The organism is Paenibacillus xylaniclasticus (assembly GCF_004001065.1).
Taxonomy (GTDB): domain Bacteria; phylum Bacillota; class Bacilli; order Paenibacillales; family Paenibacillaceae; genus Paenibacillus_T; species Paenibacillus_T xylaniclasticus.
This window is the reverse complement of sequence record NZ_BIML01000006.1, coordinates 1-115,343: the sequence shown is the minus strand read 5'-3', so window position 1 is coordinate 115,343 and position 115,343 is coordinate 1. Positions and strand designations below refer to the sequence as shown.

The 115,343-nt window shown below is 51.4% G+C and carries 88 protein-coding genes and 2 pseudogenes (1 of these 90 running past the window's edge); 74 read left to right on the top strand and 16 right to left on the bottom strand.

Features of this window, described 5'->3' with window-relative positions; all coding sequences use genetic code 11:
* Together PXY01_RS09630 and PXY01_RS09625 are read left to right on the top strand one after the other, a co-directional pair.
* Positions 1-5,064, top strand: the 3' portion of a protein-coding gene (locus PXY01_RS09630) for a non-ribosomal peptide synthetase (protein WP_127569636.1). The gene continues 2,634 nt to the left of window position 1, outside the view; the window shows 5,064 of its 7,698 coding nt (coding positions 2,635-7,698); its start codon lies off the left edge, out of view; its stop codon occupies positions 5,062-5,064.
* Complete coding sequence (locus PXY01_RS09625) at positions 5,039-14,545, top strand: non-ribosomal peptide synthetase (protein ID WP_127569635.1); 9,507 nt, start codon at positions 5,039-5,041, stop codon at positions 14,543-14,545. The genes PXY01_RS09630 and PXY01_RS09625 overlap by 26 nt, the downstream gene beginning before the upstream one ends.
* Positions 14,546-14,673: 128 nt before the next feature.
* On the opposite strand, the gene PXY01_RS09620 is transcribed toward PXY01_RS09625, so the two are convergent.
* Both PXY01_RS09620 and PXY01_RS09615 read right to left on the bottom strand, forming a co-directional pair.
* Complete coding sequence (locus tag PXY01_RS09620) at positions 14,674-16,092, bottom strand: NAD-dependent malic enzyme (RefSeq protein ID WP_127569634.1); 1,419 nt, start codon at positions 16,090-16,092, stop codon at positions 14,674-14,676.
* A gap of 105 nt (positions 16,093-16,197) precedes the next feature.
* A complete protein-coding gene (locus PXY01_RS09615) occupies positions 16,198-17,316 on the bottom strand; it encodes an MGDG synthase family glycosyltransferase (RefSeq protein ID WP_127569633.1) in 1,119 nt (372 codons plus the stop codon).
* A 213-nt stretch (positions 17,317-17,529) separates the two neighbouring features.
* Between PXY01_RS09615 and kapB the strand changes: the two genes are divergently transcribed.
* The 3 genes from kapB to PXY01_RS09600 all read left to right on the top strand — a co-directional run bounded on the left by kapB (position 17,530) and on the right by PXY01_RS09600 (position 21,352).
* Complete coding sequence (kapB, locus tag PXY01_RS09610) at positions 17,530-17,922, top strand: sporulation phosphorelay system protein KapB (RefSeq protein ID WP_127569632.1); 393 nt, start codon at positions 17,530-17,532, stop codon at positions 17,920-17,922.
* A 507-nt stretch (positions 17,923-18,429) separates the two neighbouring features.
* Positions 18,430-19,023 carry a TetR/AcrR family transcriptional regulator gene (locus PXY01_RS09605; RefSeq protein WP_127569631.1) on the top strand — a complete coding sequence of 198 codons (594 nt, stop codon included), beginning with the start codon at positions 18,430-18,432 and terminating at the stop codon, positions 19,021-19,023.
* A gap of 229 nt (positions 19,024-19,252) precedes the next feature.
* Entirely contained in the window at positions 19,253-21,352 is a 2,100-nt protein-coding gene (locus PXY01_RS09600) for a YhgE/Pip domain-containing protein (RefSeq protein WP_164744363.1), read from the top strand.
* A 48-nt stretch (positions 21,353-21,400) separates the two neighbouring features.
* Here PXY01_RS09600 and PXY01_RS09595 read toward each other — a convergent pair whose 3' ends face one another.
* Complete coding sequence (locus tag PXY01_RS09595) at positions 21,401-22,720, bottom strand: stalk domain-containing protein (RefSeq protein WP_127569629.1); 1,320 nt, start codon at positions 22,718-22,720, stop codon at positions 21,401-21,403.
* Between the two features lie 339 nt (positions 22,721-23,059).
* On the opposite strand from PXY01_RS09595, the gene gltB reads away from it, so the two are divergent.
* On the top strand, positions 23,060-27,655 hold the full coding sequence (gltB, locus tag PXY01_RS09590; protein WP_127569628.1) for a glutamate synthase large subunit: 4,596 nt from the start codon (positions 23,060-23,062) through the stop codon (positions 27,653-27,655).
* A 206-nt stretch (positions 27,656-27,861) separates the two neighbouring features.
* Here the strand turns inward: gltB and PXY01_RS22315 are convergent, their stop codons facing one another.
* Positions 27,862-28,029: a hypothetical protein gene (locus PXY01_RS22315; protein WP_164744362.1), complete on the bottom strand. Its 168-nt coding sequence runs from the start codon at positions 28,027-28,029 to the stop codon at positions 27,862-27,864.
* Here PXY01_RS22315 and PXY01_RS09585 point away from each other — a divergent pair.
* From PXY01_RS09585 to PXY01_RS09445, 29 genes and pseudogenes are all read left to right on the top strand, one after another.
* A pseudogene (locus PXY01_RS09585) lies at positions 28,026-28,553 on the top strand (UTP--glucose-1-phosphate uridylyltransferase); the annotation flags it as partial. The gene PXY01_RS22315 and the pseudogene PXY01_RS09585 sit on opposite strands and share 4 nt — an antisense overlap.
* An 18-nt stretch (positions 28,554-28,571) precedes the next feature.
* A complete protein-coding gene (locus PXY01_RS09580; protein WP_127569627.1) occupies positions 28,572-29,264 on the top strand; it encodes a sugar transferase in 693 nt (230 codons plus the stop codon).
* A 20-nt stretch (positions 29,265-29,284) separates the two neighbouring features.
* On the top strand, positions 29,285-30,223 hold the full coding sequence (locus tag PXY01_RS09575; RefSeq protein WP_127569626.1) for a GDP-L-fucose synthase family protein: 939 nt from the start codon (positions 29,285-29,287) through the stop codon (positions 30,221-30,223).
* A gap of 21 nt (positions 30,224-30,244) precedes the next feature.
* The gene (gene gmd, locus PXY01_RS09570; protein ID WP_127569625.1) at positions 30,245-31,231 is read left to right on the top strand and encodes a GDP-mannose 4,6-dehydratase; all 987 of its coding nucleotides are present in this window, start codon (positions 30,245-30,247) and stop codon (positions 31,229-31,231) included.
* Between the two features lie 30 nt (positions 31,232-31,261).
* Positions 31,262-32,533 carry a glycosyltransferase family 4 protein gene (locus PXY01_RS09565; RefSeq protein WP_246027859.1) on the top strand — a complete coding sequence of 424 codons (1,272 nt, stop codon included), beginning with the start codon at positions 31,262-31,264 and terminating at the stop codon, positions 32,531-32,533.
* Between the two features lie 15 nt (positions 32,534-32,548).
* A complete protein-coding gene (locus PXY01_RS09560) occupies positions 32,549-33,106 on the top strand; it encodes an acyltransferase (protein ID WP_127569624.1) in 558 nt (185 codons plus the stop codon).
* A gap of 38 nt (positions 33,107-33,144) precedes the next feature.
* Positions 33,145-34,053 (top strand): glycosyltransferase family 2 protein, encoded by a 909-nt coding sequence (locus tag PXY01_RS09555; RefSeq protein WP_127569623.1) that lies wholly within the window; start codon positions 33,145-33,147, stop codon positions 34,051-34,053.
* A 35-nt stretch (positions 34,054-34,088) separates the two neighbouring features.
* Positions 34,089-35,240 (top strand): glycosyltransferase family 4 protein, encoded by a 1,152-nt coding sequence (locus PXY01_RS09550; RefSeq protein WP_127569622.1) that lies wholly within the window; start codon positions 34,089-34,091, stop codon positions 35,238-35,240.
* Positions 35,237-35,803, top strand: a complete 567-nt coding sequence (locus PXY01_RS23040; RefSeq protein WP_127569621.1) for an acyltransferase — start codon at positions 35,237-35,239, stop codon at positions 35,801-35,803. The genes PXY01_RS09550 and PXY01_RS23040 overlap by 4 nt, the downstream gene beginning before the upstream one ends.
* 24 nt (positions 35,804-35,827) lie before the next feature.
* Entirely contained in the window at positions 35,828-36,985 is a 1,158-nt protein-coding gene (locus PXY01_RS09540) for an O-antigen ligase family protein (protein WP_127569620.1), read from the top strand.
* 2 nt (positions 36,986-36,987) lie between these two features.
* Positions 36,988-38,208, top strand: coding sequence for a glycosyltransferase (locus tag PXY01_RS09535; RefSeq protein WP_164744361.1), 1,221 nt, complete (start codon positions 36,988-36,990; stop codon positions 38,206-38,208).
* A gap of 12 nt (positions 38,209-38,220) precedes the next feature.
* The gene (locus PXY01_RS09530) at positions 38,221-39,717 is read left to right on the top strand and encodes a lipopolysaccharide biosynthesis protein (protein ID WP_164744360.1); all 1,497 of its coding nucleotides are present in this window, start codon (positions 38,221-38,223) and stop codon (positions 39,715-39,717) included.
* 12 nt (positions 39,718-39,729) lie between these two features.
* A complete protein-coding gene (locus PXY01_RS09525; RefSeq protein ID WP_127569617.1) occupies positions 39,730-41,106 on the top strand; it encodes a sugar phosphate nucleotidyltransferase in 1,377 nt (458 codons plus the stop codon).
* Positions 41,106-42,203 (top strand): glycosyltransferase, encoded by a 1,098-nt coding sequence (locus PXY01_RS09520; RefSeq protein ID WP_127569616.1) that lies wholly within the window; start codon positions 41,106-41,108, stop codon positions 42,201-42,203. The genes PXY01_RS09525 and PXY01_RS09520 overlap by 1 nt, the downstream gene beginning before the upstream one ends.
* Complete coding sequence (locus PXY01_RS09515) at positions 42,204-43,541, top strand: UDP-glucose dehydrogenase family protein (protein ID WP_127569615.1); 1,338 nt, start codon at positions 42,204-42,206, stop codon at positions 43,539-43,541.
* A 23-nt stretch (positions 43,542-43,564) separates the two neighbouring features.
* Positions 43,565-44,749: a nucleotidyltransferase domain-containing protein gene (locus PXY01_RS09510; protein WP_127569614.1), complete on the top strand. Its 1,185-nt coding sequence runs from the start codon at positions 43,565-43,567 to the stop codon at positions 44,747-44,749.
* A gap of 187 nt (positions 44,750-44,936) precedes the next feature.
* Positions 44,937-46,868, top strand: a complete 1,932-nt coding sequence (locus tag PXY01_RS09505) for an asparagine synthase-related protein (protein ID WP_164744359.1) — start codon at positions 44,937-44,939, stop codon at positions 46,866-46,868.
* Positions 46,869-46,905: 37 nt separating this feature from the next.
* Positions 46,906-47,058: a paeninodin family lasso peptide gene (locus tag PXY01_RS09500; protein WP_127569612.1), complete on the top strand. Its 153-nt coding sequence runs from the start codon at positions 46,906-46,908 to the stop codon at positions 47,056-47,058.
* Positions 47,059-47,151: 93 nt separating this feature from the next.
* Positions 47,152-48,099: a phosphoenolpyruvate carboxykinase (ATP) gene (locus PXY01_RS09495; RefSeq protein WP_127569611.1), complete on the top strand. Its 948-nt coding sequence runs from the start codon at positions 47,152-47,154 to the stop codon at positions 48,097-48,099.
* Entirely contained in the window at positions 48,096-48,374 is a 279-nt protein-coding gene (locus tag PXY01_RS09490; RefSeq protein ID WP_127569610.1) for a lasso peptide biosynthesis PqqD family chaperone, read from the top strand. The genes PXY01_RS09495 and PXY01_RS09490 overlap by 4 nt, the downstream gene beginning before the upstream one ends.
* 90 nt (positions 48,375-48,464) lie before the next feature.
* Positions 48,465-48,905, top strand: coding sequence for a lasso peptide biosynthesis B2 protein (locus PXY01_RS09485; protein ID WP_373864290.1), 441 nt, complete (start codon positions 48,465-48,467; stop codon positions 48,903-48,905).
* Between the two features lie 4 nt (positions 48,906-48,909).
* On the top strand, positions 48,910-50,709 hold the full coding sequence (locus PXY01_RS09480; protein WP_127569609.1) for an ABC transporter ATP-binding protein: 1,800 nt from the start codon (positions 48,910-48,912) through the stop codon (positions 50,707-50,709).
* Between the two features lie 55 nt (positions 50,710-50,764).
* Complete coding sequence (locus tag PXY01_RS09475) at positions 50,765-51,679, top strand: LCP family glycopolymer transferase (RefSeq protein WP_174721822.1); 915 nt, start codon at positions 50,765-50,767, stop codon at positions 51,677-51,679.
* A 69-nt stretch (positions 51,680-51,748) separates the two neighbouring features.
* Entirely contained in the window at positions 51,749-52,201 is a 453-nt protein-coding gene (locus PXY01_RS09470; protein WP_127569607.1) for a PilZ domain-containing protein, read from the top strand.
* On the top strand, positions 52,198-52,623 hold the full coding sequence (locus tag PXY01_RS09465) for a hypothetical protein (RefSeq protein WP_127569606.1): 426 nt from the start codon (positions 52,198-52,200) through the stop codon (positions 52,621-52,623). The genes PXY01_RS09470 and PXY01_RS09465 overlap by 4 nt, the downstream gene beginning before the upstream one ends.
* A gap of 103 nt (positions 52,624-52,726) precedes the next feature.
* Complete coding sequence (locus PXY01_RS09460; protein ID WP_127569605.1) at positions 52,727-53,209, top strand: hypothetical protein; 483 nt, start codon at positions 52,727-52,729, stop codon at positions 53,207-53,209.
* Between the two features lie 136 nt (positions 53,210-53,345).
* Positions 53,346-53,663, top strand: coding sequence for a hypothetical protein (locus PXY01_RS09455; RefSeq protein ID WP_127569604.1), 318 nt, complete (start codon positions 53,346-53,348; stop codon positions 53,661-53,663).
* A 123-nt stretch (positions 53,664-53,786) separates the two neighbouring features.
* On the top strand, positions 53,787-54,701 hold the full coding sequence (locus PXY01_RS09450; protein ID WP_127569603.1) for an ABC transporter ATP-binding protein: 915 nt from the start codon (positions 53,787-53,789) through the stop codon (positions 54,699-54,701).
* A complete protein-coding gene (locus PXY01_RS09445) occupies positions 54,694-55,482 on the top strand; it encodes an ABC transporter permease (RefSeq protein ID WP_127569602.1) in 789 nt (262 codons plus the stop codon). The genes PXY01_RS09450 and PXY01_RS09445 overlap by 8 nt, the downstream gene beginning before the upstream one ends.
* Before the next feature lie 124 nt (positions 55,483-55,606).
* On the opposite strand, the gene PXY01_RS09440 is transcribed toward PXY01_RS09445, so the two are convergent.
* From PXY01_RS09440 to ligD, 3 genes are all read right to left on the bottom strand, one after another.
* A complete protein-coding gene (locus tag PXY01_RS09440) occupies positions 55,607-56,065 on the bottom strand; it encodes a bactofilin family protein (protein WP_127569601.1) in 459 nt (152 codons plus the stop codon).
* 59 nt (positions 56,066-56,124) lie between these two features.
* Positions 56,125-57,111 carry a M23 family metallopeptidase gene (locus PXY01_RS09435; protein ID WP_127569600.1) on the bottom strand — a complete coding sequence of 329 codons (987 nt, stop codon included), beginning with the start codon at positions 57,109-57,111 and terminating at the stop codon, positions 56,125-56,127.
* 136 nt (positions 57,112-57,247) lie between these two features.
* Positions 57,248-58,147 (bottom strand): non-homologous end-joining DNA ligase, encoded by a 900-nt coding sequence (gene ligD / locus PXY01_RS09430; protein WP_127569599.1) that lies wholly within the window; start codon positions 58,145-58,147, stop codon positions 57,248-57,250.
* A 218-nt stretch (positions 58,148-58,365) separates the two neighbouring features.
* Between ligD and PXY01_RS09425 the strand changes: the two genes are divergently transcribed.
* The 13 genes from PXY01_RS09425 to PXY01_RS09365 all read left to right on the top strand — a co-directional run bounded on the left by PXY01_RS09425 (position 58,366) and on the right by PXY01_RS09365 (position 77,662).
* On the top strand, positions 58,366-59,151 hold the full coding sequence (locus PXY01_RS09425; protein ID WP_127569598.1) for a 2,3-dihydro-2,3-dihydroxybenzoate dehydrogenase: 786 nt from the start codon (positions 58,366-58,368) through the stop codon (positions 59,149-59,151).
* 23 nt (positions 59,152-59,174) lie between these two features.
* Complete coding sequence (gene dhbC, locus PXY01_RS09420; RefSeq protein WP_127569597.1) at positions 59,175-60,380, top strand: isochorismate synthase DhbC; 1,206 nt, start codon at positions 59,175-59,177, stop codon at positions 60,378-60,380.
* Between the two features lie 27 nt (positions 60,381-60,407).
* A complete protein-coding gene (locus PXY01_RS09415; RefSeq protein ID WP_127569596.1) occupies positions 60,408-62,018 on the top strand; it encodes a (2,3-dihydroxybenzoyl)adenylate synthase in 1,611 nt (536 codons plus the stop codon).
* Positions 62,019-62,069: 51 nt separating this feature from the next.
* Positions 62,070-63,035, top strand: a complete 966-nt coding sequence (locus PXY01_RS09410; protein ID WP_127569595.1) for an isochorismatase family protein — start codon at positions 62,070-62,072, stop codon at positions 63,033-63,035.
* On the top strand, positions 63,036-70,262 hold the full coding sequence (locus tag PXY01_RS09405) for a non-ribosomal peptide synthetase (RefSeq protein ID WP_127569594.1): 7,227 nt from the start codon (positions 63,036-63,038) through the stop codon (positions 70,260-70,262). It begins immediately after the preceding gene.
* A 6-nt stretch (positions 70,263-70,268) separates the two neighbouring features.
* Entirely contained in the window at positions 70,269-70,499 is a 231-nt protein-coding gene (locus tag PXY01_RS09400; protein ID WP_127569593.1) for an MbtH family protein, read from the top strand.
* Between the two features lie 5 nt (positions 70,500-70,504).
* On the top strand, positions 70,505-71,974 hold the full coding sequence (locus tag PXY01_RS09395; RefSeq protein WP_127569802.1) for a DHA2 family efflux MFS transporter permease subunit: 1,470 nt from the start codon (positions 70,505-70,507) through the stop codon (positions 71,972-71,974).
* A 148-nt stretch (positions 71,975-72,122) separates the two neighbouring features.
* The gene (locus tag PXY01_RS09390; protein WP_127569592.1) at positions 72,123-73,061 is read left to right on the top strand and encodes an ATP-dependent DNA ligase; all 939 of its coding nucleotides are present in this window, start codon (positions 72,123-72,125) and stop codon (positions 73,059-73,061) included.
* A 179-nt stretch (positions 73,062-73,240) separates the two neighbouring features.
* Positions 73,241-74,440, top strand: coding sequence for an ABC transporter substrate-binding protein (locus PXY01_RS09385; RefSeq protein WP_127569591.1), 1,200 nt, complete (start codon positions 73,241-73,243; stop codon positions 74,438-74,440).
* 69 nt (positions 74,441-74,509) lie between these two features.
* Positions 74,510-74,905, top strand: a complete 396-nt coding sequence (locus tag PXY01_RS09380; RefSeq protein ID WP_127569590.1) for a hypothetical protein — start codon at positions 74,510-74,512, stop codon at positions 74,903-74,905.
* 56 nt (positions 74,906-74,961) lie between these two features.
* Complete coding sequence (locus PXY01_RS09375; protein WP_127569589.1) at positions 74,962-76,275, top strand: ABC transporter substrate-binding protein; 1,314 nt, start codon at positions 74,962-74,964, stop codon at positions 76,273-76,275.
* Between the two features lie 510 nt (positions 76,276-76,785).
* On the top strand, positions 76,786-77,361 hold the full coding sequence (locus PXY01_RS09370; protein WP_164744358.1) for an RNA polymerase sigma factor: 576 nt from the start codon (positions 76,786-76,788) through the stop codon (positions 77,359-77,361).
* Complete coding sequence (locus PXY01_RS09365; RefSeq protein ID WP_127569587.1) at positions 77,348-77,662, top strand: hypothetical protein; 315 nt, start codon at positions 77,348-77,350, stop codon at positions 77,660-77,662. Before PXY01_RS09370 ends, PXY01_RS09365 begins: the two co-directional genes overlap by 14 nt.
* A gap of 35 nt (positions 77,663-77,697) precedes the next feature.
* On the opposite strand, the gene ku is transcribed toward PXY01_RS09365, so the two are convergent.
* Positions 77,698-78,702 carry a non-homologous end joining protein Ku gene (gene ku, locus PXY01_RS09360; RefSeq protein ID WP_127569586.1) on the bottom strand — a complete coding sequence of 335 codons (1,005 nt, stop codon included), beginning with the start codon at positions 78,700-78,702 and terminating at the stop codon, positions 77,698-77,700.
* A gap of 128 nt (positions 78,703-78,830) precedes the next feature.
* Between ku and PXY01_RS09355 the strand changes: the two genes are divergently transcribed.
* Together PXY01_RS09355 and PXY01_RS09350 are read left to right on the top strand one after the other, a co-directional pair.
* On the top strand, positions 78,831-79,058 hold the full coding sequence (locus tag PXY01_RS09355) for a hypothetical protein (RefSeq protein ID WP_127569585.1): 228 nt from the start codon (positions 78,831-78,833) through the stop codon (positions 79,056-79,058).
* A 2-nt stretch (positions 79,059-79,060) separates the two neighbouring features.
* Positions 79,061-79,246, top strand: coding sequence for an H-type small acid-soluble spore protein (locus PXY01_RS09350; protein WP_127569584.1), 186 nt, complete (start codon positions 79,061-79,063; stop codon positions 79,244-79,246).
* Positions 79,247-79,579: 333 nt separating this feature from the next.
* Here the strand turns inward: PXY01_RS09350 and PXY01_RS09340 are convergent, their stop codons facing one another.
* Both PXY01_RS09340 and PXY01_RS09335 read right to left on the bottom strand, forming a co-directional pair.
* The gene (locus PXY01_RS09340; protein ID WP_127569583.1) at positions 79,580-80,932 is read right to left on the bottom strand and encodes an ArsB/NhaD family transporter; all 1,353 of its coding nucleotides are present in this window, start codon (positions 80,930-80,932) and stop codon (positions 79,580-79,582) included.
* Between the two features lie 6 nt (positions 80,933-80,938).
* Entirely contained in the window at positions 80,939-81,139 is a 201-nt protein-coding gene (locus tag PXY01_RS09335; protein WP_127569582.1) for a hypothetical protein, read from the bottom strand.
* A gap of 418 nt (positions 81,140-81,557) precedes the next feature.
* Between PXY01_RS09335 and PXY01_RS09330 the strand changes: the two genes are divergently transcribed.
* The 9 genes from PXY01_RS09330 to PXY01_RS09290 all read left to right on the top strand — a co-directional run bounded on the left by PXY01_RS09330 (position 81,558) and on the right by PXY01_RS09290 (position 89,812).
* Complete coding sequence (locus tag PXY01_RS09330; protein ID WP_127569581.1) at positions 81,558-82,427, top strand: YitT family protein; 870 nt, start codon at positions 81,558-81,560, stop codon at positions 82,425-82,427.
* A 179-nt stretch (positions 82,428-82,606) separates the two neighbouring features.
* Entirely contained in the window at positions 82,607-83,686 is a 1,080-nt protein-coding gene (thiL, locus tag PXY01_RS09325) for a thiamine-phosphate kinase (protein WP_127569580.1), read from the top strand.
* 23 nt (positions 83,687-83,709) lie between these two features.
* Complete coding sequence (tsaE, locus tag PXY01_RS09320; RefSeq protein WP_127569801.1) at positions 83,710-84,219, top strand: tRNA (adenosine(37)-N6)-threonylcarbamoyltransferase complex ATPase subunit type 1 TsaE; 510 nt, start codon at positions 83,710-83,712, stop codon at positions 84,217-84,219.
* On the top strand, positions 84,216-85,061 hold the full coding sequence (gene tsaB / locus PXY01_RS09315; RefSeq protein ID WP_127569579.1) for a tRNA (adenosine(37)-N6)-threonylcarbamoyltransferase complex dimerization subunit type 1 TsaB: 846 nt from the start codon (positions 84,216-84,218) through the stop codon (positions 85,059-85,061). Before tsaE ends, tsaB begins: the two co-directional genes overlap by 4 nt.
* Entirely contained in the window at positions 85,058-85,552 is a 495-nt protein-coding gene (rimI, locus tag PXY01_RS09310; protein ID WP_127569578.1) for a ribosomal protein S18-alanine N-acetyltransferase, read from the top strand. The genes tsaB and rimI overlap by 4 nt, the downstream gene beginning before the upstream one ends.
* Positions 85,552-86,622 (top strand): tRNA (adenosine(37)-N6)-threonylcarbamoyltransferase complex transferase subunit TsaD, encoded by a 1,071-nt coding sequence (tsaD, locus tag PXY01_RS09305; RefSeq protein WP_127569577.1) that lies wholly within the window; start codon positions 85,552-85,554, stop codon positions 86,620-86,622. Before rimI ends, tsaD begins: the two co-directional genes overlap by 1 nt.
* A gap of 100 nt (positions 86,623-86,722) precedes the next feature.
* Entirely contained in the window at positions 86,723-87,457 is a 735-nt protein-coding gene (locus tag PXY01_RS09300) for a class I SAM-dependent methyltransferase (protein ID WP_127569576.1), read from the top strand.
* Between the two features lie 57 nt (positions 87,458-87,514).
* Positions 87,515-87,712, top strand: coding sequence for a hypothetical protein (locus PXY01_RS09295; protein ID WP_174721821.1), 198 nt, complete (start codon positions 87,515-87,517; stop codon positions 87,710-87,712).
* A 549-nt stretch (positions 87,713-88,261) separates the two neighbouring features.
* Positions 88,262-89,812: a catalase gene (locus tag PXY01_RS09290; protein WP_127569575.1), complete on the top strand. Its 1,551-nt coding sequence runs from the start codon at positions 88,262-88,264 to the stop codon at positions 89,810-89,812.
* 261 nt (positions 89,813-90,073) lie between these two features.
* On the opposite strand, the gene PXY01_RS09285 is transcribed toward PXY01_RS09290, so the two are convergent.
* Entirely contained in the window at positions 90,074-92,014 is a 1,941-nt protein-coding gene (locus PXY01_RS09285) for an ABC-F family ATP-binding cassette domain-containing protein (RefSeq protein ID WP_127569574.1), read from the bottom strand.
* Positions 92,015-92,255: 241 nt separating this feature from the next.
* On the opposite strand from PXY01_RS09285, the gene PXY01_RS09280 reads away from it, so the two are divergent.
* The 14 genes and pseudogenes from PXY01_RS09280 (at position 92,256) to PXY01_RS09205 (ending at position 104,619) form a co-directional block, all read left to right on the top strand.
* A complete protein-coding gene (locus PXY01_RS09280; protein ID WP_127569573.1) occupies positions 92,256-92,897 on the top strand; it encodes a 5-formyltetrahydrofolate cyclo-ligase in 642 nt (213 codons plus the stop codon).
* Positions 92,885-93,373, top strand: coding sequence for a cyclic pyranopterin monophosphate synthase MoaC (moaC, locus tag PXY01_RS09275; protein WP_127569572.1), 489 nt, complete (start codon positions 92,885-92,887; stop codon positions 93,371-93,373). The genes PXY01_RS09280 and moaC overlap by 13 nt, the downstream gene beginning before the upstream one ends.
* 28 nt (positions 93,374-93,401) lie before the next feature.
* A complete protein-coding gene (locus tag PXY01_RS09270) occupies positions 93,402-93,902 on the top strand; it encodes a MogA/MoaB family molybdenum cofactor biosynthesis protein (RefSeq protein ID WP_127569571.1) in 501 nt (166 codons plus the stop codon).
* Positions 93,892-94,935, top strand: a complete 1,044-nt coding sequence (locus PXY01_RS09265) for a molybdopterin-binding protein (protein WP_127569570.1) — start codon at positions 93,892-93,894, stop codon at positions 94,933-94,935. The genes PXY01_RS09270 and PXY01_RS09265 overlap by 11 nt, the downstream gene beginning before the upstream one ends.
* 51 nt (positions 94,936-94,986) lie before the next feature.
* Positions 94,987-95,217, top strand: a complete 231-nt coding sequence (locus PXY01_RS09260; RefSeq protein WP_127569800.1) for a twin-arginine translocase TatA/TatE family subunit — start codon at positions 94,987-94,989, stop codon at positions 95,215-95,217.
* A 67-nt stretch (positions 95,218-95,284) separates the two neighbouring features.
* Complete coding sequence (gene tatC / locus PXY01_RS09255) at positions 95,285-96,100, top strand: twin-arginine translocase subunit TatC (RefSeq protein ID WP_127569569.1); 816 nt, start codon at positions 95,285-95,287, stop codon at positions 96,098-96,100.
* 183 nt (positions 96,101-96,283) lie between these two features.
* Positions 96,284-97,332, top strand: a pseudogene (locus PXY01_RS23285) (GerAB/ArcD/ProY family transporter).
* 39 nt (positions 97,333-97,371) lie between these two features.
* Complete coding sequence (locus tag PXY01_RS22775) at positions 97,372-97,707, top strand: hypothetical protein (RefSeq protein WP_246027857.1); 336 nt, start codon at positions 97,372-97,374, stop codon at positions 97,705-97,707.
* Positions 97,649-98,818, top strand: coding sequence for a spore germination protein (locus PXY01_RS09240; RefSeq protein WP_246027856.1), 1,170 nt, complete (start codon positions 97,649-97,651; stop codon positions 98,816-98,818). Before PXY01_RS22775 ends, PXY01_RS09240 begins: the two co-directional genes overlap by 59 nt.
* Positions 98,815-99,960 (top strand): Ger(x)C family spore germination protein, encoded by a 1,146-nt coding sequence (locus PXY01_RS09235; protein ID WP_127569565.1) that lies wholly within the window; start codon positions 98,815-98,817, stop codon positions 99,958-99,960. Before PXY01_RS09240 ends, PXY01_RS09235 begins: the two co-directional genes overlap by 4 nt.
* 173 nt (positions 99,961-100,133) lie before the next feature.
* Entirely contained in the window at positions 100,134-100,415 is a 282-nt protein-coding gene (groES, locus tag PXY01_RS09230) for a co-chaperone GroES (RefSeq protein ID WP_127569564.1), read from the top strand.
* 99 nt (positions 100,416-100,514) lie between these two features.
* Positions 100,515-102,143 (top strand): chaperonin GroEL, encoded by a 1,629-nt coding sequence (gene groL, locus PXY01_RS09225; protein WP_127569563.1) that lies wholly within the window; start codon positions 100,515-100,517, stop codon positions 102,141-102,143.
* A gap of 412 nt (positions 102,144-102,555) precedes the next feature.
* Complete coding sequence (locus PXY01_RS09220) at positions 102,556-103,470, top strand: phospholipase D-like domain-containing protein (RefSeq protein WP_164744356.1); 915 nt, start codon at positions 102,556-102,558, stop codon at positions 103,468-103,470.
* A 603-nt stretch (positions 103,471-104,073) separates the two neighbouring features.
* Positions 104,074-104,619: a GNAT family N-acetyltransferase gene (locus PXY01_RS09205; RefSeq protein WP_127569561.1), complete on the top strand. Its 546-nt coding sequence runs from the start codon at positions 104,074-104,076 to the stop codon at positions 104,617-104,619.
* Positions 104,620-104,682: 63 nt separating this feature from the next.
* On the opposite strand, the gene PXY01_RS09200 is transcribed toward PXY01_RS09205, so the two are convergent.
* The 5 genes from PXY01_RS09200 to PXY01_RS09180 all read right to left on the bottom strand — a co-directional run bounded on the left by PXY01_RS09200 (position 104,683) and on the right by PXY01_RS09180 (position 113,861).
* The gene (locus PXY01_RS09200) at positions 104,683-110,454 is read right to left on the bottom strand and encodes an S-layer homology domain-containing protein (protein ID WP_127569560.1); all 5,772 of its coding nucleotides are present in this window, start codon (positions 110,452-110,454) and stop codon (positions 104,683-104,685) included.
* Positions 110,455-110,666: 212 nt separating this feature from the next.
* Positions 110,667-111,341 (bottom strand): stalk domain-containing protein, encoded by a 675-nt coding sequence (locus PXY01_RS09195; protein ID WP_127569559.1) that lies wholly within the window; start codon positions 111,339-111,341, stop codon positions 110,667-110,669.
* A 229-nt stretch (positions 111,342-111,570) separates the two neighbouring features.
* Complete coding sequence (locus tag PXY01_RS09190; RefSeq protein ID WP_127569558.1) at positions 111,571-112,314, bottom strand: ABC transporter permease; 744 nt, start codon at positions 112,312-112,314, stop codon at positions 111,571-111,573.
* Entirely contained in the window at positions 112,301-113,035 is a 735-nt protein-coding gene (locus PXY01_RS09185) for an ABC transporter ATP-binding protein (RefSeq protein ID WP_127569557.1), read from the bottom strand. Before PXY01_RS09185 ends, PXY01_RS09190 begins: the two co-directional genes overlap by 14 nt.
* A gap of 64 nt (positions 113,036-113,099) precedes the next feature.
* Entirely contained in the window at positions 113,100-113,861 is a 762-nt protein-coding gene (locus PXY01_RS09180; RefSeq protein WP_127569556.1) for a MerR family transcriptional regulator, read from the bottom strand.
* A gap of 222 nt (positions 113,862-114,083) precedes the next feature.
* Here PXY01_RS09180 and PXY01_RS09175 point away from each other — a divergent pair, with 222 nt between their 5' ends.
* Complete coding sequence (locus PXY01_RS09175) at positions 114,084-115,235, top strand: sensor histidine kinase (RefSeq protein WP_127569555.1); 1,152 nt, start codon at positions 114,084-114,086, stop codon at positions 115,233-115,235.
* Positions 115,236-115,343 lie beyond the last annotated feature (108 nt).

Here is a 115,343-nt window from a genome sequence, read left to right as displayed (position 1 = left end):
CATCCGTCTATTCGAGAAGCAGCGGTCATCCCTTTCCAGGAGGAGAGGGGAACTTATGCTTTGTGCGCCTACGTGACTGGAACATCAGGTGTACCGGATATCGGTGCGATTCGCTCCTATCTGGCGCAACAGCTGCCGGAGTATATGGTGCCGGGATATTGGGTCGTGATAGATCAGCTGCCGCTTAATGCAAATGGCAAGCTTGACCGCAAGGCGCTTCCGAAGCCGGAGCAGGGAGTCGTCGGGGAAGTGGCATTCGAGGAGCCTGCCAATGAGATCGAGGCGAAGCTGGCTGCAATCTGGAAGCAGGTGCTCAGCCGCGACCGAGTCGGCATGCTGGACCGTTTCTTCGATATTGGGGGACATTCCTTGAAAGCGACGGCGATGGCATCGGCTTTGCATAAGCAGCTAGATGTTGAAGTGCCGTTGAAGCAAATTTTCAAGACACCGACGATTCGAGAGCTTGCCCAATATATCGCTGAGGCTGAGAGGAAGAAGTACCGCCCGATTGAGCCTGTGGCACTTCAAGAGGTTTATCCGGTTTCTTCCGCGCAGAAAAGACTGCTCATCGTCCAGCAGATGGAGGACGGACAATCGAACTATAACATGCCGATGATGCAGCTGCTGCATGGGCCGCTGGATGTGAAGCGGCTGGAGTATGCGCTGGAGCAGCTGGCCGATCGACATGAAGCGCTGCGAACATCGTTCGAATGGGCGGGCGGCGAGCCGGTACAGCGCATTCATCCTAAAGTGCAGCTTCAGCCAGTGCTAGTAAAGGCGACGATGGAGCAGGCATCGGCGTTGGCAGTCTCTTTTATCCAGCCGTTCGATCTGTCGCAGGCACCGCTTATGCGGGTGCAGATCGTGACGATAGAGGATACGGATATTGCGTACTCTTCGGAACAGCACATCGTAATGCTCGACATGCATCATGCGATATCAGACGGTGTGTCGATGGGGCTGCTCATGGAGGAGCTGTCGCAGCTGTACAGCGGGAAGACGCTGGAGCCGCTGCGTATTCAATATAAAGATTACAGTGCTTGGCAGCAAGCTCGTTCCCGCAGCGAGGAGATGGAGAAGCAGCGGAGCTACTGGCTGAAGCAGTGTGCGGGCGAACTGCCGGTGTTAGAATTGCCGACCGACTTCGTACGCCCTCCTGTTCAGCAATTTACCGGGGACCGCTTCTTATTTACGGCAGATGCAGGCTTGACCGCCCAGCTAAACCAAATGGCACAAGAGACGCAAAGCACTCTGTTCATCGTACTGATGGCTGCGTATCACGTCTTGTTGGCAAGGTACAGCGGACAGGCGGATACGATCGTCGGCACTCCGATGGCCGGGAGGCTTCATGCAGATACGGAACGATTGATTGGATTGTTCGTCAACACGCTTGCGATTCGCGCATACCCGGAAGGCAGCAAGCCGATCACCGCTTTCATAGAAGAGATGAAGGAGATCGTTCTTGGGGCGCAGGAGCATCAAGAATATCCATTCGAGGAATTGATCAGCGAGCTGGACATTCCGCGGGACTTAAGTCGCAATCCTCTATTCAGCACGTTATTCGCATTGCAAAATGTCGAGCAGATCGAGCTTCAGCTTGAAGGACTGGACACCTCTCCTTATCCGTTCGAGCTCCATAGCTCGAAATTCGATCTGTCAATCGAATCGGTTGAGATTGACGGGGAGCTTCATTTCTCACTTGAGTATGCGACCCATCTATTCAAAGCCGAGACGATGAAGCGGTTAGCCGACAGCTATATCGCCATTTTGCAAGCTTTCGTTAACGATCGCCATACGCGGATCGATGACATCGACCTGCTGTCAGTGGAGGATCAGCTTCAATTATCTTCCTTCAATGCGACTGAGACGGATTATTCAAGCCATAAGCCGATCCAGCAGCTATTCGAAGAGCAAGCTGCGCTTACGCCTGATGCGACAGCTCTTGTCTATGATGGGGAACAAGTCAGCTATCAGGAGCTGAATAGACGAGCGAACCGGCTGGCACATGTGCTGCGAAGCGCCGGAGTCAAGCGGGACGAGATTGTTGGCCTAATGGCAGACGCATCCATCGAAATGCTCGTTGGCGTTCTAGCCATTCTGAAAGCGGGAGGCGCTTATCTGCCGATCGATACCCAATATCCTCCATCACGAATTGCATTCATGCTATCGGATAGCGGCTCACGTATCATCGTGAAGCAATCGGCAATTGAATTGGACGATACGGTATTCTCCGAAACCGTCATTCCTATTCCGGCAAGCGAAGGACATGCCGATGCCGAGCATGACCAGAATCTGGAGCTTCTGAACGAAGCGACTGATCTCGCCTATGTCATGTACACGTCGGGGACGACCGGAACGCCTAAAGGCGTAATGATCGAGCATCGCGGTGTTACCCGCCTGGTTAAGAATACGAACTACATCACAATTGAACCGACCGACCGGCTCATTCAGACCGGCTCTTTCGGGTTTGATGCGACGACGTTCGAATTTTTCGGTGCACTGCTCAATGGCGCATTACTGTATCTAATAACGAAGGAGGAGTTGCTTAGTGCAGAGGGTCTGAGCAGTCGACTGACGCAGGACGGCATTACCGTCATGTGGCTCACCTCCTCGCTGTTCAATTATTTCGCTGAGACAGACGCACAAATGTTTGCAGGTCTTCGCTGTTTGCTGGTCGGCGGAGAGGCATTGTCGCCGAAGCATATTAACAAGGTGCGGGAGCTTGTTCCGAGTCTGACGATCATTAATGGCTATGGACCGACCGAAAATACGACGTTCAGCGTATGCTATCCAATCGAAGAAACGCATACGAGGTCGATTCCGATCGGCAGGCCAATTGCCAACACGGAGGCGTATATCGTCGGAGCACAGGGTAAGCTGCAGCCGATCGGCGTAGCAGGCGAACTGTATGTCGGCGGCGCAGGCGTGGCGCGCGGTTACTTGAATCGACCGGAGCTGACGGCGGAGAAGTTCGTCGATAACCCGTTCCGCCCTGGCGAGCGGATGTATAAGACTGGCGATCTGGCCCGCTGGCTGCCGGATGGCACGATCGAATATTTGGGCCGAATCGATACGCAGGTGAAAATTCGCGGATATCGTATTGAGCCTGGGGAAATCGAAGCTGAGCTTACGCAGCATCCAGATGTGCGAGAAGCAGCGGTAGTCCCGTTCAAGGGGACGGATGGCACTTTATCGCTATGTGCGTATGTGGCGGCTGAACCATCGCTTACGATGGCTGAGCTTCGGTCGTATTTGGGACGGCATTTGCCGGAATACATGATTCCGGCGGCGTTCGTTCCGGTTGAGCAACTGCCGTTGAATTCGAATGGCAAACTTGATCGTAAAGCGCTGCCAGAGCCGGAGCTAGGCATCGAAACGGGACGCGCATATGAGGAGCCGGTTAGCGAGCTGGAAGCGAGAATGGCTGAAGTGTGGCAGGAGGTGCTCGGGCGCGAACGGATCGGCGTTGGCGATCACTTCTTCGAGCTGGGCGGCGATTCTATTAAAGGGATTCAAGTTTGCGCCCGCTTGTACAAGCATGGGTGGAAGCTGGAGATGAAGCATCTGTTCAAGTATCCGGTACTGCGCGAGGCATGTGTGCAGGCGGTTCCACTGCAGCGGATAGCAGAGCAAGGTGTCGTGGAAGGTGACGTTCTGCTGCTGCCGATTCATCAATGGTTCTTCGAGCAGCAGTTCGCAGACGAAGGTCATTGGAATCAGGGAATGATGCTGCAGAGCAAGCGCCGGCTTGATGAGGAGGCGCTGAAGCGAGCCGTAGAGAAGATTGCCGAGCATCATGACGCGCTGCGTACGGTGTTCCGCCGCGAGAGCGAGGGAATTCGCGCCTACATTCGCGGGGTGGACGACAGCGGCAGCCTTGTATCATTCGAAAGCGCCGATTATACGCAGCTTGATGATCCGAGCGAGGCGATTGCGGAATTGGCGGAAGCGACGCAGCGCGGATTTGATTTGGCCAATGGGCCGCTGCTTCGCGTATGGTTGATTCATACGAAGGAGAGCGATCACGTGCTGCTCGTCGCGCATCATCTCGTCATTGATGGCGTATCCTGGAGGATTGTGCTGGAAGATTTGGTGATCGCATACGAGCAAGCGTCCAAGGGTGAAGCACTGACGCTTCAGGAGAAGACGGACAGTATGCGGGAATGGACCAAGGCGCTTGCGATATACGCTTCCAGCCGCGAGCTGATGAAGGAAGCGGCGTACTGGAAGGAGATCGAAGCGGCAGATGTCCGTCCGCTGCCTAAGGAGCGGCAGGATGGCAGTAAGCTGATGAAGGATAACGGGCTCGCCAGCACGAGGCTTGATCGCAAGGAGACGGCATTGCTGCTGGAAGAAGTGAACCGAGCTTATAACACGGAAATTAACGATATTTTATTAACGGCACTGGCATGCGCAATGCAGGAATGGACGGGAGACAGCAAGGTTGCGATCAACATGGAGGGGCACGGCCGCGAAGAAATTGTAGAGTCGACCGTCGTGAACCGGACAGTCGGCTGGTTCACCTCAATGTATCCCGTCATTCTAGAGGCGGAGCCTAGCGATTCGCTCGGGATGAAGATCAAGCGTGTCAAGGAAATGCTTCGCCAAATTCCGTGCCGCGGCATCGGGTACGGCATCCTGCGCTACATGACACCGCAGCAGCAAGCGGAGAGTGTCCCTTGCAAGCTGAAGCCGGAAATTAGCTTTAACTATTTGGGACAGTTCGATGCTGATATGAACACCTCGTTGTTCGCGCCATCTCCGTATGCTTCGGGGACGTCAATCGGGGGCAGCAACCGTCGTCTGAACGAGTTGGATATCGTCGGACTCGTCCAGGAAGGCTGTTTGACGATTCATTTTAACTATGATAGCGGCACTTATAGCACTTCACTTATGCAACAATTGGCAGACTCTTTCAAAAAGCATCTATTGGCATTAATTCGACACTGCTGCGAGCAGACGGAGACGGAGGCAACACCGAGCGATCTGGGATCGATTGAGCTTTCGCTCGAGGATTTGGAGGAGCTGTCCAAAGAAATTGAAGCTTCCATTATCGATTTATAAAGCGAGAGGAATGAGAGAAGTGAAGATTCAGCAAATTTATGCTCTATCGCCCATGCAGGAAGGAATGCTCTTCCATTCCCTCTATAACAGCGGAATGCACACGTATAGCGAGCAGTTATCGTTCTCGCTCCAAGGCACGTTCTCCACTGGTCAATTCGAGCAGGCGTTGAATGCGCTCATCATGCGCTACGACATTTTTCGGACGATTTACAATTATTCGAAGAAGGATAAGCCGTTCCAGATCGTTCTGTCTCATCGAACCGCCTCGATTCGGGAGGAGGATCTAAGGCATCTTAGTCAGCAGGAGCAAGACGAATATTTGACGCAGTATAAGGAGCAGGATTTGGCGCGAGGCTTTGATTTGACAAAAGATCTGCTGATGCGAACGGCTGTGTTCAGGCTGGACGATACCCGATATGAGCTCATCTGGAGCTTCCATCATATATTGCTGGATGGCTGGTGCCTTGGCATCGTGCTGCGCGAGTGGTTCGAGCTGTATCAAGCGTTACGAGAAGGGAGGCAGGCGGTTCTTCCGCCTGTCATTCCATACAGCCGGTATATTGAATGGCTGGAGAAGCAGAACCACGAGCAGGCTATGAATTATTGGGCGGAGTGCTTACGCGGATATAGCGAGAGCGCGTCGCTGCCTTGGAGACGTTCGGGCGATGCATCCGAATACGTTCGCTCCGAGGTCGAAGGTAAGCTTAGCGAGGCGCTGACGGATAAGCTGTACGAGCTGGCTCGACGTTATGAGGTTACGCCTAACACGATTATGCAGACAGCGTGGGGTATTATTTTGCAGCGGTACAACGGTACGAATGATGTTGTATTTGGTTCCGTCGTATCCGGGAGGCCATCTGAAATTAATGGCATTGAGTCGATGGTTGGTCTTTTTATTAATACAATTCCGGTTCGCATTACGAGTACGCCAGACATGACCTTCGGCGAATGCATCCGTCAAGTGCAGCATACCGCACTGGAGGCGGAGAGATACAGCTATTCGCCGTTGTATGAGGTTCAGAGTCAAAGCGCGCTTGGCGCCCATCTGCTGGACCATATTATGATGTTCGAGAACTATCCGACGGATGAGCAGTTAAAAATGGCGTTCGAGACGGAGGCGCTCGGCTTTACCATTGAACGTATTCAGGCGTTCGAGCAATCGAACTATGATTTTAATATAACGTTCAGGCCTGGTAAGCAGCTCAGCATCTATATGCACTTCAACAGCACTGTCTACGCGAAGGAAGAAATCGAACGAACGCTTGCTCATATGATGCAATTCGTTGGGGAGGCATTGGATGATCCTGACGCGCCGCTCTGCGGCATCGAGATGCTGCCGGAGCACGAACGGCTGCAATTGAGCGCTTTCAATGCGAATGCTGCCGATTATCCGAGCGACAAGACGATACAGCAGCTGTTCGAGGAGCAAGTGCAGCGGACGCCGGATTCGGTCGCGATCGTGTTCGAGGATCAGCGTATAAGCTATGCGGAGCTGAATGCCAAGGCGAATGGGCTGGCTCACCAATTGCGGGACATTGGGGCTGTTCGGGATGGGCGAATTAGCTTGTTGGCTGATCGGTCGATTGACATGGTTGTCGGCATACTGGCTGTATTGAAGGCGGGCAGCGCTTACGTGCCCCTTGACCCTGAATATCCGGATGAACGGCTCGCGTACATGCTGGAGGACAGCGGAGCTGACATCATGCTCGTTCAGCCTTCGCTGCTGAAGAAAGCCGAGGCGTTAAGGGCGGCGAATTGGAACGGGAAGCTTGTCGTGCTCGGCTCGGAGGATAAGGTAGATTCTCATAACCCTTCAATTATTAATGAGCCGTCCGACCTTGCTTATATCATCTATACGTCAGGCTCTACAGGGAAACCGAAGGGTGTCATGGTCGAGCACAAAGGCATCGCCAATGTTCAGCTATCGTGGTGCGAGCATTTCGGCGTCGTGCCGGAGGATCGGATCGTCCAATTCGCGAGCAGCTCGTTCGACGCATCCGTATCGGAAATTTTTATGAGTTTATTTGTGGGTGCGGAGCTGTACATTCCGACGAAGGAAACGGTTTACGATGCGGCGCAATTCGTTGCATATGCGAAGCAGCATAAGATTACAGTCGCTACGCTGCCGCCGACCTACTTAAGCATGGCGGACCCGGAGCAGCTGGCACACATGCGAGTCATTATTACGGCCGGATCAGCCATTACGCCGGAGCTGGCACAGCGAACGATGCAGCATACGCAATACCGCAACGCATACGGACCGAGCGAATCGACGATTTGCACAAGCGTATGGGTGCCGGAGGAAGGGCAGCGAATCGAGAGTCGTTCGGTTCCAATCGGCAAGCCGATTGCGAATTTGCAGGTTTACGTTATCGGCCATCATAACCAGCTGCAGCCGATCGGTGCAGCCGGCGAGCTGTGCGTCAGCGGCGTCGGGGTAGCGCGCGGCTACTTGAACCGGCCAGAGCTGACGGCAGAGAAGTTCGTCGAGCATCCGCTGCGGCCGGGCGAGCGGATGTATCGAACGGGTGACCTGGTCCGCTGGCTGCCAGACGGCAATCTGGAGTATCTAGGCCGGATTGACACGCAGGTGAAGATTCGTGGATTCCGGATCGAGCCGGGCGAAATCGAGAATGAGCTGCAGAAGCATCCTGCTGTCCGCGAAGCGGCGGTCGTCGTTCACACCGAAGATGACGGTATTCAATCGTTATGCGCTTATGTAGCGGGAGATGCGGTGAATGAGCTGGATGCGGCAGCGCTGAGAGCTTATCTTAGCCAGCGGCTGCCTGATTATATGATTCCATCATATTTCGTAGCATTAGAGCAATTGCCGCTTAATCCGAACGGCAAGGTTGACCGCAAGGCACTGCCTTCGCCCAAGCAAGGAATGGGAACCGGCAGCCAGTATGAAGAGGCTGCAACGAGCCTTGAGGCCAAGCTGGTCGAGCTGTGGCAGCAGGTTCTCGGCCGCGATCGCATCGGCGTTCACGATCATTTCTTCGACCTTGGCGGTCACTCGCTCAAGGCAACGGCACTGGCATCGGCCATCCAGAAGCAGCTAGATGTGAGTGTGCCGCTGAAGCAAATTTTCCGAACGCCAACGGTCCGGGAGCTGGCCCGTTATATCGAGCAAGCGGAGCAGCGTAAATATAAACCGATTGAGCCTGTGGCTGAACAAGAAGTCTATCCGGCGTCGTCGGCGCAGAAACGGCTGCTGGTGCTTGAGCGGCTCGAGGGCGGGCAATCGGTAAATTACAATATCCCGATGATGCTAATGCTTGACGGACAGCTGGATGCTTCGCGTCTTGCGAGCACTCTTCAACAGTTAGTCGAGCGCCATGAGGCGCTGCGGACGTCGTTCGAATGGGTAGAGGGCGAGCCGATGCAGCGCATTCACGCTAAAGCAGAGCTACAGCTTAACCGTTCATCTGTTCATTCCGAAGAGGAGCTAAGGCATAAGGCGGCTGCATTCATTCGTCCGTTCGATCTGGGAATTGCGCCACTGATGCGTGCGGAGCTGATCGAAATCGCAGACGGTTCAGCGTCCGCTGCTGACGCCAAGCGCCATCTGCTGCTGCTTGACGTACATCACGCGATAGCGGATGGCGTGTCGATGGGGGTTATGCTGGAGGAGCTGTCACAGCTGTACAACGGGGGCGAGCTTAGCCCGCTGCGTGTGCAGTATAAGGATTATGCTGTGTGGCAGCAAGCGAGAGTACAGAGCGAGGAGATGGACAAGCAGCGCGATTATTGGCTGAAGCAGTGTGCAGGCGAGCTCCCGGTGCTGGATCTGCCTACGGATTATGCGCGTCCTGCCGTACAGCAGTTTACGGGAGATCGGCTGTCATTCAAGGTAGACGCTGGGCTGACGGAGCAGCTTAAGCAGCTGACGAAGAAGACGAGCAGCACGCTGTATACGGTACTGCTTGCAGCCTACCAAGTGCTGCTGGCGCGGTACAGCGGGCAAGAGGATATTATTGTAGGCACGCCGCTGGCTGGCCGACTTCACTCCGATACAGAGCGGCTGCTCGGGCTTTTCGTCAATACAATCGCGATCCGTGCATATCCTGAAGGCACGAAGTCGATCGCTGCATTCCTGGAGGAAGTACAAGAGACGACGCTCGCGGCGCATGAAAATCAGGAGTATCCGTTCGAGCAGCTGGTAAGCGATCTGAATGTTCCGCGCGATATGAGCCGCAATCCGTTGTTCAGCACATTGTTCGCGCTGCAAAATATTACGCCAGTGAAGCTGCAGCTCGGTGAAGCAGTCGTGTCGCCTTATCCAGCTGACTATCGTATTTCGAAGTTCGACATTTCCATCGAGGCGGCGGAAAGCGGAAGTGAGATTCAGTTATCGGTTGAATATGCGACGCATCTGTTCCAAGCATCGACAATCGAACGGATGATGAAGTCCTATCTGGCGATTCTAGGTGCATTCTGCGGGGATCGGACAATGGCGCTGGCGGACATTCCGCTGATTCCAGAAGTGGAGCTTGCCCTGCTAGAGTCATGGAATGCTACGGAAGCGGCATATCAAGAGGCGAAGACGATCCAGCAGCTGTTCGAGGAGCAGGCGGAGCGTACGCCTGGGGCGACGGCGATCGTATTCGAGCAGCAGCGTGTTAGCTATGCCGAACTGAATGAACGTGCGAACCGCCTTGCGCATACGCTGCGGGCCGACGGAATCGGCAAGGATACCATTGTCGGCCTGATGACGGAGCGATCGGTCGAAATGATTATCGGCCTGCTGGCGGTACTGAAGGCTGGAGGCGCCTACTTGCCGCTTGATCCTGAATATCCGGTCGATCGGCTTGCGTATATGCTGGCCGACAGTGGAGCCGTTCTACTGCTAACCCAGCCGTTGCTTGAGGAGAAGGTCAAGGAGGTAACGGCAGCAGGCTATACTGGTGCGATCATGCAGCTTGGACGAGGCGGCGAGTACAGTGATGAGGCATTAGCTGATAACGATGCTGCGAATCATTTGGGTGTCGTTAGCAGGCATACCGATTTGGCTTACGTCATCTATACGTCAGGATCAACCGGCAAGCCGAAGGGGGTTATGCTGGAGCATCGGGGTATTGCAAGCTTGCAGGTCGTATGGTCATCGGATTTCGGCATCGGGCCAGGTGACCGGGTCGTGCAATTCGCCAGCGCCTCCTTCGACGCCTCGGTATGGGAGCTTATGATGAGCCTGCTTACTGGAGCGGAGCTGCATATTCCGACGAAAGAGACGATCTACGATGTCGAGCAATTCGTCCAATATGTACACGAGCATGAGGTAACGGTTGCGACGCTTCCGCCGATGTATCTGAGCATGGCGCAGCCGGAGCAGCTATCGGGCCTGCGGCTCATAATTACGGCGGGCTCGGCGATTACGCCGGAGCTGGCGGAGCGCACGAGCAGATTGACACGCTACATGAATGCGTACGGGCCGAGCGAGACGACGATATGTGCGACGGTCTGGGAAGCGCCAGCAGGCGTACAACTATCCGAGACGAGTGTTCCGATCGGTAAGCCGATTGCCAATACGCGAATCTATATCGTTGACAAGCAAGGTCGGCAGCAGCCGATTGGCGTAGCCGGGGAGCTGTGTATCGGCGGCGTCGGTGTCGCGCGCGGGTATTTGAATCGTCCGGAGCTGACGAACGAGAAGTTCACGGTCAATCCATACCGTCCAGGCGAGCGGATGTACCGTACCGGCGATTTGGCCCGCTGGCTGCCGGATGGCAATATCGAATATATGGGTCGGATCGATACGCAGGTGAAAATTCGCGGATACCGCATCGAGCCAGGTGAAATTGAGAATGAACTGCAGAAGCATCCATCAATCCGTGAGGCTGCCGTTATCGTGCATACAGAACCAGATGGTATGCATTCATTATGCGCTTATGTAGCCGGACCATCCGTGCACGAGCTGGACACGGCTTCGCTGCGGACTTATTTGGGCAAGCAGCTGCCTGACTATATGATTCCCGCGTATTTTATTGCGCTAGAGGAGCTGCCGCTCAATCATAGCGGCAAGCTCGACCGTAAAGCGTTGCCGGCGCCGGAGCAAGGAAGTCGTTTGGATCAACGCTATGAAGCGGCCGGCAATGACATCGAGTCCAAGCTGGTCGAGATATGGCAAGAAGTGTTGGGGCGCGATCGCATCGGCGTTCATGATTCTTTCTTCGAGCTTGGTGGACATTCGTTGAAGGCAACTGCATTAGCTTCGGCTATTCATAAACGGCTTGGCGTTGAGGTGCCGTTGAAGCAAATTTTCATAAGGCAGACGATTCGAGAGCTGGCGGAATGGATTGCCGGCGCCGAAACGGCGGGCTATCGCGAGATTAGCTATGCTGCCGAGCAGGAGTATTATCCGGTATCGGCGGCACAGCGGAGGCTGCTCGTGCTTCAACAGATCGAGAGCGCCGAGAATGTCTACAACATGCCGATGATGTATATGCTGCATGGGGCTGTAGATGTCCCGCGTCTGGAGTGGGCGCTGCAGCAGCTTGTTGACCGCCATGAAGCGCTGCGTACATCGTTCGAGTGGATAAGCGGCACGCCCGTGCAGAGGATTCAGCCTTCAGCATCGTTCACGCTCGCTCGAACTCAAGCTAGAACGGCGGAGCTGGAGAAGCTGGCGACTGCTTTCATCCAGCCATTCGAGCTAAGCTCAGCGCCGCTGTTCAGAGCGCAAATCGTGGATGTCATAGATGCAGGAGGAGATGAAGAGCAGTACTTGCTGCTGCTTGATATGCATCATACGGTGTCCGATGGCACGTCGATTGGCATATTCATGAATGAGCTTGCCCAGCTGTACGAGGGCCAGGAGCTAGAGCCGCTCCGCGTTCGCTACAGAGATTACAGCGTATGGCAGCAGGAGCGGTTCGATGCTGGAGAGCTCGCGGCGCAGGAGGCGTTCTGGCTGGAGCAGTTCGCTGGTGAGCTGCCAATTCTTGATCTGCCGACCGACTACGCAAGACCGGCCGTTCAGCAGTTTGTTGGCAGCAGCGCTGCGTTCTCCGCGGATGCCGAATTGACGAGGCAGCTGAAGCAGTTGGCGCAGGAGACGAACAGCACGTTGTTCATGCTGCTGCTTGCAGCCTATCAGATTCTGCTGTCGCGGCACAGCGGACAAGCGGATATCGTTGTTGGCACGCCGATCGCAGGACGTACCCATGCGGATGTCGAGCCGCTGCTGGGTCTGTTCATGAATACGCTCGCGATTCGCTCGTATCCGGAAGGCGGCAAGACGGCTGCGGCATTCGTGCAAGAAGTGAAGGGGACAGTACTCGGCGCTTTCGAGCATCAGGAGTATCCATTTGAGCAGCTTGTAACGGCATTGAACGTTCCGCGTGATCCGAGCCGCAATCCGCTGTTCAGCACGCTGTTCACGCTTCGCAATATCGAGCCGATTGAATTGCGCTTATGCGACGCTAGAGCGGTGCCGTTCACGGCTGGGCACTCCATCTCCAAGTTCGATCTTTCGTTGGAGGCGGTTGAAGAGCAAGGGGAGCTTCAGCTCGGCATCGAGTACTGCACCAGCTTGTTCAAACCTGAGACGATTGAGAGACTGGGGCAGCATTATCTCCAAATTTTACGGGCTATAGCGTCAAGTCTGGATACGAAGATTGCTGACATTCCTATCCTGACGGAAGAAGAGCAGCGCTTAATGTCGTCGTTCAATGGAACACAGTCGATTTATCCGCAGGAGAAGCTGCTCCAGCAGCTGTTCGAGGAGCAGGTCGAGCGTACGCCTGACGCCATTGCGGTTATGTTTGAAGAAGAGCGTATAACATACCGCGAGTTAAACAGCCGGTCGAATCGGTTAGCGTCGTTGCTTAGGAAGGAAGGCGTTCTCCCGGATGCCATTGTTGGCCTGATGGCTGAACGGTCAATCGGGATGCTGGTCGGCATGCTGGCGATATTGAAAGCCGGCGGAGCTTATGTTCCGTTAGATCCGGAATATCCAGAGGATCGATTGGCCTACATGCTGGAGGACAGCGGGGCACGTATTCTGTTAACTCAGCAATCGATTGGCGGCAAGGTGGAGAAGGTTACGGGGAGCTTCACAGGACGAGTAATCGATATCGAGTTATCGGCTGCGGATGAGCCGTCGGACAATTTGGCGCCGGTTCATCGTCCTGACGATTTGGCTTACGTCATCTATACGTCTGGCTCCACCGGCAAGCCGAAGGGAGTTATGATCAGCCATCGGAACGTCACGAATTTCTTCCACGGGATGGACCGCGTATTGCGTGCAGATGAGCACGAGGCGATATTGGCCGTCACAAGCATTTCGTTCGATATCTCGGTGCTAGAGCTGCTATGGACGCTGAACCACGGCATTCGGGTCGTGCTGCACGGCGCTGGCGATTTGAAGGGGTACACCAAATATTCGGCGGAATATCTCGGGGATACCCGCATTACGATGATTCAATCGACGCCAAGCCGGCTTGCACTCATGCTGGAATCGCCTGATTTCAAGACGCGGCTAGGCACGGTGAGGACATGGCTGGTCGGCGGCGAGCCGGTATCCTCCGGCTTAGTACAATCGCTGCAGGCAATTAACGGCTCGCAAGTCATCAACATGTACGGTCCGACGGAAACGACGATATGGTCGGCCTGCTATGCTTTTGAGCGGGGCAATACGAAGGTTTATGTCGGAACTCCAATCTGCAACACGACGATCTATATTCTTAATGAGCAGCTGCAGCCTGTGCCGGTCGGGGCGAAGGGCGAGATCTATATCGGCGGTATGGGCGTTGCAAGGGGCTATCTGAATCGAGAGCAGCTCACAAGCGAGCGGTTTGTTAACCTTCAAGTGGGCGGCCGGACAGAACGCGTATACCGAACAGGAGACTTGGGCCGCTTGACTGGCGAGGGCTGCTTGCTGGAGTTTGTCGGACGGGCAGATAATCAGATTAAGATGAGAGGCCATCGCATAGAGCTTGGAGAAATTGAAGAGAGCATTCATGCGGTGAGCGGCGTTAAGAACGCTATCGTCGTCGAGCGGGACAATGGGCTGCCGACGCACCATCTTGCAGCGTTTATCGAATGGCACAGTGAGGACCAGGCGGTCGATTCGAGCCGGATGAAGCTGCTTCTGCAGGCGAAGCTGCCGTATTATATGGTACCTTCCGCTTATATGAATTGCAGCAGCCTTCCACTCACACCGAATGGAAAGGTCGACCGCAAACAGCTTATGAGCATGGAGCTGCCAGCAGCAGCTTCACTTGAAGACGACGAGAACGAGAGTATCTCAACGCTCGAAAGCATCCTGCTGGAGACTTGGAAAAGGTTGTTCGAGCGGAACGACATTCGACTGTCGGACGATTTCTTCGATCTTGGCGGTAACTCAATTCTCGCGGTCAAGCTGGAAGTCGAGCTGGATGCCCTTTCGTATTCATATGAAGAAATGGCTATTTATAAATACCGCACGATCAAGCAGCTGGCGCTTCATATCGAAAGCTTGCAGCCAGCGACTGTTGTGTAGTGAGCCTTAATATGAACAAGCCTTCGCGAGGCGGACCGCGAAGGCTGTGCAGGGCCGGCGTATGCCGGCCCTGTGCTTGTTAGCAAGCCGTATATTGCAAGGAGGGAGCGGGCGACTTGATGTTCAGGTCATTCCCGAGGCTGTCTGCGTGCAACGCCAGTACGGTGGGCGGCGTCAATAACTCGCCGACGGACTTCCTCGACGACTCGGCCGTTGAAGACGCTCGGGATAATATACAATCGGCTGAGCTCGTCATCATGGATGACGGAGGCGATTGCTTCGGCTACTGCCAGCTTCATCTCTTCATTAATAAGAGAAGCGCGGCAGTCGAGCGCCCCGCGAAAAATACCAGGAAAGCAGAGCACGTTGTTAATCTGGTTCGGGTAATCAGATCGCCCGGTGGCGATGACGCCGACGATGTCTTCGATTAGTTCAGGACGGATTTCCGGCTCTGGGTTCGCCATCGCGAATACGATCGGATCAGGCTTCATCGAGGCGATCTGGTCGCGAGTCACGATGCCGCCTGCTGATACGCCGATGAACACGTCCGCCCCGGCCAGCGCCTCGGCTAATCCGCCAGAGAGCCGACTTGGATTCGTATTGTTCGCATACCACTGCCATACCTTATTGTCATACGTATGGTCCGCTGTCAGAATGCCGGGACGGTCGACGCCGACAATGTTGCGCGCGCCGCCGGCCAAAAGCATCTTCGTACAGGCGGTACCTGCCGCTCCGATACCACATACGACAATGCGTGATTCGGCTAAGGTGCGCCCTGTCAACTTCAATGCATTAAGCAAGCCTGCATAGAGAACGACGGCCGTACCGTGCTGATCGTCGTGAAACACGGGAATGTCGAGTTCGCTGCGCAGCCGGTGCTCAATCTCGAAGCAGCGAGGAGCAGAAATGTCTTCGAGATTGATGCCGCCAAAAGCAGGAGCAATTGCTTTGACCGTGGCAATAATTTGCTCGGTATCCTGCGTATCTAGACAGATCGGGAACGCATCGACGTCGGCGAATTGCTTGAACAGCATTGCTTTGCCTTCCATGACGGGCATTGCTGCATAAGGGCCGATGCTGCCAAGACCGAGCACAGCGCTGCCATCGGATATGACGGCGACGGTGTTGCGTTTCACGGTAAGCGTGAATGCCTTGGATGGGTCCTGATGGATCGCTTGACAGACGCGCGCTACCTCTGGCGTGTAGACGCGCGACAAGTCGTCACGGTTCTGAATCGGTGTCTTCGGCTGAATCGTAATTTTGCCGCCCAGATGCAGCAGAAATGTACGATCGGATATATTGACGACCCGAATGCCAGGAATTGCCGTTAGCGCCGCTGAAATTTTCTCGATGCTGGACGTTTCAGACACCTTCACCGTCAAGTCGCGCACCGACCGCTCGCGGTTCGTCTGAATGACGTCGATCGCAATCATATCGCCGCCAGCTGATTCTAGAGCGGCTGCGGCCGCGCTGAATCCGGCATGGCGCATATCGATCTCGAGCCGCAGTATGATCGTTTTGCCGTCCATGCTTCTTTTGCCTTCCATTGTACAGATCCCTTCCCTCCTGCTCTATGGGCTAACTATACCCGCCATTCCTTCCGAATATTCCACGAATCGGCGAGTCGTTAGGGGGATTTAGCAAAAAAACCGTCACTGCATAAAGTGCAGGACGGCATCCGTACATTGTCGCGGATCATATTGCTCATTACGTTTCTTAAGAAGCTTTTCTCTGAACTCGAAGAAAGAACCTCTATCTTGAATTCGATTAAACCAGCGGTCAATTGTCTCGGTGTGATGAAGCATTTCGCCGAAGCCGTTCTGAACAAAGTATTCGCAGTTCTCCTCTTCTTGTCCGGGGATCGGCTTGTAGAACAGCATCGGCAAGGCTTTGCATAGACCTTCCGTACAGGTCATTCCGCCGGGCTTGGTCACAAGCAGGTCGGCAACATCCATTAGCTTGTTCACCTCACGGGTGAAGCCGAGAATATGGATGTTCGGGTGAACGAAGCGTTCGTTCTGGAGCAGCTTCTCTTTCATCTTCTCGTTGCTGCCGGCACAAATAATAATTTGCACCTTGTTTCGCCATTCGGTCATGTAGTTGAACAAATCCTCTTCGTCCATCAGGCCCCAGCCACCGCCCATGACAAGAACGGTAGGCATGTCCTTCAGCCCGAAATGAGTCAGCACCTCGCTACGTTCATTCGTCTGCCAGAAGCTTGGATGAACGGGGATTCCGGTTACTTCAATTCGGCTTTCCTCGACTCCGCGGTCGATCAGCTTCTGCTTGACGAGCGGAGTGGAGACGAGATAATGATTAACTTCTTGACTGACCCATGAACCATGGGCATCATAATCGGTAATGACGGTGCAAAGCTTCACGTCGTCTTGGCTCAGCCGCTTAATTCGGGCGACGACAGCATTCGGTATAGGGTGCGTGCATACGATTATATCTGGTTTCAACTGATCAATAACTTGAACGGTACGGGTATAAAAAACACGATGCAGCGCCAATTGGGTAAAACGGTTAAGCGATTTATGATAATTGCTTCTATACATGAGCCCGACTAGTTTCGGTTGCTTGCTGACCGTCTTTCGATATGCCGATACGATTAATGGACCGACGACTGGGTTCAAGAAATTGCCCAGTTCGATGACGCGCGTCTGAATGTCCGACGACGAAAGCCGAATGCCGACGGCGAGCGCGTAGGCGGCTTGGGTATGTCCGGAGCCGAACCCTTCGGAGAGCAGAAGCACTCTTTTCTTACGCATTGGACGCACCTACTTTTCTAACCGCATCATTAATGAAGCCGCGCAGCACGCGGCAATTGTCTCACTACCATATTACGCTGTATCTGCATATAAACACAAGATCACAATTCACGGTTGCATTAATACGACGGAATAATTTAATCTATTTTTTAGGTTTAGTAATAGGTAAAAATATGTTTTGGTGGCGGTCGTTACAAGAAGGGGGTAAAAGCTATGCATTATTCGAGTGAAAATTTACCACAGCTTGATCAAATGGTCAAAATGATATATAGAACGGGGGAGTATGCAGGTAAAGTTGTAGAAACCGGAGGTCCGCGCGCAGTCGTTCAGGTGCTAGCGGTTCTGAAGCATCCCCAGCAGGGCAATCTTCACTACCCTTACAATCCGGATGTGCCGGTATTTCATGAGCGCAGGGCGTTAAGCTTTAACGAGAAGGCATTGGTCACTTATACTGATTTGGAGCCCTATGTCGGTACGATACCCGACTATAAGGAATCGCTCGTGCGTGCGCTGGAAGAGGAGGCTGAGGCACTCGACCGTCTGCGCCGCTGGGCGGAGCGCGGGCTTGAGACGCTTGCGATTGTGAAGCAGGATTATCGCTTGTAGCATCGGCTTTAGGAGTCGGAGTGAACGATCCGCGAGCAATTCATACATTTAACGGTATAGGACGATTATGGGGTGGACCATTATCAAATTCTGCATGTTATGCAGCCTCTGATAATGGTCTGCGAAGATGATTGAAACTTTGGCACTCTCTGCAGTAAATAATGTGCGAGTGCGAGGATAATCCATAATTTAATGCTGTTAGAAAGAATTATATCCAATCTTTTACATAGGCGACTAATCCTAATAATGCGCCGATTCCCGTCCCGACAAAAGCAGGCAATACGAAGTTTGAGGATTCAATTGTTCTTTTGCATAGTATTTCGTTATTGTGACCCATTTACATCCCCCTTCGCGAATGAAAGATCGATTATTTATTAAATATACGAGAATGTGAATGGAAGTTTCAAGATTCTCTATTACTATCAAATGACCAATTGACCGAAATAGAATTTTAGTCAATAATAAGATAACGACATAAAATTCGGAATGAAAGGAGCATAGATTCGAATGGCGGAACGGAAGGCGGTGGACCGAAGGGCGCTCATCGTGGAGGCGGCAAGAAAGTCGCTTACGATGTTCGGTTACAAAGCGACGACCATGGATATGGTGTCGAAGCTGGCCGGCGTCGGGAAAGGGACCATCTATACGTTCTTCGCGACGAAGGAGGAGTTGTTCGGTGAAATTATGCGCCAGCTGCTGCTGGAGATGAAAGCCGTCGTCGTGGAGCGGCTGGATGATTCACGCTCCTTCTTCGACAATTTGACCGATGCTCTGCATGGTGTGCTTCAGTTTCGGGAGACGCATGAGCTTGTCGTTAAGCTGAGCCAGGAGCTGCGCGAGCTGGGGACACAGACGGTGCGTGAAGCGATGCAGGAGCAGGAGAATGCAGTGCTCTTATTCATCGAACGTGAAGTTCAGCGCGCGCAGAAGAAGGGGGAAATCCGTCAGATGGATCCGAAGTTGTTGGCGTTCATGATGATTCGGATGTACTTGACGCTTTCCGTCGACTGGAGCACGCAGCATAAGCCACTGAGCCGGGAAGAGATCGAGGAGCAGTTCACGTCGCTTTTTCGTTACGGCCTGTGCCCTGCTGAAGCTTAAGGCTGACGGCGGCGGATCCACTTGCGAACATTACGGCGATGAAGGACAATAGAGCATGAGCATAAGCTAAGAAGCTTACCATGCTTATGATGGAATACCTCTGCAATTAATGGCCAATAGTTTGACGGTCCACCTTGTAAGAGGTTTAATTTTGAAACAAATTGACCAATTGAATAATTTAGTCAGTTTGTAAGTATTTTGTTGGGAGGAAATGGAGGAGAGGATCTGGATGCAAGGGGTAAGATTGTTCGGGCAGGAGCTGCTTAGCATCGTTCGTGACCGAAAGGTGCTAATATCGGTGATCGGGATTTTGTTTATACCGATCATGTACAGCGGTATGCTGATCTGGTCGTTCTGGGACCCATACGGCCGAACGGGCGATCTGCCGGTGGCGGTCGTCAACGACGATCAGGGAGCGGTGCTGGACGGCAAGCAGCTGGCGCTCGGTAATGATCTAATCGAGAACTTAAAGGATAATGATCAATTTAAATGGGCTTTTGTGAGCCAGGACGAGGCGGAGAATGGGCTGAAGGACGGGCGTTACTATCTTGCGCTCGAAATTCCGGCTGACTTCTCGAAGCAGGCGACAACGCTGCTTGATGATGAACCGAATCCGTCAAGCCTCGTGTATGTGACGAACGAGAGTCTTAGCTTTACGGCAGCGAAGATCGGCAGCTCGGCTGTACAAGAGCTGAAGGCTTCGTTGTCGAAGGAAGTGACGAAGGCGTATGCCGAGACGATGCTTGAGCAGCTTGGCGAGATTGCGGACGGCTTCTCTGACGCGAGCGATGGCGCTAGCAAGCTGTATGACGGCGCGGCTAAAGCGAAGGATGGAGCGGCGACGCTGCAGAGTAATCTGGCGAAGCTCGCCGATGGAACGATTGGGCTGAGAAGCGGCGTGAAGCAGCTTGCGGACGGTACGGCGAAAGTGGCAGACGGAGCAACCGCATTGTCGTCTGGCGCGTCCGACCTTGCGGACGGGCTGAAGCAATTAAGCGAGGCGTCCGGCAAGCTTAGCGCGGGCGCTAAGCAGGCGAGCGATGCCGGTGCACAGCTGGCGTCGGGAGCGAAGACGGCGCAGGAGGCCGAGGCGAAGCTGGCCGAAGCGTCTGCGAAGCTGGCGGCGGGGCTGGAGGCATATGCGAATGCGGCGGCTGCTGCAGCATCAGCAGAAGCATCGGACGACACGGCTTTCGAGGACGCCGCCAGCGAAGCCCAAGCAGCAGCGCCGGATGAAGTGCTGCTGCAGCTTGTTGCTGCGGCTAAGGCAGTGGCCGCAGGTGCAGATCAGCTCGCCGCCGGCGGCGGTCAGCTGGCAAGCGGCGCAAGCGCGCTGCAGCAGGGGCAGCTTGATCTGCTGCAAGGATTGACTGCCTTCGAGACGAAGCTCGAAGACGCGGCAGCCGGTGGCGCCAAGCTTAGCGACGCCGCGAAGACGCTGGCGGCCGGTGCGAAGCAGGCTGCCGAAGGAGCGGCTTCGGCGAATGCCGGCGCGGCTGAGATCGCCAGCGGCTCGGGGCAGCTCGCTGATGGCTCGGTAGAGCTGGTGGACGGTGTTGACCAGCTGGCCAGCGGCTCAGCAGAGCTTGCCGACAAGCTGGGCGAGGCTTCGCTTGAATCAAGCGTGTCCGGCGATAAGGAGCGGCAGGCCAATATGTTCGCAGCGCCGGTTGAAGTAAGCGAGAAGAAGCTGTCGACGGTGCCGAACTACGGCACAGGCTTTGCTCCGTACAGCTTATCGCTCGGCCTGTTCGTTGGGGCATTGCTTTCAACGATCGTGCTGCCGATGCGAGGCAGTGCAGGACGCCCGCGCGGAGGCGGAAGCTGGTTCATTAGCAAAGCGCTGCTGTTCGTGCTGGTGGGCGTCTTCCAGACGCTCATCGCAGACGCTATTCTGCTCTATGGTATCGGACTTGAAGTGCAAAGCGTCGGGCTGTTCATCACTTTGTCGATTGTAACCAGCTTGACGTTCATGATGATTATTCAGTTCTTCGTGACGATGCTCGATCAGCCAGGCCGATTCATCGGGATTATCCTTCTCATTCTGCAGCTGACAGGCAGCTCCGGCACGTATCCGAAGGAGCTTGTACCGGCATGGCTGCAACAGGTCGGCGAATGGATGCCGATGACCTATGCCGTGTCCGGCTTCAAAGCGGTTATCTCGAGCGGCGACTTCGGTGTTGTCCGCAGCAGCATGGGCACGCTAGCCATCTTTGCCGCCGTGTTCGTGGTATTGTCGCTCATATTGTTCATCTTGATGCATAAGCGGCAGCCTAAAGATACTTCCGGCGGCACGGACGCTTCGACGTCAACTGCTGCGACGGTATAATAAAGAGCGCCCAGACGTTCCATAAGGAACCGTCTGGGCGCTTTCGCATTATTTATTAATGAAGGCCGTTTTAATCGTACCGCGATACACGACTTGGTATCCAAGTCCGTCAGACAGTGCTGCGAGCGGAAGATAGGTTTTACTCTCCTTGCCTACTTTCTGCAAGTATGCAGGCGTGTCGATCGGAACGGCTTTGCCGTTTACGGTCATCGTCTTGGAGCCTATGGTGAACGAGACGACTTTGCTGCCTGCCGTCACGGTTGCCGTCTGCGTAGCATTGTTCCATTTCAGCTCGGCACCCAACGCATCGGTAATGTCTCTCATTGGCACATACGTTTTATTTTTTTTGATTACCGGCTTATTCGCTGTTACGAGCTCCTTGCCTGCAACGACGACAGAGATCGGAACGTTAGCTTGGCGCTCAGCCGGGACGCGATAGTCGCCCCATACCGCCTGTGCGAACGATTGGGCCATCGCTTCATAGCCTTGCTTGTTCGGGTGGAAGTCGCCGGAGGCAATAGTCGTATATGAGAGCTCGTTACCGATAAATTTTTGACCTACATCTGCAATTTGCACGTTATAGCCCTCACCATTCAATCGGGCGGTAACGGCATCAATTTTGCCTCGGATGGCAGTGCTAATGTTCGACAGCTTCTTATAGTTGTCCTCGCTTATAATCAGCTTGTAGTTCGGCACGGGGTTATACAGATCTGCGACGACGATTTCGGCCTGCGGATTGATCGCGATAATAGCTCGAAGCGAGGCTTCCAGCTGCTGCTCGTACACCGGAAGCATATCCTCTACGACCTGGTAGCCCTCGCCTTTGACTAATTGATTGAATACAGTCAGAAAATCGTTCGATCCGATCGTGACGGTGACGAGGTCAGCCGCTGCAAGATCGGCGCGCAGCTGCGGAGAAGCGGCGGCGAACTGCTCAATCCGCGGATCTTTGGTCGTACCGTATGGCAAGTCAGCGGGTGCGATGGCCGAGCCTTGCTGTGCGGCTTCAATATAATGCAAGAGTCCTTCGGTCGTTAATCCGAGAATGCCGTAATTCGATACAGAGGTTCTCTTGCCATGGAATAACGCTTGCTCATAGACACGCTCGACATAGCCGTAAGGTACAGGATTCGCCTCTAATTCCAGGTCTTGCGTGTAGCCAGCGGTCAATGAGTCGCCTACACTAACGATATGATAATCTTCGATTACTGCTGCCTGAGAGGCTAATACAGCAGAATTCGATGCCGCGTAGGGGACCGATTGGGCAGGTGCAGCAATCGCGGCCGGAATTACGGTCCCCGAAAGCGCTGCAGCGAGCAGAACGGATAATGCAGAATAACGAGTTTTTTCCATGTACTTTTTGTACAAAACTTTTCACTCCTCCGTAGAATGTTAAAAAATTTATACTATAAAACACGAACAAAAATGGTTTGACTTATATTAATGTTCGGATTTAAAGTCAAAAAACGTTTATCAGGGCTATTAAAATAAATAAATTGCGTCTAATTTGCTTCAATGCTAAAATAATTAAATAATCGTCGGATTCGACAAATCGTCGGAAGTTGCAAAATCCAAGATGGAAAAAATGTTCGCGGATTATTTCCATTCTATGATATAACCAACCGGAATTGAAGTGCTTAATGTCTCAATCCGACATGCCGACAAACCAATATAAATTATCTTCTAAATTAGAGAGGGTGCGTTGCGATGAACGAGAACATCATGGGCTTGCCGCCGAAGCAAGGTCTTTATAGTCCGCAATATGAGAAAGATGCGTGCGGTATGGGCTTTGTTGCCAACATTAAAGGCCGTAAGTCACACAACATCATTCGCCAGGCGCTAACGCTGCTGGAGAATATGGAGCACCGCGGCGGTCAAGGAAGCGAGCCGAACACAGGGGACGGCGCAGGCATTATGCTCCAAATCCCTCATGACTTCTTCCAGCAGGAGATGAAGAGCCAAGGAATTGAGCTCCCTCAAGAAGGCGAATATGCTGTCGGCATGCTGTTCCTCCCGCTAGAAGACGGTATTCGTGCGGAGCAGGAGAAGAAGCTGGAGGCGATTATTCGTGAGGAAGGTCAGACGTTAATCGGCTGGCGCACGGTTCCGACGAATGACAGCAAGCTTGGCCAATCGGCGCTTAAGGTGAAGCCTTACGTCCGTCAAGTGTTCATTGGTCGTAATGCTGCACTGAGCGATGACCTTGCTTTTGAACGCAAACTGTATGTGATTCGGAAGCGTGCCGAGCAGGCAATTCGTTACGGCGGCGGTGAAGGTGCGGATAAATTCTACTTCTCGAGCTTGTCGACGAAGAAGATTGTATATAAAGGGATGCTCACGACAGAGCAAGTCCGTTCCTTCTACATGGAGTTGACCAATGAAGCGGTCGTTACGGCGATGGCTCTCGTCCACTCGCGTTTCAGCACGAATACGTTCCCGAGCTGGGAACGTGCACATCCTTTCCATTATATGATTCATAACGGTGAGATTAATACGCTGCGCGGCAACGTAAACTGGATGCATGCGCGTCAGTCATTGTTCGCAACGGAGCTGTTCGGAGATGATCTGGACAAAATCAAACCGATTATTAATCCAGACGGCTCGGATACGGCGATGTTCGATAACGTGCTGGAATTTATGTACTTGTCGGGTCGCTCGCTGCCGCACGCGATGATGATGATGGTACCGGAGCCATGGACGAACCATGAGTCAATGAGCGATGAGAAGAAAGCATTCTACGAATACCATGCGTGCCTCATGGAACCATGGGATGGACCGGCTGCCATGGCGTTCACGGATGGCACCATGATCGGCGCTACGCTTGACCGTAACGGTCTGCGCCCTGCCCGTTATTACGTAACGAAGGACGACCATATTATTCTCGGCTCGGAGGCGGGAGCGGTTCAAATTCCGGCAGAGGAGATCGTGTACAAGGATCGTCTGCGCCCAGGCCGTATGCTCATCGTCGATACGAAGGCGGGACGTATTCTGTCTGACGAGGAAGTAAAAGCTGCGATCGCAAGCGAGAAGCCGTACCGCCAATGGCTGAACGAGCATCTCATTAGCTTGGACGATCTGCCTGTAGCACCGGAGCTGCCGGACCCGGATCACGAGACGGTTCAGCAGCGTCAGCAGGCGTTCGGTTATACTTTCGAAGATATTCGTAAAGTGCTCGAACCTATGGCCAAAACAGGCCAAGAGCCAATCGGCTCAATGGGCTATGACGCGCCGCTGGCCGTTCTGTCGGAACGTCCGCAGCGTCTGTACAACTACTTCAAGCAGCTGTTCGCGCAAGTAACGAACCCGCCAATTGACGCGATCCGCGAGGAACTTGTCACATCGACTGTTACAACGATCGGAACGGAACGCAACCTGCTCAATCCAGAGCCGGAGAGCGCACGCCACGTAACGCTGGATACGCCGATCCTGAGTAATGAAGAGTTTGCGAAGCTGCGCCATATCCGCCGTCCAGGCTTCAAGGCGATTACGATTCCAATCTTCTTCGAAGCGGCGAAGGGTGAAGAAGGGCTGCGCGAAGCGCTGCAGCTCATGTGCGAAGCGGCTGACCGCGTCATCGCCAAAGGGCATAATATTCTCATTCTGTCCGACCGTGGCATCGACAAGGACAACGCGGCGATTCCGGCATTGCTGGCCGTATCGGCGCTGCATCACCATTTGATCCGTGAAGGTACGAGAACGCGCGCGAGCATTCTGCTCGAGTCCGGCGAGCCGCGCGAAGTGCATCATTACGCGCTGCTGCTCGGCTACGGCGTGAGCGCGGTGAACCCGTACCTCGTGTTCGAGACGCTTGACGATATGATCCGCGAAGGCATGCTGCGTGGCGTGAAGCAGGAGAAGGCGGTTAAGAACTATATTAAAGCGGCTACCAAGGGCGTCGTGAAAGTATTGTCGAAGATGGGGATCTCGACTATTCAGTCGTACCGCGGCGCACAAATTTTCGAAGCGGTCGGCCTGAAGAAAGAACTGATCGATCAATACTTTACGTGGACGGAATCTCGTATTGGCGGTATCGGCCTTGATGTTATTGCTGAGGAGACACTTAAAGCGCATAAGCGCGCATTCTCGAAGCAAGAGGGCGCCGAGCCAGAGCTCGATTCCGGCGGCGAATACCAATGGCGCAAAGACGGTGAGGACCATCTCTATACGCCACAGACGATTCATACGCTGCAAATGGCTGCTCGCAAGAACGACTATAAGCTGTACAAGAAGTTCTCTGAGCTTGTTCAAGGCGAGAATAAGAAGCATCTGACGCTTCGTTCGCTGTTGTCATTCAAGAAGGGCCTTACGCCAGTTCCGATTGAAGAGGTAGAGTCGGTAGAATCGATCGTCAAGCGGTTTAAGACGGGCGCAATGTCGTTCGGCTCCATCAGTAAGGAAGCGCACGAGAGCCTTGCGATCGCAATGAACCGTCTCGGCGGCAAGTCGAATACGGGAGAGGGCGGCGAGGATCCGGCGCGCTATATTCCGGATGCGAACGGTGATTCACGCCGCAGCGCGATCAAACAGGTTGCGTCGGGCCGCTTCGGTGTTACGAGCGAATATTTGGTCAATGCGGACGAAATTCAAATTAAAATGGCTCAAGGCGCGAAGCCAGGCGAAGGCGGCCAGCTGCCAGGCCTTAAAGTTTATCCTTGGGTTGCGGAAGTGCGCGGCTCGACGCCGGGCGTCGGTCTGATCTCGCCTCCTCCTCACCATGATATTTATTCGATCGAAGATTTGGCTGAGCTCATTCACGATTTGAAGAATGCGAACCCTCGCGCTCGAATTAACGTGAAGCTCGTATCCGAGGTTGGCGTTGGCACGATCGCGGCAGGTGTTGCCAAGGGCCGTGCGGACGTCATTATGGTCAGCGGCTACGATGGCGGTACCGGCGCTTCGCCGATTAACTCGATCCGCCACGCGGGTCTGCCTTGGGAGCTCGGTCTTGCAGAGACGCACCAGACGCTCATTATGAACAACCTGCGCGACCGCACCATTCTCGAGACGGACGGCAAGATGATGAATGGACGCGACGTCGCAATCGCTGCGCTGCTCGGCGCGGAAGAGTATGGCTTCTCGACGGCTCCGCTGGTCGTTCTCGGCTGCGTTATGATGCGTGTATGTCAGCTTGATACGTGCCCGGTCGGCGTCGCGACGCAAAACCCTGAGCTTCGCAAGAAGTTTATGGGCGACCCTAGCCATGTCGTGAACTACTTGCGCTTCATTGCGCAAGAGCTGCGCGAAATTATGGCGGAGCTTGGCTTCCGTACGATTAATGAAATGATCGGCCGCGTTGACGTTCTGGAATCGAAGCAGCTGGTTGACCATTATAAAGCCAAAGGCATCGATCTATCGTCGCTGCTGTATCAGATGGAGCTGCCTGAAGGCTCCGCACGTTATAACGTACAGGAGCAGAACCATGGACTGGAGCTGTCGCTCGATATGCAGCAGCTTATTCCGGCGGCAATGCCTGCGCTGGAGAACGGCACGCCAGTCAGCGGTACGTTCCCAATCTTGAATACGAACCGCGTTGTCGGCACGATTCTCGGCAGCGAGGTTACAGCGCGTTATGGCGCGAAGGGACTGCCTGAGGACACGATTAAATTCCATTTCGTTGGAACGGCAGGACAAAGCTTCGGAGCGTTCGTACCGAAGGGGATTACACTCTCGATCGAAGGCGATTCGAACGACTATGTCGGCAAAGGGCTGTCCGGCGGTAAAATTATCGTAGCGCCGTCGCTGAAAGCTACGTTCGAAGCAGAGAACAATGTTATTATCGGCAACACGGCATTCTACGGAGCTACGAGCGGTGAAGCTTATATCCGTGGCATTGCCGGCGAACGGTTTGCGGTCCGTAACTCGGGCGTCAACGTCGTCGTGGAGGGTGTAGGCGACCACGGCTGCGAATATATGACAGGCGGACGCGTCGTTGTCCTCGGCAGCACGGGACGCAACTTCGCGGCTGGTATGTCCGGCGGTATCGCTTACGTGCTTGACGAGCATCACGAATTTTATAGAAATTGCAACCTCGAGATGGTGCTTCTAGAGCCGGTAGAGGAAGCAGAGGATCAAGAGGAGCTTCGCGGCATGATCGAACGCCATGTCAAGCTGACGGGCAGTGTGCCTGGACAGCGTGTGCTTAACGATTGGGATAACGCGCTTACGAAGTTCGTGAAGGTCATTCCGAAGGATTACAAGAAGATGCTGGAGCAAATCCGCAAAGCCGAGAACAAAGGCTTTAAAGGCGAGGAAGCGCTGCTGGAAGCGTTCGAGGCGAACAAGCGCGAGTTGGCTCGCGTATAGCCGTAACTCATAGATTGCATATCCGGTTGGATGAATAAGCAAAAGGGTATCCCCAAAGCCATGATTATGGCTTAGGGATACCCTTTTTTGTTATGCTTACATGTAGGCGAAGAGACGAAGAGAGCCTTAGCGGTTCGTCTCCGTCTTTATTCATACGGTCATCAGGCTGCTGCATGTATGAGTGCAGAAGTAAATGATGAATTAATTTAGTTGTTGTCGTCTTCTAATGAAGAGGCCTCTTCTTCCTCTGGTTGTTTCTCTTTCTGTTTCGACTGCTCGTTAAAGTCATGCCATTTGGATTCTTCAATTCCGAGTTGGGATAGAATGTCGCGAATGTCCAATGTAATGACTGGATTCGTAAGCATTGTTTCCATTCGCTGTCCTGCTGGGAGATGACATTGTGCAAAGCGAAGTGCCGTGCACCCGCCAGCTAATCGATCAATACGAACAGACAGAGAAATCGGTTATTGGGGTGCAGGCCGTGTCGATTGAGCAGACAGATCGTTACGGCATTGTAGATCCAATCGATACGGAAGGTAAGCTTGTGCAAGTCAGAAGGTTTGTGGAGAAGCCTGCACTTGGCAGTGCACCGTCTAATCTGGCCATTATGGGAAGATACGTCCTGACGCCGCGTATATTCGAATTTCTAGATCGCCATGAGCTTGGCGCTGGAGGTGAAATTCAGCTTACCGATGCGATTCAGAAGCTGAATGAGGATGAAGGTGTCTATGCATTTGAATTCGACGGCAAACGTTACGATGTCGGGGAGAAGCTAGGATTTATTACGACGGTGCTTGAATTTGCGCTTCAGAATAAAGAGCTGCGGTCGCCATTACTTACGGTATTGGATGAAATTGTTCAACGTGAACAAGCGAACAAATTTATTCTTGATCGGTAGGAAAGGGGCACGAACATAATGACTCCGCAAGGGAATGATGTCGAGGTCGCATTGGAGAGCAACGCCTACTACTCAGCGCATGCACTGGAACAGGATAAAAGGATTCGAGCTTATCTGATCATGAAGAGAACGATCGACATTGTTGGGGCTGCAGTCGGCATCTTTGTCCTGCTGCCCCTGTTTATTGGAGTCGCGATTCTGATCAAGCTGGAGGACCCTCGCGGCCCGGTCTTTTTCCATCAGAAGCGAGTGGGAAAAAATGGAATCCCTTTTCGGATGTACAAATTTAGGTCGATGGTATCGAATGCAGAAGAATTGCTCGAGACCTTACTGAGCCAGAACGAGGTCGAGGGCCATATGTTCAAAATGAAGCATGATCCGCGAGTGACGCGAATCGGCAGGTGTATTCGCAAAACAAGCATCGATGAGCTTCCGCAGCTGGTCAATGTGCTCAAAGGCGATATGAGTCTCGTCGGACCACGTCCACCTTTGCCAAGAGAAGTAAAAGAATATTCAGCTCACGATAAGAAACGATTGAGCGTCATTCCGGGCTGCACCGGCTTGTGGCAGGTCAGCGGCAGAAGCCAACTGAGCTTTGACCAAATGGTAGAGCTCGATCTGCGCTATATAAAGGAGCGCAGCATTTGGTTGGATTTTAAAATTATGCTTCGGACGATACTGCTTATCTTTGGTTCGAAAAATGCTTACTAACGCTTATTTGAGGTGAAAATATGGAGCTTCACTCCAAAATTTATGTTGCCGGACATCGCGGGTTAGTCGGTTCAGCGATTCTGAGAGCCTTGCAGCAAAGGGGTTATACGAACCTGGTGACGAGAACGAGTCAGGAGCTCGATTTGAGAGGCCGGGACGCGGTGTTCCAGCTGTTCCGGGAGCAAGAGATTGAATACGTATTTCTTGCAGCGGCTAAGGTTGGAGGCATTCGGGCGAATAACGAATATCCTGCAGATTTTATTCGCGACAATCTCTTAATCGAGACCAATGTCATTGATGCGGCACATGAATATCAGGTGCGCAAATTGCTGTTCCTCGGATCGACGTGTATTTATCCCAAGTTCGCTCCGCAGCCGCTTAAGGAGGAATATTTGCTGACGGGAGAGCTGGAGCCGACGAACGCTCCATATGCGATTGCCAAGATTGCGGGAATTACGATGTGCCAATCATACAATCGTCAGTACGGAACCCGATTCATATCGGCTATGCCGACGAACATGTATGGCCCGAATGATAATTTTGATCTGAATACGTCTCATGTGCTGCCTGCGCTTATTCGCAAAATTCATGAAGCGAAGCTCTCCGATGCTCCGGAAGTGGAAATATGGGGTACTGGAACGCCGCGCCGCGAGTTTCTTCATTCGGACGATCTCGCTGATGCCTGCTTGTTCCTGATGAACAACTATGAGGATAGCGAGATTATTAATGTTGGCGTTGGTGAGGATATATCAATCAAGGAATTAGCGGAACTGATACAACGTATTGTCGGCTATAACGGCAAGCTGCGGTTTAATCCCTCGATACCTGATGGCACGCCGAGAAAGCTGGTCGATGTGACGAAGATTCAATCGCTTGGCTGGAAAGCCTCCGTGAAGCTGGAGGACGGCATTCGTTCGGTCTATGAACAATACTGCAATGGACTAGAGGTTAAGATCTAGATTTCAGGAGGAGACATTGGGATGAAACGTGCATTAATTACGGGAGTAACCGGACAAGACGGCTCCTACTTGGCGGAATTTTTGCTTGACAAAGGGTACGAAGTATACGGGCTGCGCCGCAGAACGAGCACGCCGAACTTCGAGAATGTAGAGCATATTAAGCATCGAATCAAATGGTTGTCGGGAGATTTGACGGATTTGGCTTCGCTGATTGAGGCGGTTCGTGCCTCTGATCCTGACGAGGTATATAACCTGGCAGCGCAGTCGTTCGTAGCCGCCTCATGGCCGCAGCCGATCACGACGGCGCAGATGACGGCGCTGGCCGTCACGAACATGCTGGAAGCGGTACGCATTGTGAAGCCGACGGCTAAATTTTATCAAGCGTCCAGCAGTGAAATGTTCGGTAAAGTTGTCGAAACGCCGCAGAAGGAGACGACGCCGTTCTATCCGCGCAGTCCATATGGCGTAGCGAAGGTATTCGGCCATTACATTACGATGAACTACCGGGAGAGCTACAACATGTTCGCCTGCTCCGGCATCCTATTCAATCACGAATCGCCGCGCCGCGGTCTAGAATTCGTTACGCGCAAAGTAACAGATGGCGTCGCGCGAATTAAGCTCGGTCTGCAGCAAGAGCTGCGGATGGGCAATCTGGATGCTCTGCGCGATTGGGGATTCGCCGGTGATTATGTTAAAGCGATGTGGCTCATGCTTCAGCAGGACGAGCCGGACGATTATGTCATTGCAACGGGCGAAACCCATTCGGTAACGGAGCTGCTGGAGGTGGCATTTGGCTATGTCGGACTCGATTATCGCGATTATGTCGTCATCGACCCGGAATTCGTACGCCCGGCAGAGGTCGATTTGCTGCTTGGCGATTGCTCCAAAGCGAAAGAGAAGCTCGGCTGGAAGCTGGAGGTTGGCTTCAAGCAGCTGATAGAAATGATGGTAGACAGCGATTTGGACAAGGTAAGAGGAGAATTGAGCCGAGTCTCTACTGTGCAATAAGCAGAGCAGATGAGAGGTGAAGCCTTCAATATGGAGATGAATCGTGCTGCCGCCAAGAGCAGGGTACTGATTTATGCTCATTATTATCATCCGGACGTTGCCTCAACCGGCCAGATCCTGAAAGAGCTCGCCGAGGGCATGCTGCAATCGTTCGATGTAACGGTCATATGTGTTGTTCCATCTTATTCGGGCAAGATTGCGCCTGAGTATAAGACGAGAAGATTTTATACGGAAGAAATTAACGGTGTCCGAGTTATCCGAATTCGCGTACCGGAGTTTTCTAAGCGTAATAAGCTGAGCCGCATTCGCAATATTATCGCTTACTTCCTAGGAGCCATCATCGCAACCTTCAAAGCAGGACCTGCCAATTTCGTTTATTCTATTTCACAGCCTCCCATACTGGGAGGTTTGCTTGGTGTTTGGGGCAAATGGGTGAAACGAGCGCAGTACATTTACAACATTCAAGATTTTAACCCGGAGCAGACGATTGCCGTTGGCTACAGCCGGAACAAGCCGGTACTAAACGCTATGCTGAGTGTGGACAAATTCAGCTGCAAGCGAGCCGATAAAGTGATCGTCGTCGGTCGGGATATGATGGATACGCTGCAGAGACGGTTCAAAGGTAAGAAGGTGCCGAGGCATGTATTCATTAATAACTGGATCGATGAGAACGAAATTTATCCACTGCCAAGCGATCACAGCAGGGTGGCCGAGTTTAGACAGAAATATGGATTGGATAACAAGTTTGTCTTCATGTACTCAGGGAATCTTGGTCTCTATTATGATCTGGAGAACTTGATGCCTGTCATCGCTAAGTTCAAAGACCGGGACGATGCTGCGTTTGCGTTCGTAGGGGATGGTACGATTCGCGAGAAGCTCGTTCAATATAAGCAGGAGCACGGGCTGTCCAATGTCATCTTCATACCGTATCAAGACAAGGCTGACTTAGTTTACAGCCTGAATGCTGGCGATGTTCATTGGTGTATTAATGCTAAAGGCATCAAGGGTGTATCTGTGCCTAGCAAGCTGTACGGGATTATGGCAGCGGGCAAACCGATATTAGGCGTGCTGGAGCGGGGCTCCGAGGCACGCTTAATTATTGAAGAGACGAATTCGGGTTATGTTACGGAGCCTGGCAATTACAAAGAAGTGGAGCAGCTTATCGCTCAATTTCTGGAGATGAAGGATTCGGAGGCTTTGGTTCAGATGAGTGAGCGTGCTAGAGCTTATTTGGTTGCTAACCTGACGAAGGATGTGTCGATACGGAAGTATACAGAAGAGATCCGATCACTATCTATTTAAGATGAGGGCTGCGAAATGAATAGCAATTGGTTCAAATTGTTGCTTAGCGCCATGAAGGTCAAGTATGGTAAAGGCTTGTTGTTGAAGGGCGTCCCTGTCATCTTCAACAAGTCTGGTGCCGAGCTTAAGATCGGCGATCAGGTTACGATTAATTCCTCGTTCTTATCGAATTTGGTCGGTTTGTATCAGCGCACGATAATCGTGACGAGGACGCCGGAGGCAAGAATCGTCATTGGAGATCGGGTCGGCATCTCCGGAGCGACGATCTACGCCCGCAAATCGATTACGATTGGCGACAATACGAATATCGGCGGCAATGCCAAAATATTGGACAACGATTTTCACCCTTTGGAGATCGAAGCGAGAAACCTGGACATTAAAGAGAAAATAGGCAGCCGACCGATTACAATTGGCAGAAACTGCTTTATTGGATGCAACTCCCTAATTCTGAAAGGAACGGTATTGGGCGATGGCTGCGTCGTTGGCGCCGGCGCCGTCGTCAGCGGTGTATTCGAGGATAACTGTGTAATCGCCGGCAATCCGGCCAAAGTGATTAAGAAGCTGCAGCCTTAAGCCGCCGCTGACGTATCCGTTAGAAAGGAAGCTGTGCCATGGTTGACCTTACGGTCGTGATTCTGACGAAGAATGAAGAGAAGAACATTAGAAAATGTATTGAGTCGTTTCGCGGCATCGCGAAACGATTTGTTATTGTGGACAGCTATAGTAATGATAGAACCGAGCAAATATGTGAGGAGTTGAACCGGGAGCTTCAGGCCATCGGCAGCAGACTTGATTTCTATCAGAACCCGTGGGTCGATTACGCTACTCAGCTGAACTGGGGCTTGACCCAGACGAATATTACGACCGAGTGGTCGATGAGAATGGACGCCGACGAGGAGCTAATGGAGGATTTGGCGGAGGAGATTAATACGAAGCTGCCTAAGCTTGCGGGCAATATTAACGGCGTTGTACTCCGAAGACGAGTCCATTTCATGGGGCGCTGGATTAAGCATGGCGGCCGGTATCCTGAGCTGCTGCTGCGAATTTTCCGAACAGGAAAAGCAATGTGCGAGCAAAAGATGATGGATGAGCATATGATTTTGTCTGAAGGGGATACTGTCAACTTCAAGTATGATCTGATTGACAATAACCAGAAGGATCTGGAATGGTGGATTAATAAGCATAACTGGTACAGCAACCGTGAAGTGCTTGATCGTCAGATGACAGTGGATGAGGCATTCGCGAAGGATAAGCTGCTCGAGAATGGGGTTTCAACCAAGCAGGCTAAGGTGAAGAGGGTAGTCAAGAACAAGGGATATTACGGACTTCCTAAGTTCTTTCGGGCTCACCTTTATTTTTTTTACCGGTATTATGTGAAGCTTGGCTTTCTGGACGGACCGGAGGGCAAAATATTTCATTTCCTGCAGGCATACTGGTACCGGTTCCTCGTTGACGCCAAGATGTATGAATGCGAGAAGTTCGACCGTAAGATGCAGCTGCAGGGCGATCTGAAGGCATAAGTCTCTCGATTCATAATCAAGGAGCCTATGTGAAGATGAAGAACGATAAACGAAAGATTCTAATCATTATGGGCAGATATTTGCCTGGCTACAAAGACGGAGGACCTGTTCGTTCGATTAAAAATCTCGTTGATTATTTGGGCGATCAGTATGACTTCCGTATTCTTACTTGCGATCGAGATCATGGAGATACAGCGCCTTATCCGGGCATTACGGTCTATGGCTGGAATAGGGTTGGGCAAGCAAGCGTCTATTATGTTCCCCCTAAGGGGTTCTCGCTGCGCACAATTCGCCAGCTGTCCAATGAAGCGGATTTGGTGTACGTATGCGGCTGCTTCAGCGATTATTCGATCCGAACACTGCTGCTGAAGCGGCTCGGACTGATCAAGAAGCCAGTGTTCGTCGCTGCAATGGGCTTGTTCTCTCCGATGGAGTTCCGCCTCAAGTATAAGAAGAAGAAACTGTTTACGATTGTGTTCAACATGCTGGGGATGTTCAAGAACATCTACTGGTCCGCTACCTCGGAGATGGAAGTGAAGGAGATTAGCGCACAGGTAAGAACACACGGCAATTTCGTCATCGCTGAGGATCTTCCGAGAAAAGTGGACGAAACGCCTGTTGCGAAGCATAAAGAAGAGGGCCGGGTGAAGGTCGTCTGGATATCGAGAATTGCTCCGAAGAAAAACCTGATCGGTGCAATTCAAGTGCTGAAGCTCGTACGAAGCGATATCGATTTCACGATCTATGGGCCGGTACACGATCCGCATTATTGGGAGCAATGCCAGAATGAACTGCGACAACTGCCTCCGAATATTCGCTGGCAATATGCGGGCCTGGTCGATTCCGACCGAGTAGTCGAGACGCTGCGCAAGCATCACCTGTTCTTGTTCCCGACATTAGGGGAAAATTACGGACACGTCATTCAGGAGGCGTTGTCAGCGGGGTGCTATACGCTGCTCAGCGACCAGACGCCTTGGCAGGATCTTCAGCAGCATGGAGCGGGCGAGGTGCTTCAGGTCGATAATATTCGCGGATTTGCGGAAGCGGTAGAACGCTATGCCAAGCTAGGGAATGAGGAATTCAACCGGACCTTTAACAATGTTGTGCAATATGCCATTAAGAGCGGAGAGAAGAAAGTGAGCCATACCGGGTATCACCGAATTTTCGAAAGAGGGGTTGTCCAGTGAACATCGTCAGAATAATCAAAAAAGCATGGAAGGTTGCAGAAAGAGGATATGTGAAGAAGCTCGCGCATTTTGATTCGAATCTGTATACGCGACAATATGCGAAGCATCTGAAGAAGCATGGGATGGATATTGAAGGTACGCCTCGATATATTGCAACGACTGCCACGTTCGATGGAAACGATTATTCAATCATTCATTTGGGCGACGGCTGCGTCATCTCCAGCGAGGTTCAGCTTCTCACACATGATTACTCCATTGCGCGCGGTCTGCAGGCGATCGGCAAGAACAATCCGGACCCTGATCGAGATGAATTGTTCCTCAAGGGCATCCATATTGGAGCTAACAGCTTCGTAGGCACGCGCAGTACGCTGCTGCCGGGTACCTATATCGGTGACAATGTAATTATTGGTGCCTGCTCCGTTGTGAAAGGCCATATTCCGAGCAACAGCATAGCGGTCGGCAATCCTGCCCGCGTCATTATGAATACGAAGGAATGGGCGGAGAGAAAGTATCGCGAGAAGGAATATTTTATAGAGGGAGAACCACGGTCGAAAAATGCGTAGCCAAGCGAGGATTAGGTGGCTGATATGAACCTCACATTATCCAAGAGTAAGGTCATGCTCGTATTGCTGGCATGCGTGCCCTTCTTTAATCAGTTGGTTAATATGATTCCGGGCTTGTCCTATGTTCAATACGTTCCCTACATACTAATGGTTGCGGCATTCCTTCTCGATAGAGCACCTATCGACATGAGTCGTGAAGGGAAAGTGATCTTATTCTTACTCGTCGGTGTATATACGATCTCCCCGATTATAGGACAGACGATTTATAAGTATGATCCAATCAAAAATCTCGTCTATATCCTATTATTTATGATCTTCATTCTCTCTTTGAGCACAGCCGTCTCCTACATTAAATATGAAAATTATAAGACTGTGCTCAAGACGATTCTGCTTGGCAACAGTATTCTTCTGATCATGAATTTGCTTACGAACATGAATGAAATTAATATCGACAATTACAGCTGGATATTGGCGGGGGAGCGGAACAGCCGAGCGAATTTCGGCTTCTCGCATCCGAATACGGCAGGTATGTTTCTGTTTCTTGAAATTATCCTCATCTATTACGTAAACAAGCTCGGCTGCGGAAGATGGTACGTATGGACCGTCTTGATCGGATTATTGCTGCCGTTCTTATTGGCTACAGGATCACGAACGGCTGTCATCGGTACGATTTTGTTTTTCCTGTTAAGCTTGTATTCTTCCGTTCTATCAAAGGCGAACCCATTAATTCAGCTGGCGGTCTTCTTCGGTGTGATCGTGCCCGGATTCATTGTCATGCTGTATCAGTTTAATTTAGAAGCATTCTTCAACGAGGCCAGCGGCAGAAATTCAAACCTTGTCCACAATCTAAACATTCTAAAGGAACATGATGCGGTTGTGTTCGGTATCGCTCCCGTTAATGTGTCGGACTTGAAGACGATGATTGATGGCTTAACGTTCTCGGACAATTGGTATGTTACGCATCTCATTCAATTCGGGCTGGTCGGAATGGCGCTGTTTGTGTTCAGCTTGTTCATGGTGTTGTTCGTTTCGATTCGGCAGAAGAGGCTCGGCATTGTGACGCTGTTGATCATTCTCCTGTTTTATTCGGGAGCTGAGAATGTCATGTTTATTCCCGGTGTTTTAATCTCTTGGGTCATGTGGATTCTGATTTTCACTAAATTAAAGATTAAAGGGATATGAATATGAAAAAAAATATATATATCTGCTTTTTGAGAGAAGAGTCGGAGATCGTAGGCATACTGAATAAAGTAAGACAGCAGTGCCTGGCCATTCACAATCTTGGCGTTCAGTCGAGTCTTATTATTTCAAGAAACCATTGCGTCGTACAGTACGACGTCATCGATAACAAGCTGGTGGAGATCCGAACAGCGGCGTATACGAAGCTAGGCCAGTATAACGAGGATAACAGTAAATTCGCCAAAAAGGTGTCGAGCCTGCTTCGGTTAAAGCAGTTTTTCAAATTCGCTAAGCAAGTCATCGAGGAAAAGCAGCCGGATTCGATCTACATTCGCAATATTTCTCCGATTACGATGGATGTTGCGCGCTTTCTGAAGTACTGCTCCAGACAACGCCGCAAAGTCTATTGGGAGATTCCGACTTATTCCGAGATTCAGGATCGTATCCGCAATCTAAGGACGCTGTACTACAGAATTATGCACCATTATATTAGCAGATATCTTACGAACAATGTTGCGATTGCAGCTGAGGAAGGGCTAGAGAGGAAAGGTTTTATTTTTACGACGAACGGCGTTAATGCTAGAAGCATTAAGTTGAAAGAGCATAAGCAGCATCCCGGAATCAATCTTATATGCGTCGCAACGTTCGATTATTGGCATGGGTACGACCGTCTGCTTGAAGGGTTAAAAAATTATTACGCAGCCGATGCTCGGGACAGAAATCAACAGGTTCATATTCACATGGTAGGCAACGGGAATGTAAAGCCGTTGGAGGATTTGACTGCTCAATACGGATTAGGCTGTTATGTCACGTTCCATGGCGTACTGCTTGGCCAGGAGCTGGATCAATTATTTGATGAAATGGACATCGCGATTGGCAACCTTGGCTTTCATCGTAGAGGCGTATTCGCAGATACTTCTATTAAGATTAGAGAATACTGCGCTAGAGGCGTTCCCTTCGTTACGGCTTTGAACGACAGCGATTTTCCACAGCCATTTCAATTCCGTAAGAAGGTGCCTGCTGACGAGTCCGCGATCGATATTGGCAGCATCATTGAGTTTTACGAGCATATTACGAGCCGTCATCCTAACTTTTCTCAGGAAATGAGACGGTACGCCGAAAACCATTTAACATGGGAACAGAAGATGCGGTTTATTCGGGACGGTGCGGATCATCGTGTGGATTTCCCTTTGCAAGCGGGACGGAGGGCTGCGAATGAAGGATAGATGGGAGCTCATATGAAAGAGAATGCAGTAACGCTTAAGAAAGCGGCGATGATTAATGTTGCGGCGAGGTATACGAACATCGTTATCCAGATTGTCGCCAATGCGATTCTTGCCCGAATGCTCAGCGCGGATGACTACGGAATTATCGCGGTCATTCTAGTGTTTACGAGCTTTTTTGTGCTGCTGTCGGATATGGGACTCGGAGCAGGCATCGTTCAGAACAAAACGTTAACGGCTGATGACGACAACCATATTTTCTCGGTAACGGTATACGCAAGCTTCATATTAATGGCATTGTTTCTACTGCTAGCCTACCCTATCGCGTGGTTTTATAACAACGAAAAGCTCTTGCCGGTAAGCGCCTTGCTGTCTATCACGGTGCTGTTCTCGACGATGAACATTGTTCCGAACGCGTTATTGATGAAGAATAAACGGTTTAAATTAGTCGGCATTCGGACGATTACGGTAACGGGGATCAGCTATGTCGTAGCTATTATTCTCGCTGCTTATGGGTATAAATACTACGCCCTGGTCGTGCAGTCGATTGTCGTTGCAACCGCGACCTTTCTCTTAAACCTGTGGAGCACGAAATTAAAGCTTCATGCGAACTTTAAGTTTAACAGCATTATGAAAATATTTGGTTTCTCCGTTTACGATTTCGGCTTCAATATCATTAATTATTTTGCCAGAAATACAGATAGCCTCTTAACCGGTAAGTTTATGAGCAGCGCAGCTTTAGGCTTTTACAGCCGGGCGTACAATTTGATGCTGTATCCGGTAATGAATCTGACACATGTCATTACGCCGATTCTTCATCCGATCTTGTCGGACCATCAGGATAACAAGGAGTACATTTATGACAAATACATCAAGGTGTATAAGTGCTTATCGCTGATGGGCGTATTCGTGTCGGTATTCAGTTATTTCGCGGCTGAAGAATTAATCTACATCGTATATGGTCCCAAATGGGATGCCGTCGTTCCTTGTATGGCTGCGCTTGGCGTGTCGATTTGGTTCCAGATGACCGCTTCAAGCTGCGGCAGCATCTATAGAAGCATCGGCTTGACGAAGCTGATGTTCAAGAGCGTACTCGTATACGTGCCGGTTCAACTGGCGATGATCATCGCTGGAGTGCTGAGCAAGGATATCGTTACACTGTCTTGGTGCGTCGCAGTCAGCTTCATGCTGAAATATTTTATCGAATATTTTTTCCTGGTTGGAATCGGGTTCCAGAAGTCTGTTTTCAAGTTTTTGTATATTAACGTGCCCGAGCTCATTATTGCTGTCCTCATGGCAGCTGTTATGGTGCTAAGCAGCAATAATGATATTGACAATGGCTACTTGTCGCTGCTGTATAAGCTTGTCATTTGTGCCGTTGTGTACGCGGTTGGGCTTGCGGTGACGAAGCAGTACTCCTATTTCTTTATTTTGCTGCCGCATCGGCTTCGCAATAAACTGCCTGGCGTCCACATGAAGAAGAGTAGAGAATCTTCGCTAAATAATGGATGAGGAATGGTAACGATGAAACTAGTACTGTTATCTGGCGGTTCGGGCAAACGGCTGTGGCCTCTGTCGAACGATGCCCGTTCGAAGCAGTTTTTGAAGGTGCTCGAGAATGACGAGCAAGAGTTGATATCGATGGTTCAGCGAGTCTGGAAACAAATCGATCGATCGGGATTGGCGGGTTCAAGCTATATTGCGACAGGGAAGTCGCAAATCGAGATGGTGCACAATCAGATCGGCTCGTCCGTACCGCTTATTATCGAGCCTGAACGAAGGGATACGTTCCCGGCTATTGCGTTAACAGCCACCTATTTGTATTCCGTTGCCAATGTAGATTTAGATGAAGTGATAGCGATATTGCCAGTGGATCCTTATGTTGAGGACCACTTTTTTAATGTCGTGAAAAGGCTGGAGGACACCATCTGTACAACGGGAGCGGATCTGGCGCTGATCGGAGTGAAGCCGACCTATCCTTCTGCGAAGTACGGCTACATTATTCCGGCTGAAGGACCGTCGGACGAAGCAGGCGTGCTGAAAGTGAGCCATTTTCAAGAGAAGCCTTCCGAGGAGGCCGCCGCGCGGCTCATCGAGCAGCAGGCGTTATGGAATTGCGGCGTATTCTCTTTCAAACTGGGCTATCTCATTCATATTTTGAAGACGAAAGGTTATCCGGTGAAGTACGAGCAGCTTGTCGATCGTTACCACCGCCTGCCGAAAATCAGCTTCGATTACGAGGTCGTGGAGAAGACGAACAACATCATCGTCGTACCGTATGAAGGGTATTGGAAGGACCTTGGTACTTGGAACACCTTAACGGAAGAAATGAAGCAGAACCAGATCGGCCGGGGAACGATTAGTGAAGATTGCGATAACACGCACCTTGTCAACGAGCTTGAGATTCCGGTCACGATTCTTGGCGTATCTAACGTCGTTGTGGCGGCAAGTCCCGACGGAATTCTGGTTACCGATAAGAGCGCGAGTCCTCGGATTAAAGATTTTATTAATTATGATCAAGGCCCGATGTTCGAGGAGAAGGAATGGGGCTGGATTCGGATATTGGACGATGAGCGATATGAGGAAGGGCACTGCGTTATTACGAAGCGGGTTGCGATTAAAGCGGGACGCAATCTCAGCTATCTCATGCATATGTATCGGGAAGAGGTATGGACGATTGTGAAGGGCGAAGGAGAGTTCGTTCAGAACGGAATTTCTATGAGCGTCAAAGCAGGCAACGTACTGCACATCCCGATTAAAACCTTACACAGCTTACGGGCCAATACCGATATGGAGATGATTATCGTACAAAGCGGCTACTCAGAGGAAGACACGGTCATGGAGCTGTATACGACTTGGTCGGAAATGTCGGAGCATTGCCTTAACGTCTCGATGGGATAATGCACACGGTTGCTTATTATGTATCGGATTACGGATACGGCCATGCTGCCCGCAGCATAGCCGTTATTCGTGCTTGGCTTCAGAGTGCAGCGACTCCATATCGGATAGTCGTCTGCTCCTCTGAGCGAATATTAAGCTTCATGCGTTCGTCCTTGCAGGAGCATTCGGAGTCGGTCTGCTATCGCCGATGCGCTTCAGAGCTCGGTTACGTGCTGCATGCTGGATCTATTGAACCTGACTTCGCCGCCTTCCGGAAGAAATATAAGGCGTATGTTCAAGCACTGCCGATGGAAGTCCGCCGCGAGGCGGACTTTCTGCATAATAGCCAAGTCGAACTCGTCGTGTCGGATATTTCTCCTATCGCATTACTGGCTGCGCAGCAAGCCCAAATTCGATCTGCTGGTGTATCCAACTTCACTTGGTATACGGCGTATAGGTCGATGCTCGACCGTCTATCGCTTCAGCCGCTGAATGAAGCGTATGCCGCTATGGATTATTACATTCGATTGGCCGGCGCGAAGGAGCCAGACTGGGGCAGGCTCGGATCGATGGAGAGCGGATTCTACTGCCGGAAGCCGGATTGGAACGAAGTATCCGCGATCCGGGAGACGATTAATCCGGGCGGCAAGAAGATGCTTGTCTACTTTGCGATCGGTATGAGTATTGATGTTCACCAGCTAGGGCAGATGAAGCTGTGGGAGAATGAGGCGTATCACTTCATTGTTTCGAGCAACATGAAGGTCTCTCATAAGAACGTTACGGCGATTCCGGCTTCCTATACCGAATCACAGAACTATGTTGCTGCTTCGGAGCTTGTCATCACGAAGCCAGGATGGAGTACGGTCAGTGAAGCGGTCGTGCTGCACAAGCCGCTTGTGCTAGTTCAGCGCGGTGCGATGCGGGAGGATTCGAATACGATTCGGGCATTGCAGAACAATCATCCCTTTCATCTGATTGATTGGGAGCAATTAATGGACGGCAATATCATGAACGGAGCGCGAAGCAGCTGCGGTCTATCGACTTTTCGACGGGAAACCGGAGAGGGTGCGGGACAAATTGCTGCTTATTTGGATCAAATCGTAAGGAGTGGATCGTAAATGAGACTGGCGGTAATCGGTACAGGTTATGTAGGTCTAGTATCTGGCGTATGCTTTGCGGATCTGGGCAATGAAGTGGTATGTGTAGACAATGCCGTGTCGAAGATTGAATGCTTGAATAATGGAGAGGTTCCAATCTATGAGCCGGGCTTGAAGGAAATGATTGCTTCGAACGTAGAAGCCGGACGGCTTACGTTCACATCGGATTTGGCTGCCGCCGTAAGACGTTCGGAAATTATTATTATTGCCGTCGGCACCCCTTCGCTGCCGAGTGGAGAAGCGAACTTGTCCTTCATCGAACAGGCTGCGGAAGAGATTGGCAAGGAAATAAATGAATATAAAGTGATTGTTGTGAAGAGTACGGTTCCGGTCGGCACGAATGAGAAGGTGGCCGCTATTATTAAGCAATATGCAACGAGTTCATTCGATTTTGCTTCCGTACCGGAATTTCTAAGAGAAGGCACGGCGATTACGGATACGATGAACCCTGATCGTATTATTATCGGAACCGAGAGCGATAAAGCGGCGGCGATACTAACGGAGCTGCATCTTCCGCTGACAGACCGAATTACGGTAACCGATGTGCGCAGCGCGGAAATGATCAAGTATGCCTCCAACGCTTTCCTGGCTACCAAAATATCTTTCATCAATGAGATCGCCAACATATGCGAGAAGGTGGGAGCGGATGTTGAGGAGGTAGCCAAGGGGATGGGAATGGACCGGCGAATCGGTTCTTCCTTCCTGAAGGCTGGCATCGGCTATGGCGGGTCTTGCTTCCCTAAAGATACGCAGGCGCTTATCCAAATTGCGGGCAACGTAAATTACGATTTCAAGCTTCTGAAATCGGTCGTTGAAGTGAACCGTGACCAACGATTTAACGTCATTCGCAAGCTGGAGACCATACTTGGGGATCTCGAAGGTAAGTCGATCGCCGTATGGGGGCTGTCGTTCAAGCCGGAGACCGATGACGTCAGAGATGCGCCAGCGATTGAGGTTATCGCAGAGCTGCTGGACAAAGGAGCGAGCGTTCGGGCTTACGATCCGATTGCTTCGGATAACTTTCAAGCAGCCTTCGACCGGTCCGGCGTTGCTTACTGCGATTCGGCGAAGGAAGCGGCGCTTGGCGCTGATGCGCTGTGCCTGCTTACGGAATGGAACCAGTTCAAGCAAATTCCGATGCAGGACATTCGAAGCTGGCTTGGATCGCCGAATTTGATCGATGGACGCAACGTTTACAGCGAGGATCAGCTGGTCGGGACCGACTTCGTTTATTACTCGGTAGGCCGTCCAAGTCTGAACCAAGGCGTTCGGGAACAGATTCCACTCGTTTCTTTATAACTTTATGACGAGGAGTTAGCGTGATGGTCAACGGATCTTTGGACATGGTTCGACGATTGCCGCTTGAATTGCAGCTGCTGCTTACCATCATCCGAACAGACGACATAAGCAAAGCGCGTGAGGAAGCCCGGCAGCTCGGGCAGCTTCATATCGATTGGGATCGATTTGTTCATTTGGCGAAGCAGCATAGGCTCTATCCGGTCGCAGCCTCTAAGCTTGGACAGATCGACGTCATTCCGGAGCATGTTAAGCAGCAGCTCAATCAAATGTTTATTCAGAATACGTATCGGATGCTGCAATTAACAGCTGTGATGGAGAAGGTATGCAGCGAGCTGGCGGCTGTCCATATCGAAGCTTTAGTCTTGAAAGGTCCTGTAATCGCAGAGGCTTTATATGGCGACTTCTCCCTTCGAACCTCCAAGGATCTTGATATACTCGTTCCAGAGCAGCGAATCGAGCAGGCGGAAGCCATTTTGCTCCAGCTTGGATTTAAGCCCGATGAGCATACGCCGCGCATACTGAATTCGTTAAAGCGCAAGAAGCATCACCTTGGCTACACGCATCCACAGAACGGGGTGCAAGTGGAGCTGCATTGGAGAATGAGCTCGGGCACGTATAAGGAGCCTGCGTTCACGGAATTATGGAACCGGCGGCAGACGACGAAGAAGACGACGAAGCCAGTTTATTATTTAGGGCAGGAGGATCTATTTATATACCTCGTATCGCATGGTGCACGCCACGCTTGGTTCCGGCTGCGCTGGTTGAACGATATTGCTCGAATGATGCGGCTGAAGCTTCAATGGGATGTCGTGATGAAGCAGCTTAGACAGCTTGACCGAACGCATGTTGCAGGTCAAGCGCTGCTTCTGGCAGCTCAGCTGTATCAAGCTCCGTTGAACCCTGCGTGCAGCATTATTGCGCAGCGTGAGAGAGCCCGGTTGCTGGCAGACGAAGCAATTCCGATCATTGCAGAATACATTGACATTATGGATCAAATGTCGCCGGAGCAATACGTTGCTTACTTTAAGCGATATAATGGATTGCTCTTATCAACTCGGCAGCGGCTGAAACAAAGCATTCTGAAGCTTTATCCGACCGATCTGGACGCTGAAGTGCTGGCACTTCCTAGATGGCTGCATTTTATGTATTTTCCGCTGCGTCCGTTTCTATGGTACTGGCGCAAGAAGAAACAGCGAATAACAGTGTAGCTTCCGGTATCTGATAGCTAATCTGAAAGACCTCGACAATCCCCAAGAAGCATTCCACGAAGGTACTTTTCAATGAATCAGGATACAAAATGTAGGTTTAAAAAAATAATTGTTACATATTGTATCAAAATAAGCTATAATCAGATTAGGCACTATGGTAGGATGCAAAACTGAAATGGGGGACTATATGAGTGCCATTCTAGGTATTCATAAACATAGACAACGCCTCGTCTCTGAAGATGAGGCGCATATTCTTGCGAGCTCGCTTCGTGAGCATCGCATTGATTTCGTAGGGAGCTGGCGGCAGAAGTCGATCATGCTGCTGTGTGGTGAGCGTAGAATGTTCTCGGATCAGCCTGGGAAGCCGCTGCCTTACGCAGAAGAGGAAAGCGGAGTCGTCATTACAGCTGACGTCATTCTAGATAATCGGGAAGAGCTGTTCGAGCGGCTCGGCATTGCAGTGGACCGGCGGCGGTCGATTGGAGATGGTGAAATCATTGCCTGCGCGTATCGCAAATGGGGAATGGAATGTCCGCGGTACTTAATCGGGGATTTCGCCTTCGTCATCTGGGATCGGCGAGAGCAGCTGTTGTTCGGCGCACGAGACTTAATCGGTGCCCGAACACTGTACTTTCATCAGAATGAGGAGCATTTTGTTTTCTCGTCCACGATGAAGCCGCTCTTGTCAATGAAAGGCGTCACGACAGCGGCTCGTTCGTCCTGGCTGGCGGAATTTATGGCGATTCCGCTTGTACTAGACAGCGTCGATACGCGAGGCACTGTATATGCGGACATCGATCAGCTAGCGCCGTCGCATCGCTTCATCGTAAGGAACGGGAAGCTGACGATATCGCAATATGCGACGCTTGAGCCGGAGAAGAAGCTGAAGCTTCGCTCAGATTCCGAATATGAGGAAGCATTTCGCGATGTATTCGCTCAAGCCGTGAAGACGAGAATTCGGACGGATCAGCAGGTTGGTGCGACGCTGAGCGGCGGCTTGGATTCAGGCTCGGTCGTTAGTGTAGCTTCGCGGGAGCTGGCCAAGCTGAATAAGCCGCTGCATACGTTCAGTTATATTCCTCCCCGCGATTTCGTCGCTTGGACGAAATGGACGCGAGTGCCGGATGAGCGCCCTTTTATACGAGAGACCGTACGGAATGCAGGTAACATCTCGGACCATTATCTTGATTTGGAGGGGAAGAGCTCGCTGTCTGAGATGGATGAGTGGCTCCAAATTATGGAGATGCCTTACAAGTTCATCGAGAACTCTTTTTGGATCAAGGGGATTAAGGAATACGCCGCCAAGCAAGGAATATCTCTCATGCTCATGGGCTCGGGAGGTAATTACTCGATCTCTTGGGGAGACGCCATCGACTATTATGTTCATCTTCTGCGGCGGTTTCGATTGGTTCGACTTAATCAGGAGCTGAAGCAGTATGCAAGGAACGTAGGCGTCGGGCGGAAGAGGCTGTTGAAGCTAATCGGTCAGAGAGCAGCTCCGAAGTGGACTGCCTCCTCGTCATCCGGCTATGAAGAGGGGCTCCAATTTATCCATCCTGACTTTGCGAAGGCAACGAATGTGTACGAACGGCTAAAGCCCTATGAGGTTGGAGTTGGAGGCTTCTCGCTTACGATTCATAACGAGCGGGAGAAGTTCTACGACAATCTTGCGATTGTAAGTATGCAGGGAACCGTTGCGACCAAGCTGTCGCTTCGTTACGGCGTAACGGAGAGAGATCCGACGAACGATCCGCGGGTTGTCCGTTTCTGTTTGTCGCTGCCGTATGAGCAATTCGTTCAGAAAGGGATGGACCGTGCGCTTGTCCGCCGTTCTATGAATGGTCTGCTGCCGGATGCTGTGCGGCTCAATCAACGTACTCGCGGCATTCAAGGGACGGATTGGGTGCATCGTATGCTTCCGTCATGGGATGCGTTCATTACAGAGATGGATCAGCTATGCGCAAGCGAGCTTATGGCGCCGTACATCCATGTAGATCGAATACGAGCAGCGCTTGCGGAGGTTAGACACCGACCGTCAGCAGAGCTGGCCAGCGGCCCGACGATGCGAGCTCTTATGCGGTCGCTTGTTGTCTACCGGTTTCTAAAGCAGCTTGCATAGCTGGATATGGAATGTGAGCAGGAAAGGAGGTGAGACCATGAAAAAACAGTGGCAAGCTCCTGCATTAGAAATGCTGCAAGTTAAGATGACGATGGCGGGCTTCGGCGTGAAGGAGACGGATAGCGTCGTATTCGACAAAGACGGTAACGTCATTGACGCTGATTTGTATGATCCGCCAGCAGCATCCTAGTTTCATACTTTTATCGATGATACTTAACCGGCGGTCTAATGCAGTTCAGTATTCTCTGTATTAGACCCCTCCATTAAAGGGGTGCCTAAAGAGATGGCGAGTTCGGAAGATTCGTTCTACAGCGCCTTCGGCATGATCATTAAAAGTGAAATTTCATTCCCGGAGCTTTATACGCAAAGCCAATATGACGAAGAGCCTGATGTACAAGTTGTATGGGGCGATTTACAGTCGGAATGGCAGAGTCTGGGCGGCAAGAGGGGCTATTATGCTTATGTGGAGCACAACTATTTTATCCACGTTCCAGACGTAGCGATCTTTCGCGTGTCTAGGGACGGCATTATAACGGTATCGCCTGCTTCGAGCTGCAGCATGCGGAAGATCCGGCTGTTTGTGCTCGGAAGCTGTATGGGCGTACTGCTGCTGCACCGAAAATTGCTGCCGTTGCACGGAAGTGCAGTAGTCATTGGAGATAAAGCGTATGCTATTGTCGGCGAATCAGGTGCAGGCAAATCTACGCTTGCCGCTGCTTTGTTAAGCCATGGCTATAAGCTTTTAACGGATGATGTAATTGCAGTGAAGTTGGATCTGGATGAGAAAGCAGCGCTTCCGATTGTCATTCCTTCGTACCCGCAGCAGAAGCTTTGGGAAGAGAGCGTCTCCAGCCTGCAGATGGACCATAACGGTCTTGAGACGCTGTATGAGGAGAAGTCTAGGCCGAAGTATGCGGTGCCCGTTCATGATCGCTATATCAACGAAACCTTTCCGCTAGCGGGAATAATTGAGCTTGTGAAGTCGGATGCTGATCAACCGAGGCTGCAGCGGCTAGACGGTATGGAACCGCTTCCGGTACTGCTTCAACATACATACCGCAATTATCATATCCCGATGCTCGGATTGTACGAGTGGCATTTCAAGTGCACAACACGTTTATCCGAAACGTCCAATGTATATCGGCTGAGCCGGCCGACATCTGGATTCACGGTGAACGAATTAGTGTCGATGATTCTGAATGAAGTATCGGAAGGAGTATCTGCCCAATGAAAATTTCTGCGAATGAAACAGTCGTTCAAGCTGAAGGCAATCTGGCTAGCAGCATGAACGGCGAAACGGTCATGATGCGCATCGAATCCGGCAAATATTATAATCTTGGTGAAATTGGCGGCCGAATATGGAGCCTGATCGAGACGCCGAAGACGGTACGGTCGCTCGTTGAGGAGCTTACGCAAGAATACGAGGTAGAGGTATCGGAGTGCGAGGAGCAGGTGATATCCTTTCTGGAAAGCTTGGCGAAGGAACAGCTAATCGTCGTGGCATAAGCGCCTTTTCATTCTGTGAGAGCCAATTTTTACGAGGGAGGGAGGCATATCCCTTTGTGGAGCAAGCTGAAGGCTTTTGCTGCTTGGCCGATGGAGAGGAAAAGGCTGTATGCAGAAGCTTTTTTTTATTTGGGATGGGCGCGAATATTGAAGATGATTCCGTTCGCCCGCGTTGCGCCGCAGCTCGGTGAGCGTATGGTTGAAACACCTTATGAGCATCATGGCGCCGATGAGGCCATGATCCGCAGCATCTCGCAGGCTGTTCGAAGCATGAGCCGTTATACATGGTGGGAGAGCATGTGTCTGGTGCAGGCGATTGCAGCCCTGAAAATGCTGGAACGGCGCGGCGTTGCAAGCACACTTTATCTTGGAACGAGCCGGAGCCCATCCGGTGAGATGGTCGCGCATGCATGGCTGCGCAGCGGACCAATTTATTTGACAGGCTATGAGCAGATGAAGAATTTTACGGTCGTTGCTCTGTTCGGCAAGACTGTGAAATGGAAGCGGGATGAGGTTCAAGCGAGGGGGTGAGGGAGTGCAGGGGCTTATCTTTTATATGAAAAGGCTGCATTTTATATCGGGAAGCAAGCTGTATGTGAATATGATTGTCATGATGCTGATTAGTTCGATTGAAGGCTTCGCAATCTACCTGCTAGTGCCTTTGCTGGGTATAACGGGCTTAGTGCAGATAGGATCGCTGTCGATTCCGTTACTTGGTCATGTGACCGAGGCTGTTCAATCGATTCCGGAGCATTCCCGCCTCCTTGTTATGATCGCTGTCTATGTCGCACTCATTATGGCGCAATCGCTCGTACAGCGCAGCCAGACGATTCAAGGAAGCCGTATTCAGCAAGCTTTCATCCGTGCGATCCGGCTGGAGACGTACCGGAATTTGCTGCAGGCGAACTGGAGTCTGTATCTGCGAACGAGAAAATCGGATATCCATCACATTCTCAACTTTGAGCTTGTCAGAGTTATTTTAGGAACGAATCTTGTGTTGAAGCTGGCTTCAACGATTGTTTTTATGAGCATCCAAATTGGGTTCGCGTTATGGCTATCGTATAAGCTCACGATTTTTGTAACCGTTTGCGGCCTGCTGTTAGCCTTGTTCTCCCGCCGGTTTACGCGACGGGCGAAGCAGCTTGGCGAAGAGACGACCGATCTGAATAAGCATTACGTTGCAAGCATTACGGATCATTTCAATGGGATCAAAGAAGTGAAGACGAATATGCTGGAGGTCCATCATTATAGATGGTTTAAGGCGCTTTGCCGACAGCTGGAGTCGAACATGATCCGGTTCGTGAAGCTGCAGACGAATACCCAGCAATTTTATAAAATAACATCGGCGATATTAATAGGCTCGCTTATTTATTTCTCATTCGAAGTGCTGCATGTGCAAGGTGGGCAGCTTCTGCTGATCGTTGTTATATTCTCAAGGCTGTGGCCGAAGTTTCAGACGATTCAGAGCAGTTGGGAATCGCTTGCTTCGTCACTTCCGGCCTTCACCAGTTTGATGAAGCTGCATAAGGAATGTGCAGAGGCAAGGGAAATGAACCTGCTGACCATAAACAAAGGCTATAAGCCGATCGGTGCGCTTCATGGAATTGAGTGCCGCGGCTTGCATTACCGTTACCAAAGAAATCAAAGCGAATATGCGCTTCACAATATTAATGTGTTCATACCGGCTAGAGGGATGACGGCGATCGTCGGCAAGTCCGGCGCGGGAAAAAGCACGCTGATCGATTTGCTTATCGGACTTATCCAGCCGGAGAAAGGCGAGGTGCTGTTCGACGACATCCCGCTGTCCTCCCATAATTTGCTGACGATTCGGCGAATGTTCGGTTTCGTCTCGCAGGACCCATTCTTGTTCCATGCGAGCGTACGTGACAATTTGCTGTTAGTCGCTCCGGATGCTGCTGAGGAGCAGCTATGGGAAGCGTTAAGCTTCTCGGCGGCTGATGAGTTCGTCAGGAAGCTGCCGCAAGGGCTTGATACGATCATCGGCGACCGTGGAATCCGTCTGTCCGGCGGTGAACGTCAGCGTATCGTACTTGCCCGTGCGATCCTTCGCAAGCCTTCGATTCTCGTGCTGGACGAAGCGACGAGCGCGCTTGATCACGAGAACGAAGCGAAAATTCAAGCGGCGCTTGAACGGCTGAAGGGGACAATGACCGTAATCGTCATTGCCCATAGGCTGTCTACCATTCGCAATGCCGATCAAGTCATCGTGCTCGAGGAGGGTCGAGTGGTGCAGCAAGGGTCATATATGCAGCTGTCGATGGAGCTGAGGGGCTCCTTCAGCAAGCTGTTGGCTTATCAGCAAGGGGCTGTATAGTCGGAGGATATGAGGTGATGTCGCCATTGATCGTCGAATATGGATAAAGGTATGGATGGGGGTCGCTGCTTCAGCAGCGGCCTTTATTTTATATGCGGTGGGACATACAGCTTACTTATACTCTCAAATCAAGCATACAGCGAAAGTAATCTACGAGGAACCGAGCCGACCTGTCTATATTAGCCAAGATCCAGAGACGGCTAGAAAGACAGAGCTGCCGGCAGAGCTGAAGAGCGAAGCTCCGTTTACGGTGCTATTGCTTGGGGTCGATCAACGCATGAATGATGTTGGCCGTTCGGATACGATCGTAGTGATGTCCGTCAATCCGGCTAAGCAGTCGATTCTCATGTTCAGTATCCCGCGCGATACGAGGACCGAAATAATCGGGCATGGAACGACGGATAAAATAAACCATGCTTATGCTTTCGGCGGGATAGACATGTCGCTGCAGACCGTAGAGCATTTTCTTGACTATCCGATCGACTATTACGTAAAGGTGAATATGGAAAGCTTCGAGCGGCTTATTGATCTGATCGGCGGAGTAGAGGTGTACAATCCGTTCGCCTTCGAGAGTGCTGGTCATTCGTTTCCGAAGGGCTGGCTGAAGCTGGACGGTGAGGAGGCGCTCTTATACTCGCGAATGCGTTACGAGGACCCAAGAGGCGACCTTGGACGGAATACACGGCAGCGCGATATATTGCAATCGATTATGCGGCATTCCGTAAATCTTCAGAACATTACGAAGATAAATTCGATCCTAAGCGAAATCGGCGGCGGCGTGAAGACGAACGTATCGTTCGATGATATGAAGACGTTTATGAACAAATATCGGCAGCTCATTAACAGGTTGGATACGATCGAAGTGGCCGGAACCGGCAGAACGATCAACGGGATTTGGTATTACCTTGTTTCTACAGAAGAACAGCTGCGGATTCACGATTTAATGAAGAAGCATCAGGAAGTGAATTAGAGGGGTTTCTATGTTTATGATGATACATTTTGTATCAATAAATAAGGTGACAAAGGGTGAACAAGGGTCATGATCATCGGATCACGAAACCGTAATCACTATTTATACCCGCAGATGGGCCGGATGCGGGTCGTAATGTCAATTAATAGTGTTAGCGGGGTGGCTGTTCAATCCCGAAAAATTGATGTAATACCCGCTCATATTCATTCGTTCGGCATACAGTTTGTAACGAAGCTTGATCTTCCGGTGCATGGCCGGTATACGATCTGTCTAGAGCTGTCGAGCCGCCATTACCGCCGAGCAATGACGGCCGTTGTTGTCTGGAAGCGGGAGACAGAGGGAGGTTACTTGTACGGCTGCTCCTTCCGCAGAGGGGAGCGGCTGCACATGAGCATTCGACATTCATGGGAAGAGGAACGTATTCAATCACAAGCGGTGAGCCTCTATATGACGTATGATAGGAAGGGCATAGCTCGGAATGTGCAGCCCAATCACGGTCTCAGCTTGGATGTGACCGGATGAAACGGGATGCGAGCTCTACAAGTCCAGTATACAGCCGCGCAATCCGTATCCGGATATTATCCGGGATGGCTGCGCGGCTGTCTATCTATAGCGTGGATGGAAAAGTCGTTCAGTCGAAAGCAACGTCAGTACTCGTTACACATATGAGTCCCGACAGTATTGAGTTTATGTCCCATTTGAAGCTGCCGGTTGGGCCGAGAGTGCTGCTTCAGTTCGATCTCGAATTGCTCGATTGGCAATTTCGGCTCACCGGCCATACGGATTGGCAGCGGCGTGAAGATAATCTTTATAGGTATCGCTGCAGCTTGACCCCTGAGCCTTCCATTCGGAGAGCAATTGTCCAAGCGCTGTGCGATGTGCTGCAGCAGATGAATCCGGAAGGCACAAAGGTTCACTTTATATACCGAATGATGGTTCGATAACGGATCGGTTGTCATGGAGCGGGGGACTACCCTCATATACTGACTGGTAAGGGCATGTCTTGAGACATATGGGACGTGCGCTGTTCGGTTAGGAGGGATGACATTGGCATGGAGGACCAGGCGCAGGAGGCCGGTAATCAAGCTGCTGTTCGTGCTGGCATCAATTATTCTATGCTCGTGGCTGACCATCCAAGGATTGCGAGCTGCTTCTTCAGCCGGCCGGTCGGAAGTGGCCGAGAAGCTTGTCGATAAGTTTTACCGGCTGGAGCAGGCCGGCGATTACGGAAGCTCGTGGGAATTGTTTCATACCTCGATCAAGGAGAAGTATCCAAAGGACAAATATATTCAGAATCGGGCACATATATTGATGCAAGATCTGCATACCACCACATACGGGTATACGATCGGGAAGTCGAAGGAGGTAAGCGGCTTTCGTCTCAAGGAGGAAGATGCAGAATGGGATGACGTTTATTCCGTAGAAGTCAAGCAGAGCTTTAAGTCGCTGTACGGTCCAATCGAGCTGGTGCAAACCTGCTATGTGGTGAAGGAGAACGGAGAATGGTTGTTTCTGTGGAAGCTGGAATAACGACATGAATCGCGTCCTTCTATTGACATTCATCGATATTTGTCATAAATTAAACTTAAAGATACGTAATGTATCAACTTATTTAATTTTGATACATATAGTATACAGATCGGTAACAATAGGGAGATGAGTGACGGTGCAACATTTTGGTGACCGGTTTTATTGTGTGTCCTGCGGTCAATTAATGGAGATGAAGCATGCTGAATTATTGTTCCGCACGGGGTACTTCCGCGTGGTGCATCCTTTGGGCTGTTGTCTGGCCTGCGAACAGAAGCAGAGTCATGCGGACATGCTCCCGGATCATCGTCGTCTCCATTCCGGCCACAGTACACCGCATGCAGAGCTAATGAGCATGAATGGCAGTACGGCATGCGAAGCACCCGATCTGAGCGCAAGCTGGTATCGACCGGCTGAAGAGGAGCGTTCTCCAATTGTTCCTATAAAGTTTCATTAAAAGGTCCGCCGTCTACTCCCAAAAGGATGACGGCGGACCTTAAGTTTGTTTAAAGTAATCACTGAATCTTCCAATTTCGTGTATAATTAATAATTGAGAGTCTACATAGAAGGGGAAGATGCAATGAGTGCACCGATTGTTCAGTTGTCGAACGTTACGAAACAAATCGGCAAACGAACCATTATTGATCAATTATCACTCGACCTGCATGCTGGAGAAGTATGCGGCTTCCTGGGGCCTAACGGCTCCGGCAAAACAACGACCATTCGGATGATGGTTGGTCTGATGAAGCTGTCAGGTGGAGAAATTACGATTAAAGGCCACAGTATCCAGAAGGATTATGAGAAGGCAATTCGCCAAGTCGGCGCGATCGTCGAGAATCCCGAGATGTACAAATATATGTCGGGATATAAGAATCTAATTCACTTCGCCCGGATGGTGCCGGGCATTACACGCCAGCGGATTGACGAGGTAGTAAGGCTTGTCGGACTGGAAGCACGCATTCACGATAAGGTTAAGACGTACTCGCTCGGTATGCGTCAGCGTCTAGGTGTGGCGCAGGCGATTCTTCATAAGCCGGCGCTGCTTATTCTTGACGAACCGACCAACGGTCTCGATCCGGCAGGTATTCGCGAGCTGCGCGATTATTTGCGCAAGCTGGCGAAGGAAGAGGGCATTACGGTATTCGTATCCAGTCACTTGCTGAGCGAGATGGAGCTGATGTGCGACCGTGTTGCCATTATTCAGAACGGCAAGCTGATCGATGAAAGAGTCATTGTGCAAGAAGGTACGACAAGCAATGCAGCTGGCAAATACCGGTTCGATGTTGACCGTCCTGCTGATGCATTGGCGCTGCTGACGCAGCATTCGGCAGCTATTGTTCAAGATGGCATCGAGCTGGATACGGACCGTGAGACGGCGGCTTGGATTAACGCGCAGCTCGTCTCAGCTGGCATTAAAGTGTACGGCTTCCGCATACAGACGAAGTCTCTGGAAGAACAGTTCATCGAAGTAACAGGAGGTGAGACGATTGGGTAGCTTTATCGACTTGCTTCGCAATGAGAATATGAAGATTTACTCGCGTCCGCGCACGTGGATTATGATGGGCATTATGCTGGTGCTGATGCTGGCATCGGATATTATCGCGGTAAGCGTTGGTGGAAACCCCGACTCGATGTGGGAAGCTTTTTATATGCAGGCTATGTTAGGCTTCAGTATTGTCGTTATCTATGCTGTTATTATTGCGGCTGACAGTGTTGCCGGCGAGTTTTCCGCAGGCACCATCAAGCTGCTTATGATCCGCCCATGGTCGCGCTCCAAAATTTTATTGTCCAAATATATCGCTCTAATCGGCTTTGCGCTGTTTTTCTTTGTTGCCTTGTTCGTCTGGAACTACGTGCTTGACGGCATTTTCTTCGGCTTCAGCAGCGGTACGGTTAAAGAAATGATTGGAGAAGAGTCCACTAAGAGCATTTGGAATTATATGCTGTCTCTGTTCGGCCTCCAATTCGTTTCGACGGTGATGACGACCATTACGATCTCGTTCCTGCTCTCGACCGTATTCCGCAGCGGCGGCTTGGCGATTGGCTTATCGCTGCTCTTGATGTTTATGAGCGGCACACTGTACGGCGTGATGTCCATGGTAGATAAGCCTTGGGTCGATTACTTCTGGTTTATGAATGATGATTTGACGAAATATTTGCTGCCAGGCGAATATGATCATACGCTGGGCTTCTCGCTTGGCGTACTGGCTGTCTATTACGTGATCTTTATCGGAATTACTTGGACGGTATTCAGAAAGCGTGATATCGCGTCCTAACAATGGATGGGACGGTCTCACAAGAGTCTAGTCCGCTAAGCAAAGAAGTGACGGTATCGGGAGAGTGATCCCTTTACCGTCACTTCTTTATTGTTACGCTCATATCGCTGCAGGCAGGCTGCAGTTACCCGGCTTGGGCCTGCCGTTTATCCTTCTCTTTCGAATTCGAACTCGAATGCTGCTCCTTCGCCTGAGGCTGAGCCTCAGTGCCGATGAGCGGCTGGGAGCGTGACTGCTCCTGCGCGCGTTCCATCCGGCATGCGCCAGTAAAAAGGCCTCCGTCTTGCATGATGAACGACTGAGCGTTAATATTCCCGTGCAGCTGTCCGGTAGCCGTAATCGTTAAGCGTCCTTTCGTAACGACATCCCCATATACTTTGCCCGCTATCGTCACATCGCGTCCGCTAATGTTGGAACGGGCTACACCACACTCCCCGACAATGATATCTCCGACACATTCGATATCTCCCCGGTATTCTCCCTCAATACGAAGACCGGCCTCGCATACAATCTTCCCTTCGGCATGTGTCCCTTGACCGATCAGTGTATCGGTCATAGGAATCCGCTTCGAATCTTTGAACATAGCATCCTCCTTAAATCATTATAATAGCAGCAGCTTGAGTGCTGTCAGCGAGCAATTGATCAGTCGTCCAAATATCGCATCGGATTAATAGGCTCGTCGTGCTGCATAACTTGAAAATGGAGGTGGGCTCCAGTGCTTCGGCCGGTGCTGCCCATTAGTCCTATTTTCTCTCCACGCACCACTTTATCGCCTTTTTTGGCTTCAATGTGGGATAGATGCATGTACTTCGTCTTCAGCCCATTATGATGATTAATGACGATGTAATTCCCTTCACTGGCGTCTCGACCTGTTTCTTCGACCGTCCCATCGCCTGCGCTGAACACCGGGTCGCCGGTACTCCCACCGATGTCGATGCCAGCGTGGAAGGTCGATTTGTGCGTGAACGGATCGCTTCTGTATCCGAAGCCGGACGTCAGCTTGGCCGAACGCTTCGTCGGCCAGCCTGTCGGCAGTGCATCAAGAACGGCCTGCCGAGCCTTCGCCTGCTTGACCGATTGCTCCATCGCAGCTTCCATACTGTCAACGAGAATGCTGATTTTGCGAAAATCAAGGCCGGATTGCTTCGCCAATGCGATCATATATTGGGCCTCCGAGGTGGTAGGAGAGGACGCAAGCGACGCTGACGCTGCGCTCGCTTCCGAGCTGCCCGAGGATATACCGGATGCAGAGCTCCCCGTCAGCTTCCCATATTGCTCGATGAAGGTTTTCAGCTTGTTCTCCAGCTCACGCAAATCGTTGATCTTGCCCCGCATTTCTTCGGCTTGCCGATTGAGCCTTCTGATTTCTTCCTGCAGTGTCCCGATCGAGACATCCTTGTCGTTTACGGTATGAGTAAATGTGTTCGACTGCTGCGAAATCTCGTCTTGGAGGGAATCGATTTTGAAAGCTGATCGGATCTGAAGAGCCGCGATGCAGCCTGACAATGCCAGAGCAGCAGCCGCAGGGGCGGCGACGACAGATCGTTTCGATACTTTGAACTGTTTGACCGATTTGTCGGCGCCGCGCATCAGGACGAATGACCATTTCGGCTTGGGCGACCGTTTCACTAAGCTGTACTCCTTTCTGCCGGCGAATACGAATTCGAACGTTCTAATCCTATTTATTCAGTCTGTCTACAAATCATGTCTATAAAATAAGAACGAGAGCCGCATTAACCGTCAAGATCCCGCCTTGTGGCGGCCTTTAGGACCGGGAATTTTGGCTGACAAAATCGTAGATCGGCTTAAGCTGCTGACGCTGCGCCGACGCGAGCAGATCGCCCTTCTTTCGCAGCCGATCACTGATCGTGAGCAGATTAAAATCGGCGATTCTAGCTCCGTTTCTTACTTCATCCCAAGTAAGAGGGGTCGAGACGGAGGCGGCGGTGCGTGCGCGGGGCGTGTAGGGAGCTGCAATCGTTTTGCCCGGATAATGCTGCAAATAATCGACATAGATTCGATCATCCCGGTTCGCTTTTAGCCGCTCAATCGTAAATAGATCAGGATGCGTTTGCGACAAATAGCTGCCGACGAAAAGGCCCATCGTCCGCAGTTCGTCGAACGTCGTATCGCCAGTCGATGGGATAATAAGCTGGACGCCGGTAGCACCGGACGTTTTCGGTATCGATTCGACGCCGATGCTGCGAAGCAAATCGCCGACGATAACGGCTGCCTCCATAATACGAGGCTCATCCTCGAGTGATGGATCGAGGTCGATGACCCACTCTGTCGGGAATACGGGCTCGCCGATCCGGTCGAATGAAGCATGGAATTCCAGACAGGCTAAATTGCCGAGCCACAGCAGTGTCGGCAGCCGATCGAGCACGACATAACGAATGTCCGCTTGTATGGCGGTCTGAATGAAGGGAGGGATAGGCTCAGGACAATTTTTTTGATAGAACGATTGACCATGAATGCCGTCCGGCCAGCGTATCGTCGTCAAATAGCGTCCGGAACAATAAGGTATGAGATACGGAGACAGCTCAATTAGCTTCTCTAGATAGATTAGTTTCGTAATTCCAAGCTCCGGCCATAGAAGCTTGTCCGGATTCGTAATCGTGATCGACTCCCCGTCGACGACGATAGTTCCTTTCTTGCTGGCCATTCTGTCTTCATCACCCTTCTTCGATGCCCCTATTAATTACCGCATACCCTCAGCATTACCGCGTTTACAGCCCGAATATACCGTCTTCCCCGCTCATTGAGGTTATCGGAAACCCGTCAAAAGTACATGTTTCATCTGGAAATTGTACATGGTCAATACTGGAAGACTGCTCTATATTTGATGATGATAATCATTATCAATTGATTGGAGGTGAAGGCATGTCATATACCGGCATTGCAGGCAAGGTTGCAATTGTAACGGGAGCAGCGCAAGGCATAGGTGCTGAGGTTGCAAAAGTATTGGCTGAGCATGGCGCTATAATTGCCGCGGTCGATCAAGACGCCGAAGGCGTTCGGCGCATTACGGATGAATTGCAGAGCAAGGGTTATTCGGCTTATGCTTACCCGGCTAACGTGGCGGATGCGGCTGCAGTCGAACAGACGGTCGATGCTATCGGGCACCAAGCAGGTCCGATCGGGATAGCAGCCAACGTCGCAGGCGTGCTGAGAATGGGGGCGATCGAATCGCTGAGCGACGCCGATTGGCAGGCAGCCTTCGATGTCAATACGAATGGCGTCTTCTATGTCAGCCGGGCCGTCGCTAGACGGATGATTCCGCGTCAATCGGGTGCAATCGTAACGGTCGGCTCTAACGCTTCCGGCATCCCGCGAATGCGGATGGCTGCTTATGCCGCCTCTAAAGCTGCCTCCGCCATGTTCACCAAATGTTTGGGCTTAGAGCTCGCAGAGCATAACATCCGCTGCAATATAGTGTCGCCGGGATCGACGGATACAGCGATGCAAAGGCTGCTATGGCGTGACGGGGAAGGAGCGGATGGTGTCATTCACGGCTCGCTGCCCGATTATAGAGTCGGGATTCCGCTTCGCAAAATAGCTTCGCCTAGAGATATTGCCAATGCGGTCGCCTTCCTGGTCTCCGACCAGGCGGGACATATAACGATGCATAATTTGTGCGTCGATGGCGGCGCAGCCTTAGGCTTTTAATGATGAAGGAGGCATAAAAGCTAATGAACCATACAGCGATAGCAGCCAGAGCTGTTCAACTGCTGGAGGAATATCGTCCCGGCTCATCGTTTTTCTTGTCGACCCCTGAGCATACGATGCTGGCAGAAGGGGTTTTCGCTGAGCTTCCAGCAGTCGTAGGGGCGGACAGCATGAAGCAGCTGACCGACTCGGCTGCAGAATTGCTTTGCGAGGCTGTGCGATCCGGCCATCGTGCTCCGGTTCTATTAGGGGCAATTCCATTCGATTATACGAAGCCTGCCAAGCTTGTTATACCGAAGATGCTCAGACGCAGCGGTCCGTTGCAGCTGAGTGCGAAAGCCGAGGCACGAAATAGAGCGCAACTGACGTATCGGGTCGAACCATTTCCGTCACCGGAGACATACGCCCGCGGCGTGCAGTCTGCTATTGATCGATTGCGGTCAGGCGAGCTGTCCAAGGTTGTGCTTGCTCGTGCGCTTGATCTGACTGCGGATTCCGAAATTTGTGTGCGGGAGCTGCTTAATAGTCTGGCTAGTAGTAACTCGCACGGCTATACGTTTGCGGCCGATTTGCCGGTTGGGCATGGAAGCCGACCGTCGTCGGTCCAGCGGGTGCTGGCCGGGGCTAGTCCCGAGCTGCTCGTTCGCAAGAGCGGGTCGCAAGTAATCTCGAACCCGCTGGCTGGCTCCGCGCCCCGAAGCAAAGATCCGGTGGAGGATCGGCGTATCGGCGAGGCACTACTTGTCTCAGCCAAAGATTTGCATGAGCATGCCGTCGTCATTGAGGCGGTCGCGTCTGCACTTTCCCCATTTTGCAAGTCGATCGATGTGCCAGACCGTCCTTCGCTCATCCAAACGAACACGATGTGGCATCTGTCTACTGTCGTTCGGGGAGAGCTGTTGAATTCGGCTGTATCTTCTTTGGAGCTTGCCGCAGCGCTTCATCCGACACCAGCCGTATGCGGCACGCCGACGGAGCTTGCCCGCGATGCGATTGCACGAATCGAACCGTTTGATCGAGACTTTTATACCGGGCTGGTCGGATGGAATGATGCGGATGGCAACGGCGAATGGATTGTAACGATTCGATGTGCGGAAGTCTATGACCGCTCGCTTCGGCTATATGCCGGTGCAGGAGTTGTGGAGGCGTCTACGCCGGAGGCTGAGCTCGCCGAGACGTCGGCAAAGTTCCGGACGATGCTGCATGCGCTTGGATTACAGCAAGAATAAATGAACGAACACATGGAGGGATGATTTATGCTGAACCATTGCTCCGCCTGGCCCGATGAATTCGCAGAGCTTTATCGGCGGACAGGCTGCTGGGAAGAGATAACGTTCGGCGAAATGCTTCGGGACCGCGCTGCAAAATATGGCGATCGCATAGCCATTGTAGATGGCGAGCAGCGAATCACGTATAAGGAGCTGGATCAAAGGGCAGACCGTCTCGCTTACGGATTCAGCGCACTCGGTATTAAACCGCTGGACCGCGTAGTCGTCCAGCTGCCGAATATTGCGTCCTTCTTCGAGGTCATATTCGGCTTGTTCCGGCTTGGGGCTTTGCCTGTATTCGCGCTGCCGCTTCATCGCAGCAGCGAAATCCGCTATTTCTGTGAGTTCGCAGAGGCGGTCGCGTACATTATTCCAGATATGCTTGCGGGGTTTGATTATCGACAGCTTGCCAGTGAAGTGAAGGGGACGGCCCTATCCTTGCGGCACGTAATCGTTGCCGGCGAGCCGGGCTCGCATACAGCGTTAAGCTCGTTATGCGCTCAACCGGTTCAGTTGCCTAAGGTCCGGCCGGATGAAGTCGCGTTCATGCAGCTGTCCGGCGGGAGCACGGGACTGCCCAAGCTTATTCCGCGCACTCATAACGATTATATATACAGCTTAAGAAAGAGCGTTGAGGTATGCCGATTGGATAGCTCAAGCATCTATATGGCGGCGCTGCCGGTTGCCCATAACTTTCCGCTCAGCTCGCCTGGCGCTCTCGGCACTCTCTATGCGGGAGGCACCGTTGTCCTCGCGCCGACAGCGAGCCCCGATGACACTTTCCCGCTTATCGAGCGGGAGAAGGTGACGATTACGGCGCTAGTGCCTCCGCTTGCTATCGTGTGGATAGAAGCTGCGGGCACCCGGAAGGACGATCTGTCCAGCCTGCAGGTGCTGCAGGTCGGAGGAGCCAAGTTCAGCGCGGAAGCTGCAAGCCGGGTAAGGACGTCGCTCGGCTGCACGCTGCAGCAAGTATTCGGCATGGCCGAGGGGCTAGTCAATTATACTCGGCTGGACGACTCTGAAGAGACGATTATCCATACACAGGGTAAGCCAATGTCCGAATGGGATGAAATTAAGGTCGTTGACGATGACGATCAGGAGGTTCCTCTTGGCGAGACAGGTCATTTGCTAACACGGGGACCTTATACGATTCGCGGCTATTACAAGGCTGATGAGCATAATGCCAAAGCATTCACGTCAGATGGCTTCTATAGAACGGGCGACATCGTGAAGCTGACTGATTCCGGCTATTTGATCGTGGAGGGCCGCGCCAAAGATCAGATTAACCGCGGCGGCGACAAAGTGGCAGCCGAGGAAGTGGAGAATCATATTCTGGCGCATCCGGATGTGCAGGACGCAGCGGTTGTTGCGATGCCGGACGATTTTCTTGGCGAACGAGCCTGTGCGTTCATTATTGCCAGAGAGAATCGGCCAAGCGCGGCTGCAATTAAATCGTTTCTTCGCGGACGAGGATTGGCTGGTTATAAAATTCCCGACCGCATTGAAATTATCGATTCGTTCCCGACGACGAGCGTAGGCAAGGTGAACAAGAAGGCGCTGCGCGAGAGGGTTGCGGCTAGCAGAGCTCATCGTTAGCTGCCCGCTCCAGGGGAAAACATCATTTCATTTGACGAAAAGAGGGATGACATGGCGCTACCTGCCATTAAACCATATCCGATGCCCCAGGCAGCCGAGCTTCCGGCCAATCGCGTAAGCTGGAAGCTTGAGCCTGGACGTGCCGCTTTATTGATTCATGACATGCAGCAATATTTCGTGGATGCTTTCACGCCCGAGCAATCGCCTGTTGTAGAGCTTATTGCCCATATTGACGCGCTGCGCTCCGCATGCCGGGCGGCAGGGATTCCAATCATCTACTCGGCGCAGCCAGGCGGGCAAAAGCGGGAGGATCGCGGGCTTCAGACGGATTTCTGGGGACCGGGGATGAACGATGGTCCTTATCAGAAACGAATTATCGAAGCAATTGCGCCGGAAGCAGGCGATATTGTGCTGACCAAATGGCGCTATAATGCGTTCCGCCGAACGAACCTGCTGGACATTCTGCAGGAGCATGACCGCGATCAGCTGATCGTATGCGGTATATACGCGCATATTGGCGTGTTAATGACGACATGCGATGCGTTCATGCAGGACATTGAGCCGTTCCTCGTTGCCGATGCGGTGGCTGATTTCACCAAAGAGGACCATATGATGGCGGTCAAATATGCAGCCACGCGCTGCGCAGTAGCGACGACGACAGCGTCGGTGCTTGCCGCGATTGATGAAGCGCTGGTCCGTTCCGAATCAGCCGCTAAGTCTGTGCAGCCTGCGGCGGGTTCATCTTTGCTCAGCATGGACACACTTCGTCAGCATATAGCAGATATGCTGCAGGAATCGGCCTCCGACATTCAGGATACGGATGACCTGATTAACGATTGGGGAATGGATTCGGTTCGTTTGATGCGGCTCGTCGAGCAGTGGCGGCGCAGCGGAGCGGAGGTATCTTTTGCGGAGCTGGCCGAGCGTCCGACGCTGGCCGACTGGCGAAGCCTGTTAATTGCGAAGCAGGGATTGTCGATGCCCAACGCCGATTATTTTCTTGCAGGAGGGAGGTAGATGAGGTTGCCTCTCACATTAGAAGAAACTCGGGCAGACACTCGCCTGCCGCTGTCCGGCGCCCAAGCCGGCATATGGTTCGCCCAGCAGCTGGAGCCGGACAGTTCTGCTTACAACACGGGCGAATGTATAGAGATTCAAGGACCAGTCGATGCTCGAGTATTCGAACGAGCGCTGCGCCAAACGATCAGCGAGACGGAGGCGATCCGTACAAGCTTCGGGGAGGATGAGAACGGGCCGTGGCAGCAAATTCATGATTCAATGGATTGGCAACTCCATCAGCTTGATTGGAGCATGGAAGAGAATCCTTATGAAGCAGCGGAAGCATGGATGCGAGCCGACCTGGCTCGCCCGGTTGACCTTCGCCGGCGTGGGGAGCTATTCACGCAGGCCTTTTTCAAGTTGGCCGACGACCGGTATATGTGGTATCAGCGAATTCATCACATTGTGATGGATGGTTACGGCTTCTCCCTGCTTGTTCGCAGAACGGCGGAGCTGTATACGGCCTTCATGGAGCAAGGCAAGGCTTGCGGGGAGCCGTTCGGCCCGCTTAGCGCAGTCATTGAGGAGGATCAAGCTTACCGGACATCGGAGCAGTATGAACGGGACCGGCAGTTCTGGCTGGAGCGCTTCGCTGATGAGCCGGAAGCAGCCAGCTTGGCTGAGCGTGCGCCTAGCCTAAGCAGCAGCTTCCTTCGCGTGTCGACGTCGCTTCCTCCAGAAGATACGGAGCGGATGCACGCCGCCAGCCAAAGCTGCTCCGCAAGCTGGACGGAGCTCGTGGTTGGCGCTATCGCCGCCTACATTCATCGGCATACGCAGGCTCAAGAGATTGTGCTTGCTTTGCCCGTAATGGGCCGACTCGGTTCTGTCTCGCTTCGTATACCTAGCATGGTGATGAATATGATTCCGCTGCGGCTATCCCTTCGTCCCGATATGACCGCCTCCGAGCTGATGCTGCAGGCTGCCGGCCGTATTCGTCAGTCGCGCCGGCATCAGCGCTATCGGCAAGAGGAGCTGCGCCGGGATTTGAAGCTTGTTGGCGCCAATAAACGGCTGTTCGGCCCGCAGGTGAATCTGATGCCCTTCGATTACGGGCTTCGCTTCGCTGGAATGCAGGCTGCTGCGCGCAATCTGTCCGCAGGCCCGGTAGACGACTTATCCTTTAATGTATATGATCGGCTGGACGGTGAGGGCTTGCGTATCGATATGGATGCGAATCCGACCGCTTACAGCCCGGAAGAGCTCGCTTCTCATCAGCAGCGGTTCATTCGCTTTCTGAAGCAATTCATTACGGCAGTCGAACAGAATGGGTCTATTGGCTCAATTCCGCTTGTAAACAATGATGAGTATCAGCGGGTCATTGTCGAATGGAATGACACGGCTCGTGCTGTGCCGCAGGCAACCGTTCCGTCCTTATTCGAGAAGCAGGCGGCCAGCACCCCGACTGCTGCGGCGCTGCTAAGCGCAGCGGGAGATACGGTCAGCTATGCCGATTTGAATGCGCAAGCGAATCGTCTGGCGCATGATTTGATCGCGATGGGAGCGGGACCCGATCAGATAGTCGCACTTGCATTGCCGCGATCGACTGATATGGTCGTCGCTTTGCTTGCTGTCCTGAAGTCCGGCGCTGCCTATTTGCCATTGGACATCGATTATCCGGCTGACCGGATCGCATACATGCTGGAGGATGCCAAGCCCATATGCGTCATTACGAGCAGTGAAGCAGGAGCTGCTCTATTGGCCGAGTACGACGGAGCAGTGATCGTCCTAGATGACCCGGTTACAGCCGAGCAGCTGAAGCGCTGTCTGGAATCGAACCCATGTGAGACGGCTCTTTCCGCCCCGCCTCGGCTTGAGCATCCAGCCTATATCCTCTATACATCAGGCTCTACAGGGAAGCCGAAAGGCGTGGTCATTTCGCACGGCAGCTTAACGAATTTTCTCTTCGCTATGCAGGATCAGTTCGCATTACATGCGTCTGACCGGATGCTTGCGGTTACGACGATTTCGTTCGATATTGCGGCGCTCGAATTGTATTTGCCGCTGCTGCACGGAGCTCAAGTTGTAGTCGCTCCGAAATCGGCGGTGCAGGACCCTGCCGCTCTGTCTACCATCATAAGAGAGCTCTCCCCGTCCATCATGCAGGCAACGCCGACCTTGTGGCAGTCGCTTGTGGCTTATGATGCGCAAGTGCTTCGCGGCCTGCGGGTGCTCGTCGGGGGAGAGGCGCTGCCCATTGCGCTCAAGCAACAGCTGCAGCTTGCCGGCTGTGCGGTAACGAACATGTACGGCCCTACGGAGACGACGATTTGGTCTACGACGGCAGCGCTTCATGAAGAAGAAGGTGGCGTTCCAATCGGCAAGCCGATTTGGAATACGCAGGTGTACGTGCTGGGTAGCGAGCTTGCACCCTTGCCGCCGGGCGTAGTTGGAGATTTGTATATTGCCGGGCACGGCGTAGCACTCGGGTATTTTGACCGGTTCGGCTTGACGGCTGAACGGTTCGTTGCGAATCCATACGGACCGCCTGGCAGCCGGATGTACCGGACAGGCGATTTGGCGAAATGGAGGGAGGATGGCTCGCTGGTCTATATCGGGCGTGCCGATCATCAGATCAAAATTCGCGGCTACCGAATTGAGCTTGGCGAGATCGAAGCGGCGCTTGCCAAGCATCCAGGCATCGGTCAGGTGACGGTTATCGTACGCGAGGACCACCCGGGCGATTCTCGGTTGACCGCTTACATCGTTCCGGGCAGCGAAGCGGCGCCGGGAGCAGGCGAGCTGCGCCAATGGCTGGAGAACAAGCTTCCTGTCTTTATGCTGCCTTCCGCCTATGTTGTGCTGCCGGAGCTGCCGCTGACGCCGAATGGGAAGATAGACCGTAAAGCTCTGCCTGCGCCGGATATCGCATCCGGCACCGAATCGGGAACGCCGAGAACACCGCAGGAGACGATGCTGAGCGAGCTGTTCGCGGAGGTGCTGGGCCTGCCGAGAGTCGGTATTCATGACAGCTTCTTCGAGCTGGGCGGCCATTCGCTGCTTGCCGGCCGCTTGATGGTACGGATAAGAGAAAGCTTCGGAGCCGAGCTTGGCGTTGGCCGACTGTTCGAATCGCCGACCGTGGCAGCATTGGCGAAGCAGCTCGATACTGCGCAGCAAGCGCGTCCAGCTATTCGTCCGGCGGATCGCAGCGGACGTATTCCGTTGTCGTTCTCGCAGCAGCGGCTGTGGTTTCTGTATTGTCTGGAGGGCGCCAGCCCAACGTATAATATTCCGCTTGTCGCGCATCTGAATGGCCGGTTGGATCAAGAAGCGCTGCAGGCTGCAATCGGAGACCTGTTCGTTCGACACGAGACGCTTCGTACGATATTCCCGGAATCGGAAGGCTCCTCCTATCAGCACATTTTGGACGCTTCTACTCCTCCGCCAAGTATAATCGTAACCGCCTCGAACGACAGCGATATTGAGGCCGATCTGGCTCAAGCCGTTCGGTACAGCTTCGAGCTTGCAGTCGAGCCTTCGCTGCGGGTGCAGCTGTTTGAGCTTGCCGAGGATAAATACGTGCTCCTTCTGCTGCTGCATCATCTCATTGGCGACGGCTGGTCGCTCAGCGCGTTGACCCGCGATTTATCGACAGCCTATTCCGCCCGTATTCAAGGAGAAAGTCCGAAATGGGCTCCACTTGCAGTACAGTACGCGGATTATGCGCTCTGGCAGCACCATTTGCTCGGAGACGCGCAGCATAATGAAAGCCTAATGGCCAAGCAGCTAGCCTATTGGACGGATAACCTGCGCAATCTTCCCGAACAGCTGGAGCTGCCTACAGATTTTGCACGTCCAGCCGCTGCCAGCTATGTAGGGGGGACAATCGATTTCGCAATTGATGCCACGCTGCATGATCAGCTGCTTCAGTTGTCGAGAGCGGGCCGGGCTAGTCTGTTCATGGTGCTTCAAGCGGGACTGGCCGCACTGTTCACCCGGCTGGGCGCCGGGACGGACATTCCGATCGGCAGTCCGATTGCCGGACGCAGCGACGACGCGTTGGAGCAGTTAGTCGGCTTATTTATTAACACGCTTGTCATCCGGACCGATACGTCTGGCGACCCGGCCTTCTCCGAGCTGCTGGATCGCGTGCGGCATACGAATCTAGCAGCTTATGAGAATCAGGATGTTCCATTCGAGCGGCTGGTCGAGGTACTTAATCCGGTCCGATCCCGCGCCCGCCATCCGTTATTCCAAGTGATGCTTGTACTCCAGAACATGCCGGAGGCCAAGCTGGAGCTGCCGGGCATCGAAAGCAGCCTCCAGCTAAGCACGGTCGGTGCGGCCAAATTCGATCTAACCTTCGAGCTGGTCGAACGCCGCAGCCGCGACGGCTTGCCGGACGGCATTGTCGGAATGGTGGAATACAGCAAGGATTTGTTCAAGGAATCGACGGTTCGGTCTTTGGCCGAGCGGTTCGTAAGGCTGCTCGCCGCTGCGGCAAGCAGGCCGGATCTGCCGATCGGACGTCTGAATATTTTGTCCGAGGAGGAGCGGCATCGGATCTTGATCGATTGGAATACACCAGAGTCGATTCGATCGGCCGAGAAGGCTTTGATACCCGATTGGTTCGAACGGCAAGCGGAGCTGACGCCGTCATCGACAGCGGCAACGTACGAGGGCGCTTCGCTGAGCTATCATGAACTGAATCGAAGAGCCAATCGGCTTGCCCGTTATTTGATCAGCCAAGGCGCGGGACCGGAAGCCTTCGTAGCGCTGGCGCTGCCGAGATCGCTTGACCTTGTCGTCGCTATATTGGCTGTGCTTAAATCGGGAGCAGCGTATTTGCCGCTAGCTCCGGACTATCCAGCCGATCGACTCGCTTACGCGATGGAGGACGCGGATCCGATCTGCATCATAACGAGCGAAGAGCTGACCGGCAAGCTTCCTCAAGCTGCCAAGACGCCGCTTGTCGTTATCGACTCATCGGAGCTGCTGGCGCTTCTCAAGCAGTATCCATCCGGCAATCCTTCTGATCTCGAACGGACAGCGCCGCTTGTGCCGCAGCATCCGGCATATATGATCTATACTTCCGGTTCTACCGGCAAACCGAAGGGCGTTGTAATCCCGCATCAGAATGTCGTGAGGCTGTTCCGTGCGACGGAGCACTGGTATCAGTTCGAGCCGGGCGATGCCTGGACGTTGTTTCATTCCTATGCGTTCGATTTCTCGGTATGGGAAATATGGGGGCCGCTGCTGTATGGCGGGCGTCTCGTTATCGTGCCGCATTGGATTAGCCGTTCGCCTTCCGACTTCTTGAAGCTACTGGTCCAAGAGAAGGTGACGGTGCTGAATCAGACGCCGTCTGCTTTCTATCAATTGATGCAAGCCGACCAGGAGAATGCTGCCGACGGGCAGCAGCTGTCGCTGCGCTATATCATCTTCGGCGGCGAAGCGTTGGAGCTCCGCCGATTGGAGGATTGGTATGCGCGTCATCCAGCCGATTCGCCGCGATTAATTAACATGTACGGCATAACCGAAACGACCGTACATGTCAGCTACAAGCCGCTGGATCAAGAAGCACTATCAGAAGGTGGGAATTCATTAATTGGCGTTGCCATTCCAGACCTCCAGCTGTATGTGCTGGATGCGGCGCTACAGCCTGTGCCTCCGGGCGTAGCAGGCGACTTATATGTCGCGGGCGACGGTCTGGCTAGAGGCTATTGGCGGCGTCCGGATCTGACAGCTGAGCGGTTCGTTGCCAACCCGTTCGGCAAGCCGGGCTCGCGCTTGTACCGTACAGGCGACCTTGCGCGCTGGCGGGAGGACGGATCGCTCGATTATATCGGCCGAGCCGATCAGCAGGTGAAAATTCGCGGCTTCCGAATCGAATTGGGTGAGATTGAAGCGGTGCTCGCACGGCATCCTGAGCTGGCCCAGGTCGCCGTTATTGTGCGCGAGGACCAACCCGGCGATAAGCGTCTGACCGCTTATTATGTACCGGCCGTCCATGCTGAGCCGGAACCGGCGAAGCTTCGTAGGCATGCCGCAGAAGATTTGCCGGAATACATGGTGCCGTCTGCCTATATCGCAATGGAGGCTTTGCCGCTTACGCCGAACGGCAAGCTGGATCGCAGGGCGCTCCCAGCGCCGGACTATACAGTATCTGTCGGGGGAGCCGGCCCGAGAACGCCGCAGGAAGAAATATTGTGCGGCCTGTTCGCTGAGATACTCGGCTTGTCTCGCGTCGGCATCGAGGACAGCTTCTTCGAGCTTGGCGGGCATTCGCTGCTAGCTGTATGTCTGATGAGCCGCATTCGTGAAGCATTGGGTGCAGAGCTTACCATTGGCAACCTATTCGAAGCGCCGACCGTTGCAGGTCTGGCGGAGAGACTCCAGAAGGGAAGCAGCAATAGTGCGCTTGGGGTTCTGCTGCCGCTTCGCACAGGCGATGGCCGCACGCCGATATTTTGTATCCATCCAGCTGGCGGGTTGAGCTGGTGTTATGCGGGACTGATGCATTCGCTTCCTTCTTCTTATTCGCTATACGGCTTGCAAGCGCGAGGCATTGCCGAGCGGGTTGAACGGCTGCCCGAATCGTTAGAGGAGATGGCCGCCGATTATTTGGACCATATTCGCCAAGTACAGCCCAAAGGTCCTTACCATATTGCAGGCTGGTCGCTTGGCGGCAATGTCGCGCATGCGATGGCGGTCAAGCTTCAGCAGGACGGCGAAGAGGTTGCGTTATTAGCGATGCTTGACTCTTATCCGAGCCACTTCCTGCCAATCGCAGACGGACCGGATGAGCGCGAGGCACTCATTGCACTGCTCGCCCTGGGCGGCTACGATCCAGACAATATGGGGGATAAGCCGCTAACGCTGTCCAGTGCGGTCGAAATGCTGCGCAGCGACGGCAGCGCGTTGGCCAGCCTGGATGAAGCGACGATTATAAATTTGAAAGAAACGTACGTGAATTCAGTAAAAATTATGGCGGCCTATTCGCCGCAGCGGTTCAAGGGCAACATGCTGTTCTTCCGTTCCACCATAATACCGGACTGGTTCACGCCAATCGATCCGGACACGTGGCTGCCTTATTTGGACGGAGAGATCGAGCGTTACGATATTGCTTGCCGGCATAAGGATATGTGCCAGCCGGAGCCGCTTGCCATTATCGGCAAGCGGCTGGCGGGTAAGCTGGACGCGCTGAAGGTGAAATACGAGGCTGGAGCAGAAAGGATGTAGGGGAGCATGAGCAATACGGTGAATCCATTCGAGAATCCCGATGGCAAGTACCATGTGCTTATGAATGACGAAGGTCAGTATTCGCTGTGGCCTTCGTTCGTACAAGTGCCTAATGGATGGCAGGTTATCATGAAAGAGCAGGGCAAGGAAGCATGCGTCGCATACATTAATGAGCATTGGACCGATATGAAGCCGAGAAGCTTGCGTGAACCGGCTGCTTCCGGCGCCGTCCAGTGAGCGGCATGACTTGGCGCCTTAATTCTAAAGCCGCCATTTGCATTGTCTATGTGGCAACCATGTTCATGGTTGCGATGGATACGAATGTTCTCAATGTCTCCTTACGGGCCATTGGGAATGATATGGGAATCGCCCCCTCGGCAGCCGGTTCGATTAACGTCGGCTATTTGGTCAGTCTGGCGATTATGCTTACTGCAGCCGGATGGATTGGAGACCGGTTCGGCGCCAAAAAAATATTTCTGCTGGCGATCATCACCTTCACAGCATCGTCGGCGCTGTGCGGGCTGTCCAGTAACCTTGTCTCCTTATATTTATTTCGAATCGTTCAAGGAGCGAGCGGAGGACTGCTCACGCCGATTGCGATGAAAATATTGTTTCAGACCTTTCCGCCTGAAGAGCGGATGAAGCTGTCTCGCTACTTAGTGCTCCCTGTTGCGATCGCACCGGCACTTGGCCCTATCGTTGGCGGCTACTGCGTCGACTACTTGTCGTGGCGGTGGGTGTTCTATGTGAACGTTCCTATCGGGATCTTGGCGGTACTGTTCGCCTTTCTTTTCCTTCAGGAAGATCAGCAAGCAAATAAAAGACCGATTGATTGGCCGGGATTTGCGCTTGCGGCCGTCGGTGTCGGCATGCTGGTCTATGCGTTGAATGAAGGAGCAGCAGCTGGCTGGAGCAATCCGCGGCTGTGGGCGTTTGCTGCCATTGGGGTTGCCGGTATAGCAGCGCTTATTATCGTCGAGCTTCGGGTGAACCAGCCGATGCTTCAGCTTCGGCTGCTCCAAGACCGGCTGTTCCGTACGATGATGTCGATCTCGGCATTAACGGTAGCGGGCCTGCTGGGCATGCTCTATGTGTTCCCGCTGCTTTATCAGGATGCGCTCGGCGCGTCCGCATTCGCTAGCGGATTGACGACGTTCCCGGAAGCGATCGGATTAATGCTCGCTTCGCAGGCCGTATCCTGGTCTTACCGCAAGGTAGGCGCGCGAGTGCTCATTACCGCCGCGCTTATCGCCGCTGCGATTGGCTACGGTTTGCTCTGCACGGTAACGGAGCATACCAGTCCGTGGACGATTCGGCTGCTGCTCGTCTTCTGCGGCTTTTGTCTAGGGCATGTGGTCAACTCGGTTCAATTCTCCATCTTTACGAATATTCCGCAAGCTTCGATGGGCGGGGCGACAGCCTTGTTCACCGTGCAGAATCGGCTGTCATCCGCAGTCGGGCTGACGCTGCTTGTCTGCATACTGAGCGCTCTTGAAGCCGGATCGAGCGGTCTTACGGGAAGCGGTTCGTCGGGGCTTGCAGCTTATCGTACGGCGCTGTTAAGCGCCGCGGGACTGCTGCTTGCAGCATGCGCCTTCGCCCTTCGCATCCGCCGAGCGGATGTTGAGCCAGGCGATGCGGCCGCGGACGAAGCAGACGGATACGGAGGCGCACAGAGCTTTTGGAACAAGCGGCATTCAAGCCCAAGCTAAGAGCTCATAGTAACGCTTTGACTTGTGCGGTTATTCATCGGGGATTGTGAGTCCCGATGGATAACCGTTTTTTCATGTATCTCCTTCTGCATGACGGGCAATAGTGGTACTGAAATCATTCATCGTGTACGGAAGGAGGCTCTAGCTTGTGAAAGCCGTTGTCCCGTTCGAGCCTATACTTACGGATCGCGTTCCGCAAGGGAGCAGTTGGGTCAGCCAAATTAAGTGGGACGGAGTAAGAATGCTGACCTATTATGACGGAAGCCATGTTCGATTAATGAACCGCAGTCTGAACGAACGCACGCTCCAGTATCCGGAGTTGACGGATATCCGGCAATATTGTAGCAGCAAGTCGGTTATTCTTGATGGAGAAATTATTGCCTTAGACCGAAGCAGACCCTCCTTTCATCTTGTCATGCGGCGGGACAGCGTACGCAAAGCCGCACATGTCGCAAGAGCGGTTCAAGAGGTGCGCATTACCTATATGGTATTTGATATTTTGTATCTGAATGGCCAATGGGTAACCGATCGGACGCTGCAGCAGCGGCAGCAGCTGCTTGCGGAGACGATCAAGCCTACCGGCGAAGTGCAGCTGGTACAGAATATACAAGATGGAGAAAGTCTGTTCTCCGTAATGAAGCAGCATGAGATGGAGGGTATCGTCTGCAAAGATCTCACCAGCACCTATATAGTTAACGGCAAGGACGCCCGATGGCAGAAAAAGAAAGTAATCCGAGATTTGGTCGCTGTCGTCGGCGGCGTGACGATGCGGGATGGAAGGGTCAATGCGCTCCTGCTCGGACTGTACGATGATAATGGAGAGCTCATCTATATTGGACACGCAGGGACAGGTAGGCTGACCGTTAACGATTGGACGGCGGTTACAGCAATAGCCGATTCGATCAGAACTCATTCCAAGCCGTTCAAGAATACCCCTGAAAGGTCTGCCGCGGCTATATGGCTTAAGCCGCTTCTGAAGGTCAAAATTAATTATATGGAATGGTCGCCGCATCGGATCTTGCGCCAGCCTAGCATTCAGGCTTTTGTTGAGAAGCAGGATTCGGAGTGTACGTTCGATCAATTGTAAGCGGGCTAGAAGATTTAGTCCGTTTTTTTAAAATTTTCGAGTCAGATTTTGGAACTTCCTTCCGTTTAATAGATGAAGGTGACAAAACCAAGTAGATTCCGATTTAACAAGCGGAGCTTCCATGTAAGGGGTGTATTCTTGTTTTTACTTCTGCTCACAAAATAGTGGTTAATAGTCTAGTGCTTACGTTTCTTTTAATTCTAAGCGGCTGTACTGGCGCGGCGGTTTCTCCTGACAAGGTCAAATCTCCGATCCTGCGGGTCGGATACCTTTCGGAGGACCATTTTGAACAACGATTTGGTAATATTGTTAGTCTGGAGTTCCCGAATTATCGGCTTGAAATCGTTCCTATTAAAGATATGATCCGAAATCGGCTACCCGCCGGCGAGTGGGTGGAGTCGAACCGTCTGGATCTGATCTATGCTCCTTCCTCAAGCTTTAAGGACTTAATCGATAGTGGCAGTCTAGTAGAGTTAGACACTTATATGAAGAGGGATTCGTTTCTCGAAGACGCGGTGATTCCTAGCGTCATGAAGCTTACTAGAGCGTATGGTAACGGGAATGTGTACGGACTACCTACGAATTTTGATAGCAAGGTTATTGTATACAATCAGGATCAGTTTGATCGGTTAAAGGTACCTTATTTAACGGACGGAATGACCTGGCCGGAATTATTCAATGTTATCCAGCGGCTGGACGGAGGATTGTCCGTTCATTCGTCAAGTCCATTTCATTTATTGGCTCTAATGGGGCAATCGGAGCAGCTTCAAATGATGAATGCTCAGAATCAATCCGTAACCCTTAACAACCCGGCGTGGAACAAGCTATGGGATATAACGGCTAGCGCCGTGAAGAATGGCGGCATCTATTTCGACGATGTGAATGAGAATCCATTTCTGACAGGGGAACGTGCTGCGGCACTTATTTCTTACGATGAATACAAGGTGTTGGAACAAAACGCGCCATCGTTCAAGTGGGATATGGTCATGTTGCCGACGGCTGCTTCCTTGCAGGGCAAGACGACATCCATCACGGCAGACGGCTATTGGGCAATTCCGGCGGGCTCCAGTAATCCGGATGAGGCTTGGAAACTCATTCAGTTCTTTATGAGTGATAAAGCGGCCAAATGGGGCTATCGATCCATTTACGGCTTTTCTACCTTAGTCCAGCAGTTTTCGCTGAATGCTGAGAATAACGGAAGGCTTGAAGCCTTCTATAGAGGCGATCCGTTAGTACCCTTCGCCCAAGATTGGCCGGATTATCTTCTAGGTCTTGTGAATGATCTTTTTGCCAAGATTGTAGAGGGTTCAATTTCGGTCGACACGGGTTTACAGGAGTTGCAAGAATCAATTACACAGCGATTAAACGAGGTCACCTAATTGTCGGTGTACACAGTCCTATCTATGGATTGTTTACATAAATAACTTGTTGGAAGGGGAAATGAAGTAATGAAGAAGAAATTGTTGTGTTCTGCAACGGCGCTAACGATTCTGGGGGCAGCCGTCGTACTGCCGGTGTTTGCCGCAAACCCTGACCCTAATGCATCAACGAATGCTTATATCAGCTGGAGCCAGAACTACAGCAACAAAGTCAGAGGTAAGGCTTATGCAAGCACTTCAAATCCTAAGATGACCAAAATTAATGTGTCTGGTTCGTTCTACCAGGGCTCCACTCTGAAAGAAAGCGGTACCGGTACGGCTACGAGCGTAGGAACCGAGGCATCGTGGTATACCAAAGACGGCGTATATGCGGATACCAACTCCTATACCTTGAACGCGGCCTCGAGAACGTATTACTCCGGAGGCAGTTACGATCAGCACTACGCTTCACCTGCTACTTGGTAAAAAACTGTTTAAACAGAGTGGAGCTGCTCCACTCTGTTTTTTAGGAGGCTCGTTAATTGAATAGACGACTCGTTTCAGCTTGTATTTGCTGCTTCCTTGCTTTGGTTGGAGCGGGATGTGCCAAAACCGCATCCGAACCTGTAACCATCACCGTTAATTATCCATCCGCTCAGACTTTTTACAAGCTTTACGGTTATGCATTCGAAGAGAAGTATCCCGATATAACGGTTCAAGTTGTTCAGGATAATCTGATGGATAGCAGCTCTCCGCCGTCCACGGATGTCGTGTATATGAACAGCCTGCCATTGTTGGAACAAAGGGTGCAGCAAGGCGATCTGCTATTATTGTCGCCCATTGCTCAGAAGAATCATTTTAAAGTGAATACTTTATCTCCAATCGCTTTGTCCTTGCTCCAATCGGCTGCCTCCGGTCAACTGTACGGATTGGCTCCGACATTTCATAGCGACGCTCTTTTTTATAATAAGAAGCTATTCGAACGATACAATATTCAGTTTCCCCAGGACCAGATGAGCTGGGAAGAGGTGTTGGAGCTCGCCGAGCGTTTCCCTCATCAGACCGATGAAGGCACTCCTTTATACGGAATGCAAATGAACTACTATAAAAATGTAACGCTGAATTATATTTTGGAAATGGGGACCACGGAAGGTCTTTCTTATATAGATACCTCAACACTAAAGGTCACGATGAATACAAAGAAGTGGGAGAGGATTTGGAACATTGCGGTAAAGGCGTTTCAATCCGGCACCATCTATACGAAAGATGAAAGTGAGGATGCAGCAAGTATGTCGAATCCGCCGTTCTATATGGAAGAGGCAGCGATGACTAAAGCATCTTTTTTGACGGCGTACAATTTTGAACCTTTCTCCAAATATCCTAATGGTAGAACGATAGACTGGGGAATGGTTACGGTTCCTGTTGATCCTAACAATCCGACGGTATCGCACAACTATTCGATTTATGATATTTACGGAATTGCGACTTCAACCGAGCACCAGGAGGCGGCGTGGAAGTTAATTGAATTTATCGTTAACGATTCCCGAAATAACCGTTATCTAGCGCAGGAGAACGTGAACCGCGGGCTTCCCGCAAATCTGGACTACATAAGACCTATAGAAGGTCATGATCTGTCTCCGTTGTATCGTCTGAAGCCGGCGACTGAACGGGTAAACCCGTACTTGGTTGTTGATGCTTCCATTCTTGATGCGTTCGCGGACGTCGCTCAGCAGCTATTGAATGATGTGATAGCCGGTAAAATGACCGTCGAGCAAGCGCTGGCGGAAGTAGATATCAAGGGGCAGTTGGCTGTTGACGCAGCAGGTCAAAAACTTTCAACAGCATCGGAGCAATAATTATGGAGTATGGTGCTGGTAAGCGGTCGATTATCTTACGGAAAATGATCAATATCGGTATAATAAAGCAGGTTCAACCGCGATGGGGAAGCCGTTGCGGCTGAACTTTTTGCACTTTCTGCAGATATCTTTATAGGGTGAAAGAGAAATAAGAGCGCTGCAGTACTGGTGTGCATGCTGCTATTTCCAGACAGAGCCTTCTACCGTTCGGATTGGTCTAGATCTGATGCAGCAAGTACAGGTGGCTATCCGGACAAGCTACCTGTTTCTGAAGGCCAGTCAGTAAAGCAGCAGCGCCGCGTGCCTGTAAGAATTGGCCTTTGTGGATTCTATGGGCAGCCAGATTATTCTGGCTGCCTTTTTTAATCTACCGGATTTTCGCTGCGATTGTCGTATTTCTTCATGTCGATTTCAATGGAAGCGAGCTATATTTTCTGTTTATAGTATAGTAATATTATTTCCACATGAGTAAAATTGTAACAATATTTACTTAGAAAGGAGGAGTAGATAGTGGATGAGTGCATATTTGGTCTATTTCGCAGCAATGTACGTGACTTAGAAGCAGTATCTCAACGTGATTTGTTTTTAGCTTATCGTGAACTTGTCTATCGATACATATACCTTATGCTGCGCGACCATTCATTAACGGAGGATGTCATACAAGAGGGATTTATAAAGGCTATGGAATGTGGTCCCAAAACAAAGGTTGATTCTAACATGAAGGCATGGCTCCTGCAAGTCACACGAAGAACGGCTATTGATTTTATTCGAAAGAACAAAAAGTACCATCTGATTTATGACCTTGAGTCTGTGATGACCTATGAGAGAGATGAACTGCGGAACTCAACGAGCGAAATGGTTGAAAAGTCCGTTCAAAACGAGCTGCTGCTGGAATCCTTCAAAGAACTTACGCTTAATCAGAGGGTAATATTGATGATGCGATATATGGAAGGAATGTCCTACAAAGAAATTGCAAAGGAGCTTGATATTAACGAGGATGCGCTGGGCAAGCGGTTGGAAAGAGCCAAGAAGACACTTGCCAATTTGTTCAAAGGAAAGTGGGGTGAACATCATGAGGTCCGATAAGAATACGAATGAACAGTTGGCTGCCACATTGTTCGTTATGAATTCCTCCATAGAAATCCCAGATGGTGAAGCAGCTTGGAGGCAAATGCAGGTCATATTAAAGCAACAGCACAAACGGTCTCGCTGCAAAAAAGTATTCAAAATGGGCATTGCGATAACTAGCTTGTCGCTCATACTTGGAACGTTCATCAACGCACCGAAGGAAAGCTATGCTGCCATGCAAAATCTATTTACGAAGGTGAAAGAAGTTAGACACACAATAGTCAGCTTGTCTAAGGGGCAGGCAAATCATTGCGGATAGATCATAGGTGAGGGAGGGGGCAGAGCCCCCTAAACCTACGCTTGCTTCTGCGCCGCGCGCGTCTTGCGCGGCGGCTTCACCGCCGGCGCGGCAGCGCTGGCGTCCGCCGCTGCCGGCTCCGCTGCAGCGGCATCGCCCGCGGCGGCGGACTTGCGCGCACCGCCGCGTGCTTTACGCTTCGCGGGCGCCTTCGCCGCGCTCGCATCCTCTGCGCCGCTGGCCGTCACGAGCGGCCCGGCGGCAGGAGCTGGCGGCGCTTCCGCCGCTGGCGTCTGGCGAGCTGCCTCTAGGCTCGCCTGCAGCGCCGCCATCAGGTCGAGCACGTTCGTCTGCTCGGCAGAAGGGGCAATGCGCACTTCCTCGCCCGCGATTTTGTGCTGGATAAGCTCCATGAGCTGCGCCCGGTAATCGTCCGTATATTTTTCCGGCTCGAATGGCGACGACAGCTGCTCGATAAGCATTTTGGCCATCATCAGCTCTTTCTCGTTAATGGGCTTCGCTTCGCCAAGTCCCGGCACTTGAGAAACTGACCGGATTTCGTCCGGATAGTAGATCGTCTCCATGACGAGAGCGTTCTCCATCACGCGGATCGCAGCCAGAGAGCTTTTCTGGCGGATCGATACTTTAGCGATGCCGATCTTGCCGGTCTGTCTCATCGATTCGAGCAGCAGCTGGTAAGCATTGCTTCCCGCTTGGTCCGGAGACAAATAGTATGTCTTCTGAAAGTAGATCGGGTCGATGTCAGACAGCGCGACGAAATCGAGTATCGTAATCGTCTTCGACCGTTCACCGCCGATCGATTCGAGCTCCTCCTTGTCCAGCAGCACGAATTGCCCCTTCTGGAATTCATATCCCTTCACGATCTCGTCCATTGCTACCTCGGTCTCGCAGGAAGGACAGGATTTGACGTAGCTGATCGGGCTCCCGCAAGTCTTGTGGATCATTCGCAGTGAAATGTCTTTGTCTTCAGTGGCGGTAAACATTTTGACGGGAACATGAACAAGTCCGAAGCTGATGGCGCCTTTCCATACCGTATGCATGCGCGCACCTCCACACGTTTTTATTACCATGGTTCCCGGAACGCATGAGATTCAACCGTAACGGGCATATTTTTCAAGAAGGACAACTTCATCCCGCATTGAAACCGCTCAAGGAGGAAGATAGCATAATGGCGAATAATCGTGCAGCGAACAGAGGAAACAAAAGTGCACCGGAACAATCAAGAGATTTGTGGCATGACGGTCGGAGCGACTATGAGATGGATATTGATCGGATGGTGAATGAAGGGCTCGGCGGCGGGCAAGTGACGGTTCATAACGGACTGATCGACGAGTCGACGACCGATTACATGAAAAGCTTTGAGGTGGATTACTTAAACGACGGAGAGGAAGGCTGACGTTGGACATTAAGAGAGCTAAGCAGATTTATGAATCACCTGCTACAATTGGCGTTCATCTAGAGGGGGAGCCGGTGTGGATTGAAAATGTCGATGAGGCGAAAGGATTGGCAACTGTTCAGGTCGGCGGCACGCCGCAAAATACACAAACGGTCTCTGTCGATCGGCTTGTAGAGTACGGGAAATAACTTCAGTAAAGCACTGAATACAAAAACAGCGCCGTCGTCGTGCCCTTTACGGCACCACATACGGCGCTGTTCTGCTTTACGGTTCGGTGTCACTTGCGTCTGCGGCTTGCGCGTCCATTGATTGCGTCCGGCTCCTGTCATGATTGCCATCGCTTTGTCTTTCTCGCTGCGGAACCTCGTCTTACTCTTCCTACTGCTCATTCTCGTTATCCCTCCAGATCGATGCTGCAGCATTCGGATCAAACCTGACCAAGGTGCTGCTGCTTACCAGCATAAGCGACATCGAGTACGGACGCAACCCCTTGATCCTTATCCATGAATTAATGCCTTAGATTATTTCATTCCGAGAACGTAAGAGGTCCAAATATGGAGACAAAGCAGCGTAAAGATAAGGGTAGGCGGGATGACGACAAAGGTAATCCGCATATACTGCCTCCATCCAACTTTAATTCGATACTGGCGCAGCAGATGCAGCCAAATGAGTGAAGCTAGTGTTCCGATTGGAAGTAGGAGTGCGCCGATATCACTTCCGATAACGGTCGCCAGGTAAGTCACGTAAAGGGTATTCGTATCGAGGCTCATGCCGGTCAAGGTTAGCGTCCCGATCATAAGCGCCGGATGGTTATTGAACAGCGTCGACATGAAGGTGAGCAGACCGCCCATAATGAAGCCAGCATGCGCAAGGCTTGCGGTTACATACGGCCGCAGCAGCTCAATCATCCATTCCGTTAATCCGATGTTGTTCAGCCCCATAATGACGACATACATGGAGAATGCGAATGCGAATATATGCCACGGTGTCTTCTTAATGATATCGTACGGAGGAACGCCTAGAGCTTGCCAACGCCAGCCGAGTAGAATGAGCGAGCCAGCAACGGCGACATATTCGATCGGGATTCCGAAGTAGGAAGCGGCGAACAGTCCAAGTCGAATGAGGAGAACGAATAACAGAATTCGAATCATCCTCTGCTCGTTATGAGCGGGCGGATCTTCAGGAGAGCGTTTGAGCGGATGATGGAACGGGTCAATTCTTACGTGACGGCTTCGCAAGAGAGTACGAGGCAGCTGATGGCCGATGACGAGATAAATAACGGCCGTCATGAATAGCAGTCCGAGCATGGCTGGTACAAACATAAGCTGCGTATTCAGAAACAGATCCATTCCGATCATCTTCAGCGAGATTAGATTCACAACGTTACTGACGCCGATTGGGGCGCTGGAGGCTGTCGCCACCAGTGCGCCGGACAGCAGATAAGGCACTTGCTGATGAGGCTTGATGCCTAAATTACGCAGCAGAATAATAAGAATAGGCGTCGTAATAAGGATGCTGCCGTCATTGTTGAAGAACAGCGTCATAAGAAAACAGAGCAAATTCACGAGCCAAAACAGCCGGATGCCTGAACCGCGCGCTCTGGCCGCAAGTCCTTCTGCCGCCCAGTAGAAAAATCCGATGCTCTCCAGCACGATTGCCATTACAATCGTTGCAATAATGGTAATCGCTGCACCGCTGACCGTGACCGTAATATGGCCAAGGTCTGCCCACGATACGCTGCCTGCGGCTAATACGACAGCCGCACCTCCGGCAGCGAAGAAAGCTTCATTAATCCCCTTAGGTCTCCAAAGCACGAGGACGACGGTAGCCAAAAAGGCGGCAACTGTGACGAATAAAACGACCGAGTCAGACAACGACTATCACCTCTTTGTCTCGCCTATTGCATCGTGCCGTACGATGGTTGGGCCGGTTAGCGGTGCTGGCATCCGCTCTGCGGGGGATAACTCTACTCTTGCTTGCTCCGTGTTTGTCCTAGGCAGTGTGTCCGTTTTATGGGCTGGCGGTTTTAACAATGCATACAATAGTAATCCGGCAATGACGATCATAACCAGCTCCAGCATTACACCCTCCTCCTTTCCACAATGATGCGAATCTAGCATCCCCGGTCGGTATACTTCCCTATCAGCTGTCATAGTAGGGGATTCATAGTGTAAAATATGCTCGCTGTACCTTAAGCGCACCGCTGCTGTAGCCCGTTTCAACGGGAGAACTAGCGGAATTCTTCAAAACTAGATAAAGCTTCTAATAGGAATACAGAGGGACAGTCATTCGAGGTATAACAAGCACGATAAAGTAGAATGCAAGTGGAGCAAATGTAAGATTGAGCCCAATAACAATCGATAATTAAAGATCGCATGATTTGAGGATCAAAAAATGAGCAAATTCGATTGAAATCGATTCTTTTTGGTTCAAATTGCCTTACTATTCCTATATACTATAATTAGTCTAGCGATATGAAGAGAAAGGAAGGAGCATCCTATGGTACACACACAACACAGCAGACTTACGAAGGTCGAGTTAATGCGGCGTATTGTAATTATTACAGTCGGCGCATTTCTAATGGCTGTCGCACTGGAAGTTTTCCTTGTGCCGAACAACATTATCGACGGTGGAATTACAGGGGTCTCTATTATTTTTGGACATCTGTCAGGCGTTCCGATTGGTGTATATCTATTCCTGCTCAATTTGCCGTTTTTGTTTATGGGATATAAGCAAATTGGTAAGACGTTCGCGTTATCGACTTTGTACGGCGTCCTCATCATGTCGGGGGGAACCTTTCTGCTTCATCCGGTGTCGGCTTTTACGGACGATACATTTCTAGCTGCTATTTTTGGTGGTGTCATACTCGGTATCGGCGTCGGTCTCGTCATTCGGTCCGGCGGCTCTCTCGACGGTACTGAGATTGTCGCAATCCTCATTAATAAGAGAATTCCGTTCTCAGTTGGCGAGATCGTCATGTTCTTCAACTTCTTTATTCTCGGAAGCGCGGGCTTCGTGTTCGGCTGGGACCGTGCGATGTATTCGCTCGTTGCTTATTACTTGGCGTTCAAGCTGATCGATATTACGATCGAAGGCTTCGACGAATCGAAGTCCGTCTGGATTATTAGCGAAGAATCGGAATCGATCGGCGACGCGATTATGAGCCGCTTAGGCCGCGGCGTCACTTATCTGCATGGCGAAGGGGCATTCTCCGGCGGCAGCAAGAAAGTGATCTTCTGCGTCGTTACCCGTCTGGAAGAGGCGAAGCTGAAATCAATCGTTCAAGAGATAGACGAGAAGGCCTTCCTGGCGGTCGGCAACATCCATGATGTCAAGGGCGGGCGCTTCAAGAAGCGTGACATTCATTAAATGAACATCGTTATACCTCCATGCTGCTGCTGCGACATGGAGGTTTTTTATCTGGATGACAGCATCTCGCGTCGCCAATATTTGCTTCAGTATGGTGCACAGGAGCGCAATACGCTTGTTGCGGCAGTGGGCGCAGCCCGATATAATAAGGTCATCGTAAGAATAGGACGAATGCGCACATGGAGGCGAGTGGATTGGACGAGTTCGCGAGCATCGGCCATTGGACGGCCGGCCGCCAGTCCGCGCAATGGCAGCAGGAACGAGGTGTCGTGCTCGGCATCGGGGATGATGCAGCCGTAGTGGAAGCATCCAGAGAGCCGGAAACAGTATGGCAGTGGGTGATGGCTGTCGATACGATGGTCGAAACGATCCACTTCAATGATCAGACGATGACGGAAGAGGATATCGGCTTCAAAGCGTTGGCTGCTAATGTCAGCGACATTGCAGCGATGGGCGGCTTACCTCGGCATGCGCTTATATCGGTCTCCGTGCCGAAGAGCTGGGGGCCGCAGCGTATGAAGCGGCTGTACGATGGCTTATACGAATGCGCAGACAGGTACGGGGTTGCAGTGATCGGCGGTGATACGACCTCAGCGCCGCAGCATCTTGTCATTGCCGTCACTGTCGTCGGGACAGTCGAGCCAGGCTGCGCGCTGCGAAGGTCCGGTGCGAAGCCGGGCCATCTTATTTTTTTGACCGGACCGGTCGGCTTGTCTGCAGCAGGCTTACACGGTTTGCTGCATGGCGGGGGCGGGATAGCCGCAGGCCGTGAGCCCGGCAAGCAGGAGGCTGTGCCGGAGGCGCTCGTTCGGGCGCACCGCCGTCCGGCTCCTTCCGTTCGGGCAGGACGGCTGCTGCAGCAGCGGAGCACCTGCTCGTCGCTCAATGATGTGAGCGATGGACTGGCGAGCGAGGCGTGGGAAATAGCCGAAGCGTCCGGCGTCCGGCTCGTGCTGCGCGACCTAGAGCTGCCGCGCAGCGGTACGCTTATGTCGTATGCGGCTGTAACGGGAATGGACCCGCTGGAATGGATGCTGTACGGCGGAGAGGACTACGTGCTGCTCGGGACGATTGAAGCTTCGGATGCTGCGGAGGCTAAATCGGCTTTCAGCGCAGAAGGGCTGCCTTTTTATATTGTAGGCGAGGTGGAGCAAGGAGCTCCTGATGTCGAGCTGGTGACAAGCGTGCCAGGAGCAGGCGGGTCATCAACAGAGCGAAGACGGCATGTGCCGAAGCGGGGATACAATCATTTTACTTGAACGGATTAAGGAACGGTGAACGTATGGTGAATGAGACAGAGGCACGGGCGGCATGGGAAGGCCATAACGAAGCGGACACGATCCAGCTGGCGCAGCAGCTGGCAGCTTGGGTACAGCCGGGTACGGTGCTGGCGCTGGACGGTGATTTGGGAGCGGGGAAGACGCGATTCTCCCAAGCTTTTGCAGCTGCGCTCGGCGTGCCCGGTATCGTGAACAGTCCGACTTTTACTATTATTAAGGAATATGAAGGGCAGCAGATGCCTTTTTATCATATGGATGTTTATCGGTTGTCGGTCGACGAGGCGGACGATCTGGGGCTGGACGAATATTTTTTCGGCGAAGGTGTGACGATTGTCGAATGGGCGAGTCTGATCGAAGAGCTGCTGCCGCCTGAGCGGCTGCATGTTCGTCTTACGCATCTCGGCGGAGAGAGCAGACGGTACGAGCTTCGAGGCGTCGGGGAGCGCTGTGCTGCATTCGTAAGGGAGCTAGCTGCTATGCACGGCGAAGATGTTGGGGAGGAAAGGCAATGAACGGACGAAATCATACACAGACCGCTTCACCGGTCATCGTCGCGCTGGATACGTCTACGGCTGCGATGTCAATGGCTATCATCCAAGGGAACGAAGTGCTCGGCGAGGTACAATCGATGGCCGAACGCAACCATTCGGTTGAGGTTGTGACGAAGCTGAAGGGGCTGATGGCATCATCCGGTGTTACGGAGGAAAAGCTCGATGCGATCGCGGTTGGACGTGGACCAGGCTCTTATACGGGAATGCGGATCGGTGTGACCGTTGCGAAGACGCTAGCGTGGGCATGGTCGAAGCCGATTGTCGGCGTCTCAAGCTTAGAGGCTCTTGCATATGGCAGCCGTCTGACAGATGACGCCGATCTGCACTGGATTGTGCCGATTATGGATGCAAGGCGCGGTCAAGTATATACAGCGGCTTTCGCTTCGGGCAGGGCGGATGGCACTTGGAGCCGTCTGGAGCGAGACGGAATCCGGCTGATGAATGAATGGGTCGATACGCTGTATGAACGAATACAGTCAGCTTCCGGGATGGAAGACGGGAAGTTGGCGCAAGTCTCGACTGCAGATACAGGTGACCGAGCCCCGGCTGTTATTACGATATGCGGAGAGTTGTCCAAGCATGAGACAGAAGCGAAGCGGCTTCAGCAGCTGTGCGAGGCCTTTGGCGTTCGCGTCGTGCTGGCCGACTCGCTGATGGAAGGACGCAGCGTCGCTCTGCTGGGGCTGGAACGTGTACGGCTAGGTGAGTATGACGATGTGCATACCTTTGTGCCGAACTATACGCAGCTTACGGAGGCGGAAGTAAAGCTGAAGGAGAAGCAGGCGGGAAGTGGCGGACAATGACGACAAGTGTAAATGAAGCGGGAGAGGTTAAGTTTCGCGCGATGCGTCTTAGCGACGTGCCCGCGATCGTGAAGATTGAACAGGAGGCGTTCACGACGTCGTGGTCGGAGGAAGCGTTCACCAATGAGCTTTCTCATAATCATTTTGCCCGTTATACGGTAATGGAGGATAGCACAGGCATTATCGGCTATGGCGGCATGTGGACCATTATTGATGAGGCACATGTAACGAACATCGCGGTGCGTTACGATCGCCGCTCCAGAGGGCTTGGCGAGAGGCTGTTACGCAGGATGATGGCGCAAGCGGCAGAATACGGCATGCATCGGATGACGCTTGAGGTTCGCGTATCGAACAATCGGGCTCAGCGGCTGTATGAACGGCTCGGCTTTGAGCCAGCCGGCATTCGGCCGGGTTATTATTCGGACAATAATGAAGACGCGCTCATTATGTGGGTGGAGCTAAGCAAGTCCGGGACGGGAGTTCAGCTATAATGATAGGATCTTACAACGAGAAGCAGCTTAAGCGGGATGAAAGCCTTCTGCTGGCCATCGAGACAAGCTGTGACGAGACGTCGGTCGCGGTCGTCCGGGACGGGCGGCACATCATGTCCAACGTGATTTCAAGTCAGATCGACACGCATCGGAAGTTCGGCGGCGTCGTGCCGGAGATCGCCTCCCGCAAGCATGTCGAGACGATTACGCAAATGATGGAAGCAGCACTGGAGCAGGCGGGCGTTCAGCCGAAGGAGCTGTCTGCAATCGCCGTGACGCAAGGGCCCGGTCTAGTAGGCGCCCTGCTTGTCGGAGGCGTGGCGGCCAAGACGTATGCCATGGCACTGGATATTCCGCTTATTGGGACGCATCATATTGCAGGTCATATATATGCCAATGCGCTTGTGCATGACATCGTTTATCCATGCGTAGCACTTGTGGTGTCAGGCGGTCATACGGAGCTCGTCGTATTGGAACGGGAGGGCTCCTTCAAGATTGTCGGTCGGACGCGCGATGACGCGGTCGGCGAAGCGTACGACAAAGTGGCGCGTGCGCTCGATTTTCCGTATCCGGGCGGCCCGCATATCGATAAATTGGCGCTGTCGGCAGAGGACGTTATCGAGCTGCCGAGAGCTTGGCTGGAGCCAGAGTCTTATGACTTCAGTCTAAGCGGCCTGAAGTCGGCCGTGCTAGCCGCGATTAATCAGGCGCGCATGAAGGGCGAGCCGATTCAGACTGCCGCGCTCGCGCGCGGCTTCCAAGAATCCGTCATCGATGTGCTGGTCGGTAAATCAATGCGGGCAGTAGAGGCGTTCGGCGCCCGGCAGCTTCTGCTGTGCGGAGGCGTCGCGGCTAACCGCGGCCTTCGTGCCGCACTCGCTGCGCGCTGCGAGGCGGAGGGCGTTCCATTGCTCGTGCCGCCTTTTGAGCTGTGCACCGATAATGGCGCCATGATTGCCGCCGCCGCCCATCTGAAATGGAAGAATGGCGAATTTACTTCGCTTGATATGAAGGCTGACCCGCTCCTTTCGCTGGAGGAGTGGTCAGTTGCAGCAAAGCCGGTCGGTTGACCGGCTTTTTGTGTGATACGCGTATGCCGTTTCGCGCAACTGCAAGACAGTGTGCAGCGTCTTATTGAGGGACGGATCTTGGACTGGGAGGAGTAAGACGATGAAGCAGAATAAATATGATGATTCCAGCTTCTTCTATAACTATAGTCAGATGCCGAGATCGATAGGCGGATTGGAAGCAGCAGGTGAATGGACGACATTCCGTGCGATGCTGCCGGAGCTTAAGGACAAGCGGGTTCTTGATCTGGGCTGCGGCTTCGGCTGGCACTGCCGGTATGTGCGAAAGCAGCTAGCTCGCTCGGTGCTTGGCATCGACTTGTCGGAGAATATGCTGGCGCGTGCCAGAGAGATGACAAGCGATCCGTGTATTGAATACCGGCGGCAGGCGATCGAGGACGTGGAGCTGGCGGACGAACAGTATGATGTGGTCATCAGCTCGCTTGCGCTTCATTATGTGGAACGGTTCGATCTGGTGTGCCGCAAGGTCTATTATGCTCTCGTGCCGGGAGGAAGCTTCGTGCTGTCGGTTGAGCATCCGATCTTTACAGCGCTTGCTGCGCAAGATTGGTATTACGGTCCGAATGGCGAGAAGCTGCATTGGCCGGTTGACAACTACCATCAAGAAGGGCAGCGCGAAGCTCGGTTCCTCGATCATGATGTGATCAAATATCACCGAACAGTGTCCTCTTATTTGAATGCGTTGATTGGGGCCGGCTTTGTCGTCACGAAGCTGTCGGAGCTTCAGCCGACGCCGAGCATGCTGGAGAGTAATCCGGCGTGGCAGGAGGAGGTTCGCCGTCCGATGTTTCTGTTAATAGCGGCAAACAAAATATGAAGATTTGTGCACGACACGCAATTTGAATTCTGAATAGAGACGGGAATATTTAATCATGTGGATGAGGGGCGCTTCACGGGAGCTTACTATTACCCGATAGAACAAATCGAGCCCTTCATGGCATCGCATGGCTTTCGAATGACGAAGCTGATCGGCTCATCGAGCATCGTGCTAGAGATGATTTACCGCGAAGCAGCCAATCCGTACAATCTTGCTGTTTCTTCGCATTTGCTGTATATACGAGAGAAAGTGTAGACAAACAAGGCAGCCGAACGAGTAGTCGGCTGCCCTGTTTTATCGAGTCCGTAAATAACGATGCCTTTGATGGATAGTTATCCACATTTATCCACAGAATATTGTGAAATGTTGATAACGTTTTCAATTCCGCAGTATGATCACTTTTTAAACCTTCGGTCGTTGTGATGTAAAAGTGGACAACTTTTTCACAGGCTGACTGTGGATAATGTGGATAACGGGGACAAAAACGACACGCAACCGTTCCGAAGTCGTATTCCATTAGTTAACCCCTTGAAATATCCCGCCGTTTTCGACCTTGATTTCGACAGAATTGTACAACAATTTATACACGGCTGTGGATAAATCTGTGGATGAAGTGAATAGTTGCAGTGAGCACCTTTTGGACGCATAGCCATATTCAATCAGTGAAATAATGGACAGGTAACCAATTTCACTATGACGACATGATAGGGAGGCTATGACGATGTCCTCGAATTCTAATAATGGCGATAGCAAGCTTGGAGCTGGGGGACCACAAGATAGCCGTTCAGCGAAGGCGAGACGGAGCTGACGCTGACGAACCGTCAGGGGCATCCGGTAACGGACAATCAGAACGTTCGGACGGTAGGCAGCCGCGGACCGACGACGCTGGAAAACTACGACTTCCTCGAGAAAATTTCGCACTTTGATCGGGAGAGAATACCTGAGCGGGTAGTGCATGCCCGCGGCGCGGGTGCACACGGTTATTTCGAAGCGTACGGCAAGGTCGGCGACGAACCGATAGCGAAATATACACGGGCAAAGCTGTTCCAGGAGGCAGGGAAGCAGACGCCGGTATTTGTTCGATTTTCTTCCGTCATTCACGGAGGCCATTCGCCGGAGACGCTTCGCGATCCGCGCGGCTTCGCTGTTAAGTTTTATACCGAAGACGGAAACTGGGAGTTGGTTGGCAATAATTTAAAAGTGTTCTTTATCCGCGATCCGATCAAATTTTCTGACATGGTGCATGCATTTAAGCCTGACCCGGTGACGAGTATCCAAAGCAATGAGCGGTTTTTCGATTTCGTATCCAACTCGCCAGAAGCGACTCATTTGATTACGTTCCTCTTCTCGCCATGGGGCATTCCGGCTAACTATCGGCAAATGCAAGGGTCGGGCGTTAATACATACAAGTGGGTCAATGCGGAAGGCAAGGCGACGCTCGTCAAGTACCATTGGGAGCCGAAGCAGGGCATTCGCAACTTGACGGCCGCTGAGGCGGAGCGGATACAGGCGGTCAATTTTAACCATGCGACGCAGGATCTGTACGAGGCGATTGAACGCGGCGATTACCCAGAATGGGAGCTGTGTGTGCAGTTGATGAGCGATGATGACCATCCGGAGCTGGATTATGATCCGCTCGATCCGACGAAGCTGTGGGATGCGGAGAAGTTTCCTTTCTTACCGGTTGGCAGAATGGTGCTGAATCGAAATCCGGTTAACTATTTCGCTGAAGTGGAGCAAGCGGCATTCGGTACGGGCGTGCTTGTCGATGGTCTCGACTTCTCCGACGATAAGCTGCTGCAGGGCCGTACGTTCTCCTATTCGGATACGCAGCGTTACCGGGTTGGCACGAACTATTTGCAGCTGCCGATCAACGCGCCGAAGAAGCATGTTGCGACGAATCAGAGCGGCGGCCAGATGGCCTATCAGGTCGATCTTCCACCGGGCGCCAATCCGCATGTTAACTATGAGCCGTCCTCACTTGGAGGGCTGCAGGAGGCGAAGGAGCGCGGGAAGAGCTACGAGCCTGCTTATAACGAACGGCTCGTACGGCAGCGAATCGAGCGGACGAATGACTTCGCGCAAGCCGGCGAGACGTACCGCAAATTCGATGAGGTCGAACGTGCAGATCTGATCGCCAATCTGGGCGGAGCGTTGGCGGAATGCAGGGAGGTCATCCGTAATCGGATGATCGAGAACTTAACGAAGGCAGACCCGGAATACGGCGCGAATGTTGCGAAGGCAATCGAGGAAGCGCTGAAGAAGCGTGCGGGCAGCCATAGCGGCATAACGTCGCAGAGCGGCGACGGAATGGAGCTGGCTTCCGAGCTTGGTCACAAGTCGGACCGATATTGATCGCTTTAGAGATGGCGATGCCAAAGGGTACGATCCCTTCATCGCCATCTCTGATTTTCGTAGAGATGCACATAAGACCTACAAGATCTTGAGGTGCAATCCTCGCAATTGCTGTAACGCCCCGAAAGTGTGTCGTTAGGGAGCAACGAAAGAGAACACGATTGTAAAAGCATCTAATTGCTAACCCCGCTCGAACGCTCGAAAAGAACCGAACGCCTGCACTTCATGCAGGCGTTCGAGCTAGTTGATTAATGCTTACCGCTACTCGACCAGCGCTTCCCATTGCTCGTATACAGCAGCAAGCGCAGTTCTTTTGGCGTCGATGTCCGCTTGGATGCTCTGAATGCGGACGTAGTCGTTGAACACTTCCGGGTTCGTCAGCTCCGTCTCCAGCGCGCCGATCGCTTCCTCCAGAGAAGCAATTTCTGCCTCCAGCTGCTCCAGCTTCCGCTGGCGATTGCGCTCGTCGCGCTTCGCTTGTTTGTCCGCTTCATAGGAGGATGCAGGTGTCGCGGCAGGAGCGGCAGCTGATTTAGCTTGCTTCGAGCCGGTCGATTCGGCGGCTTGAGCGGCGAGCTCAGCGAGCTCCTGCTTCTTCTCGATCATATCATCATAATTTCCTAGGAAGTGCTGGCAGCCATCAGGCGTCAATTCGACGATTCGCTCCGCCATCCGGTTAAGGAAATAACGGTCATGGGAGATGAACAGCAACGTGCCGTCGTAATCGAGGAGCGCAGATTCCAGCACCTCCTTACTGAACAGATCCAAATGGTTCGTCGGCTCGTCGAGAATAAGGACGTTCGCCTTGTCAAGCATCAGCTTAGCCAGCGCGACGCGCGCTTTCTCGCCGCCGCTTAACGAGGAAACGACCTTCTGGACATCGTCGCCGCTGAATAAGAAGTTGCCGAGTACAGTGCGAATACGGGCTTCCTCCAGTTCAGGAAATGCACTCCACACTTCCTCCAGCACGGTGTTGGAGCCGGTGAGCGTTGCTTGCTCTTGATCGTAGAAGCCGATCTTCACATTCGTGCCCCATCGGTAGGTTCCTTGCGCGAGTGGCTGTCGGCCGATAAGTGCCTTGAGCAGCGTCGACTTGCCAATCCCGTTCGGTCCGACCAGCGCTACTGTTTCGCCGCGCTCTAATCTGAAGCTGACGTTCTTAAACAACGGCTTGGCCGAGCCTTCGAACGCAACGGATAGAGAGTCGGCCTGCAGCACGTCCTTGCCGGTCTGGCGTTCAATCTCGAATGAGAAGTGCGCTTTCTTCAGATCGCCCAGCGGCTTGTCCAGACGCTCCATCTTCTCAAGCGCCTTGCGGCGGCTTTGTGCGCGTTTCGTTGTAGAGGCCCGCACAATGTTGCGCTGAATGAACTGCTCCATCTTCGCGATCTCTTCCTGCTGCTTCTCGTATTGCTTTAGCTGCGATTCGTATTCGGCAGCCTTCAAATCAATATAGCGGCTGTAGTTACCGGCATATCGCTTCGCAGAATGGCGCTCAATCTCGATTATGGTCGTCGCTATTGCATCAAGGAAATAGCGGTCATGGGATACGATCAGAATCGAGCCGCTGTAGCTGCGGAGATATGATTCGAGCCAAGTCAGCGTCTCGATATCGAGATGGTTGGTCGGCTCATCAAGCATAAGCAAATCCGGTGCCTGCAGCAGCATGCGCGCAAGCGCGAGCCGTGTCCGCTGTCCGCCGCTAAGCGTCGAGATTCGTGTGTCATGATCGAAGTCGCCGAAGCCCATGCCGTGCAGCACGCTTTTAATCCGCGTATTCATCTCGAAGCCGCCCTGTGAGCGGAACCATTCGGAACGTTCGGCGTATCGAGCGAGCGTGTCCTCATAACGCTTCTCGTCGCTTATAAGCTCCGGATCAGATATCGCGACCTCGAGCTGGCGAAGCTCCTGCTCTGCATCGAGCAGCGGGCGGAACACCTCACGCATTTCTTCTATTATTGTACGTTCGGAATTTAAGCCGCTGTTCTGTGCGAGATAGCCGACTTTCGTTTCTTTCGCTTTATAGATCGTGCCGGAATCGGGCGTCAGCTCGCCGGCAATCATTTGCAGCAGCGTCGATTTGCCGGCACCGTTCACGCCGACGAGACCGACTCTTTCACGTTCTTGAATTTGGAACGTTATACGACTAAGTATAGGCGTAACGCCATAGCTTTTGGACAAGTCCGAAACTTGCAGCAGCATGGTAAATGATAACCTCCAATATAGCTAATGCCTCTATTTAAGATAGACGGTCAGGAAGGGCAGTCTTCGCGTGCCTTGTATATGATCCGTCCTTCTTGCGCGATGGTTCTATAAACGATTACATATACGGACAGTTTACATGATTCCGCTCGAATAAGGAACTAGGTGTACGTTGGCGAAAGCTGAGTAACAATGGTAAACTAAGAGCGATAAGAACCTTCGGAAAGGGCTGCGAGTACTCATGACGGAACGGAATAAGGGAGCGAAGGTGGAGCTGCGCGCGTTAATGAAGACTCGCCGGGATGCGATCGAGGTCAGCCAGCGTTCTCTTAAGTCAGAACAAGCATGCCTGAGAATGCAATCGCTGCTGTCGACAATGGGGGTGAAGAACGTGCTCGTATATATTCGTCTGCGCTCTGAGCTGGACACGGCACCGCTGGTGGAATGGTGCTGGCGAAGCGGCATTGCGACGGCTGCGCCGCGATGCGAGCCGGACGGACAGACGATGACTCCTTATTGGATTCGCAGCTGGGACGATTTAAAGCCTGGCGCTTATGGCATTCGGGAGCCGGATCCGGCTGCAGCAACCGCTTGCGGCAGCGTGTATGTTCCAGATGCCGTTATCGTGCCTGGACTTGCGTTCGATCGGCAGGGAGGCAGACTTGGTTACGGCGCTGGTTATTATGATCGCTATTACTACGCGTTGCAGTCATCCGTGAGAGCGGGAAGCGGAAAGCCAGCATGGCTGGGCTTCGCTTATGAGGAGCAGCTGCTTGAGTCGATACCGACGGACGGGCATGATGCTTTCATGGATGCGGTTGTTACAGACAGCAGCGTTTATTGGAGCGGACGAACAGGAGCGGAAGTAGAATGGAATCATTGACGCATTTTAACGAGCAGGGTCGTGCTCGTATGGTAGACATTTCGGAGAAGGAGACGACCTCACGGACGGCGGTTGCCCGTACGGCAGTGACGATGCGGCCGGATACGCTGCAGACGATTAAGGCGGGGAAGATCGGCAAGGGGGATGTGCTTGCTGTCGCTCAAGTCGCGGGCATCATGGCTGCCAAGCAGACGTCGTCTTGGATTCCGATGTGTCATCCAATCGCGCTTACCGGCGTTAACATCGCCTTCAGCGATAATGATGAGAACGAGCTGTACATTGAGGCGAAGGTGAAGACGACAGGACGAACAGGCGTTGAGATGGAAGCGTTGACCGCGGTTTCGGCTGCTGCTTTAACTGTGTATGATATGTGTAAAGCGTTGCAGAAAGATATGGTAATTGGGCCGACACAGCTGGTAGAGAAGACCGGGGGGAAGAGCGGCGACTACAGGAGCGGCGGCGAACCGGTTGGATAACGGTTCGTACGGATAGGAGGAATTGTTCATGAAGTGGAGAGTGGCGATTCTGACAGCAAGCGATAAAGGCTCCAAAGGACAGCGGGAAGATACGAGCGCTCAAGTTATTCGCGAGCTGGTTGAGGAAGAGCTCGGCGGCGAAATTGTCGAATATCGGATCGTTCCGGACGAGCAGGATGAGATTATGGCTGCGCTGATCGAGATGACCGATTATTTTCAAGCGGACCTCGTGCTGACATCGGGCGGGACAGGACTTGGACCGCGCGATCTGACGCCGGAGGCGACGTTGAAGGTGATCGACCGAGTCGTGCCCGGCATTTCGGAAGCGATGAGAATGGGGGGCATGTCGCGGTCGCGCGCGGCGATGCTGTCCAGAGGCGTCAGTGGGATTAGAGGGCGTTGTCTCATTATTAACCTTCCCGGCAGTCCTAAGGGAGTACATGAAAGCTTGATGCAGGTGATGGACCAGCTGCCGCACGCGCTTGGTATCGTATCGGGCCGGATCGGAGAGCATGCCAATGAGCGCTGAGACAGAAGGACAAGCAGCTGTGCGCAAGACGGTGATGCGTGAGGTACCGGTTACCGAAGCGGTTGGCATGCGGCTCGCCCACGATTTGACGCAGATCGTGCCGGGTCAATTCAAGGGCCGCAAGTATAAGCGCGGTCATCTCATTACGGAAGCGGACATTCCCGGACTGCTCGATATAGGGAAAGAGCATATATATACGCTGGAGCTCGGCGATGCAGATTTGCATGAGGACGATGCGGCGCAGCGCCTTGCCGCATCGCTGCAGGGCAGCGGGATCGCATTATCCGAGCCGCATGAGGGCAAAGTTTCGCTCAAGGCACAGTATACGGGGCTCGTAACTGTTCCAGCGAAGCTGGTCGATGCGATTAATCGTATCGGAGATATTGCGCTTGCGACCGTCCGTAACCATACGCTTGTTCAGGAAGGCCAGCCCGTTGCGGCTACGCGTGCCATTCCGCTGGTGCTTCCGAAGGAGAAGGTCGAGGCGGCGGAGGCGCTCGCGCAGGCTTACCGGTCCAGCAACGATGGAACAGCTCCAATTAACATTCGGCCGCTCCGTCGTATGCGGGTGGGGCTGCTCACGACGGGCGGGGAAGTGTTCAGCGGGCGAATTCAGGACCGGTTCGGGCCGGCGGTGAAGGCGAAGCTGGAGGCGCTTGGCTCTGAAGTGGCGGAGCAGCGTTTCTCGCCGGATGATCGACAAACAATTGTCAATCATATACGTTTCTTGTATGACAAAGGATATGATATGATATTAGTGACAGGCGGCATGTCGGTAGACCCTGACGACCGAACTCCCGGCGCAATTAAAGAAGCCGGTGCCGACATTGTCAGCTACGGCACGCCGATGCTGCCGGGCTCTATGCTGCTTATCGGCTACTTGCATGGCATTCCGATTATGGGACTGCCGGGCTGCGTAATGCATGACCCTTATACCTCATTCGACGTACTGCTGCCGCGAATCTTAGCGGGAGACACGATTACCCGGGCGGATATCGTAGCAATGGGTTACGGCGGATTGCATGGCTGTTAATCGGCAACAGCATATATATATGAGATTACATATATGGAAGAGGTGAATGACATGTTAGGCGGTATTGGGGCAACAGGTTTTATTCTTCTTGCGCTTCTTGCGCTGTTGTTATTCGGACCGAACAAGCTGCCGGAGCTGGGCCGTGCATTCGGAAGAACGCTGCGTGAGTTCAAAGCAGGCGCACGCGATGTTATGGACGAACCGTCCGATAAGTCGAAGGATCGGATTGAAGTGAATCGGACGGACGACGTCAAGTTCGATAACAAGCGGCTTCCGGATTAATCGGGGCCGTTTTTTTTACTGCATGATAGAGCCATTATAACTGCTTCGCATTGAGGAGTGAGCTGACATGGCCGAACATCGCAAGTCCCAGACCGGTCAGACGGCGGAGGAATTACGGACGCGCATGCAAGATCAAGGGCTGATGCCGCTGCTGGAGCATCTTGGCGAGCTGCGACGCCGTATATTCTGGACCTTGCTCGTTCTGGTAGTGGGACTCGGGATCGGACTATATTTTGCCAAGCCGCTATATAACTTCGTCATTGAGGACGGACCGATGAATGGTGTCGAGCTGCATACGTTTTCGTTGTGGGACGGCATCAGCATGTATATGAAGTTCGCCTTTCTGATCGCGCTCGTGCTCGTGCTGCCGTTCGCTTTCTTCCAGCTGTGGCTGTTCGTGAAGCCGGCGCTCACACAGAAGGAGCAGCGGGCCACGCTTCGATATATTCCATACGCATTGTTCTTATTTCTTGCGGGACTGTCGTTTTCCTACTTCGTCATCGCTCCGATGGCTTTTAACTTCACGAAATCGGTATCGCACAGCCTGGGATTGATCGAGACGTATGGTGTTATGCAGTACATATCTTTCTTGTTTAACATTTTGATCCCGATCTCATTGCTGTTCGAGCTCCCGCTTCTAATTATGTTCCTGACGAAGCTGAGGATCTTGAACCCTCTGCGGCTGCGCAAGCTGAGACGGGTCGCCTACTTCGTCATGGTGCTTATCGGCACAACGATTACGCCTCCGGATGTCATTTCGGACATTCTCGTGTCCATTCCGCTGATTCTTCTGTACGAAGCTAGCATCTTCCTGTCTTCCACTGTATATAAGAAGCAGCTTGCGGTGGATGAAGAGTGGGAGAGAGAATACGCGAACGTGTAGCCCTATAAGCTTCCGGTCGATAAGAGCCGGCATTTGCTTTCCTGAATTCAACGGAAGGCAAGTGCCGGTTTTTTATTTTCCATTATTCTGCAATAAGCGTATGATCGACTCTTTAACGGGGAAAATATTGGCGATGGAGGTGAAGAACGGGTGTCAACGGTCAAATCATTCGGCGTGTGGCCCATGATTATGATGATGACGCTTTCGGTCGGAATCGTCAATCATGTTACGATCATGCCGCTGCTGCTAGATGCTGCCGGACGGGACGCGTGGTTGAGCACAATCCTGGCGATGCCATTCGTCATACTATGGGCGGTTTTTCCATTGTTTCACATATTAAAATCGATCGATGGACAACCAATTAAGGTCTGGTTAGAAGCTCGAGGCTTCGCTGCGCTTCGGTGGATTATACTCGTTCTAATAATCGGCATGCTTCTGTTCGTGTCACTTCATTCCATTGTGGATGCCGTCGAATTCTCGAACGCGACCTATATTCCACTAACGCCATCGATCATCGTTACTCTTTTATTCACAGGCTTATGTGCTTACGGGGCGATCACAGGACTGCGGACGATCGCTTTCGTTGCGTGTATCCTGCTCCCCTTCACATCGTATTCGGTGATCTGGTTATGTCGGCCAACTTCTCGCATAAAGATTATCGGTTTCTGCTTCCGATTGGAGAGCATGGGCTGCATCCGATTATCGACGGGGCATTGTATTCATTCAGCGCATTAGCTGAAATTTATATGCTGCTACTGTTTCAGTCTCATCAAAAAGGAAGAATGGGCAGAATTGGTCTAACGGCATTAATTGTGTTTCTTGTGCTGCTTACGTTAGGTCCGGTTATGGGGACGATAACCGAGTTTGGACCGGTCGAAGGCGAGAAGCTGAGTTATCCAGCATTTGCACAGTGGCGGCTCGTTTCAATCGGGCGGTATATCGAGCATCTTGATTTTCTAGCCATTTATCAGTGGTTATCGGGTGCGTTCATACGCGTGTCGATGACAATGTATCTAGTGACGGAGCTATTGTCTCGTTCGTCCAAAGGGCGCGTATGGGGAATTATGGTACTGTCCTGTATTTTCGCCGCTGCTGCCGAGCTTTTGACAACTAGGCGAAATATATATCAACTTGCCGTTCAGCATTATTTTCATTACTCGGGCTTGTTCGTTGTAGGCTTGACGCTTGTGCTATGGGTCATCTCGGCGGCAAGAGGCCGACGAAAGGGCTAGGGAGACGTACGGATCATAAAGCAGGAAAGGAAGAAAGCGATGAGGCCGTTATCGGGCAAGAGTGGTAAAGGGTCAGAAGGTAAGTCGCGCCTAAATTACGATTTGTGGATGGCGATGGTCAAGCAATGCGGCGACATAACGATCCAATCATTCCAAGTGGGAATAGAGGGGGCCATGCATGTCGATTTATTTTATTGCATGGGAATGGTCGATAATCAGGCGCTCACTACCGGCATCCTGCAGGATTTGGAGAACTGGAGGTCTAAGGACGGTCATTCCAACCTTCCAGCCATTGTTCCGCTTGAACCGGATGTGGATGAAAAAAAAGGCGTTCGAAATGCTCACTTCCGGTATGGTGATCGTGTACATCGATGAATGCTGGTTTCATGCGAACGCGAGCAATCCGCCGGGCAGGCAGCCCGAAGAATCAACGATGGAAGTATCGCTTAAAGGACCGCGTGACGGATTCGTTGAGAAGCTGGAAACGAATCTTGCTCTTGTTCGCAAAAGGCTGCGCACGCCCGATCTGCATTGCGAGTTTATGACGATTGGAAGTCAGTCGAAAACGCAGGTGGTCATGCTTTATATAGCCGGTAAGGCGTCTCGGAGCTTGGTAGATGAAATGCGGCAGCGTCTGAGTGCCATTGATATCGAAGCCTTATATGGTTCTTCGCAGTTAGAAGAGCTTGTATCCGACCAGCCAAGAGCGCTGTTTCCGTTGGTCGATTCAATTGGCTGGCCCGACTATGTGGTTCAAGCGCTCATGAGTAATCGGATCGCGGTGCTCGTGGAAGGCTCGCCGACCGCCATTCTCGCGCCGGCAACGCTTACGCTGCAGATTAAGTCGCCTGAGGATATTCATCTCCCTTATTATTTTGTCACGCTGGAGCGGCTGCTTCGTTTGGCAGGGATCGCACTCGCGTTATATCTTCCGGGCTTCTGGGTGGCGCTGTCCTCCTACAACATCGATCAGCTGCCGTTTAATCTGCTTGCGACGATATCGATATCCCGAGCGGGACTGCCGTTGTCTGCTCCTCTCGAAATGTTTCTCATGCTGGCAATGTTCGAGCTGTTTCGCGAAGCAGGCGTTCGTCTGCCAAGACCTGTCGGCCAGACAGTATCCGTCGTCGGCGGCTTGATCGTCGGCGATGCAGCCATACGCGCAGGATTGACTTCTCCGACCATGCTCGTTGTGGCTGCTGTAACGGCAGTGGCTACCTTTACGCTCGTGAATCAGACGCTTAACGGAACGGTGAGCGTTCTTCGTTTATTTATTTTGGCTCTGTCTTCAGTGCTTGGAATATTCGGCTTCTTCATCGCCCTGTTCGCAGTTATGGTGTACGTTTGCTCGTTAGAATCGTTCGGTCATCCTTATATGCTGCCCATTGCTCCGATCAAGTGGAAGAAGCTGCTGGACGTCCTTACCCAGCTTCCGTGGTACGGACAGCGTAAGGAGAGCCGCATGAGAAAGGGTGGAATGCGATGATTGCTTGTCGCCTGCAGCATCGAGCGTTGAAGGCTATCGCGGTGCTATTGGTGGCAGCGCTGCTTGGCGGCTGCTGGGATAAAGTCGATATGCAGGATATCGGTTATATCACCGCGATGGGTATAGATTATGAGGACGGGAAGTTCAAGCTATACGGCGAGATGATCTCCTTCGAATCGATTGCGAAGACGGAAGGTGGGCCAGCATCAGGGCCGAATAAGTGGGTCGGGCATAGCGAAGGGCCTACGGTTCTGGTCGCACTGACGGAATTGATTAAGTCGAGTCAATATCAGTTAAGTGTCGAGAACTTGAAGACGCTCATTATCCACGAGAGAGCGATGCCTAAGCTGGACGAGCTGCTCGATGCGATGAACCGGCAGCGGGCAGCAAGATTTTCGGCATGGGTATTCGGCACGCGAGCATCGTTCGATCAGCTGTTCTCTACGGAGTCTATTTTTAACCTATCTCCTCTTGTTAGCTTTATATATAAGCCGGAGCTCATGTTTAGGCAAGTAAGCATGTATCGACCGCTCAATATGCAGAAGTTCATTCAACAGCAGACTGAGCGTTCTTATACGACACTTTTAACGAATCTTGCTGAGACAAAAGGAGATTGGAAAGCAGGAAGTAAACCGTTGTCATTGAATATACCGCAAGGAAGCTTTATTATGAGCGACCGTCAGCTTATCGGTTATTTGCCTGAATCGGAGATGAAGGGGCTTCGCTGGCTGCTGCCTAATTTCCGAAGAGAGATGTTCAGCTTCGAAGTGGATGGAAAACGGGCAACGGTTGCGGTCGAAAAATCCGTTTCTCATCTTAGCAGCATAATTAAGGGCGATTCGGCGAGATTTAGGCTGAAGGTGAAGCTGCGTGTACACGTTGTAGAATTGGAAGGCCAATTGACCAAGCAGAAGGTAGAGTCGGTAGTTTCGAGCAAGGTACGTGAAGAAATTAAGCAAACGTATGAAGCAGGGCTGGACAAGCACGCTGATCTGCTGCAGACGAGATTGAACCTTTACCGCTACCATCCGGCCTTCTGGAAAATGTATGCCTCCAAGAAAGATTGGCTTCCTGCCAAGGACGATATGACGATCGAAGTGAAGGTGAGGATGACGGACAACGGCAAGTATGATTTGAAGTAAGAGGCGGACCCGAGGCGCAGATGAATCTATAGTAAAAATCCGTTAAATTAATGGTTCAGAGCACTTGAAATGTAAGAGTAAAATAGGTATTATAAAAATGGTTGTTAGCACTTCTGTCTTACGAGTGCTAACAAAATGTACAACGTACCATTTTCAAAAGGAGGCTATTTTTCATGATCAAACCTTTGGGTGAACGCGTATTGGTAGAGCCGATCGCGAAAGAAGAAACTACGGCAAGCGGCATTGTGCTTCCAGACACGGCGAAAGAGAAGCCACAAGAAGGTAAAGTTGTCGCTGTAGGCAGCGGTGCTCTGAAAGACGGCGTTCGCGTTGCGCTGGAAGTACAAGTCGGCGATCGCGTCCTGTTCTCCAAATATGCAGGCACAGAAGTTAAGTATGAAGGCAAAGAGTATTTGATTATGAAGGAAAGCGACATTCACGCGGTCCTGGGCTAATTCGCCTGCGATTGAATCACATACAAGCAACATAATCGGACGGGGCGATAGACGCTCCGGCATGATATTACTTAGTTGATATATAGGAGGTCATTGACGATGGCAAAAGAAATTAAATTCGGCGAAGACGCTCGTCGCGCGATGCTTCGTGGTGTCGACGCTCTTGCTAACGCTGTTAAAGTAACGCTCGGTCCTAAAGGCCGTAACGTCGTATTGGAGAAAAAATTCGGCAGCCCGCTTATCACGAATGACGGCGTTTCTATTGCTAAAGAAATCGAGCTCGAAGACGCATTCGAGAACATGGGCGCTCAGCTCGTTAAAGAAGTTGCAACCAAAACGAATGACGTAGCCGGTGACGGTACGACGACAGCTACGGTTCTCGCGCAAGCGATGATCCGTGAAGGTCTGAAGAACGTAACGGCAGGCGCTAACCCAATGGTGATCCGCAAAGGGATCGAGAAAGCGGTACGCGCTGCAGTTGATGAGCTGCATAAGATCGCTAAGCCAATCGAAGGCAAGCAATCGATCGCGCAAGTTGCAGCAATCTCGTCCGCTGATGACGAAGTTGGTCAACTGATCGCAGAAGCGATGGAGAAAGTCGGCAACGACGGCGTTATTACGGTTGAAGAATCGAAAGGCTTCGCTACGGAGCTTGAAGTGGTTGAAGGTATGCAATTCGACCGCGGCTACCTGTCCCCGTACATGATTACGGACACGGACAAAATGGAAGCGGTCCTCGACAACCCATACATTCTGATTACGGATAAGAAAATTACGAACATTCAAGAGATCCTTCCGGTTCTCGAGAAAGTCGTTCAATCCGGCAAACAGCTGCTGATCATCGCAGAGGATATCGAAGGCGAAGCGCTCGCTACGCTGCTCGTTAACCGTCTGCGCGGCACGTTCACGTGCGTCGGCGTTAAAGCTCCAGGCTTCGGCGACCGCCGCAAAGCAATGCTGGGCGACATTGCTGCTCTGACGGGCGGCCAAGTGATTACGGAAGAGCTCGGCCTTGAGCTGAAGCAAACGACGGTTGAACAGCTCGGTACGGCTCGTCAAGTTCGCGTAACGAAAGAAAACACGATCATCGTTGACGGCGCTGGGGACAAGGCCGACATCGAAGTTCGCGTCAACCAAATCCGTGCGCAACTGGAAGAAACGACTTCCGAGTTCGACCGCGAGAAGCTGCAAGAGCGTCTGGCTAAGCTGGCTGGCGGCGTAGCAGTTATCAAAGTTGGCGCAGCTACGGAAACAGAACTGAAAGAGCGCAAGCTCCGCATCGAAGACGCACTGAACTCGACTCGCGCAGCAGTCGAAGAAGGTATCGTATCGGGCGGCGGTACGGCACTCGTGAACGTATATGCTGCAGTAGCAGCGGTTCAAGCATCTGGCGACGAGCAAACGGGCGTTAATATCGTCCTCCGCGCTCTCGAAGAGCCAATCCGCACGATCGCAGCGAACGCTGGTCAAGAAGGCTCCGTCATCGTCGAGCGTCTCAAGAACGAGAAAATCGGCGTAGGCTACAACGCAGCAACGGGCGAATGGGTGAACATGTTCGAAGCGGGCATCGTTGACCCTGCGAAAGTAACGCGTTCCGCTCTGCAGAACGCAGCTTCCGTAGCAGCTATGTTCCTCACGACCGAAGCGGTTGTTGCCGACAAGCCTGAGAAAGACAAACCAGCTGGCCCAGACATGGGCGGCATGGGCGGTATGGGCGGCATGATGTAATGAATTCTTCCTCGATGTAAATCGAGGAGGAGCGACCGCGCTTAAGCGGTAGAATTCATTGCCGATGGAGCACAGACCGCTCCATGCGGAAATATCGGCTATAAAGCCTTGTGAGGCAAGGGTTTCTCTTCGGAGAAACCTTGCCCACATTGTGTATAATGAAGACACCTTAGAGTGATGGAAATCGCTCTAAGGTGTCTTCTGTTTTATCTTGACGAAGGAGATGATGATTTGAGTTCAGAAAGAATTAATTTAGTGCCTGGAATTATTGAATTAGTTTCCTCAAGGGATGAATTGAATTATCAGGAGGTTCTGGATGATTTTCCGAATGCAGATTATATATTTGTAACCACATATAATATCTCGTCCCAAAGAAATCATTTATTAGATTTACTTAAGGATGCTGCAGAACATGCAGAGGTACGTATTGGTACGTATTGTTACAAATATTCCAAATCATTATGATACCTACTATAGTGATTCAGCACGTAAAAAAGCTAAAGATAGCATTACGAATTATACAAGACGGTTGAATTCAAATGAGATAGATGATATAGCCACTTTTTATCATTTTGATAATCATACAAAAATTGTACTAACAAATAATATTGCTTACATAGGTTCAGCGAATTTCTCGGATGAAAGCAAGAATAACAGAGAGACAGGTATAATTATTCGTGACCCCAATAAGGTAAAACTGATTATTGAAAATTTAGTCCCTTTAATTGAAGATGAAGGGATTCAGTATTTCGGTGATATCTTTAATAAAAAGCAAATTACTTTGTCAATGCTATTGTCAGATATGATATCTATTACAGATAGCATGAAGGAAGGATTGTTTACTTATGTAGGTCAATTCGAAGAAAATGAGGTATATAATTCGAGAGATCCATATGTATCTCCTGGAAATCTTATTCATTTCGGTAATATACTGCATGATCTCGAAGAGGAAATAAATGATTTGATTAGCGTGATAGAGCTTGATATCTTTTTTGAGTCAAACATTATTAGTGACCTAGAGACTGCTCGGAATTTATGTGAAGAAGAATCACCTATTTATGAATTAGCATTCTTTGATCATCAAGATTTTGCTTGTGAACTAATTAGTGATGAACTTTCATATTTTGATGAACTAGATGAGGCTACAGAGATAGCGTCCCAACGAGCCTTTAACCGACATGAAGAATTAGCTGAAGAAGCAGAATCTGACGTAAATGAATTATATAGTTTAACCGAAAGCATAAAGAAAGAAATATTAAGGTTTATTGATGAGTTAGAGAAATTGCATAACCAGCAACAAGTCATTAATAATACAAAAAAATACTAAGAGCTATTCAATAATAGCCCTTAGTATTTTAAATTTTGTATGTATTCACTGAATTTTTGTGAGGCACTATAAAAAGTGTTTTTTTTGTAAATGATCCGATAAATAGTAATGCTTTTTATGACGTTGGGGAGATTATTATTACATATAATGAAATTTCCAAAGAAAGACTGCGATTAGGAACTGATTGTGTTTGACACCACTCAGTACTTCACATTCCGTAATCGTCGAAAAGAATATTCGCCGTTTTTCTTCTTGGGCTTGTCGTACTAAGTTAATGGCGGCATGATCGTTGTCCAGAATGGCGATGACGATGTTCGAATCGAATAAATATCCGGAGTGGCTGTGGGTCACTTTCCCCAGCCCTCCCGTGACTCCTGAATGTGGTCTAATAATTCTTGCGCTTCCCCGGGTTTCAGAATTCCAGCCACACTTAAAATGTCATCGACAGAGTAATCATCAAAGTCCTCGATGGTTTCTGCTTTATGACATAAGCCTGCCGATTCCCGATGAAGTGATAGTATTATCCGTTGGCTATTTCACAAAAATTAGACTACTGCATCATAGCATTTCTCTCATCGCTATCTATGGAAAGGATTATTAAGAATGAAACAGGATGAACAATTGATTTTAGCGCCTGTACCACAGGAAGAGTTAATAGAATTAAAGAAAGAAATACAGGAAGCGTTTATGAAAGGTTTGCAGGAAAGTTTTAAAGGGGCGGAGGATCCGACAACAATGGGGCCCATCCCGTCTGAAGCAGATTTTGAGCGCTCGTTATTTTCAGAAGAGGCGGTTGTTCGTCAATTTCTCTTAAACGGGGAACGAATCGGTGGCGTCGTGCTACACATTAATACGGATACACAGCGCAATGAAGTCGATTTCTTGTATACGAAGGCGAGTGTACAAGGACAAGGCATCGGGACCAAGGCATGGGAAGCCATCGAAGCAGCATTCCCAGCAACGAAGGTATGGGAGCTGTTCACACCGTATTTTGAAAAGCGCAATATTCACTTTTACGTAAACAAATGCGGCTTCAAAATCGTGGAGTTTTATCATCGCGGCAACCCAGGGCCGAATGTCGAAGGCGAGGAGCCAGAAACAGATGCAGAATATGAATTTTTCCGCTTTGAAAAGGTTATGACAAACTAGAAAAAGACCCTTCCAGCCGGATCATGTCCAGCCGGAAGGATCTGCCTTTACCTGTTGACGCCTTTACTTAGCCAGATATTCGATGAATCTTACAAAGATAGTGGCTAATTCGGCGCGGGTAGCAGTACCTTGAGGGTCGAAAATGTTGTTACCCTTGCCTGTTACAATGCCGATGCCCTTCAGTGCCTGAACAGCCTCTAACGCCCATGAGCTGATCTTGCTTTCATCCGCGAAGGACTTCGATTGGCCTTCAGGGATTTCAATGCCCTTGTACTTCAAGTAGTTGTACAGGATTACCAGCATCTGCTCGCGCGTCATCGGTGAATTAGGATCAAATTTGTCTGCGTTTGTACCGTTGACGATGCCGCTTTCGGCTGCCCATTCGACTGCCGCCGTGTACCACTGACCGGCCGTCACGTCGCTAAAGCGAGAACTTGTGTAACCGGTGCGGTCTATGTTCTCAAGATTGGCCAGTACCTGCACGAACATCGCGCGCGTTATTGAGCTGCTCGGTGAGAACGTCGTGGACGCCGTGCCGTTGACAAGACCGAATGTGTAGGCGGAGTTGACGTAGCTGTAGAACCAGTCATCCACGTTGACATCATTGAATGGATTGCCCGACATCACGAGGAAGCCCAGCGGACTTTCGTCATCCAATACAAACTCCGTGCCCTCATGGATGTTCAGCGATATGGCGTTGTTTAAGCCGACTTTCGCGCCGTTCGATCCTACCACAACCGAGCCGTCACTCAGGATCCTCGATCCGCCGCGGATACTCAACGATTTGCCGTTCGGCAGGTTCACCTGCGCGTCGCCGTCGCCCAATGTAACCGTACCGTCGCTCTCGATCGTCGAGCCGCCCGGAATGGTCACGGTGCTGTTGCCGCCGGATAGCGTCACCTCGGCGTTCTTGTCCGCCGGAATGGTCACTTTACCTTTTGCGTCTATAGTTGTGCCCTCAGGTACTTCAATCTTCGTCCCGCCCTTGGTTGTAATCTCGCCGCCGCCCGGCAGGGTAGTGTTACCGTCTCGGTCCGTGACAGCAGGCTTATCCTTCGGCGTGTTCACGGTGTAGGACGGCTTAGGCGATGTAGTTTCTGTCTCGGTGCCTGTATTGCCGGTGTTACCGCCGGTGTTACCACCGGAGTTGCCGCCGCCATTGCCGCCGCCATTGCCGCCGCCATTGCCGCCGGAAGGATCAGGATTAACAGGAGGGGTCGCCTTCGTTACCGGCGTCGCCGTCGCACTTACCTCGCTACTATCGCCTTTCGCGTTCATCGCGACGGCCTTGAAGGTGTACTCTTGGCCGTTAGTCAGATCCTTGAAGGTATATTCGGTCGCCTCCGCACCTAGTGTGACCGGCGTCACGTCGCCATACCAGACCTTATAGCCCAATATCGCACTGCCGCCGTTATCTGCTGGAGCTGTCCAGTTCAATGTGACCTGTCCGTCGCCTGCCGTCGCTTTAAAGCTGCTCGGAGCACCAGGCACGTCCGCTTTCCTCTGTGCGAACATCCAATCAAAGACGTCGGTGTAATCATTGTCCCAAGCCGGCAAGTTAGAGGATTGTGCCGTAGGAGCTATGCTCCAAGTCCCCATCGTGATCTGGTTATAAAGAACCGCAGCCTCAACCTCATGTGCGATATAGTCCTGCATGATTGGTGTGTTGTCTGGATTCGGTCTCTGACTTGGCTGATCATATTGATTGTATGGCCAAGTAAGAGCCTCATTGCTCTCAAAACGGGAAGCTCTTGCGTTGGTCATCGCCGGCATATTAGTGGTGATGAAGGTATTGAGATTCGTCTGATAGATTCCAACGTTATGAGCATTGATAAACATCCAATAAGCCAGATCTTTGTGAGCTTCGTTCGTACTCGCTTCTGGTGAACCGAATACTGGTGACATCGGTGCACCTGCTGCGAAGAAGCCAGGGTATGTGTTAATTAAGGTGTTCGTATACGCGCCACCCCATGAGAAGCCCGCTACGTAAATCCGGTTAGGGTCTACTAATCCGCGTGCAACTAAGTCGTCGATAACCTTCTTCACATCGGCTGTTTGTGGAGTGGAAGTTCCGTTATAAGAAATATTCAGAATATGGCTAGCATACTTTTTAGGATTTTCTTGCATTTTCTTCATCAGAGCAACCGAACCGTTAGCGGATTTCATAGACGCCTTCTGGTCGAACTGTGCTTGTGTGCCGCCGCGTGACATGCCGTGTGTATAGACATATAGCGGCAATTGTTGCAGCGCTTCACCTTTATCATCCTTGTGAAGGTAGAGTGCGTAATTGACCGAATCGCTCGTATGTGATGTAAACTTGTCAAGAATCGGATTTACAACTTTCTCCTGTTTGAAGACGACATAGCTAAGCGACTCGCCATCTGTTAGCACGATATCTTTATTTTGAATGATATTGTAATTTTGTCTTGTCGAGTTGCTGCTGCCGTCGAGCGTTGTACTGCCGCCGGCCTCTGTATAAAACTCAAGCTCTACTACGATGTAACGGCCGCTTGCCAGTCCGTCTTGATAATCTGGTGAATTGCTTACCTTTCCTTTATAACCGCGCACTTTCGGTTCGTCATTGGCGTATACTCGTGAGATCTTGCGCGTTCCTTCAAAGACCACGGAGTTACCGAAGAGAGTCGTGTTTTTAGCTGACACGGTGAACAAGCCCGGATGAAGCTCGGAGCCTAGTGCTTCATTCCCTTCGCCTAAGTCAATGATAACAGCCGTTGTGTACTCGCCGCTAGCGAAGTTGTCATTCCATACGATAAAAGGAAGCTGGGATGCAGCTGGATCATCTTTAAATGTCACATGAATGTTATGATCCGCGCTAATATTGGTTAAAGTGAACGTATTATCGTTGGCGATCGTCACAGCCTGGCCATCTACCGTTACGGTATCTACAACTTTGCCGTAATCAGGAATAACCGTAAAGATTACATCTTCACCGCTTTCCACTCTCAGAACATTGCCGGGTGCGTTCGGTGATACTTTGCCGCCCGTTTCCGCCTGGGTGGTGATTGTAAATCTAGTGTCCACTTCCTTGGCTTCAATGAGCACCAAGCTGTCTGCAAATGAAGAATGGCCGCTATAACCTGTGTCTGGAGTTCCGAAAGCAGAAACGACTTCATAGCGATCTCCGCCGTTCGCCGTCGAGTTATTGATATAAACCTCGAAGGTAAACTTGCCTGGCTCTAAGGTCAAATTTCTTTTTGGTATTCTCATTTCTACAACGTAGCCCGTGTCTGTGATCTGGGTCCACGCAGCTCTGCCTAGCTCGGACTGTCCTGAGAACACGCCCGTCGCACTGACACGCCATTGGTTTGAACCGCTCGATCCTGGGCCGACATAAAACTCTAAGCTATCGTACGTATGATCCGAACCAGGTCCCCGATATAGATTGCTATCCTCTACAACTACGCGAGCATATACGTAGTCGTTGTCCCACAGAAGCTTTACTGTACCCGTAGCATGCGGCCTTGGGTCATTAGGTACAGTGCTTTTGTTAATTGGATACTCCTTAGTCTTGGACCACAGTGGATCATCGGACCCGAGCTCAGGAGTTCCGAACATGGCGGTCGGGGCATCAGGCAGCACGCTTGGTTTACTTTGCGAATACATCCAATCAAAGACGTCGGTGTAGTCATTGTTCCAAGCCGGCAAGTTAGGGGACTGTGCGATCGGAGCTATGCTCCAAGTCTCCTTCGTAATCGGATTCTCCATTGTAATCCCGTTGTAAAGAACCGCTGCTTCTACTTCGTGTGCTATATAGTCAAGCAGGGGAGGTGTGCTGTTCGGATTTGGTCTCTGACTTGGCTGATCGTATTGATTGTATGGCCATGTAAGAGCCTCATTGCTCTCAAAACGAGATGCTCTTGCGTTGGTCAGATCTGAAATATCATTGTTAATGAAATTATCGAGCAGCGATGCATTTACTCGAGTGTCATACGCGTTTACAAATATCCAATAGGCCTGGTCTCTGTGAGCTTCGTTGGCGCTCACTGACGGCGCGCCGCTTGCAATTCCCATAGGTGCTGCTGCTGCGAAGAAACCAGGGTAGGTGTTAACTAAGGTGTTCGTAAACATTGCACCCATCGAGAAGCCAGCCGCATAAATACGGTTAGGATTTACTAACCCGCTAGCAACCATATTGTCGATAATCTTCTTAACGTCGCCTATGTCTGGTGCGGAACCGCCGCTATAAGAAATATTCAGAATGTGGCTAGCGTATTTGCCAGGATTTTGTTCGATTCTCTTCATCAGAGCAACCGAACCGTTAGCGGATTTCATAGACGCCTTCTGGTCGATATGGGCTTGTGTGCCGCCGCGTGAAAAACCGTGAGTATAGACATATAGCGGCAATCCTTGCAGCGCATCACCATTATCATCCTTGTGAAGGTAGAGTGCGTAATTGACTGAATCGCTTGTAAGTGGTGTGAACTTGTCAAGGATCGGATTCACAACGTTGTTTTGTTTAAAGACAGCGTTGCTGATCCGATCGCCTCCAGTTAGCACGATATCGCCGTTTTGAACGACGTTGTAATTTTGCTTTGTCGAGTTACTGTTGACATCCAGCGTTGTTTTACCGCCGACTTCTGTATAGAATTCAAGCTCAACTACAATGTAACGGCCACTTGCTAGCCCGTCCTGATAATCTGGTGAATTGCTTACCTTTCCTTTATAACCGCGCACATTCGGTTGGTTATTGGCGTATACTCTTGAGATTTTGCGCGTTCCTTCATAGACCACGGAGTCGCCGGACAAGGTCGTGTCTCTAGCTGACACGGTGAACAAGCCCGGATGAAGCTCGGAGCCTAATGCTTCTTTTCCTTCGCCTAAGTCAATGATGACAGCCGTTGTGTACTCGCCACTAGCAAAGTTATCATTCCATACGATAAAAGGAAGCTGAGAAGCGGCTGGATCATCTTTAAATGTCACATGAATTTGATGATCAGCGCTTATGTTGGTTAAAGAGAACGTATTATCGTTGGCGATCGTCACAGCCTGACCATCAACCGTTACGGTATCTACGATTTTGCCGTTATCAGGTATAATTGTGAATACTTTGTCTAATCCGGGGGTGACTTTCATAACATTGCCGGGTGCATTCGGCGTTATTGTGCCGCCCGTATCCACCTTGGTGGTGATTGTAAATCTAGTGTCCACGTCTTTGGCTTCAATGAGCTCCAAGCTGTTCTCAAATGCAGCATGGCTGCCAAAACCCGTGTCTGGACTTCCGAAAGCGGAAACGACCTCATAGCGATCCCCGCCATTCGCCGTAGAGTTATTGATATAAACCTCGAAGGTTAATTTGCCTGGCTCCAAGGTCAAGCTTCTTTTTGGAATTCTTGTTTCCACGATGTATCCCGTGTTCGTGATTTGGGTCCATGCAGCTCTGTCCGTATGGGACTGTGCTGAGAACACGCCAGTAGAACTGACACGCCATTGGTTTGAACCGCTGGACCCTGGGCCGACATAAAACTCTAAGCTGTCGTACGTATGATCCGCACCAGGTCCTTGATATAGATTGCTATCCTCTACAACTACGCGGGCATATACGTAGTCATAGTCCCACAGAATCTGTACGGTGCCTGTAGCATGTGGCCTTGGGTCACCGGGTACAGTGCTTTTGTTGATTGGATACGTCGTTGTTTTGGACCATAATAGATCATCTGACCCGAGCTCAGGAGTTCCGAACATGGCAGTCGGTGTGTCATTCGCATCTGCATGCACCATGTTGTCCGTGTAGCCGGCAAGGTTGACAGGCAGTAGCGATGCCACCAAGACCAAGCAGCAGAGGAACGAGAGCATTTTGCTAAAACGTTTTGGCATTAAATAATAACCCTCCTTTGTATTTCGATCCGGCGCGCTGGTGGTGCACCCCCCTTGCGTACCTGGATCATAATTGGATGAATTGCTAGTAATTATTTAATCATCCAAATCTATGATATGGCTTTCTTCCTCCATTTTCAACAATTATGTGAAAGCGTTTACTTAAATAATTAAAGGAATCTCCCTCATGAGGAAGATTCCTTATGTAAAACTTATTTGTAATAGGAAGTAGTCAATGGGACAAAGACAGTGGTATCGCCTTTTACGCTGCCTTCAATATATAACGATTTCACACCGGCGATGTTGACTTCGATCGTCACTAGGCCTTCCTCGGCCTTGATTAAATCTACTTTTTTCAAGATCGTAGAGGTGGAGGATTCTTGGATCTTAAGGTCCGTAATATCGCCGTTAACAGCCGCGATCTGAAGGTAGAGCGTTTGATACTGTTTCTCCGGATAGAGCATAAAGCTGGCGGAACGGTTGCCGGAAGCATCGTTATAATAAGCTTCTTTGTAATCCTTGCCTTTGTAGGTTGTTTTCACTGGGTCCTTCGTATAATACATATCTTTGAAGCCATTCGCAATAGAAACGCCGTCGACCTTCTCGCCTAACGAAATGGTCTGAGTAGCCGCATCATAATTAACCGCTACACCAAGAGCATCAGAGACTGCACGAATTGGCAAGTAATTTGCTCCTTGATAGGTGATCGGTGCAATTGCGTTCCCTTTGCCATCACGCAACTCAACGTATGTACCATCGACCTTCACTTTGATATCAGGGTTAAGGTACGCTTTGATTTCTTTCAGCTTAGTTGCTGCTAAAGCGCCCGTCCCCATGCTGGCCAACATTGATGCACTTATAATCGCTACTAATACTTTCTTCTTCATGGACTCACTCTCCCTGTGGCAAGTATTCCAAATATTTATTAATATTGTAGAAAAATTAATTCCTAAAGACTATAGTTCTTTTGGATTAGATTTTATATAAAGTTCACGTTTTCCAATTTGTATTCATGATAAAAATCAACTATAACAGGACTTGAAACTATGAATAAGAATTTAAAAATATATATCACTGAGGGTACATGAATACAAAGTTGCCTACACGGTTGAAAAATTAATCCCATTTGAAAAAGCGAAGGGACAAACTTATACAGATGACCATCAATATAATCATTACGACCACAGGAATGGTGACACTATCCATCGGCAGCCCAAGTGAAGCGGCTTTCAACATCTTAATGCCCTGTGTTAACGGCATTATGTCTGCCACTTGTTGAAGTGCTGAAGGCATAACTTCATAAGGTAGGGTAGCACCGGAGAAAATGAGCATTGGAAAATATAGCAGGCTGGCTGCAGCGCCTGCTGTTTTCACATTAGGCGCCAGACCGCCCACCAGCAGCCCTATGCTAAACATGGATAGCATGACTAGGAAGTACGCGCCAGTAAATTGAAGCCATGAGCCGAGAAATTGATAGTCAAAGCAAATGGTTGCAGTCAAGTAAACAAGGATGAGTGAAGCAATGGAGTAAATCGCGTATACGACAACCTGTACGGCTAGGATAAGGGCGGGACTGGTCGGCGTTACCTTAAAGCGCTTGAGTATCCTTCTGTTTCGGTAATCGGAAACAACCAAAGGAAGGCCCATCACTCCCCCGGCGCATATCGCAATGGTCACCACCGCTCCAAAGGATTGTTCCAGGAAGGTATAAGCTGCACCATCAAAGGCAGGGCTGTCTCCGAAAATCGCCCCTAAAATGATGACCACGACGACAGGCATGCAGATCGCAAAGATAAACATATCCATCCCGCGCAGCGATAGCTTGAGCTCTGTTTTGAGCAACGTCCTAAATGCTCCCATATTCATTGTCCTCCTCGTCTGTATACCAAAGATAGGCATCCTCAAATTTGTCATAAGGGCTGGCTGCAATCGCTTCTTGCACGGTCCCGTAAAAAATGCTTTTTCCTTTCTTCAGAATCATGATTTTGTCGCAGAGAGCCTCCACCTCGTCCATAAAGTGAGAGGTGAGCAGGATGGTTAACCCTTGTGCCTTTAAGTCGGCAAGACTTTTCCACACATCCCGTCTTGCTCTCGCATCAAGCCCTGTAGTCAACTCGTCTAAAAAAACAACCTCAGGATTTGGAATCAACGCAAGAACGATGAACAGTCGCTGCTTCTGTCCACCTGAAAGCTCGCTTACATAGCTATTCAGCTTGTCGGAAAGCCCAAACTGTTTGATCAAGCTCCTATAGTCTGTAACGGTTTGATATAGGGATGCAGTGACCTCACACAGCTCTATCACTTTAATTTTCTCTTGGTAATTAGCTTCCTGAAATTGAACGCCGACCTTCTCAAACAGTTTTTTTCGTTCTTTTTGCGGGTTCATTCCCAATATGGATACCGTACCACTGTCCTGTTTTGTGGTGCCTAATATACACTCCATGGTGGTGCTTTTACCTGCACCGTTTGCACCCAGCAAGCCGAACACTTCACCGCGGTCAATCGATAGATTTAGATGATCAACTGCTTTGACGCTAGCGTAAGACTTGCTCAAGTTTTCTACCATGATCGTTGTTTCCACTTATCGATTCCCTCCTGAATTCTCTATTCACTAAATTAAAATAACACCAGAGCAAAGTCTGGTGTTATGCTGTAGGGTTTATTGAAAAATGCTTTTTCATTTCCTCAAGGTGAGTGAGTATCATTCGAGCGTTTATCTCCGCATAATGCAGGGACGTGAGCAGCTTATCGCATACGGAGATAATATCATCATTTTCTTCGGGAGTATCAATTGCTTCTCTTATGTCCGTTTCGGGATCACTGGATAAGGCATTCAGCAACCGCAAGATTGCGGTAAGGGAATAATTTGCACAACGTAAAGACCGAATAATTTTCAGCCGTCTAATATCGTCATCGGAATAAACACGATAACCATTTTGTTTGCGCTTGACGGTCAATAAACCATTCCTTTCCCAATTTCTTAAAGTATCCATTGAGATATGGAGAAGGTCTGCCGTTTCTTTTCTAGTTAAGACTGCTTTGCTCCGTTCTTGGCTTTCGCCTGACAACAGCGTTTCTGTAATCGCTATCGCTTCTTCGGCGTTTTGTTGTTCACTTTTTATTTGTTGGTAATAGCACTCCGTAAGATGAATAGCTTTGTCGAAATTTCTGGCAGAGGCGGTCTTAATAATATCAATTGCTTGTTTTCGCAGACCGTTTTGTAATACCTCCACTTGTAGAGCAGTTCTTGCAAATTTAAGCTGTTCCATATGGAGATCCGTAAAAACACGATAACCATTCGCCTCTCGTTCCGGTTTTGGAATAAGTCCAAGCTTTTCATAAAGTCGTACCGTGTTAGGGTGGATTCCGAAGCAATGCGCTATTTCTGCGGTTTTATATTTTTTCATCCATTTCATCACCTCATTCCTGCACTGTATCATCACTTTATAAGTCTGGTGTTACAGTGGAGGGTTTCTAGGTGTACCCTGAATCTGCATATTCCCTCACTATTGTAGAAATATAATTAATCTAGTACTAGAGGGAAAAAGCGGTCATATCGTATACTTACAAAATAAGAGAAAGATTCATCGTTCTCTATTAATATTTTCCATTAGGTGGTAGAAAATACAGTGAAAAAAGTGTTCCAATTCATGAATTGGGGGATTTTTGGACTAAGATCATACTGGTATATCATTCAAGTTCTAGAGCTGCTTCGAGAGCAAGGGGATAGCCTCACTCATGTCCTCATCATCTTGTGGGCACTGGCAGCTTATTTGATCCCATGTATTTTCTGGATTCCGCAAATCAGAGAAAAGCGAGAAGCCTTTTGTATTTCTGAAACCGTTATCGGGGGCTCTCTACTTGTATATTTGTTAATATCGACAGGGGAAACCACCTATTTCTATTTCATTCCGGCATTATCAATCGGCTATATGATCTCGCGTAAAGTATTCTGGATTGCCCCTGTTGTTCTATTGCTTCCATATGCATCCACTTTATCGGGGGAGCTTTCCTTCTGGAAGGCGACGGGCTTAATATCCGATTTGGTATTGTTTTTGGCGATTGGCTTTTGGATTGGTTTTATTGGCAATGCCTACCGGACGAATAGCATGCTAATGATCGAAATCGATAAAAAGAACAAACTTCTCACACAATACGCTTTGCAAATCGAAAGGCTTACTTTATTGGAAGAAAGAAACCGTATGTCCAAGGAACTGCATGATACATTAGGGCACTCCTATATTTCGCTCGTAATGGGTTTGGATGCAGCGATTGCACTTCTGGATAAGAATCCTCAGGGAGCAAGAGACAAATTGCTGCGATTGAGGGACTTGACGGAAAGTAATGTGGATGAGATGAGAAAGCTGGTTCATGCGAGCGGCGAGGATGAAATGCTGATGGACCAGATTGTGGAGCTCATCGAAAGTTTCAAAGAGTTTACCGGTACAGAGGTGGAGCTGCGTATTGACGGTACAGAGCAGGTTCTAAGCTCACCTGTTCGCCAGACCTTGTTACGCATCGTACAGGAAGCATTTACGAACGCAGTTAAGCATGGAGGGGCCACAACTATCACTCTGGAATTCCACTTCTCCTCCGATCAAGTGAATATGACAATTCGTGATAACGGTAAAGGTGCAGCGAAAATAAAAGAAGGCTTCGGTCTTACGACGATGAGAAATCGGCTCCAACCATTTCAAGGTCAGCTACAGGTTCTTTCATCGCCTTCCAACGGGACGCAATTATTAGTCACGATTCCAATAACAAAAGGGGATACTTACTAAATGAGACTGCTTATAGCAGATGACCAAGAGCTTATTCTTGAAAGCTTAAACATCGTGTTGGGTATGGAAGAGGATATTGAAATTATTGGGCTTGCCAAGGATGGTCAT

Bases quoted from the DNA above. Each gene is read 5' to 3' on its own strand.
- PXY01_RS09620 (WP_127569634.1), bottom strand. From the start codon at position 16,092: ATGGAAGGCAAAAGAAGCATGGACGGCAAAACGATCATACTGCGGCTC.
- PXY01_RS09615 (WP_127569633.1), bottom strand. From the start codon at position 17,316: ATGCGTAAGAAAAGAGTGCTTCTGCTCTCCGAAGGGTTCGGCTCCGGA.
- kapB (WP_127569632.1), top strand. From the start codon at position 17,530: ATGCATTATTCGAGTGAAAATTTACCACAGCTTGATCAAATGGTCAAA.
- PXY01_RS09605 (WP_127569631.1), top strand. From the start codon at position 18,430: ATGGCGGAACGGAAGGCGGTGGACCGAAGGGCGCTCATCGTGGAGGCG.
- PXY01_RS09600 (WP_164744363.1), top strand. From the start codon at position 19,253: ATGCAAGGGGTAAGATTGTTCGGGCAGGAGCTGCTTAGCATCGTTCGT.
- gltB (WP_127569628.1), top strand. From the start codon at position 23,060: ATGAACGAGAACATCATGGGCTTGCCGCCGAAGCAAGGTCTTTATAGT.
- PXY01_RS22315 (WP_164744362.1), bottom strand. From the start codon at position 28,029: ATGGAAACAATGCTTACGAATCCAGTCATTACATTGGACATTCGCGAC.
- PXY01_RS09580 (WP_127569627.1), top strand. From the start codon at position 28,572: ATGACTCCGCAAGGGAATGATGTCGAGGTCGCATTGGAGAGCAACGCC.
- PXY01_RS09575 (WP_127569626.1), top strand. From the start codon at position 29,285: ATGGAGCTTCACTCCAAAATTTATGTTGCCGGACATCGCGGGTTAGTC.
- gmd (WP_127569625.1), top strand. From the start codon at position 30,245: ATGAAACGTGCATTAATTACGGGAGTAACCGGACAAGACGGCTCCTAC.
- PXY01_RS09565 (WP_246027859.1), top strand. From the start codon at position 31,262: ATGGAGATGAATCGTGCTGCCGCCAAGAGCAGGGTACTGATTTATGCT.
- PXY01_RS09560 (WP_127569624.1), top strand. From the start codon at position 32,549: ATGAATAGCAATTGGTTCAAATTGTTGCTTAGCGCCATGAAGGTCAAG.
- PXY01_RS09555 (WP_127569623.1), top strand. From the start codon at position 33,145: ATGGTTGACCTTACGGTCGTGATTCTGACGAAGAATGAAGAGAAGAAC.
- PXY01_RS09550 (WP_127569622.1), top strand. From the start codon at position 34,089: ATGAAGAACGATAAACGAAAGATTCTAATCATTATGGGCAGATATTTG.
- PXY01_RS09540 (WP_127569620.1), top strand. From the start codon at position 35,828: ATGAACCTCACATTATCCAAGAGTAAGGTCATGCTCGTATTGCTGGCA.
- PXY01_RS09535 (WP_164744361.1), top strand. From the start codon at position 36,988: ATGAAAAAAAATATATATATCTGCTTTTTGAGAGAAGAGTCGGAGATC.
- PXY01_RS09530 (WP_164744360.1), top strand. From the start codon at position 38,221: ATGAAAGAGAATGCAGTAACGCTTAAGAAAGCGGCGATGATTAATGTT.
- PXY01_RS09525 (WP_127569617.1), top strand. From the start codon at position 39,730: ATGAAACTAGTACTGTTATCTGGCGGTTCGGGCAAACGGCTGTGGCCT.
- PXY01_RS09520 (WP_127569616.1), top strand. From the start codon at position 41,106: ATGCACACGGTTGCTTATTATGTATCGGATTACGGATACGGCCATGCT.
- PXY01_RS09515 (WP_127569615.1), top strand. From the start codon at position 42,204: ATGAGACTGGCGGTAATCGGTACAGGTTATGTAGGTCTAGTATCTGGC.
- PXY01_RS09510 (WP_127569614.1), top strand. From the start codon at position 43,565: ATGGTCAACGGATCTTTGGACATGGTTCGACGATTGCCGCTTGAATTG.
- PXY01_RS09505 (WP_164744359.1), top strand. From the start codon at position 44,937: ATGAGTGCCATTCTAGGTATTCATAAACATAGACAACGCCTCGTCTCT.
- PXY01_RS09500 (WP_127569612.1), top strand. From the start codon at position 46,906: ATGAAAAAACAGTGGCAAGCTCCTGCATTAGAAATGCTGCAAGTTAAG.
- PXY01_RS09495 (WP_127569611.1), top strand. From the start codon at position 47,152: ATGGCGAGTTCGGAAGATTCGTTCTACAGCGCCTTCGGCATGATCATT.
- PXY01_RS09490 (WP_127569610.1), top strand. From the start codon at position 48,096: ATGAAAATTTCTGCGAATGAAACAGTCGTTCAAGCTGAAGGCAATCTG.
- PXY01_RS09485 (WP_373864290.1), top strand. From the start codon at position 48,465: ATGGAGAGGAAAAGGCTGTATGCAGAAGCTTTTTTTTATTTGGGATGG.
- PXY01_RS09475 (WP_174721822.1), top strand. From the start codon at position 50,765: ATGGGGGTCGCTGCTTCAGCAGCGGCCTTTATTTTATATGCGGTGGGA.
- PXY01_RS09470 (WP_127569607.1), top strand. From the start codon at position 51,749: ATGATCATCGGATCACGAAACCGTAATCACTATTTATACCCGCAGATG.
- PXY01_RS09465 (WP_127569606.1), top strand. From the start codon at position 52,198: ATGAAACGGGATGCGAGCTCTACAAGTCCAGTATACAGCCGCGCAATC.
- PXY01_RS09450 (WP_127569603.1), top strand. From the start codon at position 53,787: ATGAGTGCACCGATTGTTCAGTTGTCGAACGTTACGAAACAAATCGGC.
- PXY01_RS09440 (WP_127569601.1), bottom strand. From the start codon at position 56,065: ATGTTCAAAGATTCGAAGCGGATTCCTATGACCGATACACTGATCGGT.
- ligD (WP_127569599.1), bottom strand. From the start codon at position 58,147: ATGGCCAGCAAGAAAGGAACTATCGTCGTCGACGGGGAGTCGATCACG.
- PXY01_RS09425 (WP_127569598.1), top strand. From the start codon at position 58,366: ATGTCATATACCGGCATTGCAGGCAAGGTTGCAATTGTAACGGGAGCA.
- dhbC (WP_127569597.1), top strand. From the start codon at position 59,175: ATGAACCATACAGCGATAGCAGCCAGAGCTGTTCAACTGCTGGAGGAA.
- PXY01_RS09415 (WP_127569596.1), top strand. From the start codon at position 60,408: ATGCTGAACCATTGCTCCGCCTGGCCCGATGAATTCGCAGAGCTTTAT.
- PXY01_RS09410 (WP_127569595.1), top strand. From the start codon at position 62,070: ATGGCGCTACCTGCCATTAAACCATATCCGATGCCCCAGGCAGCCGAG.
- PXY01_RS09405 (WP_127569594.1), top strand. From the start codon at position 63,036: ATGAGGTTGCCTCTCACATTAGAAGAAACTCGGGCAGACACTCGCCTG.
- PXY01_RS09400 (WP_127569593.1), top strand. From the start codon at position 70,269: ATGAGCAATACGGTGAATCCATTCGAGAATCCCGATGGCAAGTACCAT.
- PXY01_RS09395 (WP_127569802.1), top strand. From the start codon at position 70,505: ATGACTTGGCGCCTTAATTCTAAAGCCGCCATTTGCATTGTCTATGTG.
- PXY01_RS09380 (WP_127569590.1), top strand. From the start codon at position 74,510: ATGAAGAAGAAATTGTTGTGTTCTGCAACGGCGCTAACGATTCTGGGG.
- PXY01_RS09365 (WP_127569587.1), top strand. From the start codon at position 77,348: ATGAGGTCCGATAAGAATACGAATGAACAGTTGGCTGCCACATTGTTC.
- ku (WP_127569586.1), bottom strand. From the start codon at position 78,702: ATGCATACGGTATGGAAAGGCGCCATCAGCTTCGGACTTGTTCATGTT.
- PXY01_RS09355 (WP_127569585.1), top strand. From the start codon at position 78,831: ATGGCGAATAATCGTGCAGCGAACAGAGGAAACAAAAGTGCACCGGAA.
- PXY01_RS09335 (WP_127569582.1), bottom strand. From the start codon at position 81,139: ATGCTGGAGCTGGTTATGATCGTCATTGCCGGATTACTATTGTATGCA.
- PXY01_RS09330 (WP_127569581.1), top strand. From the start codon at position 81,558: ATGGTACACACACAACACAGCAGACTTACGAAGGTCGAGTTAATGCGG.
- thiL (WP_127569580.1), top strand. From the start codon at position 82,607: ATGGAGGCGAGTGGATTGGACGAGTTCGCGAGCATCGGCCATTGGACG.
- tsaE (WP_127569801.1), top strand. From the start codon at position 83,710: ATGGTGAATGAGACAGAGGCACGGGCGGCATGGGAAGGCCATAACGAA.
- tsaB (WP_127569579.1), top strand. From the start codon at position 84,216: ATGAACGGACGAAATCATACACAGACCGCTTCACCGGTCATCGTCGCG.
- rimI (WP_127569578.1), top strand. From the start codon at position 85,058: ATGACGACAAGTGTAAATGAAGCGGGAGAGGTTAAGTTTCGCGCGATG.
- tsaD (WP_127569577.1), top strand. From the start codon at position 85,552: ATGATAGGATCTTACAACGAGAAGCAGCTTAAGCGGGATGAAAGCCTT.
- PXY01_RS09300 (WP_127569576.1), top strand. From the start codon at position 86,723: ATGAAGCAGAATAAATATGATGATTCCAGCTTCTTCTATAACTATAGT.
- PXY01_RS09285 (WP_127569574.1), bottom strand. From the start codon at position 92,014: ATGCTGCTGCAAGTTTCGGACTTGTCCAAAAGCTATGGCGTTACGCCT.
- PXY01_RS09280 (WP_127569573.1), top strand. From the start codon at position 92,256: ATGACGGAACGGAATAAGGGAGCGAAGGTGGAGCTGCGCGCGTTAATG.
- moaC (WP_127569572.1), top strand. From the start codon at position 92,885: ATGGAATCATTGACGCATTTTAACGAGCAGGGTCGTGCTCGTATGGTA.
- PXY01_RS09270 (WP_127569571.1), top strand. From the start codon at position 93,402: ATGAAGTGGAGAGTGGCGATTCTGACAGCAAGCGATAAAGGCTCCAAA.
- PXY01_RS09265 (WP_127569570.1), top strand. From the start codon at position 93,892: ATGAGCGCTGAGACAGAAGGACAAGCAGCTGTGCGCAAGACGGTGATG.
- PXY01_RS09260 (WP_127569800.1), top strand. From the start codon at position 94,987: ATGTTAGGCGGTATTGGGGCAACAGGTTTTATTCTTCTTGCGCTTCTT.
- tatC (WP_127569569.1), top strand. From the start codon at position 95,285: ATGGCCGAACATCGCAAGTCCCAGACCGGTCAGACGGCGGAGGAATTA.
- PXY01_RS22775 (WP_246027857.1), top strand. From the start codon at position 97,372: ATGAGGCCGTTATCGGGCAAGAGTGGTAAAGGGTCAGAAGGTAAGTCG.
- PXY01_RS09240 (WP_246027856.1), top strand. From the start codon at position 97,649: ATGAAAAAAAAGGCGTTCGAAATGCTCACTTCCGGTATGGTGATCGTG.
- PXY01_RS09235 (WP_127569565.1), top strand. From the start codon at position 98,815: ATGATTGCTTGTCGCCTGCAGCATCGAGCGTTGAAGGCTATCGCGGTG.
- groES (WP_127569564.1), top strand. From the start codon at position 100,134: ATGATCAAACCTTTGGGTGAACGCGTATTGGTAGAGCCGATCGCGAAA.
- groL (WP_127569563.1), top strand. From the start codon at position 100,515: ATGGCAAAAGAAATTAAATTCGGCGAAGACGCTCGTCGCGCGATGCTT.
- PXY01_RS09220 (WP_164744356.1), top strand. From the start codon at position 102,556: ATGCAGAGGTACGTATTGGTACGTATTGTTACAAATATTCCAAATCAT.
- PXY01_RS09205 (WP_127569561.1), top strand. From the start codon at position 104,074: ATGAAACAGGATGAACAATTGATTTTAGCGCCTGTACCACAGGAAGAG.
- PXY01_RS09200 (WP_127569560.1), bottom strand. From the start codon at position 110,454: ATGCCAAAACGTTTTAGCAAAATGCTCTCGTTCCTCTGCTGCTTGGTC.
- PXY01_RS09195 (WP_127569559.1), bottom strand. From the start codon at position 111,341: ATGAAGAAGAAAGTATTAGTAGCGATTATAAGTGCATCAATGTTGGCC.
- PXY01_RS09190 (WP_127569558.1), bottom strand. From the start codon at position 112,314: ATGGGAGCATTTAGGACGTTGCTCAAAACAGAGCTCAAGCTATCGCTG.
- PXY01_RS09180 (WP_127569556.1), bottom strand. From the start codon at position 113,861: ATGAAAAAATATAAAACCGCAGAAATAGCGCATTGCTTCGGAATCCAC.